This window comes from Pseudoalteromonas sp. SG41-2, from assembly GCF_014164535.1.
Taxonomy (GTDB): Bacteria; Pseudomonadota; Gammaproteobacteria; order Enterobacterales; family Alteromonadaceae; genus Pseudoalteromonas; species Pseudoalteromonas rhizosphaerae.
The window spans coordinates 1-85,236 of record NZ_JACJFK010000022.1 but is presented as its reverse complement, the minus strand read 5'-3'; the positions used below and the strand labels follow the sequence as shown (position 1 = coordinate 85,236).

Sequence of the window (85,236 nt, the reverse complement as noted above, 5' to 3'; positions counted from 1 at the left end):
CCACACAGATGATTGCTTTATATTGTTAAAGAACGTTGCGGTTAAAGTTAAACTTTATCTCGCTAGGGCTGCGCATATTACGCTTTCCTATTTTTTTGTCAACACTTAATTTTAAACTTTCTTAATAATCTAAACTCAAGTTTTACTCGACTAACTGATTAACTCTTGCCTCGCTAAGCGTTGCTGTCTGCCGTCTCAGTGGGGTCGCATTATAGGGCGCGGCGAATTTTACGCAAGCGTTTTTTAAAGAAAACTTGAAATAAAGTGCTGTTCGTTCAATTTACGCGCTAAACACACTAAAACCCCTAGTCAGCTGTACAAAATAACAACGACTTTTCCCTGAAAGGATCTTCAGTATTATCTATTATCGATATTTCGCAAGTTTTTGGCATAAAAAAAGCGCCATTAACTTCGGCGCTTTCCATAAAACAAAATAAAAACTTGTTAATAGAGGATACTGTAAAGCTTTCTTCTATATTTAGCCGCTAAACTATCACCATCCGGTAAAGAGGCAATAATAGCTAAATAACTTACCTTGGCATCGGCAAAATTCAAATCTTTTTTCAACACTGTAAATAGTAACTCTAACGCTTGCTCTTTTTTGCCTGCTTGGTCGTATGCTGCACTTAGTTCAACTTTTAACTCAAGATCGTTAGGATACTTTTCAACTTTCGCTTGTAATGCTTTTAGCTCTGGCGATTCTTGTGCTTGAAGTGCTTGTGCGCACTTTGCTTGAATATTTGTAAAGTATGCATCTTGCTCATTTTCATTTACTGAAGCTAACAAAGCTTGCGCGTCATCCAGTTTATGAATTTGAATGCATATATCTGCCAATACTAATTTTATACGCGCATTTGTATTGTCTAATTCGTAAGCCTGCTTGGCAAAATTAAACGCTTGATTTAAATCCTGAGCGATCAGTGCTTGCTTGGCTTGTTCTAACAACATTTCATGAGGCTGCGGTAAATGTTTACTTAACGCTTCTCTGATTTGAGTTTCAGCTTGTGCACCGGCTAATACATCAACAGGTGCTGAATCTTTTAATAGCACTAAGGTTGGTAATGTTTGTAGTCCAACTTGCTGTGCTAGTTGTGCTGCGAGTGCTTGCTCTAAATCACAATCTAATGTGGCAACTAATATATAGTCACCATAATCTTTGGCTATTGTCTGTAAAATAGCTGCTTGAGATTGACACTCTGGACTTTGTGCTGAAAAGAAACTTAACAGGACTAGTTTTTGTTGTGATGTTTCACCCAGCACTTGTTGAAGATTTTGCGGATTAACATTTACCATATTATTCATTGCTATTGATTGCCATATCAGACTATTTAGGGTTTTATATGGAGGCAAACATAATAATTACAAGCCCAGAATCACAAGCCATAAATCAAAAAGGTCTTTTATGAAATTTCATAGTCTATACGCTGCACTTATACTGCTTAGTCCATTAGCAAGCTCAACAACCTTGGAGCTGAAGTTAGATAAAACGATGCCTGCCATTGAAAAGTTTTACTTAGATTTACACCAGTCCCCAGAACTTTCATACCATGAGCAAGAAACGGGAGAAAAGCTTGCCACCAAATTACGTGCGCTTGGCTATGAGGTGACCGACAATGTGGGTGGCTTTGGTGTAGTAGGCTTATATAAAAATGGTGATGGCCCGACAATAATGATCCGTACTGATACAGACGGCTTACCAATCATAGAACAAACAGGTAAATCATATGCTTCAACAGTCACTGTTATAAATGATGAAGGAGCAAACGTTGGTGTGATGCACGGATGTGGTCATGATATTCATATGAGTTCATTTATTGGTACTGCGCAACAATTAATGCTACATAAAGATTCATGGCAAGGAACCTTAATGATGGTGGCACAACCTGCAGAAGAGGTGGGAGGCGGTGCAAAAGCGATGCTCAAAGAAGGTTTATTTAATAAATATCCGACTCCTGATCACGTTATCGCTTTGCATGTTAGTGCGAGTGTTCCTGCAGGACAAGTCAGTATGAAAAATGAGTACACCATGGCCAGTGTGGATTCAGTAGATATTACGGTTAAAGGTAAAGGTGGTCATGGTGCTTACCCACATATGACTATTGATCCTGTTGTTATCGCATCACGGATCGTGTTGGCACTGCAAACAATTACCAGTCGCGAATTATCACCTCTTGAACCCTCAGTAATTACAGTGGGTTCAATTCACGGTGGAGCTAAACATAATGTAATTTCGAATGAAGTAAAGCTACAGCTGACACTTAGAAGTTATAATCCTAAAATTCGCGAGCAACAAATTGCAGCAATAAAACGTATAACTAAAGGCATTGCATTAAGTGCAGGATTGGATGAAAGCTTAATACCTGTGGTTTATGTACATGAAGATGAGTCAATCCCATCTACATATAACGACCCTGCACAAACTAATATTGTACGTAGTGCGATTAGCTCGGCGATTGGACAAAGTAATGTGCTTGAAACCGAAGCGGTTATGGCAGGGGAAGATTTTGGTTTATATGGCCGCACAGATAAAAACATCCCTATCACCTTATTTTGGTTAGGTGGTGTAGAGCAAGCTCAATATCAAGCGGCACAAACATCAGGGGCAACTTTACCTTCACTACATTCAAGTAAATTTGCACCTGACTATAAAGTTGCAATCCCCACAGGTATCACTGCAATGAGTAACGCTGCGGTGGCTTTGTTTAATCAATAATCTTAGCAATGGATGACTAAGTCGATTTTGTTTTTGGTTTAGTTTTTCTTGTAAAACGCCGCTTTTGCGGCGTTTTTGGTAATTGTGCAAATACGTTGCTATCACAATTTTTGGCAAGTTCCACAAAAGCCGCTAAATCCACTAATAAAGGATTTAAAAATTGTTGATAACTCATTTGTTGTTCTGCTATGTCGCCCAACGATGCTTCCCATTTTGCGGTTAGGTCTGGGCTGGCTAAACCATGCGGTAACGCACTGATCAATGCTTTACCTGTATCGGTTGCTAAAATGAGTTTACCTTGACGTCTTAAAAATTGTCTTCTAAATAATAACTCTAAAATACCCGCTCTGGTTGCTTCGGTTCCTAAGCCATCTGTTTCTTTGAGTATTTTTTTGATTTCTGGATCTTTAACGTACCGACTAATACCTGTCATTGCACTAAGCAGCGTTGCATCATTGAAATGAGCTGGCGGGCTGGTCATTTTATCAATTACTTCACCGCGTTCACACTGCAACTGTTGCCCTTTAATTAATGGCGGCAATATCTGCTCATCTTTTAATGCGGTTTTTCCCATTAACGCTTTAAAGCCTAAACTTACATCTTGTTTTGCGTTGGCTTTAAAGATACCACCATTAATTGTTATTTCAGCCTTTGTTTCATTGTAAATGTAGTCTGGATAAAACTGGATCAGATAATGACGGCTAATAAGACCATACACTTTACCTTCTTCAACGCTCAAACTTGCTGACTTTTGCTGCTTAGCGGTAGGAATAATGGCGTGATGCGCAGCCACCTTAGCATCGTTAAAACACTTACTGCGTTTACTCACATCTGCGCCTTGGCAATGAGTGTCATTTTGCCCGCCATTGATGGCAATTGCCTTTATTATACTGGCTGCTTCTTGGTGATGATCTTTGGGCAAGTAACGATTGTCTGAACGTGGATAGGTAATTAGCTTGTGACGCTCATATAAATTTTGACAAATATCCAATACCTTTTGTGCAGGCATTGAAAAAGCTTTCGCAGCATCAATTTGTAACGCTGACAAATTATACGGCAAAGGTGCTTGTTGCTTTTTCTGCTTTTGTTCAAGCGCAGTAACTTCACCTGATTGATTAGAAATTCGCGACGCAACATTCTCAGCAAGGCCTCGATGGAGCACTCGCCCCTCTTCATCTTGATAAGGTTCACACGCTTTGCTTGGTTGCCACTTTGCTGTAAACGGCTCTTTATTTTCGGTACTTAAATGGGCTAATACTTCATAAAAAGGTTTTGGCACAAAATTAGCAATCTCGTTATCACGCTGAACAACCAATCCTAATATTGGTGTTTGTACACGCCCTACTGATAATACATTACCAAACCCTGCTTTTTGACCTGCAAGCGTATAGGCGCGCGTTAAATTCATACCAAACAGCCAATCAGCTCGCGAACGCGCCAAAGCAGATACACTAAGTGGAATAAATTCACGGTTAGAGCGAACGTTTTGCAGCGACTTTTTAACCGCGCTAACATTCAAATCACTGATCAATAAACGTTGAATTTGCTGTTTTTTGGCTTGGCTAAGTTTAACTTGCTCAATCACCTCATCAACAAGTAATTGCCCTTCTCGGTCTGGATCACCAGCATGAACAAGTTGATCAGCTTGTTTGATTAACTTTTTAAGTACCGTAAGTTGCTTACGAGTTTTAGATTTTGCTTTTAACTGCCATTGCTGTGGGATAATCGGTAAGTCATCAAAGCGCCATTTTTTATATTGCTCATTATAATCATCAGGCTCTGCCTGCTCGAGCAAGTGACCTATACACCAAGAAACACAATCGCCATTAGCCACTTCAATATAGCCATCATGTTTTTTATGAGGCTTTGGTAGCGCATCAGCAATGGCACGACCTAAAGATGGCTTCTCGGCTATATAAAGTTTCATAGGGCACTATCAACAACTGGTTATTTACACAGTAGTTTAGCACACGTAATTTAATCTACAAATAGTTAATGATTAGCTCTTTAAACTGCGATTTTTTCGCATAAATAAATACAACAGAGGAAGGTAGCACACAACGACAGTGCCAATATTGATTAAAGGTAATAACGTTTTATATAGCATAGTGCTATACGATAAATCCCAAAGGTGGCGATCCACTAATCTAAATAATTGTAAGATAGGCGCACTAATTACAACCAACTGACCGATCACACTTTGCCAAAGATACACTTTATCTTTAATAGCCCAGTAAGCAATCAAAGCCATCCAAGCAATATCATTAAAAGCCCAAACTACATAACGCCAAATATAAGGGTCATCTAACTCTCTAAGGCTTGAATAAATCACAGCGCCATACAAGAAGAAAACAGCTGTAATCAAGACAAAGCGTAATGCCAACCAATCCTTACGTATGTAAAATACAAAAATAGCTGGGAGTAAAAATAACACCCAGCTATATTCAAGTATAAAAATTAAATTGTTCACCCAATTAGGCATTGACGTTACTTAACATTCTTCTCTTCATCATCGCCACCAGAACCATTGCCCGGCATATAGCTATATTTATCAACGTTTTTCATCAGACACTCCGTTACACTTGTTAAAAAACTACTTTAAGCTAAATTAGGTACTTTGCCAAGCATCTTAACGAACATCTATCGGATCTGATTCCTTAGCCTTGCCTTGCATTATTGAAATTTCCACGCGGCGATTACGTCGTCTATCCGCATCAGAATCATTTGGAACAAGTGGTCGAGTTTCGGCATGACCGACAACAACCATTCTGGTTTTATCAAAGCCTTGCGCTTTTTGCATTTCAGTTGCAACCGCAACTGCACGCTTCGATGATAAGTCCCAGTTATTGGTATACAGCTCATTCGAAACTTGAAAATCATCAGTATGACCAGACACCGTAATTTCACCTGGCACATCTTTTAGTAACGCAGCTATATCACGAATGATTGGTTTAAACTTAGGTTGTAAAAATGCACTCCCAGATGGAAATGAACCATTTTCACGAATACGAATAATAATTTGCTGACCTAATGATTCCAACTCAACAGCACCATCCATGATTTGTTGTTCCAATTGCTGGGCTATCTTTTTAACTAACTCATTAACCTGCTCTTGATCAGCTGCAGAAATAGATTGTTCTGATGCTTGTTGTTGCGCTGTACTTTGTGACTCACCGCCACGCTTATTACCGCGTTGCTCTTGACGACCGCCAGCTGAGCTTTCATCACCAGCCTGAAACTCAAGCATTTGCTGGGTCATTTCGACAGTTTGCTGTTGAATGGTTTCGATTGGAGTAGGTTCAGGTTTACCTGGGGTGAACTCCATCGCGATAACGGATGTTCCTTTGGGAATATCTTTTACTTCTATTTTATTTTGTACACCAAAGGCAAACTTCATTGAGCCTGCGATTTGTTTAAATTTAAGTACATCCATTTCTGAAAACGCGAGTAAAAGTACAAAGAAGCACATCAATAGTGACATCAAATCCGCGAAGGTACCCATCCATGCTGGTAACCCGGGTGGTGGACACTTGCACTCTTGATCTGACATGCTTACTCCTCAGTATCCACTTTTCGTTTTGATTCAGCGAGGTAGTTTTTCAAAATACCTTCGATGACTTTTGGATTTTGGCCATCTTGTATACCTAATACCGCATCTAAAATTAGCCGCTGATTCATTGCTTCTTCGTCTTTACGCAATTCCAATTTTACTTGGATAGGAATTGCCACCACGTTTGCTAAAAACGCACCATATAATGTTGTTAAAAGCGCTACCGCCATCGCAGGACCAATCGCTTTAGGGTCATCCATATTCGACAACATCGCAACTAGACCAATCAAAGTACCTATCATACCCATCGCAGGCGCAATATCGGCAAGCGCTTTAAACAAACCGGCCCCCGATTCATGACGAGTAGAAGTAAGAGAAATATCTTTTTGCAAGGTGGCACGAACAACATCAGCGTCATGACCGTCAACAAGCATATCAACCCCTTTACGCATAAACGCATTGGGTATTTCTGCTTCCTCAAGTGCTAAAAATCCGCCTTTACGGGCCGAGTCTGCAAGTTCAACTGCTTTTTCGATAAGCTCTTCAGGTGACTCTATTTTGAACATGAAGGCTTTAGCCGCGACTTTACCGATACCGAGGAATTGACTCATCGTATAGTTTGATAACACTATAAAAATCGAACCACCGAAAACAATAACCACCGATGGCGTGTTATAAAACATAGCCACTTCGCCGCCACTACTTAGTACCATTGACATAGCAATAAGACCAATAGCTCCGAGAATACCTATAATGGTTGCTAAATCCACTTACCCCTCCAGAGGAATCGATGCTTTGTTGCTACCAGCAACAAATTTTTATTATTAACAGCTTATCGGCAATCTATTGAATTACTTAAACCATTTAATGAAAAAAATGAAATGAAAGTTTTCAACCCTGTTTAGCATTTTAAGCTACCATTGATAACCTGCAAGGCTTAAGTAAAGGTATAAATAATTAAAAGTGGCAAGAAAACAATTAATTATTCAAAAAAAATGCATCACCCTTTGACCTAGTTTAGCATTCCCCCTAAAATTGGCCTCACATTTCTATCATCTAAGTTAAATCAGTATGGCGACGAAAAAACCAGAGAACCTAAGCTTCGAGCAAGCGCTTGATGAATTATCCTTAATCGTCACAGAAATGGAGCAAGGAGAGCTTTCCCTTGAGCAATCATTAAAACAGTTTGAACGCGGTATTGCTTTAGCCGGCGCATCTTCAAGTAAGTTACAACAAGCTGAACAAAAAGTAGCTATTTTAATAGGTAGTGATAGTCAGTCACCACTTACTAACTTTGATAATGATTTGGAATAACGGGTGTTAATAACAGAGCAAATAAAATGTGCTCAACAAGATGTTGAAGCCACTCTCAATCGGTATTTTGAGCAACCGCTCGATACCGAGCACAGCATCAAACAAGCCACCCACTACAGCGTTTTAAATGGCGGTAAACGATTACGACCATTTTTAGTGTATGCCACGGGAAAAATGCTTGGCGCAAATAAACAAGATTTAGACGTGTTGGCTGCTGCTATTGAATGTATTCATAGTTATTCGTTAGTTCATGATGATTTACCCGCGATGGATGACGACGACCTGCGACGTGGTAGACCGACTTGCCATATTGTCTATGGCGAAGCTCATGCTATTTTAGCCGGTGATGCGCTGCAAACATTAGCGTTTGATTTAATTGCTAACCATTCATTTAACGTTCCTGCACAGCAACAGTTAAAAATGATTGCAGCACTTGCCAAAGCATCGGGTATTGAAGGTATGGTCGGTGGTCAAGCACTGGATATTGCAGCGACTGACAAATTAGTCAATTTAGCTGAGCTCGAACGTATCCATAAATTAAAAACAGGTGCTTTGTTAAATTGTGCAATTACTTTAGGTGCATTATGCGCAGCTGATACAAATCAACAAACATTATTACAATTAAAACAGTTTGGTGATGCAATTGGGCTGGCTTTTCAGGTGCAAGACGATATTCTTGATATCGAAGGTGATACCCAAGTCTTAGGTAAACCACAAGGCTCCGATGTTGCAGCAAATAAAGCGACCTACCCTGCTCTACTTGGGCTTACAGGTGCAAAACAAAAAGCACAATCATTACTAAAATGCGCACTCGATGCGTTAGCAGCAATAGATGCTGACACTTCTGAGCTAGAAAACTTGGCAAAATATATTGTTGAACGCGATTATTAATTCTAGGCTCTAGCTTGAGCAAGTAATGATGTACAAAATAACTAAAGAATCAGAGTAATATTACGCTATAATGACCTCTGGTTAGCGAAGGATGTATTAAAAATCATGACACTTGATAGTAGCAAGTATCCATTATTAGGTTTGGTTGACGAACCAGCCCAGTTGCGTGATTTAGCGCAAGACAAATTACCTGCTTTTAGTAATGAGTTACGTGATTACTTACTAAACTCAGTCTCGCAAAGTAGTGGTCACTTAGCATCAGGTTTAGGCACAGTTGAGCTTACTGTAGCGCTTCATTATGTATATAACACCCCTGAAGATCGCTTAGTATGGGATGTAGGCCATCAAGCATACCCACATAAAATTCTCACAGGGCGCCGTGATCAAATGCACACGATCCGCCAAAAAGACGGTTTACATCCGTTTCCATTTCGTGAAGAAAGCCACTACGACACTTTTAGTGTTGGCCATTCAAGCACCTCGATTTCTGCTGCTTTAGGCATGTCAATTGCGGCGCAAAAAGAAGGCAAAGGACGAAAAACAGTAGCGGTTATTGGTGATGGTGCGATTACCGCGGGCATGGCGTTTGAAGCAATGAATCACTTAGGTGATGTTAAATCTGACATGCTGATCATATTAAACGATAACGAAATGTCGATTTCTGAAAATGTCGGTGCACTAACTAATCATTTCGCTCGTATCTTATCAGGCAGTTTTTACACTAACATTCGTGAAGGTAGTAAAAAGCTGCTATCTGGCGTGCCACCAGTAAAAGAATTAGCCAGCCGCATGGAAGAGCACTTAAAAGGCATGGTTATCCCAGGCACCTTTTTTGAAGAGTTAGGCTTAAATTACATTGGCCCAATTGATGGTCATGATGTAAACATGTTGGTTGATACACTGCGCAATATGCGTAACCTAAAAGGGCCGCAGTTACTGCATATCAAAACCCAGAAAGGTAAAGGCTATAAACCAGCAGAAGCAGATCCAATAGGCTATCACGGCGTACCTAAGTTCGACCCTGCGATTTCCAGCCTACCAAAATCAAAACCAGGCGCTGCGACTTTTTCTAAAGTATTTGGCGATTGGTTGTGTGACATGGCAAGTCAAGATGAAAAGCTTATGGCAATCACCCCGGCTATGCGTGAAGGCTCAGGCATGGTGCGTTTTTCAAAAGAATACCCTGAGCAATATTTTGATGTTGCCATTGCCGAGCAACACGCGGTTACTTTAGCCGCAGGTTTTGCCTGCGAAGGCTTAAAACCAGTTGTCGCTATTTATTCAAGCTTTTTACAACGTGCCTACGATCAGCTTATTCACGATGTTGCTCTGCAAAACTTACCCGTGTTATTTGCAATTGACCGTGCTGGTATTGTTGGTGCTGATGGCGAAACTCATCAAGGCGCATACGATTTAAGCTTTATCCGTTGTATCCCCAATATGATTATCATGGCACCGAGTGATACTAATGAATGTCGTCAAATGCTGTACACTGGTTATCGTTGTAACAGCCCTGTTGCAGTTCGTTATCCTCGTGGTAGTGCTGGCACAACTGAAATCTGCGAGCAAATGACTGAGCTTGAAATTGGTAAAGGTCGTGTGATTAAACAAGGCGCTAAAATCGCAGTTTTATCCTTTGGTACTTTACTTGAAAACGCTCAACTGGCAGTCAATGAATTAAATGCTAGCCTCGTTGATATGCGTTTTGTTAAACCTCTTGATAGCGCACTAATCGACACTTTATTAGCCGATCATGACGTCATTGTAACCCTTGAAGATAACGCGATTGTTGGTGGTGCAGGCTCTGCTGTTAATGAATATTTAGCAGCTATAAAAGCAACAGTAAGCATCCTTAATTTAGGTATTCCTGATGAGTTCATCAAGCATGGCACGCAAGAACAAATGCATGATGAAATGGGCTTAGGCTCACAAGGTATACTCGATAGCATAAAAAACTTTATTACTAAGTAACCAAAGTTTAAGTTAATAAAATAACAAAGGAGCGTAGGCTCCTTTGTTATTTATTTTCAAACATTTAAAAAAATCTCACTTTTTTTCAACTTTCTTGCATCCAATTATTTCCCTGCCACGTTTATTCACTGAGGTTAGCTCGTGAGCAAAGTGTTCACGCTTTTATATAATACCAATCGACTTAAATATTTAGCCTTTCTAGCGTGCTAAATAAAGCGCTAACGGCGTTATGAATTTTTCATGTAGAACAACTACATATAAAAATTTATGCCTTGTTATCACTCTATTTATCCGTCGCTATAAATGACTAACAACTTAACACGATTGGTATAAGCTGTTTTAAGCCAAGCTCTTTGTATGTTCACATTTGATGGAATATTTAAGAAGGTACAAGTTATGAAAACGTTAAAATCAGGCGAAAGCACCAAATCTATTCACGCACAATTAATGACCAGTAAACTTTGTTTGTCTGCGCTTACTCTAGCAATTTTGATTGGCTTAACCGGCTGTAGTGGCGATGATGGAAAAGATGGCGCTGTAGGCCCGCAAGGTGAAATGGGCATGGACGGCGTCGATGGTAGTAATGGTGCTGATGGGACAAATGGTAGCGATGGCACGAATGGATCAGATGGTACTCCAGGATTTGCAGCAGCAACTTTTATTTTGGCTAATAATGGTGCTGATAATGCAGGCACCGTTGATTTGATTAATCAAAATGCTGCAAAGTTAAAAACATTTAATAGTGGTGCAAATGAAGGTGTTGCATTTGATAGCTTAGGTAATTTAATTCAAGCCAGCGATTCTGGTAATGGCGCTCTTAGCACCGTTTGCCAAGTATTAAGCCGTGCCGATGGGGGTATGTTTGACAGTAATCGTGATCGTACCATTACCGGCAGCAACACTACGTTAGTCAATCCCAAAGGTATTCATATATCAAATAAGCGCGGACTCATTTTTGCCGCTGACTTTAATGCCATGCAGATCACTGTCTTTGGTGCTACCGCCGCAGGAAATGCAGCGCCTTTAGCTAGTACAGTTACAGACGCAAAACCGTGGGATGTAACATACGATGATATAAACGATCGCTTATATGTGGCACTCACTAATGGTGATGTTGCAGTATACGATAATTATGTAGATGGTGGCTTTACCGCTATGGCAACTCGTACAATCACACCCAGTGATGCAAGCGGTAACAAAGTTTCCGTTAATATTCATGGTATCGTTTATGATGCTGATACAAATAAATTAGTACTTTCTGACGTCGGCAGTGCCAGTGATGCAACCGACGGCGCATTATTTGTGATCAACAACGCATCCCTTGCTACTGGCAATACCACGGTTGCTCGCAGTATCGCTGGCCCTGCTACTATGCTTGGTAACCCTGTGGATATCAGCCTGACTGGTAGCGACTTACGCGTTGCAGAAAAATCTAATGATGCAATTCTGGTATTTAGCAATATCTTTAATGGCGTCAGTGGTGACATTAGTCCAGATAGCGTCACCGCAACGATTAAGCCAGAGTCAATAACCGCAACAGTGATGCATAATGATATGCCTGATGTATCTGACAGTTATATGACTAATATGCCATTGATGGGTATTGCTGTAAGTAGTAATCCAAGCGCGGCAGGCCCTACAACAGGACAAATTTCACGTCTAAATGCACAGTTAACAAGTGAAATTGGCAGTTATAATGCAAGTCAAACAATCGAAAGTGTTGCCTTTGATAAAGCCGGTAACAGCTATGCGAGCTTTGATAACAGCACAACCTCTGTAGGTGGAATTGTTATTTCCAATAAAGTCGCGATGCACCGTGATGGCGAGGTATTTACACTAAGCCAAGATTCTATCATCAGCGGCAGTAATACCGGCCTAATCTCGCCAAAAGGTATTGATGTAGCATCAGACAGTGGGATGATTTTTGTCGCTGAAAACAATGCCACAACACCGGGAATATTAATATTCTCAACATGTACTACGGGTGATGTAACGCCCCTTTTGACGCTCACAGCAAGCGGTGGTGCACGTCCATGGGATGTTGACTATGATGTCACTACTGATAGAGCATTTGTGGCATTAACCAATGGGACTATTGCTGTTTTTGATGAAGTTAAAAGCAAGCTAATGGCGGGTATGAGCACTGTAACCGGGGAAGATCGCTTAATTACACCCGCAACAGCAGGAGTCGCATTCCCAGCCCCTACCAATATACATGGCATTGATTACGATCCACTAAGTGACTCATTAATTGTCTCAGATGTAGGCAGTGCCGCTGACGCCACTGATGGTAAATTATTTGTATTAAATAATGCAGGAACCGGATCAGGTTTGAACAATGTCAGTGTCAATATCGCCGGACCTGCAACCATGCTCGGTAATCCTGTCGATATTATGTTTACCGGCAATCATTTATACGTAGCCGAAAAATCAAATGGCTTAGTCATGCGGTTTGATAATATTCTCAATAGCCCCAGCGGTGATATTGCAGCCAGCGTAAGCTACTCATTCACAGCTCCTGAGTCTGTTGCTATTTTACCAAGCTGGCTAAATCGCTAACCATCAAGGACAGTTAAATTAACTGCCTTTAGTTGGCCTCCCAATGCCTTAACTTTTCGAGTTAAGGCATTTCTTATCTTTAACTAACAGCAGTCTTAGAATAAGCAAACGCATAATTAGCCAATTAGCGCATCCACACTTTGATATCTGCTAAACCATTAGCTTGTAATACACTCAGTTGTTGCTCAACATTGTTGGTTTGCTCAAACTCAAAGGCATCTAATTGTTCATCAAAGGTGATGTTTGCAACACCATCGCCACCGCGCTTTTTAACTTGATGTAGCGCGATATCCGCTAAGTTGACAGAGGTTTCCCAACCAATAACCTGACCACCTAATAATGGTAATGGGTAAAATGAAAAGCCAATCGATGCGGTCAAGTTTATACTGTCACCACTGGGCAACTTAAATGTGTGATCAGCGATTACTTTACATAGCTGCGCAACATAACTATCGATTGCAGTGCGTTTAAAGTCACGTAGCAGTAACAAGAATTCATCACCACTCCAACGGGCAACATAATCAGATCCTTGGGTACGAGAGTTAAGCAATGCAGCCATTTGCTGCAAACAACTATCACCACCAATCGGTCCATAAGCGTCATTAATGCGGCTAAAATTATCAAAATTAATGATTAGCAACACCAAGGATTTTCCCTGCGCTTGTAATGATTGTGAGTTACGCTGAAAGTGCTCTATATCTTTTGGTAGTTGATCAAATAAGAAGCGACGACTTCTCAGCCCAGTAAGCTCATCTGAGTGACTCATAAGCTTTAGCTGTGAGTTAACTTGATTTAGCTTATCATTAGCTTGTCGCAGCTCCCCGGTGCGCTCCGTGATCAGACTTTCAAGCGCGGTTTGCTTACGGCGCTCTTGCTTTCTAAATACCCAAAACACTAAATAAAATAATAAAATAAAACTACCAGTGATCAACAACCGAAAATAAATTGTTTCATCAAACCGTCTTGGTACCACAAATGAATATTCCGTACGTTGCGCCTTCTGCCAGCCTTCACCTTGTCGTTTAGCCTCAAGTTGAAACAAAAATGCACCAGGCGGTAAATTGGTATAAATAGCTTCACGACGGGTATTAGCATAACGCCAATCGCTGTCTAAACCAGTTAAACGATAGCGAAACTCAATACTGGTCGGTGCATAATAGTCTATCGCTGTATATTTAAGGGTGATATCACGTTCATCGATTTCTAATTCAGGATTACGCCCTAATGCAGCTGTTGCAAGTTTACGTATCCCAGTATTTAAACTCTCAACCTTTGGCTGTAATGGTTTAACGCCAAACAGCTCAATATCCTTAGGGATCTCCACGACCCCCTGTAGGCTCGGATACCACATTGAATTACCTAACTCCGCCACAGCGTCATGGCCAAGGCCGGTACAACACTGGCTGGCCTTACCGTCAAGTTGACGATCGTATGACGAAATAACCTGCTCTACTTTTAAGCTTTCAATATCGGTACTAAACTGTTCAACCGGCATTCGGTAGACACCTTTCATGGTACTAACCCATATGCGCTTGAGCTTTTCATCATAACGTAAACTAAAAATAGAACCGTAAGGTAAGCCATTGGTAGCATCTAACTGACGCCAATGCCCTTGTGTGCTTCGATAAAATAAACCATCATTTAATGAGCCGATTAATATACCAACTCCATCAATGTTTAAGATGCTTGTAACATAAGCACTTTCAAGACTCGTTTGATCGCCAATTTTTTCAATACCACGATCAGTAAAGTAGTAAGCGCCTTTGCTAGTGCCAATTAAACCAAAATTAGCTTCATCAACGACATAAGTAATAAACTTACTGCCTAAAAATGCGTTATAAGCAAATGGGGTTAAACCACCGTAACTAAGCCGATACATACCCCGGCCAGTACCAAGCCAAAAGCCTCCTTTGCTGGAGCGACTAATCGCAAACACCGGGTTATCTTTTAAAGCGCGTCCAGGGACAGTGAACAAGGTGTTGTTTTCATAAATATACACACCACGTCCAGTGGCGATATATAAACGTGAGCCATCAAACTGTAAATCATGCACGGCTGCACGTCCGTATTGATTACTTGGGATTTGATTGATAAAGTTTTTATCTAAATCAAAGTAGCCTACACCACTGCGGTTAGCGACCCACAATCTCCCATCGGGCGCTTGGCTAATGGCCATAACCGCTTCGGTCATTTGTGATATAGCTGAGTGACGTTCTATTCGGCCTTCGTGCGCAAGCCATAATCCTTCACTAAAACTCGCAAGCCAAATATTATTATCATTATCGCGATATAAATCAGCAAACCAAATACTTTGGTCAAGTTGGCTCGGTTCAACCCATTGCCAATCGCCGGAGTTGTCTCGAAACAGTAAGCGCCCATAGGTCGAAATCCACAGTGCTCCATTTGAGTCACTCATAAATTTATAAACCGCTGAGTTATTCGCATTGGGCAGTGGAAAGGGCCTTAACTCGTCATCTAAATCTAAAAAGTAAGCACCGAGCTCTGACGCTAAATATAAGTTGCCTTCCAGCCATGCTAAATCATGAATAATCGTTTGTGCTAAACGCTCAGGTATAGATACCTTAGCAGTTAGTTCTAAGCGTAATTTTGCAAAATCAGAGGAGGAATTAGTTAACCGTAGCAAGTATCGTTCATTCACCAGCCAGATCCCTTCTGGCGATAATGCCAGCTGACTGACAGTACCAACAATCTGCTTTACTGAACTGGCACTCATTACAGGGACTAGTAAGTCATGCACTGCGCTGACATTGATCTGATTGCGAGATACAAAGTACAGGCCATTCGCTGCTATCCAAATACTGCCTTTCGCATCTTCGATAACATCGCGTACAGGGCCTTTTACACTAAACTCTTGCGCTGCCATAGTGGTGGGATCGATGACCACAATACCATCTTTAGTACCAATCCATAAATAGCCTTCGCTATCGACTAGTAATTTATTAATGCCGTTACTGGGTAAGAAATTACTATTTAAGGTGTTGTAATTAGTGAATGTATTGCCATCAAAGCGACTGAGGCCAAACTGAGTTCCCAGCCACATATAGCCTTGCTTATCTTGCACGACACTTTTAAGTGACTGCGATGGTAAGCCATTTTGCATATTCCATTGTTTTACAACATAGTCGGTAATTGACGCCTTACTTGGCATACTGCAGAACAGCACAATAATAACCAATAAAAATCGCATCATAACGTCAATACCTCGTTGCAAAACTAAGGTTAAAAGGGCAAATAACCCATTTTAAACAATGCCTGAACACAAATTAAAGAAAATATACCAGCTAAAACATCATCCGCCATAATACCTACACCACCATGAACCCGCTTATCAAGAAAGCGAATAGGACCTGGTTTAGCGATATCAAAAAAACGAAATAACAAAAAACCCACTAACAAAGACTGCCAACTTAATGCAGCTCCGATCATGGTAATGTAAAATCCGGCAACTTCATCCCATACAATCGCGGGATGATCATGTACTCCCAGATCATCAGCGGTTTTGCCACATGCCCATATACCAAAAATACTAATAACTACCGCAAATACAATTTGTAACCACAGCGGGAAATACATAGTAGTAAAAATAAACGGTAGCGCAGCAAAGGTACCAAACGTACCCGGCGCTTTAGGCGCTAACCCTAAACCAAAGCCCAAACCAAAAAATTGATGAGGGCGCTTTAAATTAAATAATGCAGGTTTATTCAAACCGACTCCTTGGTGAAGTGTTCAAAACCAGCATCATCATATGCTAATTTTTCGCCATCGAGCATCAGCTCAACCTCGCCTTCACCACTTTTTATTTGTCCAATGCAGGCTGCATCTACACCATACTGGCGCAATTTCATTTCCAGCATACTTTTATTGCTATCAGGTACCGTAAATAACAACTCATAGTCATCGCCATAATTGAGGATAAACGGCAGTTGTTGATCTCGTTCTAAAGTAGCACGCAATGCATCCGAGGTTGGTATTTTATTCACATCAATACAAGCGCTAACTTGCGACAGAGCTAAAATATGCCCAAGATCTGCCAATAGACCATCTGAGATATCAATCGCTGATGATGCTAAACCGCGTAATACTTGCCCCGCAGCAACACGCGGAGTTGGGTAATCAAATCGTTGATTAACGTACCTTAAGTGCTCTGGAGCAATCTTAATCTCTTGCTTACGAGCTTCAATCGCAAGCCCGGCATCACCTAGCGGCCCTGTAACATAAACCCAGTCACCTACTTTAGCACCGCTTCGGCGCAGTGCTTTACCTGCAGGCACTGTACCTTTAGCACAAATAGTAATTGTTAACGGCCCTTGCGTGGTATCGCCACCAATGATTTGCACATTAAAATACTCTGCGATTTCATGCATGCCTTCGGTGAATTCTTCCAGCCACTCAACATCAATATTTGGCAACGTTAAAGCAACCGAAACCCACGTAGGCTCAGCCCCCATAGCAGCTAAATCACTTAAGTTTACGGCCAGGGCACGATGGCCTAATGCACGCGGATCGATGTCATCAAAAAAGTGTACGCCTGCTACCAGTGTATCGGTGGTAATCGCTAACTGACAATTTTCAGGAACAGTAACCAATGCACAATCGTCACCAATCCCTAAATTAACATCGCGACGAGTTATGCCACGACCTTTAAAGTAGCGATTTATTAATTCAAATTCCTTCATACACAAAAAAGCCGGCCTATGCCGGCTCTCCTTTTACGGTCGCATTACTTACGTAAATGCTTTACCGCTTTATCAAGTACACCATTAACAAATTTATGGCTGTCTTCAGCGCCAAATATCTTAGCAAGCTCAATACCTTCGTTGATAGCAACTTTATAAGGTACATCTTCACGGAATTTCAGCTCATAGCTGCTTAAACGTAAAATAGCGCGTTCAACTTGGTCTAACTCGTTAAATGGACGAGTTAAATGTGGCGATACTGCTTCGTCTAGTTGCTTATGATTTATAGCAACACCACGCGAAAGATCTTTAAAGTATTCAACATCAATTTTAGTCACATCGTTTTCGATCAACATTTGTTGTTCGATATCGGCAATGGCATTGCCACTTAATTGCCAAGAATAAACGGCTTGAAGTGCTAAGATACGTGCTTTACGTCTTGCTGCTGGTTTCACAAAAATTCCTTAAACTTAAATTTTATCTAACACATTAACCATTTCAAGTGCGCCTAAAGCAGCTTCGCCGCCTTTGTTGCCCATTTTAGTGCCAGCGCGTTCAATCGCTTGCTCAATGCTTTCAGTGGTTAATACGCCAAATGCAATCGGGATATCATACTCAAGCGACACTTGCGCTAAGCCTTTATTTGATTCGCCAGCGACAAGATCAAAATGTGGTGTACCACCTCTGATCACAACGCCTAAAGCGATGATTGCATCATACTCTTTTTTTGCTGCAACGCGTTTCGCCGCTAAAGGTAATTCTACCGCACCTGGTACATAAACTACGGTAATATCATCATCAGATACACCACCAGTACGTTTTAATTCATCAACAGCACCAGCTAATAGGCTGCTACCAATAAAGTCATTAAAACGAGAAATAACGATAGCGAATTTCTTGCCAGGAGCGTATTTATTACCTTCAATAATTTTCATTCGATAACCCTAAAAAATAAGTTCAAGCGGTTGCGATTGCGCAAAAATTGCTGCGTATCATACCATATAAATAAAATAATAGCCTAGTTTAAGCGTTGTGCTTATTGTGGCTCTACGTAGTCAACCACTTCTAAGTGAAAGCCCGATAACGCATGGTACTTTTTAGGCAAGCTCATCAAACGCATTTTTTCAATGCCCAAGTCAGCTAAAATTTGTGACCCTACGCCTACGGTGCGTGAAGTACCTTGGAATTTACGATGCGCGACCGTCTCACCAGCATCTTCTGCAGCAAACGCTTTGACTGTCGCTTCTAGTTCTTCGGTGCATTCTTGCTTACCTAGAATAACTAACACACCTTGATGCTTTGCAATATAAGCCATCGCATCTGACAAGCCCCAGCTTCTATCGGCACTGCGATCAGATAACAAAATATCATTGAAGGTACTTTTTAAATGAACCCGTACTAAGGTTGGTTCATTCGTTTTAACCTCACCATTTAACAGCGCATAATGTAACTGGCCGTCAATGGTATCTTTATAAGTAACTAAGTCAAACTCACCATGTACGGTTGGCAACTTACATTTTGCCACTTGCTCAATAGTGGTTTCATTCATGTTACGGTATTCAATTAAATCAGCAATAGTGCCAATTTTGATATTATGTTGCTCAGCAAATACTTCTAAATCAGGACGACGCGCCATGGTGCCATCAGCATTAAGAATTTCCACAATTACTGATGAAGGCTCTAAACCGGCTAAGCGGGCTAAATCACAACCGGCTTCAGTGTGACCGGCACGCGTTAATACGCCACCTGGTTGTGCCATAATAGGAAAGATATGCCCAGGTTGAACGATATCACTTGGTACAGCACCTTTGGCAATCGCAGCTTGCACAGTACGAGCGCGATCTGCAGCAGAAATTCCCGTAGTCACACCTTTCGATGCTTCAATCGACATCGTAAAGTTAGTCGAAAATGCCGCACCATTGTTTTTTACCATTAATGGTAAATCAAGTTGCTCACAGCGCTCTTGAGTCATTGTTAGGCAAATTAAGCCGCGACCATGAGTGGCCATAAAATTGATCGCTTCAGCACTAATGTGCTCGGCTGCGATAATTAAATCGCCTTCATTTTCTCTGTCTTCATCATCCATTAAAATAACCATTTTACCGGCTTTAATGTCATCAATAATTTCTTGTGCGCTGTGTAAATTCATAATCTGCTCGTGTAAGTTGTGGAGTGCGTTTATTTAATAAAACCGGCTTGGGCGAGTAAACTCATCGAAATATCTGAACTAGCTGGCTGCTCTGCCCCTTTGATCAAACGCTCTAAATAACGCGCGATTTGATCTACTTCTAAGTTCACTTGCGTGCCTACTTTAAAATCAGCAATAGTTGTTTGCTCACTAGTGTGCGGCACAATTGTCAGTTTAAATTTATTATCTGCTACTGCATTTACTGTTAGGCTAATACCATCAATGCATACCGAGCCTTTATAAGGAATATATTTCATTAGTTCTACATCGGTGCTTAACCAGTACTCAACGGCACGCGCATTAGGCGTAATTGCGGTAATAGTCGCGATGCCATCAACATGCCCTGAAACTAAGTGACCACCTAAACGAGATACTGGCTGCATGGCTTTCTCAAGGTTTACAGTTTGCCCTTGTTTATAGTGAGCAAATCCCGTTAAACTGATCGTCTCATTTGATAAGTCAGCGCTAAATCCATCACTGTGCTTGGCCACAACCGTTAAGCAAACCCCATTAGTTGCAATGCTATCGCCTAAATTTACATCGGCCATATCAAGGTTATTACTTTTAATGCGGATAGCTAAATCGCCTTGCTTTTGTTGTAACTCGCTAATAGTGCCCGTCGCTTCGATGATCCCAGTAAACATAGTGGTTACTCTTTAATTATTTGGTTTAGATGAGGCTTTGCGTGGTGTCGCCGTGATACGAATATCGTCACCGATACACACACACTCATTAATTGATAAATTAACAACGTCTTGCATACTTGTCAGCTCTGTAAAGTTTAGTAAGCTTTTGCCGTCATTCCCTAACAACTTCGGCGCCAGATAAACAATATATTCATCAATTAAATTACATTCAGTCATTTGGCCCGCTAAGGTTGCCCCTGCCTCTAACCAAATATGATTAAACTGTTGCTGCGCTAGAAGTTTCATGGCAGCCACTAAATCAACTTTATTATTTTTTTCTGGTACTACAATATGGCTTACGTAATGAGGCCATTGCTGTGATTTATCAAGTTCAGTGGTAATAATAATTACTTCACTGGCAATGCTAAATAATGCTAGCTCAGGTGTTAAACGATTTTGTGAATCAATAATAATACGTACAGGTTGGCGTACAGGTAATTGCGTTGGTAACGGCTCTGGCAGCTCATCAACACGAACATTGAGTTTTGCATTATCAACTAATACTGTGTCCACGCCGGTTAAAATAGCGCAGCTTTGTGCGCGCTGTAGTTGCACATCTTGGCGAGCCTTAGGGCCAGTTATCCACTTACTTTGACCGTTTTTAAGTGCCGTTTTACCATCAAGGCTTGCGGCCATTTTGCAGGTAATAAATGGCATACCTTGCTCCATGCGCTTTAAAAAGCCACGGTTTAACAGCCTTGCTTGTTGTTCTAACAAACCTGACGCAACCTCAATGCCCGCGTCCGCTAAAATAGCTAAACCTTTACCGGCCACCTGCGGGTTTGGATCAACCATAGCAGCAATTACTTTTACCACGCCAGCAGCTTTTAAACCTTCGGCACACGGCGGTGTGCGACCAAAATGGCTACAAGGTTCAAGCGTGACATAAGCAGTTGCACCAAAGGCTTGGCTACCCGCCATTGCTAATGCATTCACTTCAGCATGGCCTTGGCCGGCAACTTGATGAAAACCTTCACCAACAATAACGTCATTTTTTACTAATACACAGCCAACGTTTGGGTTTGGGGTGGTAGTAAAGCATCCTTGTTTGGCAAGCTCAATCGCTCGGGTCATATAAGAGAAATCTTGTTCGCTAAACTGATATTGGTTCATATCACTCTCCCAAACGGGCAATTTCTTCACCAAATTCACGAATATCTTCGAATGAACGGTATACCGATGCAAATCTGACGTAAGCGACTTTATCGAGTTTTTTCAGCGCTTCCATAATGCATTCGCCAATCAGGTGACTGGAAATCTCACGCTCGCCGGTGGCACGTAATTGCGATTTAATAATATTGACCACTTCATCAACTTGCTCGGTACTGACGGGGCGTTTTTCTAATGCACGGTGTAGACCATTAAGGAGTTTATCTTCATTGAAAGGTTCACGGCTACCGTCTTGTTTGATCACCCGAGGCATTACAAGTTCTGCGCCTTCAAAGGTAGTAAAGCGTTCATGACATTCATTGCATTCACGGCGTCGCCTTACTTGGTGGCCACCTCCCACTAAACGCGAGTCAATCACTTTGGTATCTTTTGCGGTGCAAAATGGACAATGCATAGGTATCAGCTTCCGTTAAAAACAAAAAAGGCCGCTTTTAGGCGGCCTTTATAATAGCAAAAAACTAAGCTATTGTGATCTAAATTACTGTTTGTAACTCAATTAAGCGTAAACAGGTAATTTTTTACAGATTGCTTTAACTTTCTCTTTTACTTGTGCTTGTACTGACTCATCGTTGATGTTGTCTAGTACGTCACAGATCCAGCCAGCAAGCTCTTTAGACTCTGCTTCTTTAAAACCACGGCGTGTGATTGCCGGTGAACCAATACGTAAACCAGACGTTACAAACGGTGAACGTGGGTCATTTGGTACTGAGTTTTTATTTACGGTGATATTAGCATTACCTAAAGCCGCATCTGCGTCTTTACCAGTGATGTCTTTATCAATTAGATCAAGTAAGAACAAGTGGTTTTCTGTTTTATCAGATACGATCTTATAACCGCGCTCTTGCATTACTGCAACCATAGCTTTAGCATTTTTCACAACTTGAGTTTGGTATACTTTAAACTCTGGTTGTAATGCTTCTTTAAATGCCACTGCTTTGGCAGCGATAATGTGACATAAAGGACCACCTTGACCACCAGGGAATACTGCACTGTTAAGCTTTTTATAAATAGCTTCGTCGCCACAAGCAGAAATAATCAAACCACCACGAGGGCCAGCTAATGTCTTATGCGTAGTTGTAGTAACAACGTGTGCATGTGGTACTGGGCTTGGGTAAACACCAGCAGCAATAAGACCTGCAACGTGAGCCATATCAACAAACAAGTAAGCGCCTACTTTGTCAGCGATTTCACGGAATTTAGCCCAATCAACAATACCTGAGTATGCTGAGAAACCACCGATGATCATTTTTGGTTTGTGCTCAAGTGCAAGTGCTTCAACTTGTGCGTAATCAATCTCGCCAGTCGCTTCGTCAAGTCCGTATTGGATTGCGTTATAAAGCTTACCAGAGAAGCTTACATGTGAACCATGCGTTAAGTGACCACCATGAGCTAAGCTCATACCTAACACTGTATCGCCAGCATCTAATAAAGCTAAGAACACAGCAGCATTTGCTTGTGAACCTGCGTGAGGCTGAACGTTAGCATAATCTGAACCAAACAATTCGTTTGCACGGTCAATCGCTAGTTGTTCAACCACGTCAACATGCTCACAACCACCGTAGTAACGCTTGCCCGGATAACCTTCAGCATATTTGTTTGTTAGCTGTGAACCCTGCGCTTCTAGTACGCGTGGGCTACAGTAGTTCTCAGATGCGATAAGCTCGATGTGTTCTTCTTGGCGAGCAGTCTCTTTAGTGATTGCTTCAAATAACTCTGGATCGAAATCCGAAATATTCATGCTACGTTCTAACATGGGGGCTCCTAGGGCAACGTGTATGGTATTTTGAAGGCTGAATTATACGCTGAAAACGTCAATTTGCCTATGGTGTAAAGATGAACATATTTAAACAGGGATTGAATTTAATTCACAGTGTTTTTGTAATGATATTTTTTTATTAAAGCATCAGAAATTTTAATGAATAAAAGCAAATAACATTTACATTATTTATACCTTAATCTGTTGCATTCGCGATTGTTTACACTATTATGATACCAATGTAATCATGGATGATGAACTAATTTACTATGCTAGCTAAACCTATCTACGAATCAATTCCTTATTGTTATGTCATTGTTGGCGGACTTTGCATTTTACTTTTCAGCACTGTTTTACCAACAGCCATTGGTATTTTTTTATTCTTCAATGGTGCCAATATTTGGCGATTACGCTCAAATTCACGGCGTAAAGATCATAAAGTAAATCGCATTAAAGTTAACAAACACTTTTATTATTATGAATTTAAACCATTTATTTTATTTATGTGCGGATTACTCCTAATCCATTGGGTAGCGAATGAATTAGTTATACTTGCAGGGATTATGATCTGCCTTATAGCCATTTTAATTTTTTGTTTACGAGTGCTAAACCGCCGTTCACGTTCAATAGTTTAATTTTCCATTACTGCTATTAAGTACAATTTAAAGCAATAAAAAACGACATTGCTTTCACATATGCCGTTTATTTTTAGTTTTACTTAGCGGGTAAAAACTAACCTAGTTTAGCTAATAATATTTCACGCAGGATATCGTAATCATCTGCGATATCCTCGGCTAAGCATGGTTTAGCTAATGCATCAGCTAGTGGTTTTGGCATTTCAAGTTCAATATTTAAAATCTCTTCAACACTTTCTTTAAACTTAGCCGGATGCGCTGTTGCCAGAAAAATACCAGCAGAATCAGTTGCTAAGTTAGCTTTTAGGCCCTGATAAGCAATCGCTGTATGTGGTTCTGCAACATAGCCTGTTTGATGAATTTTTTTCATCACTGCTTGGGTATCATTTTCATCAACACTAGTTGAATAAAAATCATCATAACTAAACCATTTGTTATCAAGCATGGTTTGTACACGTGGCCAATTATTAGGTTTACTCACATCCATGGCATTAGACAATGACTCGATTGTGGCATTAGGCGCCCAGTTTTTATCAAGGATAAAGCGCGGTACAGTGTCATTTTGATTGGTTGTAGCGCTAAGTTTAGCGACCGGTAAACCAATCACCGCACCGATCATCGCCGCACATACATTACCAAAGTTACCACTAGGTATTGAGATATGTGCTTTGGCGCGCTGCTCTTTTGGTAATTGCGCTATTGCTTCAAAGTAATAACATACTTGTGCAACAAGGCGACTTATATTGATAGAATTAGCTGAATTTAAACCTAAGCGAGATTTAACTTCATCATCTAAAAAGGCATTTTTAACCATCGCTTGGCAATCATCAAAGCTACCATCTACAGCGTAGCAATGGATATTATTACCCAAAGTAGTAAACAATTTTTGCTGTGCTAATGAGATTTTACCTTTTGGAAACAGGATAACCACATCAATATTTGGCTTGTTATAGAACGCATGCGCAACAGCTGCCCCAGTGTCCCCTGAGGTTGCTGTGAGTATTGTGGTTTTTTCACCTTGGCTAAATTGTGCCAAGCACTCAGCCATAAAGCGACCGCCAAAGTCTTTGAATGCAAGCGTTGGCCCATGGAACAACTCTAAACAATAAATATTGTCTTCAACTTCAACTAATTTAACAGGAAAGTTAAAGGCATTTTGCACCATTTGTGCAACCGTATCAGCAGGTAATTCATCACCAATCAAATGCGATAAAATCTTACTGCTACGAGTAACAAAGTCCATATCGAGTAAACTATCAACATCAGCTAAAGGCGCGAGCGATTCAGGGAAAAATACTCCTTGATTACGTCCTAAACCTGTTTTAACCGCTTCAACAAACGACACTTTTTGAGAATCATCTTTTAAATTATGTAATTGCATTATTAGTTCCTTAAATTCTTATAGCTGACGCGTGCCGGCGTTATCGAGTTTACAAATGTGGCAGAAGCCTTGCTCATTAATATAGTTTTGTTCAAGCCACTGTGCGCATTGCTGTGCAGCTTCAAGCGTTTTGCACACGGTAAATAATGTAGGACCAGCACCTGAGATACTGACAATCTCAGCACCAAACTCTGGCAGCGCCGCTTTAGCTTCACTAAAACCGTTGATCAGTGGCGCACGATGCGGCTCCGCTATTTCATCACTCATGATTGAGAGTGCTTCATCAAATCGGCTAGTTAACAATAAAGTACTAAACGCTGATAAGCGCTGCGCAAATTCAACGCTCGCATGCATACTTAGCTGTTTTGGTAACACTGAACGCGCTTTAGCGGTATTAAGTGAAAAACCAGGAAAAGCCGCTACGTAATACCAACGCTCATCAACCGGTAAAGCAATTGATTTATTTGGAATTAAATCACCAGTAAGCTGCAAACCACCCAAGTAACACGGAGTGATATTGTCGTAATGACGACCGCCACTGACAATCGCTTCAAAATCAGCCATTAATTCAATTAACTGCACTTGGCTCAGTGCAGTACCTGCAAACTGATCCAGCGCCGCAAATGTGGCTACTACAGAGCAAGCACTTGAACCAAGACCCGAGCCAATTGGTAAGTTCTTTTTTAATTCCAGTTTAACGCTTGGCATGGTTGGCGCTACATGTTCACGAAAATGCACTAAACACTGATACGCTAAATTTTCACTGGCATCGCTTGGTAGTTTATCTGCGTAATCGCCAGAGCATATAAATTCGTCAAGCTCGCTAGGACTTACCGCAACAACATCACCTAATAACGTGCCATCAATAGGAGCAAGCGCAGCACCTAAGGCATCAAAACCAACTGCAAAATTACCGATTGAGGCTGGAGCATATACTTCGATCATTATACTCTCCTAGCGCGATAACGTTTTTAAAATGTCAGCAAATACCCCGGCCGCAGTCACTGCTGAGCCGGCACCATAACCACGAATAACAAATGGACGTGGTTGATAGTATGCACTCAAAATTGCTAAGGCATTTTCGCCATCACGAATAACAGCCAGAGCATGCTTTTCATCTACCGCTTCAATACCTACTTTGCAGTGGCCTTGTTTGATAGTACCGACATAACGCAACACTTTGCCTTCACTTGCGGCACTTTGAATACGGTCATTAAACGCAGCATCTAAACTTGGCAATTTAGCCATAAATTCGTCAACGTTATCACCTTGGGCAAAACCCGGAGGAAGCACTGATTCAACTTCGATATCGCTCAACTCTAATTTCATACCTGCTTCGCGGGCAATAATTAATAACTTACGCGCGACATCAGTGCCCGATAAATCATCACGTGGATCTGGCTCAGTAAAACCACTTTCTTTGGCTTTAATGGTTGCCTCAGACAGTGATAAACCATCTTGCAATGCGCCAAACATATATGACAATGAACCGGATAAAATTCCGCTAAATTCAAGTAACTCATCGCCAGCACCAAACAGTGACTGTAAGTTATCGATTACAGGAAGACCTGCACCGACATTTGTTTCGTATAAAAACTTACGATTATTTTTTTGCGTTGCTGTAATTAAATCTTGGTAATAAGCATATGAACTTGTATTGGCTTTTTTATTTGCAGCCACAACGTGGAAACCGGCATTCAAAAAGTCTACATACTGAGCCGCTAAAACATCTGAAGACGTACAATCAACTAGTACTGGATTGATTAAATGATTTTGCCTAACAAATTGTTCAACCAGTTTGAGGTCAAACGGTTGTTCTGATGCTGCCAACTTTTGCTGCCAATCGTCAAAAGCAATTCCTTCGCTATCAAGATGTAATTGACGTGAATTAGCAACACCATATAAGTTTAGTTTGATATTACGTTTTTCAAGCCATGCTTGCTGACGCTCTAACTGCTTAATAAGTTCTTGGCCAACTAAACCACAGCCTAATAAAAATACATCAATTGATGGGATATGAGTGAAGAAATTTTCGTGACACACTTTTACAGCATCATTACACAGCTCGCCGTCAATCACTGCTGAAATTGCACTTTCAGTTGAATCCTGGGCAATAGCGACAATGTTAACTTGTGCTTGGGCGAGTGATGCGAAAAATTTAGCAGCTAAGCCTTTATGAGCGCGCATATTATCACCCACTAAAGTAACGATTGCTAAATTACGCTGCACTTGTACAGGTTCAATTAGTCCCGCCTGTGATTCAAGCTCAAACGCAGTTTGCAATGCCTCAAGAGCCAATGGCAAATCTGATTCATGGACACAGAAGCTGATACTAAATTCACATGACGATTGAGTGATCAGTACAATCGAAACATTATCGTGAGCAAGGGCATTAAAAACTTTTGATGCCATGCCTACTTTACCTTTCATGCCGGGGCCTGAAACCGTTAGCATCGCAAGATTTTGTAAACTAGATAACGCTTTTACCGGCTCCGATGACACATTATCATTACTGATCAGTGATCCTTGTGCATCCGGATTATGGGTATTTTTAATTTCACACGGCACGCCAGCTTTAGCGCACGGTAGAATTGTTTTAGGATGGAGAACTTTGGCACCAAAGTAAGAAAGCTCCATCGCTTCTTTATATGATAAAAAATCAACTTTAGAGGCTTTTTTGATATAACGCGGATCAGCACTGTACACACCATCAACGTCAGTCCAAATTTGACATACTTGCGCTTCTAAACACGCTGCTGCAATTGCGGCTGAATAATCTGAGCCATTACGTCCCAGTGTAGTTAGCTGGCCTTGTTCGTTGCTAGCTGTAAAGCCAGGCATAATATAAATAGTCGCAGGATTAGCTTTTAAAGCCGTTTGAAAACGAATTTTACTCGCCACTAGATCAGCTTCCGCATCAATATGACCATTAGTTGATACAATGCAATCGGTTGCTTCGAGGTAGTGGGCGTTATGTGAGCTTAATAAACACTGCATCAGTGATACACTGATGCGCTCACCAAAACTAATAACATAAGCACGCACTTGATCTGGACAACATTGGATGAGTTTGACACCCGCTAGCTTATTTTGCAGTTCGTTTAAATCAGGCCAGTTTTGAACACTACCATATTCAGCTTCTACGGCTGCTTTTAAGCTTTGGCAACGCTCAATTAATGCGTGCCACTGTGTATCATAATCAAGTCCTTGTTCAGCAGCGCTTGCCAGTGCAACCAATGAATCGGTCATGCCACCTGGAGCGGATAGCACCAATAACATTTCGTCTTTTAATTGTGCTTTAACTAACTGTGCTACCTGTTGTAGGCAGGCAAAGTCAGCAAGTGACGACCCACCAAATTTTAATACTCGCATTTTTTATGTTTCCTCATCCCATAAAACGAAAAAAGGCCTGTGTTCGTTGTGAACACAGGCCTTTAAATTTGTTGCACCGACCTATGCCACTATCCAGTAAGAATGGTGGTTGTAATAATAATGGTCAATGCGTGATTATTTGTTTTCATAGCCCTTAGACTGCCTTAAACAGGCCTATTCTGTCAACCCCAAATAAAAAGATAAATTATGCTTTTTGATTATAAAGAAATCTAATGAATGCCGAATTTATGCAGTATTTCATTTAATCTTGTTTTATCTATCGGCTTATCAACGAAGGCTATAGCTCCCAACTTAGCGACACGTTGTTTCATTTCAAGTTGAATATCTGCCGAGATAACCAGCACAAAGCATTCAATCTTTTGTGCTTTAATACTCTCAAGAACTTGTACTCCATCGACTTCGGGCATAGTTAAGTCAAGACACAGTAAATCGAAGTTATGTATATGCATTAACTCCAACGCTTCACGGCCATTTTTTGCTTGCATAATATCTGCTGCGATACACTCATTTAAACAGCGTATAACTTGTTTGCGTGCTACTGTTGAATCATCACACACCAGTACGGAAAAATTCATAATATAGACAACTAAAATACGTATAATAGATTACTGAGTAGACAACAAATCACTCAGTAAATAATAATGTTATAATACTGTTGTGATTTTATAACACAAAAATTTAACAGCGATAAGCTTAAGTTTTTGCTGAAAAAAGAAAATTAACAATGTTTGTACTGTTAAATAAGATTATTTTATTTATTTTTAAACATTTATTAGCTAACTTTAGTACTGAGTGTACTCGTTGCTAGGGTATTAATTAAGCTTTGTGAAAAAAATAAAGGAGCTATAGGCCACCGATGCTACAAAAAAGCCTATCAAAAAAGCTACTTACCAGCGTGTTATCCGTCTACTTTTTATTAACTTTTGTAGTCACGTGCGGGCAAGTTATTGCAGAATATGTAAACACGAAAGATTATATACGTGACGAACTGACGACCTTACAAAAAACATTTAGTCGTAGTTTAACCCGTGCTATTTGGGAGCTAAACACTAAACAAACCATCACCACAGCAGAAGGCTTATTAGCAATTCCAATGATTGAAGGTATTATTGTGCGTGACGATAGCGGCGAAATAATCTCACAATTAGGTCGCTCACTCGATATTCGCGAGCTATACAGCCAACAATTAGTACAAGAAGAAGCCATTATCGAAGATACTCCATCTGGCTTATTCGGTTATACCTTTCCATTGATCTTTGAATTTTCTGGCCGCGCCACCCAAGTTGGTGATGTCACGCTATTTTCGAGCCGAGAAGTGGTATTTAGTCGCATTATGATCTCAATTTATTTTTTAATTGGCAATGCGATGATCAAAACTACATTTTTAATCATCTTATTCTTAATGGCATTTAGAAAACTACTCACAGAACCTCTAGCACAACTAACAGAGCAAATTGAAGATCTTCAATTAGATGACCTCGAAGGTCAACATATCGAAATTGAAACAACTGAGCACAACGAATTAAAAGTAATGGAGCAATCATTCAATAAGTTGATCGATAAAGTTGTGCAATACCGCAAAGAGCTTGAACAAACTCAAAAAGCATTAATAATAAGTAACGAAAAGCTCGATCAGCAAAATCTACAACTTGAACAAGAAGTGGCACGTAAAACATCAAATTTAAGTCAAGCTATGATGGATTTACAGCAACAAAAATACGAGTTGGAAAAACAAAAACTAACGCTCACCGAAGAAGTTGATTTGCGTCGCCATACTGAACAAGAGCTGCTCACCAAACAAACTGAAATGCAACGCTATGTTGATGAACTCAATATGGCGCAAGAGCGTTTAGTCAGCTCAGAAAAAATGGCTGCTTTAGGTGGTTTAGTCGCCGGTATTACCCACGATATAAATACCCCGGTCGGTATTGGAGTTACAGCCTCATCCTTTTTGCAAGAGCGCCTAATACAAATTGAAAATGCTTACAAAGATAAAACACTCTCGCCTAAAGCACTTGAAGAGTTTATCAATGATGCCAAACAAAGTACTAGCCTATTAACCACTAACCTAGACCGTGCTTCAGAGCTGGTTGCCAGCTTTAAGCAAATTGCGGTTGATCAAGCCAGTGAAGCCGTGCGCACAATCAACCTAAAAGAATACCTTGGTGAAATTATTCGTTCGTTACACCCTAAGATAAAAAATACCAGCCATCATATAAATTTAGATTGCCCGGTAGACTTAACCTTAAATCTACCTGCTGGTGCTATCAGTCAAATATTTACCAACTTGATTATGAATTCATTGATCCACGGCTTTGATGGTGTCAGCAATGGCATTATAGACATTGCTATTAAAGATGAAGATGACCAAGTAATTATCGACTTTAAAGATAATGGTAATGGCGTTACCGAACAGCAACTTGAAAAACTATTTGACCCATTTTTTACGACTAAACGCGATCAAGGCGGCAGTGGTCTGGGCACACACATTACTTTCAATTTGGTTAAGCAAACCTTGAGCGGCGAAATCGATGCGACAAGCTCACCGGGGAACGGCTTGCATTATCATATTAGTTTCCCTAAAGACATGCCAAAACCTTTGTCTATATTTAATAACTAATGCGCCGAGACTGTTTGCCTAACACTTTGCTTAATTGCTAAACGTTTGGCCAATCAGTCATTTGCGCATCAGCTTTTTATTGTTATGATTGGGCAAATTTACCGAATGGATCAATCTCCCTATGTGGTTTAGTAACCTTATTTGTTACCGCTTTAAGCAAGACGTGTCGTACACCCAAGAAGACTTTGAGAAAGCCTTAGAGCAAGATTTATTTCGCCCTTGCGGTAGTCAAGATTTAAGTACATTTGGCTGGACCAAAGCCTTTGGTAAACATGGTGATACCCTTTCTCATTTCTCACAAAAGAGTATTTTGGTTTGTGCTAAACGTGAAGAAAAAGTACTTCCTGCATCCGTTATCAACGACATGGTTGCTGAAAAAATAGAACTTATCGAAGCCGAAGAAAATCGCCCTGTTAAGAAAAAAGAAAAAGACGAGCTCAAAGAAAATATCCTCCATAGCTTATTACCGCAAGCCTTTAAAAAGTCGAGTTTACAGTTTGCCTTTATTGACCAAGAAAATGGCTGGGTAGTCGTTAACAGTGGTAGTTTTAATAAAGCAGAAGAGTTACTGGCACTACTGCGCAAATCATTGGGTACATTGCCGGTAGTTCCTGCATTTGCAAACTATGATTTAGATGTGTTTTTAACGGACTGGTTAACTAACTTCAGTACACCTGAAGGCTTTGCTATAGGCTCTGACGCAGAGCTTGAAGAAGCAGACGATAGCGGTGCTCAAGTTAAGCTTAAAGGCCATGATTTAGCTTGTGATGAAGTTAAATCGCACCTTGAAAGCGGTAAACGCGTAACTAAACTTGCACTAGATTGGCAAGAGCGCCTGAAGTTCATGCTGCAAAATGATGGCTCTATTAAGCGCTTAAGCTACTCTGAAACATTAAAAGAAGAAAACGCCGACATCCCTAAAGAAGATATGTTAGTCAAACTTGATGCTGACTTTATTCTCGCTTCTGAAGAAATTAAGCTAATGCTAGAAGAACTTACGGCTGGTTTAGGTGACGTTGAAGATTTAGCCTAAATTTTGACTAAGTTTTAAATACTAAAAAAGCGCCCTATTGGCGCTTTTTTTAACTGACGACTTAGCTTAATTAAATACTGATTTCACATCATCAAGCATATCGTTGTATTCATCACTTGAGAAAATATCCAGTGATGGGATCACACCTTTATCAATGTAAGTTTGTAATGCCGCTGACTTATCTGAAACTTGTAAAATACCTTCCATAATCGCACCGATACGAATGAAATCAACATAGCTAATATGTTCTGGACGATAGTTAGGATTGGCCCAGCTTTCTGCTACTTCAACAAATTCATCAGTAAACTCCCAAGCGCGCATGATGGCTCCCCCTACTTTACCGCTAAGCTTTTGAATCGCATGCGCTAAAAAGCTTGGATTGGCAAATACTTCTGGGTGACGTTCCGCTTCCGTCAAAATAGGCAATACACCAATGTTATAAACCAATGATGCGAGTGTAATGGTGTCACGATTCAATGAGGTCTGCTTGTTTTTCTTAAGGAAAAACTCCATCACAGTAATTGAGTGACATGCTACTTTTAAAGTTTTCTGCCATGCCTTATCCATATAACCTTTGATCAGCTCATTATTTGAAACAAATAGTTGCTCCATCGCCATTGCTGTTGCGATATTTTTGATCTGACGCAGACCAATTCTCGTTACCGCTTGATTTATATTAGAAACTTTAACTGTGCGCCCCATAAAAGCACTATTTGCGACTTTTATCATCCGTGCTGCTAATGCCGGATCATGAGAGATCACATCAGCCATTTGCGCTAAATTTACATCTGGATTATCGGCAGCTTGACGTACACGAACCGCAACCTCAGGCAAGGTTGGTAAAACTAACGTGTCATTATTAATACGATCAACCAAAATGGTCAGTAGTGCGTTTTCTGTTGACATAAATGTGCCATCCTTTTGTATTGATTTTTTAATACATCCAAACCATGGAATGTTTATTTCTTATAGATACAGTATTGTCTAAGTTACCGCTAAAGTTAAGGAAATTATAGAAATTATGTTAGTTTATTTTTCTACTACAGTTTATATCCCTTCGCTTAGACCATCGCAACACAGGAAACTTGCTATTTGCGCATAAGATTTGCTTTAATGCTGGCATAACAAGGAAGCGAAATACCCTCTCAAGGGTATCTATAATTAAACTTACTTTTTAACAGGCAATATAATGACTCTCAATAAAATTAGCCAAGCACTTATTCTTACCGGTGCCGTTTTTCTTAGTGCATGTTCTGATCAAGCCAGCGCACCTAAAGCGTCAAATGCTGCTGCAGCCCCTACAAAGCAAGTACAAGATAGCGGCCCACAACTTATTAACGCTGACACTAGTCGCCTTGATATCTATACCGATTTTAGTTTAACCACTGATTTATCACATTTAAGCGACAACCAAAAAGCGTTAATAGCAAAACTTATTGATGCGTCTAAAATTATGGATGATCTATTCTGGCGCCAAGCATTTGGTGAAGATAAAGCGGCATTTTTAGCCAAAATCAATGATCCTAAAGTACAAAAATTTGCCGATATTAACTATGGACCATGGGATAGATTAAATGGCGATCAAGTCTTTTTGTCAGGCTATGAAGATAAAACAGCCGGAGCTCAATTTTATCCAGCCGATATCACTAAAGAAGAGCTAAACAAGGCTGACGTAGCAGATAAAAATGGTCTGTATTCAGTAATTAAGCGAGATGAACAAGGCAAGCTGTATAGCGTTGCCTATTCGGTTGAATATGCTAAAGCGCTTGAAAAAGCAGCTAACTTATTACGTGAGGCGAGCAAGCTTGCCGATGATAAAGAGTTTGCTAGTTACCTGAACTTACGTGCAGATGCACTACAAAACGATGATTATCAAGCATCAGACTTTGCTTGGATGGACATGAAGAACAACCCGATCGATATCGTTATTGGTCCAATCGAAACCTATGAAGATCAATTGTTCGGCTCTCGCGCAGCCTTCGAATCGTATGTCTTAGTGAAAGATTTAGCATGGTCAGAGCGTCTTGCAAAATTTGCAGCATTTTTACCAGAGCTACAAAAAGGCCTCCCTGTTGATGCCAAATACAAACAAGAAGTGCCTGGCTCTGATGCGGACTTAAATGCATATGATGTTGTTTACTACGCAGGTCATTCTAATGCTGGCAGTAAAACCATTGCCATTAACTTACCAAATGACGAACAAGTACAACTTGAAAAAGGCACTCGCCGTTTACAACTGAAAAATGCTATGCGCGCTAAGTTTGATAAAATATTGGTGCCAATCGCTGAGCAGTTAATTGTTCCTGAGCAACGTAAACACATTACTTTCGATGCATTTTTTGCCAATACCATGTTCCACGAAGTCGCTCATGGTTTAGGGATCAAAAATACTATCACAGGTAAAGGCACTGTTCGTCAGTCTTTACAAGAACATGCCAGTGCTTTAGAAGAAGGCAAAGCCGATATCTTAGGCTTGTACATGGTTGAGCAGTTACTCAAAAAAGGTGAGATCACAGAGGGAACACTTGAAGATTATTACATCACTTTTATGGCCGGTATTTTCCGCTCAGTGCGTTTTGGCGCATCAAGTGCCCATGGTAAAGCAAATATGATCCGCTTTAACTTTTTCGCAGAAGAAGGTGCATTCTCTAAAAATGAGCAAGGCCTTTACAGCGTAAATATGGAAAAAATGGGCCAAGCAATGGCCAAGCTATCTGGTTTGATCTTAACCTTACAAGGTGATGGTGATTATGAGAAAGTTGATCAACTGATTGCCACACATGGTGATATCAAAGTGGAACTTGCTAAAGATTTAGAAAAACTAAGCCAAGCTAATATCCCTGTAGATGTCACCTTTAAACAAGGTAAGAAAGAGTTAGGTTTAGAGTAATATAATTAATACTAAAAAGGCGTTTTAGGGGCTCACCTAAAACGCCTTTTTTAATTCAATATTGCTATTACGGGAATGCTAAACCATATTTTTCACTCATTTTTTTTACTTCACCATTAGCAATCATATTATTTAATTCTTTATCGAATAAGGTAATAAACTCATTTAAATTACGTTTTTTTGAAAAACCAAAGTAGCCTTTATTAACAATTAATGGCGGCTGTAACTGTTTCACTTGATTGGCTAAACTTAACTGCTTAATAACGGGCTGTGCGGCTCTTGGATGAGTCACTATAATATCGACACGGTCATGAATTAATTGCAAAAAACTGGCTTCAACAGTGCCCACTTCAGAAATTTCTAACTGACTTTTATATCGCTCAAAATCGTCACTATAGTTCCAATCTCGGGTTAACCCTATCGATAACTCTTTTAATGTCTCTAAATTATTATGCCACTGAAATTCATTACTATTTTTGACATAAAAAACCAGCGGGTCTTGATAGAAAGCAGCCTCACTATAAACCATATACTGCTCTCTAATAGCCGACTTATAAGGACCTATAAATGCATCAGCCTTACCAAGCTCAACCATTTTTAGCGCCCGTTTAAAAGGCAAAATATCAATTTTAATTTGGCAACCTAAACGCAGGCAAATTTCACCTGCGATGTCGGCGCCTAAGCCTTCTATTTGACCTTGTTCATTTTTTTCAAGTACCGACGGAAAGGTGGTACCAACAAAGTAAAATGTATTTGCAGCACTGTGATGCGAAAATACACTTAGCAAGGTAAACAATACAAAAGCTTTCATCAGTTAGTTTGCAATCCCTATATACTGAGTGTAATAAACAGCCACGATTTAGTGACCCTAAGCATAGTCTATTTTTACCCAACGAAAAATCATAATACTGTGATCAAACTCTATTATGTAAACACTCAACCACGATTAAAAATGTGTTTTTAAACGTGCCAATTGCTCTTCACTATAAGGCACTGCGGGATATTTACCCCATACTGGCGCAGGCCATGCGACATCGGTTTTATAGCGAGCAATATGATGAATATGTAACTGTGGAACCATGTTACCAAGCGCTGCGACATTAAGTTTATCTGGGTTAAGTACCTCTTTGAGTAGCCGACTTAACTTCGCTGACTCTTGCATTAGCAATACCTGTTCAGACTCGCTTAGATCAATGCTCTCTTTTAAATTAGCTTTACGAGGCACTAAAATAAACCACGGGTATTGACTATCATTCATAAGTAACACTTTGCATAATGGCCAATCGGCCAGTTCAATACAATCACGTACAAGTTCTGGAGCTAAAGAGAATTCAACGGTCATTTTTATTCCTTACAAATTAAGTGCATTACATTTTCGCTACTTTATAGCATTTAGTTGCAGTTGCCCACGCTTGGCTTTACCATCGTTGCAGTTTTTATTCGAGCGAAGGTAAACACGTGTTAAAAAAAATTAAACACCTCTCATACTTGCTACCTTTGGTGGCAACAGCCATCACAGTGCAAGCGAAGCCTCTTACTTTAGAACGTATTTTTGATGATCCAAGTTTAGCGGGTAAAGCACCTGTACAGCTTAAGTTTTCACCAGACGGTAGCCGAGTTACCTACCTGCAAGGTAAAAGCGACGATTACAACCGTTATGATTTGTGGGAATATAATTTAAAAGATAACAAAAATCGTATTTTAGTCGACTCTGCCAAACTTTTTTCAGGCCCTGAAAACCTCTCTGACGAAGAAAAAGCACGCCGTGAGCGCCAACGTATTTTTGGTAAAGGTATTTTAGAATACAAATGGTCTAAAGACGGTAAAGCCTTGTTATTTCCACTTAATGGTGACCTCTATTATTACGAGCTAGGAGCAGGAAAAAGCCGTAAACTGACCGATACTGAGGCATTTGAAACCGACGCACGCTTTTCACCAAAAGGAAACTTTGTCTCGTTTGTCCGTGAACAAAATCTTTATGCGCTAAATCTTAAATCAGGTAAAGAAATTCAGCTGAGTAAAGATGGCGGCGGTGTGATCAAAAACGCCATGGCGGAGTTTGTCGCGCAAGAAGAAATGGGCCGAATGACAGGTTATTGGTGGTCTGGTGATGAATCAAAAATAGCCTTCACTCGCATTGACGAAAGCCCAGTTAAAGAAGCTATCCGCAATGAAATTTACGCTGATGAAGTGAAACTGTTTAACCAACGCTACCCATTTACCGGCACTAATAATGTAAAAATTCAACTTGGTGTGGTTAAGCTTGATAATCAAAAAACTGATTGGGTTGATCTAGGTAAAGACGAAGACATTTACATTGCCCGTGCAAAATGGTTAGAAGATGACAAAACCCTATCATATCAGTGGCAAAACCGCTCACAGCACAACTTAGAATTGCGCTTTTATAACAGCGAAACAACAGAGCAAAAAGTCGCCTTAACAGAAACTAGTGATAGCTGGATCAACTTACATTTTGATCTACAGTTTTTGAAAGACAAAAAACATTTTGTTTGGGCCTCTGAGCGCAATGGCTTTAAGCATTTATATCTATATCGTACCAATGGTAAGTTAGTGCGTCAGATCACCGATGGTGACTGGGTGGTTGATAGCTTAAAAGGTATTGATGAGAAAAAAGGCATTGTCTACTTTGCCGGACGCAAAGACACGCCTTTGGAAAGCCAGCTATACAGTGTTCCACTGTTTAAAAAGGGCGATATTAAACGTATCACGGAGCAAGGTGCTTATCACAATGTGGTAATGGCAAAAGACAGTAAAACTTTTATTGATAACAGTTCATCGGTCAACAAACCAAACTCAGCGGCACTGCGTAAAGTAAACGGTGAATTTGTTACTTGGTTAGAGCAAAACAAACTTGATGAAAACCATCCTCTGACCCCTTATCTTGCTGATCTAGCAGAGCCTGAATATGGCACTTTGACTGCTGATGATGGTCAAGTGATGCACTATCGTTTATTTAAACCTGCAACGGTAAATGATGGTAAAAAACACCCTGTTCTTGTCAATGTCTATGGCGGCCCACACGCACAACGCGTAACCAATAGTTGGCGCAGCAAGAACTTATATTTCCAATATATGGCACAGCAAGGTTATGTAGTGTTCCAATTAGATAACCGTGGTTCGTATAATCGTGGTAAAAAATTTGAAGATGCCATTTACAAACATTTAGGTGTGGTTGAAGTGGCTGATCAAATCAAAGGTGTCGAATTTTTACGTACGCTTGATTATGTTGACCCACAACGTATTGGTATTTATGGTCACAGTTACGGTGGCTATATGGCATTAATGACCATGTTTAAAGCTGGTGATTATTTTCAAGCAGGCGTATCTGGAGCACCAGTGACTGATTGGGCACTGTATGATACTCACTATACAGAACGCTATTTAGGACATCCTGATACAAATGCCAAAGGCTATGCAGACAGTGCGGTATTTCCATACGCAGATGGCTTGAAAGGGCCATTAATGATCTACCATGGTATGGCCGACGATAACGTATTGTTTACCCATGCCACTAAGTTATTCAAACAATTGCAAGATAACGAAAAGCAATTTGAAATGATGACTTACCCAGGTTCCAAGCACAGCTTACGGGGTAAACAAGTGCAAACTCATTTACATCAAACAATCACTAACTTCTTTAATCGTCATTTTGATGTAGAGTAAATCAGTAATGACCGCATAAAGGCTGATTGAAAAATCAGCCTTTTTTTTGACTTAATGATAATCCTATTTATTTAAAAACTTTAGACCAAAACAAGGGACAGTTAACTAGATTTTAAAGTAATATTTACTACGCTTAATATATGCGCGCCTTCTGCGAGCACTTCTAAAGGATTTTTTATGTCGTACCTACGCCGTTTTACTATTTTTCAGCGCTTAGCTATCTTGGTAAGTTTGGTCGTTGTTGGTTTACTTTTTTTAAGTATTACCAGTTTAACTCAGCAATATAGTTCACTCAAAGCAGGCCAATATACGAAAACAAAAAATCTGGTTGAAGCTGCTTATAGTGTTATTACCCATTATCATTCATTACAACAAAGCGGCGAACTCACCGAGCAACAAGCCCAACAAGGTGCACTAACTACGATAGCTAGTATTCGCTATGACAATGACAATTACTTCTGGATCAATGATTTTCAGCCAGCCATGGTTATGCACCCTTTTAAACCAGAGTTAAACGGTAAATCACTCAGCAACAGTAAAGACCCCGATGGCGTACCGTTATTTGTTGAAATGGTTAAAATAGTTAAGCAAAGTGGTGAAGGTTTTATCCCTTACAAATGGCCTAAACCAGGCAAAGATCAACCAGTTGATAAAATAGCCTATGTGAAAGGTTTTACCCCGTGGCAATGGATAGTCGGTTCAGGTGTTTATATTGATACTATTGATAACGCTTTTGCCAGCTTACGGAATTTAGTTATTCTCAATGCCGCAGTGATTATTTTGCTATTAATTAGTTTAAGTTACTTAATCGCCAGAAGTATTTTATTACCAACTCGGCTTGCTGCAAATATGATGAAAAGTATCTCTCAAGGTGAAGGGGATTTAACCCAAACCTTAGATGAAAATGGTAATGATGAGGTATCACGGTTATCTCGACACTTTAATTTATTTACTACCAAAATGCGTGAGTCACTTAAACAAGTGGCAAATAATGCCAATGATGTTAACCAGCATGCCCAAACAGTGGATGATGCGAGTAAAACCAATCATTCTTTTATTGAACTGCAAAACGATAGCTCAACGCAAGTCGCTGCAGCAATGGAGCAAATGACCCACCAAATTCATGATGTAAGTCGCAATGCCGAAGCGGCTGAACAAGCCGCTAACCAAGCCGCGGTGAATGCATCTGAAGGTAAAGAAGTCGTTGCTAAAACAATTCAAGCCATAGAAACACTGTCCAAAAACATTGAGACTGTGAGTCAAGTTACCGCTGATTTAGCTCAAGAAAGTAATAATATAGGATCGGTACTAGACGTGATCCGCGGTATTGCGGAGCAAACCAATTTACTGGCACTCAATGCTGCAATCGAAGCGGCACGTGCTGGCGAACAAGGCCGGGGGTTTGCCGTTGTAGCTGATGAAGTACGCACTCTTGCAAGTCGCACAGGCAAGAGTACAGACGAAATTCAGGCGATGATAGCCAAATTACAAAAAGGCGCAAAGGCGGCTGTAGAGGCGGTAACAGCTAGCCAACAATTATCCACCAGCACAGTACAACAAGCTGGCTCTGCCAATACCTCATTAACTGAAATTGAACGTCTGGTGTCGGTGATCACCGATATGAATGGTCAAATAGCCCGTGCGACTGAGCAACAATCAAGTGCTGCGGATGAAGTCAATTTGCGAATTAATGAACTATCGCAATCAACCGAACAATCTCTGGCCAATACATCACAACTTTCAGGTGCAAGCGATAATCTAAAACACAGTAGCCAACAGCTAACTGATGTGGTTAATCGCTTTAAATTAGATTAATTAACAAAAACAAATTACAAAAAAGCCCCGTCATTTTATATGACGGGGCTGTTGTATTTAATGCTGCTTATTATAAGCAGTAACGAGCAAATAAACTGCTTAGGCCTGCTGCAGTTGGTTTACCGTGCTGCCAATCACCACCTTCAACACCACTACCGGCAATATCCATATGCACATAAGGTAAAGGCTGTGCTGACTCACAACCATGCTTATCAAGGCCACCAACAATAGCTAAAAATGCCATAGGGAACTGATGACCACGTGCGGTAACTGCTGATGCTGCATTATTACTTGATAATACGTCATCAGCTAAAGTACGTGGTTTAATAAAATCATAGTCTTCGCGACGGCTGCGAGAAACTTCTGCACCATCAGCCCATAAGTCACCACTGTCAGCCAGCTTACGAGAAATATTAGCCGCACGTGCAGGGCCATTTTCAACGTATGCACTGTAAGGTCCCATTGCACGAGCTGCATGTCCGGTTAAGGTTGCGACCGTAAAGATTTCAGGATTAACTTCTCCTTTTGCTAAATCTTTCATCTCGCTGAGTAAATCCCCCATAGCTAAGCGCCCTTCTGCATCCGTATTACCGATGCGAACACGTACGCCCTCACGGCTAGTAATAATTTCATCTGGTACAAAACAATCAGAACCAATTGAGTTACGAACTACCGCTAAGTATGCAATAACTTTAACGCCTTGTGGTTGAAAGTCTGCCACTGATTTCATAAAACCAGCAACAGAGGCTGCGCCGCCTTTATCACGGCTCATACCGGCCATATGCCCGCCCACTTTTAAATCGGCACCACCGGTGTCATATACTAAGCCTTTACCGACAAACATTAAGGTACGTGTTACTTCGCCCTCTGGTACATATTCAAGTTTTACAACCCGAGGGTGATGACGCTCAACCGCATATGAAGCGCGAGCCACGGTACTCATCATCGGGTACTCTTTATCAATCGTGGCAATATCTGCAATCACTGCAACATTGACCTTGCTGCCTTTAAATAAATCTACACAGTAATCAGCAAAACGTGGTGGCGCCATACGCTCAGGCTCAGTGCCACATAAATCACGAGCAGCATACTGCCCTGCGGCAATGGCATTCACTGCTTTAATTGTTTGCTCATTAGCACCAAACAAGGCTATTTGAGTGATCGGTTCAATGCTTTCACCATGAAACTCGCGCGCTTCAAGCGGCTGCCACAACGCTTGGCAAGCACCAAGATAAGCAACTTCTAAGGCATACTGATAACGGCTATCTTGGCTTGCTTGTGGTAAGTAAATAGCAGGTTTTGTACTGCCTGATGCTTTAGCTTCATTGATAGCCAATTTAGCTGCATCAAAATAACGACGTACATCGTCATAATCACGATTTAATGGACCTGTCGGCGCTAAAATTACCCTTTTAGAATCAACAACAAGCAGCGTGACTTGCTTACCAATACGTGCATCAACCGCCATTTGCGCTTTAATAGCTTGGCTTAGATTCGGATCGTCTAACTCAGAAAAATTATCGGCAATAATAATAAGCGCATCATGTTTTGCGTTATCTAATTGCGGGGCTGCAACTGCGTGAGGATATGCCATAAAAAAGGTCCTGTTGTCAAAATACGTAGGAGCTTATTATCATTGATTTAAATAGCTATTGCCAGCAATGTACGACGAGCTAACATAACGCTGGCAACTTGGAGTTACAGTGTAAAATACAGCAGTTACTCACTGCCCACTTATCGCTGATTGAACCAAATAGCGCGCAGTATCTTAGTCTAATATACTCAGCTGTAGATGTTGCTGCGGTTCATTTTTAACACCGACCCCTACACCGAGTAACCGCACTGGCTGCTGCAAGCCACGTTGATATGCTTTGCTCAGCAGCTCAGCCAAGATAGTTTCATCAAGTCGGTGGCAAGTTTGATCGGCCGATGTCACCACAAAATTAGCAAACTTCACTTTGACACTGAGTTTATTTATACGTTGCTCTAATTGCTGTTTTGTTAATCGACGTTGAAGCTCAGCCAATAATATTGGCAATTGCTCTAAACACGCTTGTAAGCTGGTTTTATTATATTCATAGGTATGCTCAACACTGAGCGATTTACGGGTACGTTCTGTGGATACTTTACCAATATGTAAACCGGCACATTTTTGATACAGCGAGACCCCAAAGTTACCAACGTGTTGCTGCATCCAATTAACCCCTTTAGCGCGCACATCAGCACCGGTGTATAAGCCTTTTAAATTGAGTTTTTCAAGGGTAACCTTACCGACCCCGGGTATTTTACCCAAAGGTAATTGCGCTAAAAAGTCATCCACTTGCTCAGGCAATACTACAAATTGACCATTCGGTTTATTTTCATCACTGGCAATTTTGGCAATAAATTTTATCGGCGCAATTCCAGCCGAAGCAGTTAAACCGGTGGCTGCAAAAATATCGGCGCGGATCTGCTCTGCCATTAAGGTCGCACTACCATGGCATGCATTACTGTCTGTCACATCAAGGTAAGCTTCATCTAAAGAAAGAGGCTCTATAAGGTCGGTATAGCGCTTAAATACAGCACGAATTTGCGAAGAGGCTTGTTTATAAACTTGCATACGCCCTGGTACAATCACTAAATCTGGGCATAATTGTTTAGCACGGTAGTTAGACATCGCAGAGCGCACACCGTATTCGCGGGCGATGTAATTCGCTGTAGAGAGCACTCCACGGCGACTATTGCCACCAATTGCCAAAGGTACATTAGCAAGCGCGGGGTTATCACGCATTTCGACCGCTGCATAAAAGCAATCCATGTCAATATGAATAAACTTTTTCATTCCTCAAACCAAGCACTGTACAAATGAACAGTTATTATTCATTAAGTTTGATTTATTAGCAAGTCATCAGCTCGATGATTCTTGCTGTGAGGATTTTTTACGATTAAATAACCTCGCACCGAATAACCAAAAAGCACCTTCTAAAATAAAACCAACTACGATTAGTATCACCATCCCAGAAGCATTACCCATCGCATAACAAACGAATGCCAAACAGATCACCACCAGTAGCGCTAAGCGTTTCATTATTTTTGCTGTCACTGTATTCATAATTAGCTCCTTTAAATCAGATTAAAGTATTCATTTACGTAACCGTGAACTACTAAAACTAGCACATTTTCACTGTTTTCCTAATTTTCTTGAGCTAAACAGCACCAATTGCTAATCTACGTTTTTACTTTAAAGAGCTGTCGAATATGCAATCATTCATAGAACAACATCCTATCCATACAGCAATTAATGTTGCTTGGGGAGAAATGGATGCCTTACAACATGTCAATAATGTGGTGTATTTTCGTTATTTTGAAACTGCTCGAATTGATTTTTTTAATCAAATAAATTTACTCGAAGATTTACAAACAACAGGTATTGGTCCTGTGATCAGTGAAAATAACGCGCGTTATAAACGCCCTGTCACATTTCCTGATACAGTGTTGGTAGGCGTTACCATCAGTGATATTCAAAAAGACCGTTTTATGATGCACTACAGAGTATTTAGCCAAGCGCAAAATGCCTTGACTACATTAGGGTCATCGCAAGTGGTGATGTTTAATTTTAAAACGGGTAAGAAAGCACAATTAAGTGAGCCATTATTGGCTGCATTACATAAGTACAGCCGAGAATCATAAAAGTAAGGAATCATTATGCGTTACAACCCACTTGGTAGCAGTGGTCTCAATGTGTCTCGTGTATGCTTAGGCAGCATGACGTGGGGCGTACAAAATAATCAAGCAGATGCTGATGAGCAAATTGCTTATGCCTTAGAGCATGGCGTAAACTTCATTGATACTGCAGAAATGTATGCCATCCCTCCCACTCCAGATACGTACGGAAAAACAGAGCAAATTATCGGTAATTGGTTAGCGCGTAATCCAAGTAAGCGAGACGATATTGTGCTTGCCACTAAAATTGCTGGCAATGGCCTAGCTTGGATACGCGATGGCGGCGATATTACTCGTCAAGCAGTCGTTCATGCAGTTGACGAGTCATTAAAACGCCTACAAACCGATGTAATTGATTTATACCAACTGCATTGGCCGAATCGTCAATCACCGCACTTTAGCAAACAATGGCCAGGTATGATCCGTTTTAGTGACGCCAATACAGAGCAACACACAGCGGGTATGCTCGATATTCTTGAAGGTTTAAACGACTGTGTTAAAGCTGGTAAAATTAAACATTGTGGTCTCTCTGACGACACGCCATGGGGTATTAGCCAATTTTTACGGTTAAGTGAACAACACAATTTACCGCGCATGGTCTCTATTCAAAATGAATTTAGTTTATTACACGCTAAAGATTGGCCTTATCTAATAGAGCAATGTATTCACGAAGATATTGCTTATTTGCCTTGGTCACCCTTAGCAGGCGGTATGTTAAGTGGAAAATATTTAAATGGCGCACGTCCCGATGGTAGCCGCTGGACACTGGTGCAGCGTAATGGTTTATTCCGTGACACAGCACAATCGCAACAAGCAATCAGCCACTATGTTGAAATTGCCCAGCAATACAAAATAACCCCAGCACAATTAGCGCTTGCATGGTGTGACCAAGTTGATGGTGTTACTTCTTCAATTATTGGCGCAACCAGCTTAGTACAACTAAAAGATGACATTGCCGCGTTCAACATCGAATTAAGCGAACAAGCTTTAACTGATATTGGTAATGTATTTAAGCAATACCCAATGCCATTTTAATCAATAAAGCCCAATCATTATCAATGCTTGGGCTTTCCACCAGATTAAAATACTTGAAAAACGACTTCTCACAAATAGTGAATCAAAAAACCCCACAAAAGCATTAAAAAATCAACTTAATGCAATAATTCACCATCCTTTAGTAGCGCAAAATATTAGTTATTGTATACTCGATTTAAATTGTTAGCGGATAAAGTAAATATAGCTATGCGTATTGTCTATTACTTCGTTACATTATTCTCTTTTTTTTCAAGCGCCTATGTACTTGCTAATAATACCGATGAAGTAACTCACATAACTTGGCTCCAAAGTGATGCGGCGCCTTTTCATCTGGCTAAAACAGCGCAAACTCCAGATGGAGGCTTATGTGATTACTTAGTCGAACAGCTCATCATTGAGTTACCCGATATAGAGCATACCCGCGAAATGTTGCCGCAAAAACGTATAGGCAAGTACCTCGATGAAGGTCAACAAGCATGTTACCCTTGTATGATCCACCGTAAAGTTAACACCCCGCGAGTGATCTATTCGGTGCCAACAACGGTGTACCCACCATTTGCTATCATTGCCTCAGCTAAAACAGCGAAAGTAATTAGCCAACAACACAGTTCACCGATAAATTTAGTTAAACTACTGACAGATAATAAATTTATTTTTGGTCAATCCGCTGCGCGTAAATTTACTCCAGAGTTAAATACCATCGCTCGAAATACTAAAAGCGACCAAAATACATCATTAAGTTGGAACAGTGAAAACGAAAGCAGCTCGGTGATCAATCGGCTCAATCATGGGTATATTGATTACACTATCGACTATCCTTTTTTAGCCGATTACTACAACCGCTTCAGCGAATTTGATAATGTAGTAACCTTACCTATTGCCGATCACGCCGATAAGCTGGTTTTAGGTGCGATTGGCTGCTCAACCAATGCCCCTAATAATTTTGCTAATAATGCCTTAAAAAAAATAAATCGAGTGCTAACAAATAGCATACTGCCGTCTGCAAAGTACCAGCAAACACAGCGTGTATTGCTTGAAAATACCTTTGCGGAGTTCGATCAACAATATCAACAACAGATATTAAAACTTACTCAGCCAACCACTCTTGCTGAACCAATAAATCTGAGCCCAAGTGTAACTGAGCAATAAATTTACTTCCTGCTTTCACAGCTCCTACCCCTGCAGGTGTGCCAGTCATAATAATATCGCCATCAATTAAAGTCATAAACTCACTAACTTGGGCTGAAATAACCGCGGGTTTATAAAGCATTAACTCAACGCCGCCTTGTTGTCGCACCTTATTATCTATCAGTAAGGTTAAGCTTAAATGCTCAATAGCTTGTTCGTCTATTTGTACAAACTCACTAAACAATGCAGAGCCATCAAAGGCTTTCGCGCGTTCCCACGGTAAACCGCTGGCTTTTAATTTACTCTGTAAATCTCGCTTAGTTAAATCCAGTCCCACCGCCACAGCAGCTAAACAGCCATTGTTAACTTGAAAACAAATTTCAGTCTCAAAATGTAATTGCTCATCCTTATGAGTACACATTAAGGTATTTGTTATCGCGCTTGGCGGTTTTAAAAATACCACCATTTCGTCTGCCACTTGATTACCAAGCTCAGCAATATGCGCAGCATAATTACGACCAATACAAATGACTTTTGATGGATTCACTGGTTTCATTTCGATCTTTCCTATTCAATAAAAAGCAGCTTAGACTACTTTTTATGACGTTTATTGGCAATTAACTTCGTATTGCTATTTATCTAGATCGATGTCAGTGGTGTTAAGCCTAACAAAGGCGTTACTGGCATGAAATCCCCTCAGTAGATACATGCTCGCTGGTGATGTTGAGTTTCGCAATCGACACCTGCCATGGGGCAGCTGTACTTAACTGCCAAGGTGAGAATACTTGTCCTAAATTAACACCTTGCTGTGAAAAACACCGTAAATCAATGCTTAAAGTCTGCCATTCATTGGTTGCATTTAGCTGCTTAGCAATATCCAATTTACCTTGGCAATCATCACCACATTGCATACCAAGCCAAAGCGGGGCATCGGCACTTTGCTCAACCTTAATTTGCATTTGTAATTGCCCTGCTTTTTCAACAAACGAACGTAAATCAGATGGGAATGCCGCACTTAAACGCACTGCTGCTAGTTCATCGCCGCTGAAGGTAATTGCACGCGCATCTTCTTGAACGTCTTTATCAAAGGTTTTAACGCTAACAGCTCCGATTGATTCGCGACTACTTGCCATCACTTTTTGCTGCTCACCACTTTGTAAATGCAGACTCCATGGCGCTTTAACCGCGCGCTCAAACAAGACTAAATCATCAAGCTGTTGTGACGTTCCCATTTGTTCAACAAGATCATCTTGTAAGGTGTTTTTATCTGAATAAGTTAAGCCAAAACCATACGGTAATAATGGCGAATAATCTTTATCACCACGATTTTCGTTATCAACTGGGTTATTCGGCCAAGAAAACGACAGCTTGCCTTTAAAATCATGATTTACTGAGCCATCTACATTTGCAAATAACACATCGCTAATTGCATCCCCTTCGCTACCTGGCAACCACGTCGCAACAAACGCATCACTGGCATTAAGCTCTGCGTTTACCCACATTGGGCGGCCGCTAATAAATAACGATACAACGGGAATACCGGCTTGCTTGAATTTTCGCAGTAGCGCTAAATCCGTTTTATTACCCCGCTGATATTCAAGATTATCTAAATCCCCATTGCCTTCTGCATAAGGTTGCTCACCAAATACTACAATAGCGACATCTGGACGAGTATTGAACTCACCGTTTAAGTCATGCTGAACTTGCCCGCCCGCTTGCTTAACAGTGTGTTCAATACCATCCAAAATCGACGTGCCACCTGGGAAATCGCTATTTTGATTCCCCGTACCTTGCCAAGTAATACTCCAACCGCCAGATTGCATACCGATATTATCAGCACCTAGACCGGCTACTAACACATTTGCTTTTGGCGAAAGCGGCAGTAACTGTTGTTTATTTTTTAGGAGTACTAAAGATTCGCGAACTGCTTGTTTTGCGATTTTACGATGTTCAGCACTACCAATGACCTCTGTTTTTCCTGAAAGTGGACGATTTGCAGGACTTGCTTTATCAAATAAACCCGCACGCATTTTTACTCTCAGAATACGCGTTACCGCATCATCAATTCGTGATTGCGCAATTGTGCCATTGTTAACTTGTGCGATAAGGTTTTCATAAAGTGGTTTCCATGCATCAGTAGGCACCATGTATACATCAAGGCCGGCATTAGCGGCTTGTGCGCAGTTTCCATTGGTACAACCAGGAATTTGTCCATGACCATTCCAATCACCCACAACAAAGCCATCAAAACCCATTTTGCCTTTTAGCACATCAGTTAAGAGATATTTACTGCCATGGATTTTTTCGCCATGCCAGCTATTAAACGACGCCATAACTGTTTGTGCTCCAGCACCTAAGCCTCCCACATAACCTTGCGCATGAATGGTAAATAACTCTGCTTCGCTGGTAATATTATTACCTTGGTCATCACCGCCTTGTGTACCACCATCACCAATAAAATGCTTAACCGTACTGATCACCCGTTTATCTGATAAAAAGTCTTGATCAACTGCGCCTTGTAAGCCTTTTACTATTGCGGCTGAGTAATCTCTAACAATTTGTGGATCTTCTGAATACCCTTCATAAGTGCGGCCCCAGCGGTCATCTCGTACCACAGCAACGGTAGGTGCAAACACCCAATCAATACCGGTTACCATCACTTCTTGGGCGGTCGCTGCAGCAATTTTTTCAATCAACTGTGGATTGTTAGCCGCACCTAAACCGATATTGTGCGGAAATAACGTCGCACCAATAACATTATTATGACCATGAACTGCATCGGTTCCCCACATAGTTGGGATACGGCTACCATCAAGGGAATCATCTACTGATGCTTGGTACATTTTTTCGGCTAGTTCAATCCAATCAGCAGCCGTGGCATGTTTATTATTATTAGGAAAAGCCCCACCGCCATTAAGGTAAGAACCAAAACCATATTGACGCATATCTTCCACTGTAATATCGCGAATTTCAGGTTGGATCATCTGGGCTATTTTTTGTTCTAAGCTCATTGAGCCGAGCAAGTCAGCAATTTTTTGCTCCATATTGGCATCGTCTTTAACACCGCTTTTGATCATCGGCCAAATCTCATTGGTCGCTGCTGTTTGTTCTGATTGCGAACAGCCATTCATCGCCATTGCTGCAATCATCATTACCAATAGAGTACGTGGTTTTGTTATTGTCATGTTGTCCACCTAGTTATCAATGACGAGTTGAGGTTGTTACTTTTGAGCCAAATAGCGCAAAGTAAGTAATATATAAATAACAGCCGATAGGCAGTAATAGTGCTAATTGCACACCAAAATTGTCAGCTAAGACGCCTTGTAATAATGGAATAATTGCACCACCGACAATGGCTAAGCATAAAATACCTGAACCCTGAGAGGTATATTTGCCAAGGCCTTGAAGGGCTAAACTGAAGATGGTTGGGAACATAATTGAGTTACATAGTCCGACCAACAAAATAGCCCACATTGCTAATGCCCCTTGTCCTGTCATCGCCATTAACACCAGTACCACGGCAAGTAATGCATGACATGCCAATACCTTACCTGCATTGAGTTTTTGCATGATGGCAGCACCAATAAAGCGTCCTATCATGGCGCCCGCGAAGTAATAACTAATATAATGTGCGGCTTGCTGCTCAGTAAAACCCGCAATATGGTCTAAGGTTAAAAAGCCTACTAAAAAGCTGCCGATTGCGACTTCAGCACCGACATAAACAAAAATGCCAATGGCTCCTAAAATTAAATGGCGATACTGCCAAACACTACCTAAATCAATAAAGTTCTCAACATATTGATTTTCACTCTCAGCATCAGCTGCTTTGCCAAGTTTAGGTAATTTTAAAAAAGCAAAAATCACCGCAAGTACCAGCAAGCTTGCTGAAAGCATTAAATAAGGAAGTTTAACTTGCTCTGCGGTTGCTTGGCTGACTTCAGTTAGAATAAGCCAGCCACCAAAGATTGGCGCAACCGTAGTACCTAACGAATTAAATGCTTGGGTCATGGTTAAACGCGACGACGCTGTTTTTGCTGCGCCAAGTACACTTACGTATGGATTGGCTGACACTTGTAAGATGGTAATACCCGAAGCCAGTACAAATAGCGCCAATAAAAATAGCTCATAAACATGCGCTACGGCTGCGGGATAGAATAATGCACAACCAACCGCTGCTACCACTAAGCCCACCACAATGCCAAATTGATAACCTATTTTACTCACCAACTTACCAGCGGGTATCGACATCACAAAATAAGCCCCAAAGAAACAAAATTGGATTAGCATCGCTTGGGTATAATTGAGTGAAAACATCCCTTTTAAATAGGGGATCAGAATATCGTTTAGACACGTAATAAACCCCCACATAAAAAATAAGGTGGTCAACGACGTTAAAGCAAACGTTTGTTTGCCCATTGGTTGTAGGCTATGTTCATTCGTTGCCAAATTGTGTGTGACGTTTGCCATATTAAACTCTCTAATTATTTTAATTATCAGTTCGTTACGTTTATTAAAGTACTTTTTCATTACTTAAAAAAAGCAAATAATAGTTGCAACATAAAATGTAAGCGCTTACATTTATATCATATAAATCAAAATTAGCAATTTATTTACAAACATTCTGCAAGCGCTTCCATTTTTAATAACTATGCTGTGCTTAATGTAAAAGTAATTGCCAAAACTGAATGTTAAAGGATGCACCTAATCGTGTTTAAAACTATTTCTCTGCCGCCTAGCTCTGCGCTACTTAAACCTCAGTTTACCTTTGGTGTAGCCACAGCCTCATTTCAAATTGAGGGAGCTCGCAGCGCCCGCCTGACATCTATTTGGGATACTTTTTGTGACCAGCCAGGAGCTATCACCGACAATAGCAATGGCGATACAGCCTGTAACCATGTTGAACTATGGCAACAAGATATCGCAATGATTGCTGACTTAGCCGTTGATGCGTACCGATTATCAATTTCATGGCCGCGCGTATTGCATCAAGATGGCAGTATTAATCAGCAAGGCATTGGCTTTTATCGTGATTTATTAACGGCTTTAAAAGCACGCAATATCAAGACCTATGTCACCTTATATCACTGGGATCTACCCCAGCACTTGGAAGATAACGGTGGCTGGTTAAACCGTGACACCGCCTATGCATTTGCTCACTATACTGATTTAGTTACCAAGCAGTTGACAGGTTTAGTTGACTCTTATGCGACTTTAAATGAACCTTTTTGCAGTGCCTATTTAGGCTATGAAGTGGGTGTACATGCCCCCGGTATTAAAAGCCAACAAGCAGGTCGTCAGGCGGCTCATCATTTATTGTTAGCCCATGGTCTTGCCATGCAAGTACTGCGCGCCAATTGCCCTAATATAGAAGCTGGTATTGTTCTTAACTTCAGCCCAGCTTATCCACTGACAGAAAACGATACACAAGCAGCATTATTAGCCGATCAATATCACAATCAGTGGTATATCAAAGCAGTTTTAGAAGGTCAGTATCCGGCGCTTTTAAATAGCCTCAGTAGTGAAGTGCAACCCCATATAGCTGCTGATGATATGGCGATAATAAGTCAAAAAATCGACTTTATTGGCGTTAATTACTATACCCGCATACACTACAAAAACACTGATGATAACTGGTTTGCCGAAGCACAAATCGACAACATAGCTGTGACTGACATGGGCTGGGAAGTCTATCCACAAGGTTTAACTGAGTTGTTAGTATCATTAAATGAGCTATACCAACTACCTAAAGTTTATGTAACTGAAAATGGTGCGGCCATGGCAGATACACTACGAGATGGCCAAGTACTCGATACAGAGCGTGTTAGTTATTATCATACCCACCTCAATGCAGTGCATGACGCAGTTGAGCAAGGAGTTGATATACAAGGCTATTTTGCATGGAGCTTAATGGATAACTTTGAATGGGCATACGGCTATGAAAAACGCTTTGGTCTCGTTTATGTTGATTATGAAAACCAGCAACGCATACTAAAAGAGAGCGCAATACAATATCGCGCATTGCTCACACAGCGCAAAAAATAATAACAACATGAGTGCCAATTATGCTAACTAGAAAAGAAAAAATAGCCTATGGCTTAGGTGATACTGCAAGTAACATCATTTTTCAAACCGTGATGCTATTTTTAACTTTTTTCTATACCGATATATTTGGTATTTCTCCGGCCATCGTTGGTACTCTGTTCCTAGTGGTGCGAGTTATTGATGCAATCACCGATCCGTTAATGGGGGCGCTCACCGATGCAACCCGAACCAAATATGGTAGTTATCGGCCTTACCTATTGTGGCTCGCGATCCCGTTTGGGCTGGTTAGTGTAATTACTTTTACCACACCAGATTTAAACGCGACAGGAAAAGTCATCTACGCGTTTGTCACCTATACGCTATTAATGCTGGTTTATACCGCAATTAATATTCCTTATTCAGCTTTGGGTGGAGTACTAAGTCACGATCCGAGTGAACGCGTATCCATTCAATCTTATCGTTTTGTATTTGGTATGCTCGGTGGCTTACTCGTCAGTGCTTGCACATTGCCATTAGTAAGCTGGTTTGGTAAAGGCGATAATGCTCTTGGCTATCAGCTTACTATGATACTGATGAGCTGTTTCGGTGTGATATTATTTTTGTTCTGCTTTCGCTTTACTAAAGAACGCGTGGTTGCACCACAGCAACAAACCCTTAGCCTCAAAGCACAAATGGCAACGTTGTGGCAAAACGGTCCTTTTAAAATACTCTGTGGTGCTGCCATTATGCTGCTCACGAGTATGGTGCTGCGTACGACTTTAGCAATTTATTACGTAAAATATGTTCTTGGTGAAGCCGACTTAGTTACGCAATTTGTTACCTTGGGAATGATCGGTAATATTCTTGGCTGCGCCTGCGCACAACCACTGAGTAAACGGGTTGACAAAAAAGCAGCATATATATATCTCCAATACATCTCTGCGGCCATAAGCTGTTTTGCATTTTTCTTATCTGACGACCAATTAGTGCTCGCGTTTGCAGTCTATTTTTTATGGTGTTTTTTCACCCAAATGGCAACTCCATTGTTATGGGCAAAAATGGCAGATGCAATTGACTACGGACAATGGCAAAATGGCCATCGGCTAACTGGCTTGGTCTATGCAAGCGTGGTGTTCTTTATTAAACTAGGCCTGGCACTGGGCGGAGCTATTGCTGGTTGGTTACTGGCTTACTATGGCTATCAAGCTAACACTGAGCTTAATGAAGCAACTAAAGTCGGTATTTTAACCTCGTTTACACTGTTTCCTGCAATTGGTAGTGTACTTGTCGCGTTGATCATGAAAAGGTATATTCTTGATAATAATACCTTAGAGAAAATAAACGCTGATTTAGCCCAAAGAAGTAGTACTTAACAAGGAATATCATGGCGACCATTTATGAGGTGTCAAAACTTGCTGGGGTCTCATTAGCGACCGTTTCAAGGGTAATGAATAATAATACTAATGTCAGTGATGCAACGCGAAAAAAGGTAACCGTTGCGATGACACAGCTTGGTTACCGGCCTAATTCCATAGCACAATCTCTCGCATCTAATTGCTCGAATAGCGTAGGCTTGCTCGTTTCTGAGCTACACGGGCCATTTTATGGACCGATGATGAGCGACATTGAAAATGCGTTTCGTAATCAAGGTAAACACGTCATTATTACCGCAGGCCACAGTGATGCCGATCGTGAACAGCAAGGGATTGAGTTTTTAATTAGTCGCAATTGTGATGGCTTGATTTTACATGTTGAAGCCATCAGCGACGACTACTTGATAGAACTGAGTAAAGGCAGCACCCCCTTTGTACTGATCAACCGTTTGATCCCAGAGCTTGCCGATCGGTGTATCGTTTTAAATAATATCAAAGGTGGATATTTAGCAACCAAGTATGTCCTTGAGCAAGGCCATCGTGACATAGCTTACATTAGCGGGCCACTTTGGAAAAAAGATGCTCAGGATCGCTTAACCGGCCATAAACAGGCTCTCGCTGAATTTGACTTAGAATTTAATGAACAATTGCTTTATCAAGGCGATTTTATGGAAACCAGCGGCTCGGCAGGTTTTAAGTTATTCCATGAAAGTAACCACGCTTTTACAGCTTTAATTTGTGCTAATGATGAAATGGCCATTGGTGCAATGGCCACAGCCCGAGAATATAGCATTAAGCTTCCCGAACAATTGTCGATCATGGGTTATGACAACGTATTTTTTACCCGTCATATTTACCCGCCACTAACGACTATTAACTACCCAATTAATGATATAGGAAAAATGGCAGCAAAGTGGATTTTAAGCAAAGTTTACGGTAAGGGTGAATTACCGTTACAAACATTATTTGAGCCAGAACTGATCGTCCGTCAATCAATTATTACTAACCCTCAATAAGTTGGGTTAGTAATGCTAAATTAATCGGTTTAAGTAATACTTGCTCTATCTCAAGGAGTTCAATTTGCTTCGGTTCTGGCTGTATACCACTGACGATTACTCGCTTTAAATCTGGATAATACTGCTTTGTATAACGAGCTAAATCCAAGCCACTGCCATCAGGCAAATGCATATCTAATAACACTTTATCAAATTGAGAGTCATTTTTTAGAATTGCTAAAGTATGCTCATAACTAGTTGCAACAACGGTTTCAACCCCTAAACTTTCCAGTAATAACTGGGTGATTTGCGCCGCATCTGCATCATCTTCAACCAATAAAAAACGCGCACAACTTTTTACTCGCGCTGGTTGCGCTAATTTATCAACGGGCTTATTAGCCGCCATAGAGTAATTAGTTAAGCACTGATAAAGTAAGCTTGAATCAACAGGTTTGCCTATCACATCGTTAAAGCCCAGCGCCAATAACTCGCTATGTATACCTTTCATCGTGGCAGCAGTAAGCGCGATTACCGCACCCTTAAAACCCATTTTTCTAAGTTCAATCGTAGTTTCTTTGCCCCCCATCACCGGCATATGAATATCTAAAAATATAATGTCGTACGGATCACCTTGCTGTTGTGCTTTAGTTACTTTATCAAGTGCTTGCTTACCGTGTTCAGCATAATCAACCTTTGCACCAGCAGAAGAGATCATATGCCCAACTAACACCCGTAAATCTCGTAAATCATCAACCACCAATACTCGGCCACTGACTTTACAAGGGGCCATTTTTTGCTGCATATTAGGTGTCAAATCGAGCTTCAATACACTGCGCTCTACATATTGAATATTGCCCGGATACACTGAAATAGTAAATTCAGATCCATGACCAATAGCAGACTCTAATGTGATCCCGCCCTGCATACGACTCAACAATTCAGAGCAAATAGCTAAACCTAACCCCGCGCCGCCAACTGAGCGCGATTCTACATCGGCTATTTGTTCAAATGGTTTGAATATAAGTGCTTGTTTCTCAGGGGCAATACCCATTCCAGAATCTTTAATACTAAAAAACAGCATTTCACGGCCATCAATAACTTTTGTCCATGCGTGAACAATGATATCGCCTTGCTCGGTGAACTTAATCGCATTATTGATGATATTAATTAAAATTTGCCGAAACCGTGTCGCATCAATACTAATTACAAGAGGCAAAGGTTGTAATGACTCAAAACGCAGCGACAGCCCTTTATCCAGCGCAGATACTCGCATTAAGGTAAACACATCAGCCATTAAACTATCAAGGTTGACATCACTGCAGCTGAGCTCCAGTTTATCGGCAGCTATTTTTGATAAATCGAGAACATCATTTAACAAGCTAAGTAGATGCTTACCATTACGATAAATAACCCCTAACTCATTATTGGCATGATTGTTAAATTCACTTTGCATAAGCAACTCGGTATAGCCCAAGATTGACGATAACGGGGTGCGTAGCTCATGGCTTAAATGTGCTAAAAAGCGGTCTTTAGAACGATTCTCAGCCTCTGCTTTAAGTCGTTCAAGGCGTTCATCTTCAACATCGCGTCGGGCTAATGCGTAGCGAATAGAGCGGGCAAAGCGACTTGAGCTCATTTCACTTTTTACGAGGTAATCAACAGCTCCTGCATCCAAAGCGGCTAAATCAAGGGCGTCGTTTGATTGCCCGGTGAGCATAATGATAGGGCCATTAAAACCATTTTCTACAGCTTGTTTTAATACTGCTAAGCCGTCTGAAGCCCCTAAGCGGTAATCAAGCAGGCAAATATCATGATGATTTTTACTCAGCACCTTAACTGCCTGCTTGGGATCACTGATCCACTCTATATCAAATGTATGCGAACTCAGCTGCTCTAGATAATCACAGGTTAAAATATAATCATCTTCATCGTCTTCAACAAGTAACAGTCTGGTTGCCTTATCTAACATAGCGTCTCCAGTTTTTTATTTAGTCATTAAACGTACTAGGTAACTCTACAAACTCCACCCAGTACTTACCTAACGTTTTCATTAGTTCAACTAAGCCATCAAACGTAACTGGTTTAGTAATGTATGAAGCCGCGCCTAAATCGTAACCCTTAACCATGTCTTCCTCTTGCTTAGACGTGGTTAAAATAACTACAGGAATACCTTTTAAGTTTGAATTGCCTTTAATCGCTTGCAACGCTTCGCGTCCATCCATGCGTGGCATATTCAAATCCAATAAAATCAACCCAGGTCGTGGCGATGAGTTTTTGTCTTCAAACTTACCTTTACGCTCTAGGTACTCCAAAAGCTCCACACCATCTTCAACAAAGTATAACTCGTTTAATACACGGCTTTCAGCGAGTGCGTCTTGCGTTAATAAACGATCATCTTCATCATCATCAGCCATTAAAATGGTGATTGGCTTTACTTTAGAAAATGGCATTTAAGCCTCTCCTTGCAATGTGAAAAGCTCGCTTTCCACAGGTAGTTTTATGATGAAGGTTGCTCCCTCACCGGTTTCACTTTGTGCCGCTATCGTACCGCCGTGACGCTCTACAATACGTCGGCACACGGATAAACCAATCCCAGTGCCTTTATATTGCGAACGCCCATGCAGACGTTGAAACGGAACAAAAATTTTGTCGGTATATTCTGGCGCAAAACCAATACCGTTATCTTTAACTGTAATGATTTGCCATTCCAGCTCTGTATTATAATCATCATTAAATTCAGTCTGATGCTGATACTCAATAGTGATAATTGGTGCCACATCTGGACGTCTAAATTTCACCGCATTTGAAATCAAATTCAAAAATAGCTGCTGCATTTGGCTCAGATCTGCTTGTATTACTGGCATTTCGCCCACGTTGACCTGCGCATTTGACTCTTTAATCGCAATTTCTAAATCGCTTAGCACATCATCAAGTACTTGCTTTAAATCCGTATCGGCAAAGTCTTTACCACGTGTTGTCACTCGCGAAAACTCTAACAAGTCATTAATTAAATTAGACATTCTTTGCGCTGCATTTTTCATACGCGCGATATAATCAATGCCTTTTTCACCCAATTCGTCTTTAAACATGGTTTCTAAGCGATCACTAAATGCTTGAATTTTGCGCAGTGGCTCTTGCAAATCATGACTCGCTACAAAGGCAAACTCTTCAAGCTCACGGTTACTGCGACTTAGTTCATCAGAGTACAAGGTCAGCTCTTGTGTACGCTCGGTCACTTTACTAGCCAGTGTTTCGTTTTGATATTCAAGTTCCTGCTGATATTTTGCCGCTGTATGTAAGTTAATACGCGTGAGCATAAACATACCAAGGATCAATAAAGCACTGGTTACGGCAGTAATTGCAAAAGTGAGTTTGGCTTCTTTTTTAATTTGCCCTAACTTTCGAAACTGCACAGCTTTAAAAGCAGACTCCGCATCTTGAATTTCATCAGCGAGCTCTCTAATTTGCTCGTAAAGCTTACGGCCTTGATGCGTCTCTAGTAAATAATGAGCACGGCGTTCTTTATCTGCTAATGCTAAATCAACGGTTCTGGTTAATACCGCAACTTTATCATCAACCAAAAATAGTAATCGCGCTACTTTATCTGCTTGGCCTGCAATTTCAGTACGTAAATTTTTAACCAGTGTAGCTTGTGAGTTGAGCTGCATAATAGCGTCGTTGTAGGGTGCTAAATAATCTTTATCGCCCGTTAATAAGTAACCACGTTGTCCTGATTCTGCCTGCACAATTGAAAGATGAAGCTTCTCAATCGCGGTGTTTAACATATTAGTATCATCTAAACGCTGTTGGGTTTGAGTCAGGCTTTGAATGGTATTCATTGCCAAAATCGCATTCCCCACCACAATACACAGCAGCACCGCGATAAAACTGGCCCAGGTTACCTTGACCTTACCTTGTTGCTTTTGCAGCTTCATTTATAATCCTTTTATATTATCTTATTCAACGACGCCGAGATTCGATATTTGTTCTAAGCTGTCACTGCATTGCTGGCAATTACTTATTATTTTATCAAGTGCTGCCAATGCTTTTTCTTTTGGCATATCATTTTCTAGCACTAATTTAATCAATTCTGCATTCATCGATATACGATTCAGTGGTCCGCGTGCATCATGAATCAACTTATTGATTTTATCGTTATTAGCCATGCTACCCCTTTATTGATTACTTGAGTTTAATTTAGCTATATTCGCCAATACCACCATAGGCATTTAGACGGTTGTATAAAGTTTTAGTACTTATACCTAGCATTTGCGCTGCAAGCGTTTTATTACCTTGTACTTTATCCAACGTAGCGTGGATCAGCTCTTTTTCAACTTCTTCAATAGTTTGCCCTGCAGTCACTTGATTTGCTTGAGTTTGCTTATTCACTCGTGAAAATGGTGACTCTAAGTTATCTGGCAAAGTAATCGCTTTACCTTTTGGATCACTCATAATAAAAGCACGATGAATGCCGTGGCGCAGTTCTCGAACATTGCCTGGCCAATCATAGCTTTCAAGTAACTTTAATTGTGCAGTTTGCCATTGAAAGTCGGTATTGTTTTCTTCATTTAATTGATTTAAAAAAGCATTGGCTAATAAGGCAATATCTTCTTTTCTTTCACGCAGTGGTGGAATATCAATAGGAAATACCGCTAACCGAAAGTAGATATCTTCACGAATAACATTATTTTGCGCTAAATCTTCTAATGAACGGTTAGTCGCAGAAATCACTCGGCAATCTACCGCACTTTCTTTACTGCCACCTACTCGGGTTACTTTTTTAGTTTCTAACACGCGCAATAGATTAGGCTGCATATCTATTGGCATTTCAGTCACTTCGTCTAGAAATAATGTTCCGCCGGTTGCTTGCTCAAATACACCGTCTTTACGGGCAATAGCACCAGTAAAAGCCCCTTTCTCATGGCCAAATAATTCGCTACCAATAAGTTCTTTCGATAACGCACCGCAGTTAGTAGCCACCAAAGGTCCTGTACATGCGCTAGCATTGTGAATCGCTTGTGCGACAACTTCTTTACCAGCACCACTTTCACCCATTAACATTACGTTGGCGTTGGTGTTAGCAACGCGCTCAATCATGGTATACAAATGCTGCATTTGCGGCGATTCACCTATTAAGGTGCCAAAATGCTTTTTAATACTTGGCTCGGCTTTTTTCTTAGCCGTGGTTTTTTTAGGGTTGAGAAGGCGCTCAATATCTTCGCGCTGCAAGGGCTTAACTAGATGACCAACGTTAGGCTCACACATTTCAGCCAACTTACCTTTGACTGAAGGATGACCTGAAATAAGGGTTATTTTTGGTTTTTGACCAATACTTTTAAGGTGCTCAACCAAGTGTAAACCACTTCCATCAGGCAGCATAAAGTCTAACAATACATGGTCAAAGGTATTATTTACAAACCACTGCTCAGCCTCTGCTAAATTAGCAGCAGTATTAATGTTATGTCCTAAAAACTCTACGATATGACAAACGACATCACTAAACTCGCTATCATCATCAACTAACAGTATGTTTAACATGATAAATCCCTATGCTTATTATCATTGCCTAGCCCCACATCTTAACTGCCTTATTCTACAAAATCGATGCTTAACTGGAAATTTACGCTATCTAAATAGATTTAGATCTTTTTTGAGATATAATTTTTAAATTAAATTTTAAGGAACATTCTGATGCGCTTACTTAAAAGCACCGTTCATCCCAGTGTGAGTGCCAGCGAGCCACGTCAATTTACTCGCCTAACGAGCCGTGCTATTGCCTTAAAAGGCACTGATATTTTATTAATGTACACTGCCCGCTATGAAGATTTCAGCTTGCCTGGCGGCGGCATTGATGAAGGTGAAAGCATAGAGCAAGGATTAATCCGCGAGCTACAAGAAGAAACTGGCGCACAAAACATCAAAGTACTCGGTGAGTTTGGCCTTTATGAAGAATACCGCCCTTGGTATAAAGATGATTATGCAGTGATCCATATAAAGTCTTACTGCTATTTTTGTAGTCTTGATACGCAATTAGGGCAAGCGCAACTAGAACATTATGAGCAACAAAATGGCATGGTTGCTAAATGGGTTAATATTTATGATGCCATTGCTCATAATGAGCGAACGCTAGCAAACAGCTATAAGCAAGGGCTATCAATCATTCGCGAAACCTACTTATTAAAACAGATAGCTAAGCAACTTTAGGATCACAGCCCTGTAAAGAAGTTAATCTGCTCTGTTAGCTTCTTTCGACCAGAAGTAAAAACGCCATAACCCGACTAAATTACTGAGCAAAAACAAGCACTCCATCAATACTGCCATCGGTGAACCCACCAGTAGATTATGGCTTATCCACAATGCAGTGCCGAACACCATAAATAGTCGCAACAACATATCTCGCGGTTGGAAAGAAGCAAACGTCTGTATTAATGTTGCTAGCAATGCTAAACCACTTAACCAACCCTGCCAAGTTAATATAACAGCCACAGTGCTTAACAACATAAAACCCAACATTGCCCACTGACTACGATTAAAAATACAATAAAAATAACGAACTGCCGCTATCAACATTAATAAACTAGCACTTATTTTATCCAGCAAAAAAAAGTGTGTAGCGGTTAAAAGCACAGAGCTGAATAAGCACAGCAATATTAATTTTCGAGATTTAAATTGAAATGACGCTAAATCTAATAAAGTAGCGATAGCGACTAAGCATTGTGAAACTAAAAACATAGTGACTCCTGAAAAAAACAGCAGTCTAATTTAACCTAGCCTTGCAGCGCCTTAACTTAAGTTAAGGCGCTGACGAATTCGTGATAAAGAAATAGCAGAAATGCCGATATACATCGCCACTTCGGTTAGCGTCAATTGCGCAATCCAGTGTGGTTTTTGCGCTAATAAATAGCGATAGCGCTGCTCTGGTGTATTTAATAATAAAAAAGCCTCTTTAGCTTCTTTAAACACTAATTGTTGGGTCAATAAATGTTGTTTTAGTTGTTGCCAATCGGGCTGCTCAAATACAGCTAACGGAATGGCAATTAATCGCGCTGATTTAACCACTTGCAACTGATAAAGCCCAGGAGTATTGGTAAGCCAGTTAGCAAATAAAAGAGCAAACTCGTCCTTAAAATAATATTCTTTGCATTTTTGCCCGCCACTTTCAGTAGTGTGCAATGCAGCGAGTACGCCTTCTAAAATTAAGTAACCATACTGCTGCTTATCGCCTTGTTGTAAGATCACCTCACCGCGAGAAAATGTTTTCACTGCAAATTGCTGCTCACATTTAACAAGCAAATCATTAGCCAATGCATGATAACTATCTCCTAACGGCAACATCGCTAAATTATGCATTGGCTGGTGCTAACAGTTCAGTGATTTCAGCAGCACTAATCCCCTCTCTTGCAATGTATTTTTGCCCGCACCATAACGGCGAAAAATCACTTTTGCCTTGTGCTTCTGATTTAGATCGCAATGCACTTAGCGCAATACTGGCAAATGGGAATGCAGGAGCTTGCTGCGGCATGGCGCCAAGTTCACGCATAATGCGGTTTTCAATCCCTCGGGCAGCGCGCCCAGAAAACACCGTTGTCAGCGCCGTGCTATTCGCTGACTGCTGTAAAATAGCGTCGCGGTGCAGCGCTGAAGTAGTTGCCTCTTGAGCCAATAAGTAGGCACTTCCTACTTGCACCAACTCGGCGCCTAGCGCATACATCTGCTGTACATCTTCAGTGGTTGCAATACCACCTGCCGCAATGATGGGTACATTTAGTTCAGCCACGCATTGCTCGACTAATACTGCGGTAGATTTCTGCAAAGCCAAATCCATTGATAAAAAATGTCCTCGATGGCCACCTGCTTCTAAACCCTGCGCAATAATAGCATCAGCGCCATTTTCACTCAGCCAAATAGCTTCATCTAAAGTGGTAGCAGTTGAAATCACTTTAGTGCCCCAGCTTTTGATTTGCGCCATAATCGTTTGCTCAGGTAAACCAAAATGAAAACTCACCACTGCGGGTTTATAAGGGGCAATAATATCAACAACCGGTTGACTAATAGGTTGACGAGAAGCCCCTGCAGTTAAGCTTTCAGCATCAATACCATACTCATCAAAATAAGGCGCTAGCAAATTATGCCATTGCTGCTTTTGTTGGCTGGTGTAATCACCGACCGTATGACAAAAAAAGTTAAGGTTATAGGGATTACTGGTCGCTTGAGTCAGTTTATCAAGCTCGCTCACTAACTGTTGTTTTGAGAGCATTGCACAGGGTAATGATCCTAAACCACCTGCGTTACTCACCGCAGCAGCTAAACGAAAATCTTGCACACCCGCCATTGGCGCCTGAATGAGGGGTCGTTGAGTATTAAATAAAGATAACGCCATCACTTTCTCCTTGTAACTTTTTCAGCCACCAGAACTTTTTACCGATACAAAAATAATAGCTGAGTAAAAATAATAATGAAAAAATTAAAAGCTGTTTTATAGCAACAACTTAAAATAATTAAATAGTTTAGCGCAGAGTTGGCGTTAGCTTTGCACTCCTTTACTCAATATTATTTGTAAGGAGATGAAAATGACTAACACAGTAACGACAATTAATCCTGCCACTGAACAAACTATTGCAGACTATACATTGCTTAACCTAGAGCAAGCAAAAAATGAGATAGATAAAAGTCATGAGGCTTTCTTAGAGTGGCGCCATATTTCATTGACCGATCGTGCTAAGTATTTAAACAAACTTGCACATGTATTCGAGCAACAAAAAGAGTCACTAGCAACATTGATGACTCAAGAAATGGGCAAATTATACAATCAAGGTCTACAAGAAGTAGAGCTTTGTGCAGCTATATGTCGTTACAGCGCCGAACATGGCCAAACGATATTAGCGGATGAAGAACGCCCTATGGAAAACGGTCGCGCTATAATTACATATCAACCGACAGGTGTGTTACTAGGCATACAACCTTGGAACTTTCCTCTCTACCAAGTAATTCGTTATGCCGTGACTAACATTATGGCTGGTAATACGGCAGTACTTAAACATGCTAGTAACGTGTTTGGTATGGCTGAAAAAATTGAAGAAATGTTCTCCGATGCAGGTTTCCCTAGTCATGTATTTAAAAATTTACTGATTGACGGTAAAACAGCCAGCGAGCTTATTAGCCATAAAGCAATCCGTGGTGTTACCTTTACTGGCAGTGATGGCACTGGTAAAAAAGTGGCTGAGCAAGCAGGTAAACACGTGAAGAAGACTGTCCTAGAGCTTGGTAGTAACGACGCTTACTTAGTACTTGATGATGCAGATTTAGAGCTGGCAATTAAAACCTGCCTGCAAGGACGGATGATCAATAATGGTCAGACTTGTGTATCTGCAAAACGTTTTGTGGTTGTTGAAGCCTTATACGATGAGTTTAAAAAAGGCATAACAGAGCAATTTAACGCCTTAATAGTTGGCGATCCTATGGATGAAAACACCGATCTTGGCCCAATGGCACGCGAGGATTTAAGAGACAAAATTCATAAACAAGTAATGCAATCAGTTGAGGCTGGTGCGTCTATTGTGACTGGTGGCGAAATACCTAAGCAAACGGGTTATTTCTATCCAGCCACATTACTTGAGAATCTCTCTCCCGGCATGCCGGCCTATGACGATGAATTATTTGGCCCGGTCGCTTCACTCATCAAAGCCAAAGATAACGAAGATGCGATGCGCATTGCCAACGACTCTCGCTATGGTCTAGGTGGCGGCATACTTTGTAAAGATGAAAAGAAAGCCATTGAGCTTGCTAAAAAGCATTTTGATACCGGTATGGTTAACATAAATGGTTATGGGCTGGCCCAGCCAAACTTACCATTTGGTGGTGTTAAAGACAGTGGTTATGGTCGTGAGCACGGCGGTTTTGGTATGAGAGAGTTTGTTAATATTAAAGCGATTATGATTAATAACTAACTACTCCTAATAAAAAATACTCTAAAGGGCCTTAATTGGCCCTTTTTTTATGACTAAATAAGTTAAGTGTACAATAACTGTTATTCGCTATATTTTACTTACTTCATCATTAAAGGTAGGCACTTCTCGGCTAGAAGTATTCTCCATTTGCAATTCATTAACCGCCTTTTGAATGTCCATGTCGTCATCTAGTTGCTGGTTACTATTACCAGGTTTGTGCACTAACTCAGTTAAAAGAGCAAAATGGTCCGAGCCATATTTTTCTAGCCGTTTTATACGTTTAACAGTAAAGCCATGGCTATGGAATAAGTGGTCAAGCGGCCAGCGCATAAAGAAATACCCAGCATGAAAGGTATTAAAAAAACCTCGGCCTTTGCGTGGATCTAAAAAGTCACTGATTTCCATAAATAAACGGGTACTTCTTGACCAAGCAACGTCATTTAAATCGCCGGCAACAATTGTTGGACGTTTGTTGTTCTTTAAAGCCTTAGCAAGCAAAATAAGTTCGGTATCTCGTGGCCTAGAGGTATCTTCTTCAGTAGGACTTGGAGGAGCAGGATGAATAAAATGACCTTGTACTTCAAGACCTTCTGCAGTCTCAAATAGAACGTGAATTGAGGGAATATCGTTTTCTACAAGCTCACATACTTGTTGTTTTTTTATCTTATATTTACTGTATAAATGCATGCCGTAGCGATTATCTTTCGGGCAAAATATTTTGTATGGATAATCTTCTTCAATGGCTGCAAGTTGCTGTTGCCATTTAGTATCTGACTCAAGCGTAATAAGTAAATCTGGCTGGTGTTCATGGACTAAATCTATTAAGTCTTGGTAGCGAGTGTTCGACATCAACACATTAGCCGACATAATACGAATACTATGCCCACTGCCTGCGGGACTTTGCGCCACTTCTTTTTTAGCAAGCCAAGTATAAGGATATATCCATTTACCTTGAATAAGCAAAATTACAGTTGCCATGATTAGCGACGATACAACCAAAGGCGATAGTCCACTTAATGCAAAATAAACACCTAAAAGCAACCCAGCCAATGCAAGATAAAAAACCTGTAAACGAACAAAGTCGCAACTACGAATTAAATAATGCTGGCTGAAAGACATAGGTAAAAGTGTCACAACTAATAACACACTTAATATACTTACCAGCACAATTAGCATTCAATAACCCTTTATTAATAACGACTTAAAATTGACAAAATTTCGCGAGTATCATGCACCATATGAATGATGGTATCGTCTATTTCAATCGTAATACGACCATCACGGTCTATCGGTTTTACTACTCGACCATGGCGATAGATATCGTAATCTAATCTGTCACCTTTGTTGTACTTTTTTTGCCAACCAGGAGGCAATTGACCACCATTATCAACTTTTTTTTGTAATCCTGGCGGTAAACTCCCTTTACCTTTATTTTTGTCTTTGTCATGGTTATCATTTTTTGCAAAAGCTGCGCCGCTGCAAAGTACTAAGCCAAGCAAAGCAGTAGATAGAAGTGCTTTCATATTTTACTCCCTATTTAGTTCATTTAAAGAATAGCAATAATTCATGAACTCGTTATGAAGTAAATTAAATAACCGACATCAAGTTGTGACTTGGTAAAAATTTAGTGACGAGTAACAATAGAGAGAATCTCTCGAGTGTCATGCACTAAATGAATTAGCTGATCATCAACTTCCAGTAAAATTATCCCCTTTCGGTCATGACGCTCAACAACTCGACCACGGCGGTAAATATCTCTATCAAGGCGATCGCCACGATGATATTTTTTATACCAACCCGGCGGTAAGCCATGCCCGTAGCCTACTTTCTTGTATAAACCCGGCGGCAACTTTTTATAATCTGCTGACTTATGGTGTTTTTTATAATATTTTTTATGGTACTTTTTACTGTGCTTTTTATGCTCATGATGATGCTCATGGCGATGTTCATAACGATCATGTTCGCGCTCGTGCTTAGCATTTGCTGCAAACGGTAATAGGCTCAAACCAAGTACAGCCAAAGACAGGGGGATTAATTTATTCATAGCTACTTCCTAGCATAATCTGTGTGAATAACTAAAGCCTAACAAGTCAGCCTGAATGAAAGATGAAATGAATTGTAAACTTTGTAAAGATAGTGAGTGCTTACAGTTATGTGTTTTAACAAACAATTAGTTAGCTATATTAAAGAAAATAAAATGCTGTAAAACAATAAATAATAAAAACTGGCTGACAGCTCACAACATATTCGTATATTATTAACTCACTGACCTTACTGGAGTTTGCGCATTAATGAATAACTAACACCTGTTGAAATTCGTTTTATTTTTTGAATTTACAGGGTTAGTGGGCGCAAAATTCGTCATATATCTTGCTATCGACTTAACGATACCTAGTTAATTTTAATTGCTTTGCGCGCCATGCCCTGAACACTCCAGAGGCATTATGCATACATTACACATCCACAATTTAAGCTATCAACACCCAGATGGCCAAACTCAATTTAAACAACTTAGTTTTTCAATAAATGAAAAGCTCACCGCGATCATTGGTGCTAATGGCAGCGGTAAATCAATATTGTTGAGTATATTGGCAAACCAACAACAACCTAGTTCGGGACATGTTGAATTTAGTGGTACTCGCGTGCTTATTTCACAGCAACAATTAAGTGAGCAGCACCTTCAAACATCGTCATCCACGATTGCACAACTATTAGGAGTTGATAAAAAGTTAGCCGCCCTTAATCGTATTGAACAAGGAAGCTGCCATGAGGCTGACTTTAACCTAATCGATGATGATTGGTTATGCGAGCAATATTACAAACAACAACTTTTAGCCCTTGCTATTGATACCTCATTAAACCAGCCAATTAAGCATTTAAGCGGCGGTCAACAGCGGCGTTTGATGCTATTTTGCGCGTTGCAAACAAAGCCTGATTTACTGATTTTAGATGAGCCAAGTAACCATTTAGACCAATCAGCAAAGCAATGGCTAATTGACCAATTACATGCGTTTAAAGGGCAAGTAATTGTAGTAAGTCATGACCGCCAATTACTTAATCAATGCGATGCTATTATTGAGCTTAGCAGTCAAGGTGTTCATTATGAAACGGGGAATTATGAGCATTTCAATGAGCAAAAAACACGACAACAAACTTCGCTTACAAAGCAAATTAATAATCTTGACAAGGAGCGACAAAAACACCTTCAGCAAACCCAGCTTAATCGTGAAAAAGCCCAACAAAGAGCAGCACAAGGTAATAAAAAACGTAACACCACCAGCCAACCAAAAGTGATGTTAGACTTTAAGAAAAACAGTGCCCAAGCAAGTAAAGGCGCTTCTGAACGGCTAGCCTCTGTCAAACGCGAAGCCCTAACCGAAAAACGCCAAACACTTCAACAGCAGTTACCAAATAGTAAAGCTAAAACAGTAAAGTTTACGCAACCGACTAGCAATAAACGCCTACTATTTATTGAAAAACTTACTTTGCCATTTTCAAGCGCTAATAAAGCAATCACCCTGCAAATTTTTAGTGGTGATAAGTTACACCTAAAAGGATCCAATGGCAGCGGTAAGTCAACATTACTCCGGATGATTAATGACTCGGCAAATTCACCAGTATCAACAGCGCTTCAATTAAATAGTAAAGTGCTTTATATAGATCAACACAGCTCTTTTTTAGGAGCAACAGACACTTTATGCAATGCATTAGAAAAACACTGTCAGCTAAAACAACAAACAGTACGCCATTTGCTTGCGAATATTGGCTTTAAGGGAGAGAATATTTATCGGCCAATTAGCCAATTAAGCGGCGGCGAGAAAATGCAATTAGCCATGCTTATAGCGGCGCAAAATGCGCAGCACTCTTTATTGTTACTCGATGAACCCGATAACCACTTGGACTTGGCTAACAAGCAACATCTTGCGCAAAATCTGGCTGATTTTACTGGCAGCTTTATATTGGTGAGCCACGATGAGGAGTTTATTAAGCAATCTAATGTACTAACTAACATTATCTTAAAATAGCACAGCGAGAACTTTTTCATCGTTTCAGGTTCAAACTCATCGGATCACTTAATTATAAAAAGGAATAATATGAAAACTCTACAATTGGTTTTGGTGATTGTAATTACTTCGTTAGCTGGCTGCAGTAGTATGCTCAGCCAAAATACGAATCAAAAAACTCGCTCAAGTAGTCTCGTGGATTTTCTATACCCTGATGAACAAAGCCGTCAGGCTCATCAACCAAGCATACCAACGCTTAACTTACCCGCAACTGTAGGTATCGCATTTATTCCTAACCAATATGACTCTGGCATTCGCAGTAACGACGAAATTGCCTTGCTTGAGAAAGTAAAAAAACAGTTTATGCAATATGACTACATTGACCGTATTGAAGTTATTCCTAGTAGTTATTTAAAAGGAGGTCAAGGATTTACCACTCTTGAGCAAGTATCTAGATTATATGACGTTGATATTATTGCGCTGGTATCATATGACCAAGTATCACAAACTCTCGAAAATAATGCTGCATTCTTATATTTAACAATTGTGGGGTTATACGTTATTCCTGGCAACGAAAACACCGTACAAACTTTTGTTGATACAGCTGTTTTCGATGTGAAAAGTAGAAAAATGCTGTTTCGAGCTCCGGGAATTAACAAAGTAGAGCAACGCAGTACAGCCGTCGGTATTGATGAAACCTTAAACGAGCAGTCGCAAGGCAGCTTTAGCTTAGCTGTTGATGACATGATCACAAACTTAGATGCTGAACTTGGGTCATTTAAAACCCGTGTCAAAGAAGACAAAATAGCCAATGTTAATCATAAAGACGGCAGCAGTGGTGGCAGTTTATATTTCTTATTAATGTTACTAACTGCTATGTTAATTTTAAAACAACACGAGCAAATAACTAAACAGCTCTACATTAAACTAACAAGCGTTTATCGCTAAAGCTTTAGAATTCCTAAAAAAGGTTATATCCTGCCCTTTTGAAATATCTTAGATAAAGGGCTTTCATGCTTTCTCGATTATTACCTCTGGCGCTGATCACACCTACAGCCTTTAATTCTTTCGCCGCGCAAAACGACATTGAACGCATTACCACTACAGCATCTCGTGCTGAGGTACGCGCCGATCCTCTACCTTTAGTAATAAGCAGTATCACTAAAGCGCAGTTAGATTTAATCGCACCGACCCATATCGAGCAAGTATTAAAGCAAGTTGCAGGTGCCAATGTACAACATGGTAACGGTCAAGAATATTTGCCCGCACTGCGCTCTCCGGTGCTTTCTGGCGCTGGCGCCTGTGGCGGTATTTTAACAGCCGAAGATGGCATCCCCCTGCGTGCGGCAGGCTTTTGCAATATTAACGAATTGTTTGAAGCGCACACCGAAATGGCGCAACGTATTGAAGTTTTAAAAGGCCCAGGCTCTGCCCTTTACGGCTCAAATGCTGTGCATGGCGTAATTAATGTGATCACCCCTGATACCACTTATGATGAACATTTGCTCGGCGTTGATTTAGGCTCTTACGGTTACAACCGGTTCAAACTGCGCAGCGGAAAAGATTTAGGCAATCAAGGATTTGGTATTAATGCCAGTATCACTCGCGATACCGGATACCGTGATGACGAAAGCGTAGACCAAGAAAAGCTCAATCTGCGCCATCGCTATACAAGTGATGATCTATCCGTCACTACAGGATTGAGCTATACCCACTTAGATCAAAAAACTGCCGGATTTATTGAAGGCTTTGAAAGCTATAAAAACGATGAAATAGCCCAGCAAAACTTTGATCCTGATGCATTTAGAAAAGCCCGCTCATTTCGGCTTTGGTCAAAAACACAATGGCAAACAGCAAAAGATACGCTAACCATTACCCCGTATGTGCGCAATCAAAGTATGACCTTCTTTAAGCATTTTTTACCGGGCACACCGCTTGAAGAAAACAGCCAAAATGGCGTTGGCGTGCAATCACTTTGGCAGCATGCGTATTCAAACGAATTAACTGTTAATTTAGGGCTAGACAGCGAATACACCCGTGCAGATTTTTTGCAATATCAAGACGAGCCAACTCAAGGTTCAGCATTTTTAGTAGCAACTGTGCCACAAGGTAAGCATTACGATTACGATGTAACCAGCACCCTACTCGCCCCTTTTATTAGCCTTGATTGGCAATGGCAGCAACTCGCTATCAGTTTAGGCGCACGCTTTGAGCAGCTTGATTACGACTACACCAATAATATGCTGGCTGGTCGCACTGACGAGAATGGCAGCGAATGTGGATTTGGCGGTTGTCGTTACTCGCGCCCGCCAAGTAGTAAGAATACCTTTACAAATACATCGCCTAAACTTGGCTTGAGTTATCAATTAAGTGCTGATAATTATTTATATGCAAACCTATCTCGCGGTTACCGTGCGCCGCAAGCGGCTGAACTTTATCAGCTACAGCGCGAACAACAAGTGGCTGATCTCGAATCTGAAACAGCAGACAATCTAGAAGTGGGCCTCAAAGGGCAATATCAACAACTGCATTATGTATTCTCAGCGTATGCGATGAATAAACAAAACGTGATTTTTCGCGACAGCGACTTTTTTACCATTAATGATGGGCAAACTCAGCACCGTGGTATTGAACTGGAGCTGGATTATCAACTTACTCAGTCGATTCAACTTGCCCTAGCAGCAAGCCATGCAATACACACATACGACTATGACCAAGTTTTATCTGAAGTAAACATTAACGGTAACGACATAGACACAGCACCGCGTAATATCGCCAACCTACAAGCTAACTGGCAAGTCACCAATAACACCTTAATTGCTATTGAGTGGCATCATGTCAGTGACTATTTCACCGATCCTGAAAACCAACACAGTTACGCAGGCCATGACTTACTAAATTTACGCGCAGCATGGCAACTGACTGAACAATTGAAACTAACCGCGCGCATTAACAATCTATTTGATACCGCCTATGCAGAGCGTGCCGATTACACCAGCTTTACTGGCGACCGTTATTTTCCTGGGCGACCACGTAATATAATGTTCTCAGCAAGTTACGCTTGGTAAATATTGAATTAAGTGATTTCTGCTATTACTCAAACTTTTTCTTTTTATCATGTCGATATGATTTTGAATTGTAAGTTGCAGTCATCACTTTATCAACTCCAGCTAAAATCGACTCTTTTAAACCACTTAAGAGCAAGACTTCTTGTGACCTTGAAACATACTCTATAACCCCTTGAGCTAACGATTCAACAATCTCTTGCGCATTCCTAATTACGATATGACCTTGATTAGCCAGCTTAATTAAGTGATCACAGTCTGGAAACTCTTTGCTCTTACAAATATTAAGTGCCATTTTATTATTGATGGTTGGATAAATTAATGTATGAGTAATATCAAAAGGTGGAGAAACAAAAATATTGCTCATATCTGGCGTGTACTGCAGCGCAAAATTTTTAAGATGGGCGTCACCGTTACCAATTAAACAACTGAAAACGATGTACTTATACATTTTTTCAACTTCGAGCATATTATTCGTGTACAAATAGGTTGCTTTCAGTAGGGTTTCGTAACTTCCCCGATATTTTTCATCGGGATCTGAAGAGCGCTTCATCAAAGTTGTAAAGTCTTCATAACCTAGCAACTGAGTGCCACTTTCACCACGATCAAAGCGTTCAATCACAAATGTTTCAAGGTTATCAGATAAATACGTATTTGGCGGTGCTAGACCGCAATATTTAGCTGCTTGCATGCACACATATTCATTAACAGTAAGCAGCTCAAACTCTTCATCAAATGATTTTACGATCAGATCTTTTTGATGAACTGTTCGCTCAACACTTGGAATACTTACTTTGGGTTGCATTCCTGACAAGGTATTCCTGAGATAGTATTTTTCTAATAACTGCGGAAATAAAGGCTGTGCATGCGAATACGTAAGAATATCGTTAAGTGACACGCTATCAACTTGCGGTAATTTAAAGTCACCTTGGTAAGATAACATGCCAATACCATCACTTCCTTGCAAAGCTAATAAGTACATGTCGTTAACTTTGGCGTAACGAGCAAGCCTTTGTGCAATGTATCTACGGTTATGCCCTTCAGGCAAATTTTGCGCAAAAATAGGATGCAATGCACCAGATCGATAACTATCATCCATGCCTTTTTCAGTCATAGTTAATGATAGATTAAACTCATTTTGCGTTTGCTTATAATCGTGTATTGCATCATGAGTTAGCACACCCAGCTCTTTGTCATCTATACACACTGTCAACTTTTGTACTTTTTCAGGTAGGTTAAAAGCCATCACTAGCTATCCTCACTAAAAAGATCGTTTAATTCATCCCAACGAGGTAACCGTGATTTAGACAAAGTTCTTGGTACTACAGCTAGCTCATAATCTAAATAATGAGTATAACGCTCAAGGATATCCAATGATCCTGTAAATTTACCGTTTTCAATTTCAGATAGTGTGCTTTTATTAATGTTCGTCAATTTTTGCACTTCTCGTTGTGTTAGTTGTTTTTCTTTTCGCGCCTGAGCAAGCGCTTTTCCTATTTCTATTCTATTCATCGCAGCCACCAGAAACTCGCCATATAGCGAACATGGTAGTATAAAACAAAAAATATAGCTATATAGCGAACATAACTAGATTACCTTTTACTGTAATAGCTGTTTATACTGCTCAGTTAAGTGCACCTTGAGTTCTGGGTGCGCTACTAATAACTCAGCAAGCTGAGCTTTAGCGGCGGTTGTTTCACCATCAGCAATAAGTGTATCTATACGTTTAAATTTATTTGCTACCTCTGCGGTGATAATTTCAAGCTCTAATAATACTTCGCTTTTAGCGGTCATGCTTTGCGACTCAAATTGCCGTCCTGCCATGTAAGATTGTGTACTGCGTTGAAGCCTTTGAGTTTGCTTTAATTGCTCTAGCTGCTTTTGTTCTAGCACTTCGCTTTGCATCATTTCAGACAAGGCTGCAGGTGCTAAAGCAGTCTGTTCATCGGCTAAAATTTGTAGATCATTCATTGCCTCTGACGGCTTAAGATACTGAGTAGTATTTTGCATATATAAAACCGCGACTAACACCAGTGATGCCGCAGTAGATAATTGCCCATACCAAGTTTGGTAAAAGCGTTTGCGCTTATTAATATTGGTTACTTTGTTAGCATTAGCGGCTTCAGCTGCATGTTGTAATATTTGCTCATCAAGTTGTAAGCTTGGTTGCTCCGTTGCACCTCGTTTATAAAGTGAAGCAATATCATGATCGGTTAACTTATCGCTCATTGTTAGTCTCCATTTTATACTTGATACATTGCTTTAGCTTGGCTAGCGCGTAACGGATGCGGCTTTTGATATTTTCAGTTGTTTCTACCGCTAGTTCGGCAATTTCTTTGAGGGTAAAATCAGCTTCGTGTTTAAGTAAAAACGCCTCTTTTTGCTCACGTGGCAATTGTGCTAGGCACACTTTTAACTGCGCTGCTTGCTGAGCCTGCTCGAGCTTTTCAGCATCTGGTCGACTGTTATGATCAGCAAATTCGGCAATTTCAATGTCTTGATTATCACCGTCTAGCCATTTGTTTTGCGTACCAGTGCGGCGGTAATGATCAATCAATTCATTGTGCGCAATACGATACAACCAAGTGGTAAACTTAGCGCTCACTTGATACTGTGAGCGCGCTTTTATCAGCTTATTCCAGACTTCTTGATAAAGCTCTTCAGCCACTTGCGGGTTTGCGCACTGGCGTAAAAAATAACGATATAAGCTATTTTTATGGCGTAGGTACAGCTGGGTAAAAGCCTGTACATCACCTTGTCCATAACTCAACATTAATTGCTCATCAGCTAGTTCTGTCATAACATCCTTTACTTAAATCATACCAATCGTGTTAAGTTATTAGTCATTTATAGCGACATATAAATAGAGTGATAACAAGGCATAAACTTTGACATATAGTTGTTCTATTTGAGAAATTTATAACACAGTTAGCGCTTTATTTAGCGCGCTAGAATGACTAAATATTTAAGTTGATTGGTATCACAGTGCCGCAGCATTATTAACGAGTTGCACAAACTCACTACGATAGCCAAATGTGTCTATGCCTTTGTTAGCGGTTGCCAATTTAGCGCAATCTTCATACTGCCAGTCTCCGATATATTTTGCACCTTTTAATAACTGCGCAAAACCAGCCACTGCGGCGGCAAATTTAAAGTCTTGGCTGGCTTGCGATAAAGGCAGTTCACCTTTAGGTGTTGCAACAGCTTGAGTGATCAACTTACTTTGCTCAGCGTCAGGCTGTTTATAACGCACTTTTACAAAGGCGAGTTCATTGCTGGTAGCCAGTTTTTTGTCTTCTTTAGATTGGTAACGCAGCTCATAAATTTGTTTATGAGCTGCGTTGGCTAAGGTTATTTCATACAGCGCAGTCACGCTATGCCCTGCCCCTAACTCTGCGGCATCGACCTTATCGTTATTAAAATCTTCATTAGCGAGTACGCGATTTTGATAACCAATTAAACGATATTCAGCCACCTGCTGTGGATTGAATTCCACTTGAATTTTTACGTCTTTGGCAATAATTTGCATGGTACTGCTGAGTTCATCGACCAGTACTTTGCGTGCTTCGTTTATGTTATCTATGTAAGCATGCTGGCCGTTACCTATATTTGCCAGTTGCTCCATTAGGCCATCATTATAATTACCTTGGCCAAATCCCAAAGTAGTTAAGGCAATCCCCGTCTTGCGCTTAGATGCCACCAGCTCTTTGAGTTTATCGATTGATTGGGTGCCCACATTAAAGTCGCCATCAGTGGCTAAAATCACCCGATTAATACCTCCTTTTTTAAAATTTTCGGCCGCAATTTGATAAGCCAGTTCAATACCTTGCTCGCCATTAGTTGAGCCGCCTGCTGCCAGTTTATCTAACGCGGCGCTGATAGTTTGTTGCTCATTGCCTTTCGTTGCTGGCAAAACCATGCCTGCGGCACCGGCATACACGACAATTGCAACTGAATCATTTTCATCTAACTGTTTAGTTAACATGGTTAAACTGGTTTTTAATAAGGGTAACTTATTTGGTGCATTCATAGAGCCAGATACATCCAGTAAAAACACTAAATTCGCCGCTTTTAAATCGGCTTTTTCAATCTCAAAACCTTTAATGCCAATTTTTAATAGTTGCCGATGCTCATTCCAAGGAGCTGTTGCCATCTCGGTATGAACATTAAAAGGTGTAGCTATGCTATTGGGTGCACTGTAACCGTAGTCAAAATAATTAATAAAAGCTTCTTCACGTACTGCGTCATTAGGTGGTAATTTCCCCATATTGAGCATACGCCGAGTATTGCTGTAACTGCCCGTATCAACATCAATTGAAAAGGTTGAAACCGGTTCAGTACCAACTTGTTTTACTGGGTTTTGCTGGGATTTTAAATAATTTTCACGATCTTGCTCTGACTCAAATGCCATGTCATCAATAGGGGCTGGCGGCATTAGCTGTAGCTGTAATCCTGGGCGATGCATAGCAACACTTTCATGTACCATTCCTTGCGGCATTGCTGCAAAACTTATGGCATTTTTACTCTGCCTTTTTTGCACTTGTAACTCTAATTGCTGTTCATCGTTTTGTTTGCTTTGCGCCGCGTTGTTTGCTTGGCTTTGTTGTTCATCAATCTCACGTGGCGCACTTTGCTCACAGCCAGTTAAACCAACTATAACCGCAAGGCTCAGCACAGTTAAACGCAAATTAATTGATTGGGTGTTACTAATTTTGTTATTCATAAAATCACCTTGTTGTCTATCAAATGAGGTTCACTAAGGCTATTAACGGATGACTTTAAAAAGTGGGGTTAATTATTTTTTAATGAGCATCTATTCGTCCCATTTAATATCTACGTTACGAGTGCTGAGTTATAATTGCGCTCCCTCTTTCTTATTGATGATTTTAGTTTTGAACTCGACTGCCATTAAAAGAACTGCTTTTTCTTCTGCTATTTTAATTTTAGGCATTATCTTTATTGCCGCTAACTTACGCGCACCGGTTACAGGGATTGCTCCTGTGCTTGAGCAAATAATTTTGACCTTTAACTTAAGCCCTTCGCAAGCCGGTATGCTCACAACACTGCCGTTAATTGCCTTTGCTTTAGCCAGCCCGATGGCGGCAAGTCTTGCTAAAAAACAAGGCTTAGAAATATCACTGTTTATTGCGCTTATTCTGATTGGTTTGGGCTTGGCTTCGCGGCTAATTGACTCTATGCCAATGCTTTACTTAGGTACAGCAGTCATTGGCATCGGTATCGCAATTGGTAACGTACTGTTACCGAGCTTAATTAAACGCGACTTCCCGCATAAAGTGGCAGTGATGACCTCTACTTACGTACTAGCGATGGGAATTTTTGGTGGTAGTTATGCCGCGCTTATTATTCCGCTGGCTGAATATAAAAGTATCGGCTGGCAATTAGCCCTTGCTTGTTATGGCTTACTTACCCTAGTGAGTATTGTTATTTGGCTACCACAGTTAAAACTTCATACTAAGCCAACAAAAGATCTACTGGCGAGTGTCAACACCAACAAAGTATGGCACGAGGCGCTTGCGTGGCAGATTACCTTACTGCTGGGATTAAATTCATTTTTTACCTATATTATGATTAGTTGGTTGCCGAGCATTTTGCTTGAAGGTGGCCATACAGCTCAGCATGCGGGTGCGCTACAAGGTGCCTTTCAAGTAGCGTCTGCAGTGCCTGGCATTATCTTAATACCACTGCTGGCAAAGCTTAAAGATCAACGTATTTTAACCAGCTTGTTAGCACTAATAGCCGCAACATGCTCACTTGGGCTGCTCTATTTACCTGAGTTTGCCTCTTTGTGGGCAGTCACCTTAGGATTTTGCTCAGGCGCCTGCTTTATTTTAGGTTTATCGTTTATTAGCTTACGTACTCATGACACCCGTCAGGCTACATCACTTTCAGGCATGGCACAGTGCTTGGGCTATTTACTTGCCGCCTCTGGGCCGATTATCGCAGGCTCATTACATAGCTACTTTGGCAATTGGACAACCACCTTATGGTTATGTGCTTTTGCGAGTGCATTGTGCGCCGTATTTGGTTATTTAGGTGGACGTAATATCACCATGAGAAGTGACAGCAATACCTAACTACATGCCTAAATAAATGCATTGCTTAAACGCAATGCATTTATATCTTTAAGAGGAGGACGACCAAAAAATCGGGTGTACTCTCGGCTAAATTGTGAGGCGCTTTCATAGCCCACTTGCAAAGCAGCCGTATTCGCATCAAGGCGCTGATTCAGCATTAATTGCCTCGCCTCTTGTAAACGTAAATTCTTGATATATTGCAAAGGGCTGAGTTTAGTCACTTCTCGAAAGTGCTGGCGAAACGTTGATTCACTCATATGCGCCTCAGCAGCTAAGTCAACTATCGAAAAATCATCTTTATAATTTTGTTTTAACCAATATAAAATTTTAGCTATTTTTTGACTAGCGGATCCTGCGGTTACTATTTGCCTTAATTGATAACTATGTGGGCTTTGTAATAACCGAAAAACAATCTCCTCTTGGATTAAAGGGGCTAGTTGCAAAAGCAGCTTAGGCTCGTTTAATAATTTAATCAGCCTATTTATAGCATCTAAAAGACCCTCATCAGCATCGACTACCGACATAGCGCATTGACGAGCTACACAATCTTGAGATGAAAAATCCATATTAGCAACTGCTTGACCTAAAACTTTACTGTCGATACATAAGTGCAACCCTAAAAAAGGGCGTTGTATAGACGCTGAAGTAATATGGCTTACAACTGGCACATCAACAGAGGCAACTAATGTTTGTCCTTCTGCATAATCATAAATATCTTCGCCCAAGGTAACACGCTTGCCACCTTGCACAGTTATGCCTAAACCAAGCCCATAAACACATGGCATAGGCTCAGACACATTGCTGCGACGTACTAATTTAAGCGCATCTATCTGAGTGTTAAAAATACCATCGTGTGTAGCAATTGCTAACACGGATTCGGTTAAGGTCTGTTTACTAGTCATCGCGTTTTAATTTGATCTCATCATACTTTAATCAAAGCTTAGCACTAAGCACACTCATAAATATTAAAAACAATCACGATCTGTTGTTTTAGGCAAAAAACACATTGGTTTTAACAAACACATTTAGCCATTATCAGTAATAATAAATATTCGCTCAGGCATATTAATGCGCTGACAGGTTATCACTATAAAAACCCAAATAATTCACTTCTCTACGCACTATTTTAAACAGCAAATTAAGCAGCCTAAGGTAAAGCTTACCTACTGCGATATTTTTGCTTTTTAACAATTTAATTTTTAAAGAGACATTATGCTTAAAGTAAATAACCACACAAAATACCCGTTTGTTGCAGCTATTGCCGCACTTGCAGCAATGGGGGAGTTATATCGTCTAAAAAACTTGTTGAACGAAGCCTTAGATAAAGGACATACCATTGATGAGCTTAATAGTGCATTTTCTTATATGGTTACCTACATTGGTGTCCCTCGGTCGTTAAATAGCCTAAACGTGCTAAAACAAATATGTTTGCAAAGACAGCCAAATCGTACAGCATTGGTTGAGCAAGAAATTGAACACCTATCCACGACTAAAATAAACAGCGCCCAAAGCAGGCTTTCTCATCACTGTTACTTGGCAATAAAGCTGGGGGCATTGGCAGTGGAAGATAATTTTCAAGCTCTGCTTCAAGCCCATTTAGTTACATGTCTTGATTCGCAATTTGAAGCAGCACACATAAATGCCGTGATCAATTCACTGGCTATTAAAGCAGATATAAACGTAGCAATGCGCGCTAATTTATCTTTTGCAAAATTGTTAGAGCGCGCATAGTAGTAATATACATTACGAAATTAGACGCTTAAGGCACAGTATCAAAGCCAGTTATAGTGTTTAGCTCTTTTAACCAAGATGGGCTTGAACGACACCAAATTTGTGCTTTAGGAATAAGTTGCTCACGCTGCTCAATAGCCCCAATACGTAGGCCATAAATTTTATCGCCATCACCGACTGACGTTGCATACAAAGAGGTGCCGCAATTACCACAAAATCCCTGTGCACGCTTATTACCACTTTCGGCTGTTTTTATATATTCTTTCGGCGCAGCTGCAGTAAACGTAACCGCGTTAGGATGTGATATAACCACAGTGCGAAATGGGGAACTTGCGATAATTTGGCAATCAGTACAATGACAATTTATTACTTTATTTTCATCAACTTCAGCATGGTAAGTAACCTCACCACAATGACAACGTCCGGTAATTTGCATTTAAGATCCCTACATAGAATTTTAACTAACTAAAGTGGTATCACTTTACGCCAACTTCCCTTGTATTTTCAACAAACGTTTAGGTCATTAACGGTTTTTATACTGGGTTTTACAGTGGCTGCGCATAATAGCGGGATTGCGTAATTTTAAATGTTTTGTTGTACGGCCAGCATGGCGCTTGCGCCAGACTTTAAACGAACCCGATGAGATATTGTCGCGCATAAAACTAACTAACTGGGAATGATTTAAACCATAAAGGTTTTCAATGGCTTCAAATGGCGTGCGATCTTCCCATGCCATCTCGATAATTCTAGACACTTGGCTACTATCAAACATAACAGACTCTTCTACAAAATATCTTTATACCCGACATAGCAAGAATACGATCAATCTGTAACTTCAACTCGCCATGATGGATTCAGCCGATTACACCCCGCCCAATAAAGTTTAATTTTATTGCCTGATGGGTCTTTTAACACCGCTTCTCGCCATAAATAACGCTGCACGGTGATCACTGATTCAAACTCAAAGCCCTTAGCTTTTAAGGAGGCGACCCACTTTTCTAGTTCTGCGCTTTCAAAATATATAACCGCACCATTACTAAACACATCATCAGTTAATAATAAAGAAAATGTAGCTTTATTAGGGCACTCAAAGCGTGAGTAATGATCCGTTTTTACAATTTGTGTAAAGCCCATGGCCAGGTAAAATTGATTTGCTTTTTCGATGTCACAGACAGGTAAAGTGATTTGATTAAGGTTCATAGTCGTTACCTAAATATTGAGTTAGATAACGACTTTAAAACCTTAACTTAACTTGAGGTCAATTAGTAATTTGTATCTTGATATTAAGAAGCTTGATAGCGATTTGCTTGTTTGATGCTAGCAAAATCGTTAAAGCGAACACCGTGTTTTTTCATTACCTCAAGTACTTTCTTGCTGATCATTTGGCGTAAATAAAACGGTTGATTCGGCACAAAATGGTGGATCGTATGGGTATGGCCAAAGTTAAAACAAAACAAGTTAAACGGTGCGAACAAGCGACTCGTTAAAACATGCGTTTGCTCCAGCATGTTATTAACGCCGCCATAGTAATGCATTGATGAAGTCACAAAATTTAATGAACTTGAACGCACAATATTAGGCACAATCAACACCACCATTAAAAACTCAAACACCGCCATAGTGTCCAGCAACAACGCCGGCGAATTAGCCGCAAGTGGGGTAAATAAATCAACTAAATGGAACACAATTACGCTGTATAAAATAGCAAAGTACGCTGTGGTAACCGGAAACCCTGCGTTAAATACCTTAAAAAAGCTAAACCCTTTGATTTCTTTACTAAAACGTTTAGCGTTAATTAACAAGCCGAGTAAGCCATCAACAATTACCAACGCCCGTAACAATGGCTTTTTAATGCCATTACCCACTAAGCGCTCTTCTAAGTCTTGCTCAGTACCCGACACTTTATGATGATGTAAATGCATTTTACGGCGATACCATGGGCTAATAGTATTTGGGCGCATTAGCCACACTGTTAGCATCATAAAGTTATGTAGAAAAGGCTGGTTACTAAAGTACTGTTTATGGATCAGGTCGTGTTCAAGCTCGTGGGAAATTGACGCTGCAATGGCTGCTAAAATAATACATAGCCACGCAGGGATAATAGCGAAGTAATAAAGTGCACCAACCCCAATTAACGCACTGAGTGATAATAATAAAATAGCCATCCCGATAGTATTTTGATGGGCTAATAACGGGTGCTTTTGACGAAGCTTAGCTTCTTCAGCTTTAATCGCCTTAACAATGGCTTGAATATTTTCCTTAGCACTTAACGTGGTCATAAATAGCAACTGATAATCAAAGTTGCGCAAATGATACCCGAATAAATAAAAAGCTGCTAGAGCAACGAGCAACGAGCAACGAGCAACGAAAAAATAAAAGTGCCGTTAATTTAAGTCAAGCATGTTTTTTTAATATAACTACAATTGGTTAAGTTAGCCGTAGCTAAATCGACTTAAATTAAAATAGCAGTCTTTTGACCTGTAAGAATTATTATGGCGACAGAGTGCCATGAACGGACGTTGCCGATCCTAATTGCTTGTTATAAGCATTTTAATTCTGGGATCCTGTTATATAAAGCTTCTCTTACTCTATCTTCTAGTTCAAACGCTTCAGCTTCCCACGGTTGATATTTAGAGCATGAGTAATTTGAATCACTAGCTGACAAGTTGGGATAGCTTTTGCCTTTTCAGAGACTATAACCTTCGCATGGTTCCGTCGGCAGGTCTTTCTTTTTGACTTTTATAATAAAATGCAAGATGCAAGACCTGATGCTGTTTTTCTTCGATATGGCGCGCGGGTTTGCAGTCTCAGCCCAAATTGTTGGGCGAACATAATCGACTTGTTAGAGTTTTTTTGCCAACTTATTATGAATTGCACTGTATGACGTCTCTAGTCTTTTTAAATGCTTACTGACATTTTTCCATTCCCAAACTAAAAAAGACCCAAACTCTGGATAAGTATCCTGCCACTCTTTTGCTTCCTTTTTATCTCTTGCATGAAGCGAAAACAACACGAAGTAATCTCCTTCAATAAAAATATTGAAATTGATTGTGCCCCAGCCATCTGCTGTATATCTATAGGTAGCACCATCACACTTATCTGGAACCAAATCATGTTTCTCAATGTAAACCTCCCCACCAGTGTCAGAGTAGTGGAGAGTCAAGTTGATATCTTTACACCTAAAGTCATTCTCAGATAGTTTGAAATTAGCATATTCATTCAAATCCTTCCGATTAGAAAAAATTTGTATTTCTTTATCGAAATCTGAATAAGCTTCGTAAATAAGAACATCATCTTCAAAGATAAGATTAAGAACCTTTGGTAGTTCTGAAATTGGAATTCCGTTTACAAGAGACATACAGAAAACTCTAACGAGGCTGTAGAATTACTCGTTTTTAATTTATTTTTATTGATGGTTCAACCATAGCCCAGTTGCTATTTTGATTCAATCGACGACTGGCTTTCACGTAAAATATAAAAAGAGGGCTTGGTGTTGTTTTAATTGGCATTTTTGCAGGTGTTTGAGTGGCTTATTTTAGGTGGTAAGTGCCTAGCCTTATCAGTACATCGTGATTACAGGAGGTGAACCGCCCACTGCACTTACTGTAAATAAAAAGCGCATATGGGTGATGTTGAAAGAGCTCAGGCTACCCGATTAATGTAAGCTACATTTGCAACAAGAACTTACGTAAATCACGCTCTTGTCTCATTATGTGTAAAATAAAAACCTTATCATTGTCTATTTTGTAAAATATACGACAAGGATTAACTATCACTTCACGATAATTCAGATTTGATAGTTCAATCGGTGTTTTCCCTGATTCAGGGAAATCTTCAAGGCGTTCAACTTTAGCAAAGATTTTCACCACCAACTTTTTAGCTGACAGCAAGTTACTCAATGCAATATATTCAGCGATATCGTTTAAATCTTCCAGAGCAGGATTTGTCCAGATTATTTCAGCCATTTATTCATTTTCTCTTTAGCTTCAATATTAGACGTAGTTTCTCCTCTACTTATTGCCTGCTCGCCTTTAGCTAACGCCTCAAGGATTTGCATACGTTTTTGCATGAATTCGAAGTCATCAACATCAACAAGATACGCTGACGGTTGCCCATGTTCGGTGATTAATACGGGCTCTTTAGTTAAATGCAGTTCAGATAATATTTTCGTCGCTTGGCGTTTCAATGTTGTTACTAACTCTACTCTCATAATAACCTCCACAAAAATGTATCACTATAGTAGCACTGAGTAAGCAATTTAGGAAACACGGCTAACGAGCATGTAGATTAAAATTAAACTAAACGAGACGACATATTCGATTGATGAAACCAGCCCCCTTGAGTAGTGCCATGATGAAGTTAACCGATGAATGTCTCGGCTCTGGCATACTGCTTCGCCCTACCTTCTAAATCCATTTGGTCGTAGTGCCCCAGCGACCCCAAAAGGATATGGGAAAAACCTGGCTGCGATAAAAGCGCCTCTATATGTGTTTGCCGTAAGCTATTTGCTTAACAGCCACATCGACAGACGAAGTAAACGAATTAGTTTATTGATTTAGAGTTGACCGCCACTAAATGAAAACTGTCAAATAGAACACAAGTGCCTATGAAATGAGTTCAGGCTCATATGTGTTAAATTTTTACTTGGCATATTGTTCAATATATTTTGTGGTAGTTTCTTTTGCTTGGTTTAACTCTGCCTCAGACATTGCTTTGGTTAGCCGAGCCAAACCCTCTTTTGCGAACTCTGTGTCAGTACCTGCTCGCGCAATAACCACTTTGTACTAAGCATAAGACTCAACACTATTTTGTACTGAGCCTGGGCTAGACTCTAGCAAATATGCATACTCAACTTGTGCTGTGTAAAATCCTAGTTTTGCACTCTGATCTAGGTATTTTTGAGCTGATGCAAAATCACCTTTCGATGCTGCCTCCACACCTTTGTGGCGAAGTTCAACTGCCTCACTTGCTAAAGTGCTAGCAGAAAATACTAGCGAAAGGATTGTTACTAGAATGAGCTTCATTGTTTCTCCTGAAATTTAACGAGGCTGTAGAATAACTCGTTTTTAATTTATTTTTATTGATGCATTAACCATAGCCGAGTTCCTATTTTGATTCAATCGGTTACTTCGATTTTACGTAAAATATAAAAAGAGGATTTGCTGTTGCTTTAATGGGCGTTTTGGAAGGTATG

The 85,236-nt window shown here is 40.4% G+C and carries 76 protein-coding genes; 23 read left to right on the top strand and 53 right to left on the bottom strand.

Going from position 1 to position 85,236, the window contains the following annotated elements:
- Window positions 1–444 precede the first annotated feature (444 nt).
- A complete protein-coding gene (locus tag H5186_RS16750; protein ID WP_145241107.1) occupies window positions 445–1,302 on the bottom strand; it encodes a tetratricopeptide repeat protein in 858 nt (285 codons plus the stop codon).
- A gap of 100 nt (window positions 1,303–1,402) precedes the next feature.
- Between H5186_RS16750 and H5186_RS16745 the strand changes: the two genes are divergently transcribed.
- Complete coding sequence (locus tag H5186_RS16745; protein ID WP_182794706.1) at window positions 1,403–2,713, top strand: M20 family metallopeptidase; 1,311 nt, start codon at window positions 1,403–1,405, stop codon at window positions 2,711–2,713.
- 16 nt (window positions 2,714–2,729) lie between these two features.
- Here the strand turns inward: H5186_RS16745 and H5186_RS16740 are convergent, their stop codons facing one another.
- The 4 genes from H5186_RS16740 to pomA all read right to left on the bottom strand — a co-directional run bounded on the left by H5186_RS16740 (window position 2,730) and on the right by pomA (window position 7,033).
- Window positions 2,730–4,640, bottom strand: coding sequence for a DNA topoisomerase III (locus H5186_RS16740; RefSeq protein ID WP_182761548.1), 1,911 nt, complete (start codon window positions 4,638–4,640; stop codon window positions 2,730–2,732).
- 72 nt (window positions 4,641–4,712) lie between these two features.
- The gene (locus H5186_RS16735) at window positions 4,713–5,195 is read right to left on the bottom strand and encodes a hypothetical protein (RefSeq protein WP_149981193.1); all 483 of its coding nucleotides are present in this window, start codon (window positions 5,193–5,195) and stop codon (window positions 4,713–4,715) included.
- A gap of 147 nt (window positions 5,196–5,342) precedes the next feature.
- On the bottom strand, window positions 5,343–6,263 hold the full coding sequence (locus H5186_RS16730; RefSeq protein ID WP_145241115.1) for a flagellar motor protein MotB: 921 nt from the start codon (window positions 6,261–6,263) through the stop codon (window positions 5,343–5,345).
- Window positions 6,264–6,265: 2 nt separating this feature from the next.
- A complete protein-coding gene (gene pomA, locus H5186_RS16725) occupies window positions 6,266–7,033 on the bottom strand; it encodes a flagellar motor protein PomA (protein WP_145241117.1) in 768 nt (255 codons plus the stop codon).
- Between the two features lie 301 nt (window positions 7,034–7,334).
- Here pomA and H5186_RS16720 point away from each other — a divergent pair, with 301 nt between their 5' ends.
- From H5186_RS16720 to H5186_RS16705, 4 genes are all read left to right on the top strand, one after another.
- Window positions 7,335–7,577: an exodeoxyribonuclease VII small subunit gene (locus tag H5186_RS16720; protein WP_182794705.1), complete on the top strand. Its 243-nt coding sequence runs from the start codon at window positions 7,335–7,337 to the stop codon at window positions 7,575–7,577.
- A 3-nt stretch (window positions 7,578–7,580) separates the two neighbouring features.
- A complete protein-coding gene (gene ispA / locus H5186_RS16715; protein ID WP_182718318.1) occupies window positions 7,581–8,468 on the top strand; it encodes a (2E,6E)-farnesyl diphosphate synthase in 888 nt (295 codons plus the stop codon).
- A 105-nt stretch (window positions 8,469–8,573) separates the two neighbouring features.
- Window positions 8,574–10,439 carry a 1-deoxy-D-xylulose-5-phosphate synthase gene (gene dxs, locus H5186_RS16710; RefSeq protein WP_145241123.1) on the top strand — a complete coding sequence of 622 codons (1,866 nt, stop codon included), beginning with the start codon at window positions 8,574–8,576 and terminating at the stop codon, window positions 10,437–10,439.
- A 396-nt stretch (window positions 10,440–10,835) separates the two neighbouring features.
- The gene (locus H5186_RS16705) at window positions 10,836–12,998 is read left to right on the top strand and encodes a hypothetical protein (protein ID WP_179959160.1); all 2,163 of its coding nucleotides are present in this window, start codon (window positions 10,836–10,838) and stop codon (window positions 12,996–12,998) included.
- Window positions 12,999–13,122: 124 nt separating this feature from the next.
- On the opposite strand, the gene H5186_RS16700 is transcribed toward H5186_RS16705, so the two are convergent.
- The 14 genes from H5186_RS16700 to H5186_RS16635 form a co-directional block, all read right to left on the bottom strand.
- Window positions 13,123–16,209 carry a ligand-binding sensor domain-containing diguanylate cyclase gene (locus H5186_RS16700; protein WP_182739779.1) on the bottom strand — a complete coding sequence of 1,029 codons (3,087 nt, stop codon included), beginning with the start codon at window positions 16,207–16,209 and terminating at the stop codon, window positions 13,123–13,125.
- Between the two features lie 29 nt (window positions 16,210–16,238).
- Complete coding sequence (locus H5186_RS16695) at window positions 16,239–16,724, bottom strand: phosphatidylglycerophosphatase A (RefSeq protein ID WP_145241127.1); 486 nt, start codon at window positions 16,722–16,724, stop codon at window positions 16,239–16,241.
- Window positions 16,721–17,695: a thiamine-phosphate kinase gene (gene thiL, locus H5186_RS16690; RefSeq protein ID WP_149981196.1), complete on the bottom strand. Its 975-nt coding sequence runs from the start codon at window positions 17,693–17,695 to the stop codon at window positions 16,721–16,723. Before thiL ends, H5186_RS16695 begins: the two co-directional genes overlap by 4 nt.
- 44 nt (window positions 17,696–17,739) lie before the next feature.
- A complete protein-coding gene (nusB, locus tag H5186_RS16685) occupies window positions 17,740–18,150 on the bottom strand; it encodes a transcription antitermination factor NusB (RefSeq protein ID WP_145241131.1) in 411 nt (136 codons plus the stop codon).
- A gap of 15 nt (window positions 18,151–18,165) precedes the next feature.
- Window positions 18,166–18,630: a 6,7-dimethyl-8-ribityllumazine synthase gene (ribE, locus tag H5186_RS16680; RefSeq protein ID WP_145241133.1), complete on the bottom strand. Its 465-nt coding sequence runs from the start codon at window positions 18,628–18,630 to the stop codon at window positions 18,166–18,168.
- Window positions 18,631–18,731: 101 nt separating this feature from the next.
- Window positions 18,732–19,844: a bifunctional 3,4-dihydroxy-2-butanone-4-phosphate synthase/GTP cyclohydrolase II gene (gene ribBA, locus H5186_RS16675; protein ID WP_145241135.1), complete on the bottom strand. Its 1,113-nt coding sequence runs from the start codon at window positions 19,842–19,844 to the stop codon at window positions 18,732–18,734.
- A 29-nt stretch (window positions 19,845–19,873) separates the two neighbouring features.
- On the bottom strand, window positions 19,874–20,527 hold the full coding sequence (locus H5186_RS16670; protein WP_182718316.1) for a riboflavin synthase: 654 nt from the start codon (window positions 20,525–20,527) through the stop codon (window positions 19,874–19,876).
- 12 nt (window positions 20,528–20,539) lie between these two features.
- The gene (gene ribD / locus H5186_RS16665; protein WP_182794704.1) at window positions 20,540–21,682 is read right to left on the bottom strand and encodes a bifunctional diaminohydroxyphosphoribosylaminopyrimidine deaminase/5-amino-6-(5-phosphoribosylamino)uracil reductase RibD; all 1,143 of its coding nucleotides are present in this window, start codon (window positions 21,680–21,682) and stop codon (window positions 20,540–20,542) included.
- 1 nt (window position 21,683) lies between these two features.
- Window positions 21,684–22,133 carry a transcriptional regulator NrdR gene (gene nrdR, locus H5186_RS16660; RefSeq protein WP_016708083.1) on the bottom strand — a complete coding sequence of 150 codons (450 nt, stop codon included), beginning with the start codon at window positions 22,131–22,133 and terminating at the stop codon, window positions 21,684–21,686.
- 102 nt (window positions 22,134–22,235) lie between these two features.
- Window positions 22,236–23,492, bottom strand: a complete 1,257-nt coding sequence (gene glyA, locus H5186_RS16655) for a serine hydroxymethyltransferase (RefSeq protein WP_145241140.1) — start codon at window positions 23,490–23,492, stop codon at window positions 22,236–22,238.
- Window positions 23,493–24,227: 735 nt separating this feature from the next.
- Window positions 24,228–25,511: a threonine synthase gene (thrC, locus tag H5186_RS16650; protein WP_182794703.1), complete on the bottom strand. Its 1,284-nt coding sequence runs from the start codon at window positions 25,509–25,511 to the stop codon at window positions 24,228–24,230.
- Window positions 25,512–25,529: 18 nt separating this feature from the next.
- Window positions 25,530–26,456, bottom strand: a complete 927-nt coding sequence (gene thrB / locus H5186_RS16645; RefSeq protein ID WP_182718313.1) for a homoserine kinase — start codon at window positions 26,454–26,456, stop codon at window positions 25,530–25,532.
- A 9-nt stretch (window positions 26,457–26,465) separates the two neighbouring features.
- Window positions 26,466–28,883: a bifunctional aspartate kinase/homoserine dehydrogenase I gene (thrA, locus tag H5186_RS16640; RefSeq protein ID WP_182718312.1), complete on the bottom strand. Its 2,418-nt coding sequence runs from the start codon at window positions 28,881–28,883 to the stop codon at window positions 26,466–26,468.
- Between the two features lie 230 nt (window positions 28,884–29,113).
- Entirely contained in the window at window positions 29,114–29,479 is a 366-nt protein-coding gene (locus tag H5186_RS16635; protein ID WP_179959161.1) for a response regulator, read from the bottom strand.
- Between the two features lie 281 nt (window positions 29,480–29,760).
- Here H5186_RS16635 and H5186_RS16630 point away from each other — a divergent pair, with 281 nt between their 5' ends.
- Together H5186_RS16630 and rdgC are read left to right on the top strand one after the other, a co-directional pair.
- Window positions 29,761–31,524: a HAMP domain-containing sensor histidine kinase gene (locus H5186_RS16630; RefSeq protein ID WP_182718311.1), complete on the top strand. Its 1,764-nt coding sequence runs from the start codon at window positions 29,761–29,763 to the stop codon at window positions 31,522–31,524.
- A gap of 121 nt (window positions 31,525–31,645) precedes the next feature.
- Window positions 31,646–32,557: a recombination-associated protein RdgC gene (gene rdgC / locus H5186_RS16625; RefSeq protein ID WP_145241151.1), complete on the top strand. Its 912-nt coding sequence runs from the start codon at window positions 31,646–31,648 to the stop codon at window positions 32,555–32,557.
- Window positions 32,558–32,623: 66 nt separating this feature from the next.
- Here the strand turns inward: rdgC and H5186_RS16620 are convergent, their stop codons facing one another.
- Window positions 32,624–33,463, bottom strand: a complete 840-nt coding sequence (locus H5186_RS16620; RefSeq protein ID WP_149981203.1) for an HDOD domain-containing protein — start codon at window positions 33,461–33,463, stop codon at window positions 32,624–32,626.
- Window positions 33,464–33,746: 283 nt separating this feature from the next.
- Between H5186_RS16620 and H5186_RS16615 the strand changes: the two genes are divergently transcribed.
- Window positions 33,747–35,447, top strand: coding sequence for a dipeptidyl-peptidase 3 family protein (locus tag H5186_RS16615; protein ID WP_182794702.1), 1,701 nt, complete (start codon window positions 33,747–33,749; stop codon window positions 35,445–35,447).
- Between the two features lie 67 nt (window positions 35,448–35,514).
- Here H5186_RS16615 and H5186_RS16610 read toward each other — a convergent pair whose 3' ends face one another.
- Both H5186_RS16610 and H5186_RS16605 read right to left on the bottom strand, forming a co-directional pair.
- The gene (locus H5186_RS16610) at window positions 35,515–36,258 is read right to left on the bottom strand and encodes an ABC transporter substrate-binding protein (protein ID WP_182794701.1); all 744 of its coding nucleotides are present in this window, start codon (window positions 36,256–36,258) and stop codon (window positions 35,515–35,517) included.
- 135 nt (window positions 36,259–36,393) lie between these two features.
- The gene (locus tag H5186_RS16605) at window positions 36,394–36,789 is read right to left on the bottom strand and encodes an HIT domain-containing protein (protein ID WP_182718309.1); all 396 of its coding nucleotides are present in this window, start codon (window positions 36,787–36,789) and stop codon (window positions 36,394–36,396) included.
- A 116-nt stretch (window positions 36,790–36,905) separates the two neighbouring features.
- On the opposite strand from H5186_RS16605, the gene H5186_RS16600 reads away from it, so the two are divergent.
- Entirely contained in the window at window positions 36,906–39,131 is a 2,226-nt protein-coding gene (locus H5186_RS16600; RefSeq protein WP_182718308.1) for a S9 family peptidase, read from the top strand.
- 177 nt (window positions 39,132–39,308) lie between these two features.
- Complete coding sequence (locus H5186_RS16595; protein WP_182794700.1) at window positions 39,309–40,946, top strand: methyl-accepting chemotaxis protein; 1,638 nt, start codon at window positions 39,309–39,311, stop codon at window positions 40,944–40,946.
- A 70-nt stretch (window positions 40,947–41,016) separates the two neighbouring features.
- Here H5186_RS16595 and H5186_RS16590 read toward each other — a convergent pair whose 3' ends face one another.
- From H5186_RS16590 to H5186_RS16580, 3 genes are all read right to left on the bottom strand, one after another.
- Complete coding sequence (locus tag H5186_RS16590; RefSeq protein WP_182718306.1) at window positions 41,017–42,540, bottom strand: leucyl aminopeptidase family protein; 1,524 nt, start codon at window positions 42,538–42,540, stop codon at window positions 41,017–41,019.
- A 174-nt stretch (window positions 42,541–42,714) separates the two neighbouring features.
- On the bottom strand, window positions 42,715–43,767 hold the full coding sequence (dinB, locus tag H5186_RS16585; protein WP_182794699.1) for a DNA polymerase IV: 1,053 nt from the start codon (window positions 43,765–43,767) through the stop codon (window positions 42,715–42,717).
- Window positions 43,768–43,833: 66 nt separating this feature from the next.
- The gene (locus H5186_RS16580; protein WP_145241170.1) at window positions 43,834–44,037 is read right to left on the bottom strand and encodes a hypothetical protein; all 204 of its coding nucleotides are present in this window, start codon (window positions 44,035–44,037) and stop codon (window positions 43,834–43,836) included.
- A gap of 146 nt (window positions 44,038–44,183) precedes the next feature.
- Between H5186_RS16580 and H5186_RS16575 the strand changes: the two genes are divergently transcribed.
- The 3 genes from H5186_RS16575 (at window position 44,184) to H5186_RS16565 (ending at window position 46,832) form a co-directional block, all read left to right on the top strand.
- Entirely contained in the window at window positions 44,184–44,615 is a 432-nt protein-coding gene (locus H5186_RS16575; RefSeq protein ID WP_182718304.1) for a thioesterase family protein, read from the top strand.
- Between the two features lie 15 nt (window positions 44,616–44,630).
- The gene (locus H5186_RS16570; protein WP_182794698.1) at window positions 44,631–45,683 is read left to right on the top strand and encodes an aldo/keto reductase; all 1,053 of its coding nucleotides are present in this window, start codon (window positions 44,631–44,633) and stop codon (window positions 45,681–45,683) included.
- Window positions 45,684–45,890: 207 nt separating this feature from the next.
- A complete protein-coding gene (locus H5186_RS16565) occupies window positions 45,891–46,832 on the top strand; it encodes an ABC transporter substrate-binding protein (RefSeq protein ID WP_182794697.1) in 942 nt (313 codons plus the stop codon).
- On the opposite strand, the gene H5186_RS16560 is transcribed toward H5186_RS16565, so the two are convergent.
- From H5186_RS16560 to H5186_RS16550, 3 genes are all read right to left on the bottom strand, one after another.
- Entirely contained in the window at window positions 46,771–47,367 is a 597-nt protein-coding gene (locus tag H5186_RS16560; RefSeq protein ID WP_182767649.1) for a fumarylacetoacetate hydrolase family protein, read from the bottom strand. The two genes, H5186_RS16565 and H5186_RS16560, sit on opposite strands and share 62 nt — an antisense overlap.
- 121 nt (window positions 47,368–47,488) lie before the next feature.
- Entirely contained in the window at window positions 47,489–49,996 is a 2,508-nt protein-coding gene (locus H5186_RS16555) for an exo 1,3/1,4-beta-D-glucan glucohydrolase (RefSeq protein WP_182794696.1), read from the bottom strand.
- Between the two features lie 16 nt (window positions 49,997–50,012).
- A complete protein-coding gene (locus tag H5186_RS16550) occupies window positions 50,013–51,227 on the bottom strand; it encodes a sugar MFS transporter (protein ID WP_259400359.1) in 1,215 nt (404 codons plus the stop codon).
- A gap of 291 nt (window positions 51,228–51,518) precedes the next feature.
- On the opposite strand from H5186_RS16550, the gene H5186_RS16545 reads away from it, so the two are divergent.
- Genes H5186_RS16545 through H5186_RS16535 form a run of 3 tightly spaced genes read left to right on the top strand, consistent with a single transcriptional unit; the run spans window position 51,519 to window position 55,221 of the window.
- Window positions 51,519–52,853 carry a GH1 family beta-glucosidase gene (locus tag H5186_RS16545; protein WP_310737091.1) on the top strand — a complete coding sequence of 445 codons (1,335 nt, stop codon included), beginning with the start codon at window positions 51,519–51,521 and terminating at the stop codon, window positions 52,851–52,853.
- 20 nt (window positions 52,854–52,873) lie between these two features.
- Window positions 52,874–54,205, top strand: a complete 1,332-nt coding sequence (locus tag H5186_RS16540; protein ID WP_182784166.1) for a glycoside-pentoside-hexuronide (GPH):cation symporter — start codon at window positions 52,874–52,876, stop codon at window positions 54,203–54,205.
- 11 nt (window positions 54,206–54,216) lie between these two features.
- On the top strand, window positions 54,217–55,221 hold the full coding sequence (locus H5186_RS16535) for a LacI family DNA-binding transcriptional regulator (protein WP_182718297.1): 1,005 nt from the start codon (window positions 54,217–54,219) through the stop codon (window positions 55,219–55,221).
- On the opposite strand, the gene H5186_RS16530 is transcribed toward H5186_RS16535, so the two are convergent.
- From H5186_RS16530 to H5186_RS16510, 5 genes are read right to left on the bottom strand one after another with little or no spacing between them, the layout of a single operon-like run.
- Window positions 55,208–57,169 carry a hybrid sensor histidine kinase/response regulator gene (locus H5186_RS16530; RefSeq protein ID WP_182718296.1) on the bottom strand — a complete coding sequence of 654 codons (1,962 nt, stop codon included), beginning with the start codon at window positions 57,167–57,169 and terminating at the stop codon, window positions 55,208–55,210. The two genes, H5186_RS16535 and H5186_RS16530, sit on opposite strands and share 14 nt — an antisense overlap.
- 19 nt (window positions 57,170–57,188) lie before the next feature.
- Complete coding sequence (locus H5186_RS16525; RefSeq protein ID WP_145241192.1) at window positions 57,189–57,650, bottom strand: response regulator; 462 nt, start codon at window positions 57,648–57,650, stop codon at window positions 57,189–57,191.
- Entirely contained in the window at window positions 57,651–59,135 is a 1,485-nt protein-coding gene (locus H5186_RS16520) for an ATP-binding protein (protein WP_149981220.1), read from the bottom strand. It lies immediately after the preceding gene.
- Window positions 59,136–59,156: 21 nt separating this feature from the next.
- A complete protein-coding gene (locus H5186_RS16515) occupies window positions 59,157–59,366 on the bottom strand; it encodes a histidine kinase (protein WP_145241196.1) in 210 nt (69 codons plus the stop codon).
- A 31-nt stretch (window positions 59,367–59,397) separates the two neighbouring features.
- Window positions 59,398–60,738: a sigma-54 dependent transcriptional regulator gene (locus H5186_RS16510; protein WP_145241198.1), complete on the bottom strand. Its 1,341-nt coding sequence runs from the start codon at window positions 60,736–60,738 to the stop codon at window positions 59,398–59,400.
- A 153-nt stretch (window positions 60,739–60,891) separates the two neighbouring features.
- On the opposite strand from H5186_RS16510, the gene H5186_RS16505 reads away from it, so the two are divergent.
- Complete coding sequence (locus tag H5186_RS16505) at window positions 60,892–61,404, top strand: NUDIX hydrolase (protein WP_182718295.1); 513 nt, start codon at window positions 60,892–60,894, stop codon at window positions 61,402–61,404.
- Window positions 61,405–61,425: 21 nt separating this feature from the next.
- On the opposite strand, the gene H5186_RS16500 is transcribed toward H5186_RS16505, so the two are convergent.
- Genes H5186_RS16500 through H5186_RS16490 form a run of 3 tightly spaced genes read right to left on the bottom strand, consistent with a single transcriptional unit; the run spans window position 61,426 to window position 63,580 of the window.
- The gene (locus tag H5186_RS16500; RefSeq protein WP_149981223.1) at window positions 61,426–61,932 is read right to left on the bottom strand and encodes a YgjV family protein; all 507 of its coding nucleotides are present in this window, start codon (window positions 61,930–61,932) and stop codon (window positions 61,426–61,428) included.
- 51 nt (window positions 61,933–61,983) lie between these two features.
- Complete coding sequence (locus H5186_RS16495) at window positions 61,984–62,550, bottom strand: Crp/Fnr family transcriptional regulator (RefSeq protein ID WP_149981224.1); 567 nt, start codon at window positions 62,548–62,550, stop codon at window positions 61,984–61,986.
- A complete protein-coding gene (locus tag H5186_RS16490) occupies window positions 62,543–63,580 on the bottom strand; it encodes a nitronate monooxygenase family protein (RefSeq protein WP_182718294.1) in 1,038 nt (345 codons plus the stop codon). Before H5186_RS16490 ends, H5186_RS16495 begins: the two co-directional genes overlap by 8 nt.
- 190 nt (window positions 63,581–63,770) lie before the next feature.
- Between H5186_RS16490 and H5186_RS16485 the strand changes: the two genes are divergently transcribed.
- On the top strand, window positions 63,771–65,147 hold the full coding sequence (locus tag H5186_RS16485; protein ID WP_182718293.1) for an NAD-dependent succinate-semialdehyde dehydrogenase: 1,377 nt from the start codon (window positions 63,771–63,773) through the stop codon (window positions 65,145–65,147).
- Window positions 65,148–65,234: 87 nt separating this feature from the next.
- Here the strand turns inward: H5186_RS16485 and H5186_RS16480 are convergent, their stop codons facing one another.
- The 3 genes from H5186_RS16480 to H5186_RS16470 all read right to left on the bottom strand — a co-directional run bounded on the left by H5186_RS16480 (window position 65,235) and on the right by H5186_RS16470 (window position 67,191).
- Window positions 65,235–66,323 carry an endonuclease/exonuclease/phosphatase family protein gene (locus H5186_RS16480; protein WP_182718292.1) on the bottom strand — a complete coding sequence of 363 codons (1,089 nt, stop codon included), beginning with the start codon at window positions 66,321–66,323 and terminating at the stop codon, window positions 65,235–65,237.
- Between the two features lie 14 nt (window positions 66,324–66,337).
- Window positions 66,338–66,670 (bottom strand): hypothetical protein, encoded by a 333-nt coding sequence (locus H5186_RS16475; RefSeq protein ID WP_182761531.1) that lies wholly within the window; start codon window positions 66,668–66,670, stop codon window positions 66,338–66,340.
- Window positions 66,671–66,771: 101 nt separating this feature from the next.
- Window positions 66,772–67,191, bottom strand: a complete 420-nt coding sequence (locus tag H5186_RS16470; protein ID WP_145241209.1) for a hypothetical protein — start codon at window positions 67,189–67,191, stop codon at window positions 66,772–66,774.
- Between the two features lie 400 nt (window positions 67,192–67,591).
- On the opposite strand from H5186_RS16470, the gene H5186_RS16465 reads away from it, so the two are divergent.
- From H5186_RS16465 to H5186_RS16455, 3 genes are all read left to right on the top strand, one after another.
- Window positions 67,592–69,172, top strand: a complete 1,581-nt coding sequence (locus H5186_RS16465) for an ATP-binding cassette domain-containing protein (RefSeq protein ID WP_182761530.1) — start codon at window positions 67,592–67,594, stop codon at window positions 69,170–69,172.
- Window positions 69,173–69,241: 69 nt separating this feature from the next.
- Window positions 69,242–70,099, top strand: coding sequence for a rhombotarget lipoprotein (gene rhlP, locus H5186_RS16460; protein ID WP_182739794.1), 858 nt, complete (start codon window positions 69,242–69,244; stop codon window positions 70,097–70,099).
- 65 nt (window positions 70,100–70,164) lie between these two features.
- Window positions 70,165–72,219, top strand: coding sequence for a TonB-dependent receptor (locus H5186_RS16455; RefSeq protein ID WP_182739795.1), 2,055 nt, complete (start codon window positions 70,165–70,167; stop codon window positions 72,217–72,219).
- 25 nt (window positions 72,220–72,244) lie between these two features.
- On the opposite strand, the gene H5186_RS16450 is transcribed toward H5186_RS16455, so the two are convergent.
- The 5 genes from H5186_RS16450 to H5186_RS16430 form a co-directional block, all read right to left on the bottom strand.
- Complete coding sequence (locus H5186_RS16450) at window positions 72,245–73,462, bottom strand: type II toxin-antitoxin system HipA family toxin (RefSeq protein ID WP_182739796.1); 1,218 nt, start codon at window positions 73,460–73,462, stop codon at window positions 72,245–72,247.
- 2 nt (window positions 73,463–73,464) lie between these two features.
- Complete coding sequence (locus H5186_RS16445; RefSeq protein WP_145241219.1) at window positions 73,465–73,728, bottom strand: helix-turn-helix domain-containing protein; 264 nt, start codon at window positions 73,726–73,728, stop codon at window positions 73,465–73,467.
- 87 nt (window positions 73,729–73,815) lie between these two features.
- Window positions 73,816–74,445, bottom strand: a complete 630-nt coding sequence (locus H5186_RS16440) for a hypothetical protein (protein WP_182784152.1) — start codon at window positions 74,443–74,445, stop codon at window positions 73,816–73,818.
- Window positions 74,435–75,016, bottom strand: a complete 582-nt coding sequence (locus H5186_RS16435; RefSeq protein ID WP_145241223.1) for a sigma-70 family RNA polymerase sigma factor — start codon at window positions 75,014–75,016, stop codon at window positions 74,435–74,437. Before H5186_RS16435 ends, H5186_RS16440 begins: the two co-directional genes overlap by 11 nt.
- A 180-nt stretch (window positions 75,017–75,196) precedes the next feature.
- On the bottom strand, window positions 75,197–76,939 hold the full coding sequence (locus tag H5186_RS16430) for a VWA domain-containing protein (protein WP_182784150.1): 1,743 nt from the start codon (window positions 76,937–76,939) through the stop codon (window positions 75,197–75,199).
- 157 nt (window positions 76,940–77,096) lie between these two features.
- Here H5186_RS16430 and H5186_RS16425 point away from each other — a divergent pair, with 157 nt between their 5' ends.
- Window positions 77,097–78,311, top strand: a complete 1,215-nt coding sequence (locus H5186_RS16425; protein WP_182739805.1) for an MFS transporter — start codon at window positions 77,097–77,099, stop codon at window positions 78,309–78,311.
- Between the two features lie 8 nt (window positions 78,312–78,319).
- On the opposite strand, the gene H5186_RS16420 is transcribed toward H5186_RS16425, so the two are convergent.
- The gene (locus tag H5186_RS16420; RefSeq protein WP_145241227.1) at window positions 78,320–79,213 is read right to left on the bottom strand and encodes an AraC family transcriptional regulator; all 894 of its coding nucleotides are present in this window, start codon (window positions 79,211–79,213) and stop codon (window positions 78,320–78,322) included.
- Window positions 79,214–79,523: 310 nt separating this feature from the next.
- Between H5186_RS16420 and H5186_RS16415 the strand changes: the two genes are divergently transcribed.
- Window positions 79,524–80,042 carry a carboxymuconolactone decarboxylase family protein gene (locus tag H5186_RS16415; RefSeq protein ID WP_182718284.1) on the top strand — a complete coding sequence of 173 codons (519 nt, stop codon included), beginning with the start codon at window positions 79,524–79,526 and terminating at the stop codon, window positions 80,040–80,042.
- A gap of 28 nt (window positions 80,043–80,070) precedes the next feature.
- Here the strand turns inward: H5186_RS16415 and H5186_RS16410 are convergent, their stop codons facing one another.
- From H5186_RS16410 to H5186_RS16375, 8 genes are all read right to left on the bottom strand, one after another.
- The gene (locus H5186_RS16410) at window positions 80,071–80,478 is read right to left on the bottom strand and encodes a GFA family protein (RefSeq protein WP_182718283.1); all 408 of its coding nucleotides are present in this window, start codon (window positions 80,476–80,478) and stop codon (window positions 80,071–80,073) included.
- An 87-nt stretch (window positions 80,479–80,565) separates the two neighbouring features.
- Window positions 80,566–80,814: a TIGR03643 family protein gene (locus H5186_RS16405; protein WP_145241233.1), complete on the bottom strand. Its 249-nt coding sequence runs from the start codon at window positions 80,812–80,814 to the stop codon at window positions 80,566–80,568.
- A 50-nt stretch (window positions 80,815–80,864) separates the two neighbouring features.
- On the bottom strand, window positions 80,865–81,242 hold the full coding sequence (locus H5186_RS16400) for a VOC family protein (protein ID WP_182718282.1): 378 nt from the start codon (window positions 81,240–81,242) through the stop codon (window positions 80,865–80,867).
- 83 nt (window positions 81,243–81,325) lie between these two features.
- A complete protein-coding gene (locus H5186_RS16395) occupies window positions 81,326–82,321 on the bottom strand; it encodes a fatty acid desaturase (RefSeq protein WP_182731806.1) in 996 nt (331 codons plus the stop codon).
- A 563-nt stretch (window positions 82,322–82,884) separates the two neighbouring features.
- Entirely contained in the window at window positions 82,885–83,400 is a 516-nt protein-coding gene (locus tag H5186_RS16390; RefSeq protein ID WP_182739800.1) for a hypothetical protein, read from the bottom strand.
- Window positions 83,401–83,707: 307 nt separating this feature from the next.
- Window positions 83,708–84,007, bottom strand: a complete 300-nt coding sequence (locus tag H5186_RS16385; RefSeq protein WP_182794693.1) for a type II toxin-antitoxin system RelE/ParE family toxin — start codon at window positions 84,005–84,007, stop codon at window positions 83,708–83,710.
- A complete protein-coding gene (locus H5186_RS16380; RefSeq protein WP_149981240.1) occupies window positions 83,995–84,252 on the bottom strand; it encodes a type II toxin-antitoxin system Phd/YefM family antitoxin in 258 nt (85 codons plus the stop codon). Before H5186_RS16380 ends, H5186_RS16385 begins: the two co-directional genes overlap by 13 nt.
- 574 nt (window positions 84,253–84,826) lie before the next feature.
- Window positions 84,827–85,066 carry a hypothetical protein gene (locus tag H5186_RS16375; protein WP_182794692.1) on the bottom strand — a complete coding sequence of 80 codons (240 nt, stop codon included), beginning with the start codon at window positions 85,064–85,066 and terminating at the stop codon, window positions 84,827–84,829.
- Window positions 85,067–85,236: the final 170 nt, after the last annotated feature.

What these genes read in the sequence shown, in the direction of transcription:
- H5186_RS16390 (WP_182739800.1), bottom strand. Translation starts at nt 83,400, where the DNA reads ATGTCTCTTGTAAACGGAATTCCAATTTCAGAACTACCAAAGGTTCTT.
- rdgC (WP_145241151.1), top strand. Translation starts at nt 31,646, where the DNA reads ATGTGGTTTAGTAACCTTATTTGTTACCGCTTTAAGCAAGACGTGTCG.
- thiL (WP_149981196.1), bottom strand. Translation starts at nt 17,695, where the DNA reads ATGAAGGAATTTGAATTAATAAATCGCTACTTTAAAGGTCGTGGCATA.
- ribE (WP_145241133.1), bottom strand. Translation starts at nt 18,630, where the DNA reads ATGAAAATTATTGAAGGTAATAAATACGCTCCTGGCAAGAAATTCGCT.
- H5186_RS16410 (WP_182718283.1), bottom strand. Translation starts at nt 80,478, where the DNA reads ATGCAAATTACCGGACGTTGTCATTGTGGTGAGGTTACTTACCATGCT.
- thrA (WP_182718312.1), bottom strand. Translation starts at nt 28,883, where the DNA reads ATGCGAGTATTAAAATTTGGTGGGTCGTCACTTGCTGACTTTGCCTGC.
- H5186_RS16615 (WP_182794702.1), top strand. Translation starts at nt 33,747, where the DNA reads ATGACTCTCAATAAAATTAGCCAAGCACTTATTCTTACCGGTGCCGTT.
- H5186_RS16385 (WP_182794693.1), bottom strand. Translation starts at nt 84,007, where the DNA reads ATGGCTGAAATAATCTGGACAAATCCTGCTCTGGAAGATTTAAACGAT.
- H5186_RS16430 (WP_182784150.1), bottom strand. Translation starts at nt 76,939, where the DNA reads ATGAATAACAAAATTAGTAACACCCAATCAATTAATTTGCGTTTAACT.
- H5186_RS16440 (WP_182784152.1), bottom strand. Translation starts at nt 74,445, where the DNA reads ATGAGCGATAAGTTAACCGATCATGATATTGCTTCACTTTATAAACGA.
- H5186_RS16490 (WP_182718294.1), bottom strand. Translation starts at nt 63,580, where the DNA reads ATGGCGTTATCTTTATTTAATACTCAACGACCCCTCATTCAGGCGCCA.
- thrB (WP_182718313.1), bottom strand. Translation starts at nt 26,456, where the DNA reads ATGATCGAAGTATATGCTCCAGCCTCAATCGGTAATTTTGCAGTTGGT.
- H5186_RS16610 (WP_182794701.1), bottom strand. Translation starts at nt 36,258, where the DNA reads ATGAAAGCTTTTGTATTGTTTACCTTGCTAAGTGTATTTTCGCATCAC.
- H5186_RS16560 (WP_182767649.1), bottom strand. Translation starts at nt 47,367, where the DNA reads ATGAAACCAGTGAATCCATCAAAAGTCATTTGTATTGGTCGTAATTAT.
- H5186_RS16565 (WP_182794697.1), top strand. Translation starts at nt 45,891, where the DNA reads ATGCGTATTGTCTATTACTTCGTTACATTATTCTCTTTTTTTTCAAGC.
- H5186_RS16575 (WP_182718304.1), top strand. Translation starts at nt 44,184, where the DNA reads ATGCAATCATTCATAGAACAACATCCTATCCATACAGCAATTAATGTT.
- H5186_RS16445 (WP_145241219.1), bottom strand. Translation starts at nt 73,728, where the DNA reads ATGAATAGAATAGAAATAGGAAAAGCGCTTGCTCAGGCGCGAAAAGAA.
- H5186_RS16465 (WP_182761530.1), top strand. Translation starts at nt 67,592, where the DNA reads ATGCATACATTACACATCCACAATTTAAGCTATCAACACCCAGATGGC.
- H5186_RS16425 (WP_182739805.1), top strand. Translation starts at nt 77,097, where the DNA reads ATGATTTTAGTTTTGAACTCGACTGCCATTAAAAGAACTGCTTTTTCT.
- H5186_RS16400 (WP_182718282.1), bottom strand. Translation starts at nt 81,242, where the DNA reads ATGAACCTTAATCAAATCACTTTACCTGTCTGTGACATCGAAAAAGCA.
- dxs (WP_145241123.1), top strand. Translation starts at nt 8,574, where the DNA reads ATGACACTTGATAGTAGCAAGTATCCATTATTAGGTTTGGTTGACGAA.
- H5186_RS16505 (WP_182718295.1), top strand. Translation starts at nt 60,892, where the DNA reads ATGCGCTTACTTAAAAGCACCGTTCATCCCAGTGTGAGTGCCAGCGAG.
- H5186_RS16745 (WP_182794706.1), top strand. Translation starts at nt 1,403, where the DNA reads ATGAAATTTCATAGTCTATACGCTGCACTTATACTGCTTAGTCCATTA.
- H5186_RS16420 (WP_145241227.1), bottom strand. Translation starts at nt 79,213, where the DNA reads ATGACTAGTAAACAGACCTTAACCGAATCCGTGTTAGCAATTGCTACA.
- H5186_RS16750 (WP_145241107.1), bottom strand. Translation starts at nt 1,302, where the DNA reads ATGAATAATATGGTAAATGTTAATCCGCAAAATCTTCAACAAGTGCTG.
- H5186_RS16475 (WP_182761531.1), bottom strand. Translation starts at nt 66,670, where the DNA reads ATGAAAGCACTTCTATCTACTGCTTTGCTTGGCTTAGTACTTTGCAGC.
- H5186_RS16450 (WP_182739796.1), bottom strand. Translation starts at nt 73,462, where the DNA reads ATGGCTTTTAACCTACCTGAAAAAGTACAAAAGTTGACAGTGTGTATA.
- H5186_RS16485 (WP_182718293.1), top strand. Translation starts at nt 63,771, where the DNA reads ATGACTAACACAGTAACGACAATTAATCCTGCCACTGAACAAACTATT.
- nrdR (WP_016708083.1), bottom strand. Translation starts at nt 22,133, where the DNA reads ATGCATTGTCCATTTTGCACCGCAAAAGATACCAAAGTGATTGACTCG.
- H5186_RS16405 (WP_145241233.1), bottom strand. Translation starts at nt 80,814, where the DNA reads ATGTTTGATAGTAGCCAAGTGTCTAGAATTATCGAGATGGCATGGGAA.
- H5186_RS16375 (WP_182794692.1), bottom strand. Translation starts at nt 85,066, where the DNA reads ATGAAGCTCATTCTAGTAACAATCCTTTCGCTAGTATTTTCTGCTAGC.
- H5186_RS16480 (WP_182718292.1), bottom strand. Translation starts at nt 66,323, where the DNA reads ATGCTAATTGTGCTGGTAAGTATATTAAGTGTGTTATTAGTTGTGACA.
- H5186_RS16435 (WP_145241223.1), bottom strand. Translation starts at nt 75,016, where the DNA reads ATGACAGAACTAGCTGATGAGCAATTAATGTTGAGTTATGGACAAGGT.
- H5186_RS16470 (WP_145241209.1), bottom strand. Translation starts at nt 67,191, where the DNA reads ATGAATAAATTAATCCCCCTGTCTTTGGCTGTACTTGGTTTGAGCCTA.
- H5186_RS16525 (WP_145241192.1), bottom strand. Translation starts at nt 57,650, where the DNA reads ATGCCATTTTCTAAAGTAAAGCCAATCACCATTTTAATGGCTGATGAT.
- H5186_RS16635 (WP_179959161.1), bottom strand. Translation starts at nt 29,479, where the DNA reads ATGAATTTTTCCGTACTGGTGTGTGATGATTCAACAGTAGCACGCAAA.
- H5186_RS16580 (WP_145241170.1), bottom strand. Translation starts at nt 44,037, where the DNA reads ATGAATACAGTGACAGCAAAAATAATGAAACGCTTAGCGCTACTGGTG.
- rhlP (WP_182739794.1), top strand. Translation starts at nt 69,242, where the DNA reads ATGAAAACTCTACAATTGGTTTTGGTGATTGTAATTACTTCGTTAGCT.
- ribBA (WP_145241135.1), bottom strand. Translation starts at nt 19,844, where the DNA reads ATGAATTTACACAGCGCACAAGAAATTATTGATGACATTAAAGCCGGT.
- H5186_RS16735 (WP_149981193.1), bottom strand. Translation starts at nt 5,195, where the DNA reads ATGCCTAATTGGGTGAACAATTTAATTTTTATACTTGAATATAGCTGG.
- H5186_RS16630 (WP_182718311.1), top strand. Translation starts at nt 29,761, where the DNA reads ATGCTACAAAAAAGCCTATCAAAAAAGCTACTTACCAGCGTGTTATCC.
- H5186_RS16395 (WP_182731806.1), bottom strand. Translation starts at nt 82,321, where the DNA reads ATGACCACGTTAAGTGCTAAGGAAAATATTCAAGCCATTGTTAAGGCG.
- H5186_RS16550 (WP_259400359.1), bottom strand. Translation starts at nt 51,227, where the DNA reads ATGGGCAAACAAACGTTTGCTTTAACGTCGTTGACCACCTTATTTTTT.
- H5186_RS16510 (WP_145241198.1), bottom strand. Translation starts at nt 60,738, where the DNA reads ATGTTAAACATACTGTTAGTTGATGATGATAGCGAGTTTAGTGATGTC.
- H5186_RS16730 (WP_145241115.1), bottom strand. Translation starts at nt 6,263, where the DNA reads ATGTCAGATCAAGAGTGCAAGTGTCCACCACCCGGGTTACCAGCATGG.
- dinB (WP_182794699.1), bottom strand. Translation starts at nt 43,767, where the DNA reads ATGAAAAAGTTTATTCATATTGACATGGATTGCTTTTATGCAGCGGTC.
- H5186_RS16535 (WP_182718297.1), top strand. Translation starts at nt 54,217, where the DNA reads ATGGCGACCATTTATGAGGTGTCAAAACTTGCTGGGGTCTCATTAGCG.
- H5186_RS16520 (WP_149981220.1), bottom strand. Translation starts at nt 59,135, where the DNA reads ATGAAGCTGCAAAAGCAACAAGGTAAGGTCAAGGTAACCTGGGCCAGT.
- H5186_RS16705 (WP_179959160.1), top strand. Translation starts at nt 10,836, where the DNA reads ATGAAAACGTTAAAATCAGGCGAAAGCACCAAATCTATTCACGCACAA.
- H5186_RS16620 (WP_149981203.1), bottom strand. Translation starts at nt 33,463, where the DNA reads ATGTCAACAGAAAACGCACTACTGACCATTTTGGTTGATCGTATTAAT.
- H5186_RS16670 (WP_182718316.1), bottom strand. Translation starts at nt 20,527, where the DNA reads ATGTTTACTGGGATCATCGAAGCGACGGGCACTATTAGCGAGTTACAA.
- thrC (WP_182794703.1), bottom strand. Translation starts at nt 25,511, where the DNA reads ATGCAATTACATAATTTAAAAGATGATTCTCAAAAAGTGTCGTTTGTT.
- H5186_RS16570 (WP_182794698.1), top strand. Translation starts at nt 44,631, where the DNA reads ATGCGTTACAACCCACTTGGTAGCAGTGGTCTCAATGTGTCTCGTGTA.
- H5186_RS16380 (WP_149981240.1), bottom strand. Translation starts at nt 84,252, where the DNA reads ATGAGAGTAGAGTTAGTAACAACATTGAAACGCCAAGCGACGAAAATA.
- H5186_RS16555 (WP_182794696.1), bottom strand. Translation starts at nt 49,996, where the DNA reads ATGACAATAACAAAACCACGTACTCTATTGGTAATGATGATTGCAGCA.
- ribD (WP_182794704.1), bottom strand. Translation starts at nt 21,682, where the DNA reads ATGAACCAATATCAGTTTAGCGAACAAGATTTCTCTTATATGACCCGA.
- H5186_RS16495 (WP_149981224.1), bottom strand. Translation starts at nt 62,550, where the DNA reads ATGCATAATTTAGCGATGTTGCCGTTAGGAGATAGTTATCATGCATTG.
- H5186_RS16415 (WP_182718284.1), top strand. Translation starts at nt 79,524, where the DNA reads ATGCTTAAAGTAAATAACCACACAAAATACCCGTTTGTTGCAGCTATT.
- H5186_RS16590 (WP_182718306.1), bottom strand. Translation starts at nt 42,540, where the DNA reads ATGGCATATCCTCACGCAGTTGCAGCCCCGCAATTAGATAACGCAAAA.
- H5186_RS16515 (WP_145241196.1), bottom strand. Translation starts at nt 59,366, where the DNA reads ATGGCTAATAACGATAAAATCAATAAGTTGATTCATGATGCACGCGGA.
- H5186_RS16540 (WP_182784166.1), top strand. Translation starts at nt 52,874, where the DNA reads ATGCTAACTAGAAAAGAAAAAATAGCCTATGGCTTAGGTGATACTGCA.
- H5186_RS16455 (WP_182739795.1), top strand. Translation starts at nt 70,165, where the DNA reads ATGCTTTCTCGATTATTACCTCTGGCGCTGATCACACCTACAGCCTTT.
- H5186_RS16700 (WP_182739779.1), bottom strand. Translation starts at nt 16,209, where the DNA reads ATGATGCGATTTTTATTGGTTATTATTGTGCTGTTCTGCAGTATGCCA.
- H5186_RS16605 (WP_182718309.1), bottom strand. Translation starts at nt 36,789, where the DNA reads ATGACCGTTGAATTCTCTTTAGCTCCAGAACTTGTACGTGATTGTATT.
- H5186_RS16500 (WP_149981223.1), bottom strand. Translation starts at nt 61,932, where the DNA reads ATGTTTTTAGTTTCACAATGCTTAGTCGCTATCGCTACTTTATTAGAT.
- H5186_RS16740 (WP_182761548.1), bottom strand. Translation starts at nt 4,640, where the DNA reads ATGAAACTTTATATAGCCGAGAAGCCATCTTTAGGTCGTGCCATTGCT.
- H5186_RS16530 (WP_182718296.1), bottom strand. Translation starts at nt 57,169, where the DNA reads ATGTTAGATAAGGCAACCAGACTGTTACTTGTTGAAGACGATGAAGAT.
- H5186_RS16595 (WP_182794700.1), top strand. Translation starts at nt 39,309, where the DNA reads ATGTCGTACCTACGCCGTTTTACTATTTTTCAGCGCTTAGCTATCTTG.
- H5186_RS16720 (WP_182794705.1), top strand. Translation starts at nt 7,335, where the DNA reads ATGGCGACGAAAAAACCAGAGAACCTAAGCTTCGAGCAAGCGCTTGAT.
- glyA (WP_145241140.1), bottom strand. Translation starts at nt 23,492, where the DNA reads ATGTTAGAACGTAGCATGAATATTTCGGATTTCGATCCAGAGTTATTT.